This window comes from Xylanibacter rodentium, from assembly GCF_013166575.1.
GTDB lineage: Bacteria > Bacteroidota > Bacteroidia > Bacteroidales > Bacteroidaceae > Prevotella > Prevotella rodentium.
Genome location: NZ_JABKKE010000009.1, coordinates 55,471 through 140,305 on the forward strand (window position 1 = coordinate 55,471; position 84,835 = coordinate 140,305).

Annotated in this window: 60 protein-coding genes and 3 pseudogenes (1 of these 63 cut by a window edge); 29 read left to right on the forward strand and 34 right to left on the reverse strand. The window is 50.4% G+C overall.

Translation table 11 applies throughout. The features are described 5' to 3' along the window. The 3 genes from HPS55_RS06800 to HPS55_RS06810 all read right to left on the reverse strand — a co-directional run. A protein-coding gene (locus HPS55_RS06800; protein ID WP_068959954.1) for a tyrosine-type recombinase/integrase crosses the window boundary here: on the reverse strand, positions 1-619 show its 5' portion. It extends 413 nt beyond the left edge of the window; only the first 619 of its 1,032 coding nucleotides appear in the window; the start codon lies at positions 617-619; the stop codon falls past the left edge of the window. Then, complete coding sequence (locus HPS55_RS06805; RefSeq protein ID WP_253947655.1) at positions 612-1,790, reverse strand: tyrosine-type recombinase/integrase; 1,179 nt, start codon at positions 1,788-1,790, stop codon at positions 612-614. The genes HPS55_RS06800 and HPS55_RS06805 overlap by 8 nt, the downstream gene beginning before the upstream one ends. A 127-nt stretch (positions 1,791-1,917) precedes the next feature. Further along, positions 1,918-3,138: a tyrosine-type recombinase/integrase gene (locus HPS55_RS06810; RefSeq protein WP_123611162.1), complete on the reverse strand. Its 1,221-nt coding sequence runs from the start codon at positions 3,136-3,138 to the stop codon at positions 1,918-1,920. Between the two features lie 129 nt (positions 3,139-3,267). Between HPS55_RS06810 and HPS55_RS06815 the strand changes: the two are divergent. Further along, positions 3,268-3,477 (forward strand): annotated as a pseudogene (locus tag HPS55_RS06815) (glycoside hydrolase family protein); the annotation flags it as partial. 93 nt (positions 3,478-3,570) lie between these two features. Then, positions 3,571-4,554 carry a phage exclusion protein Lit family protein gene (locus HPS55_RS06820; RefSeq protein ID WP_172178758.1) on the forward strand — a complete coding sequence of 328 codons (984 nt, stop codon included), beginning with the start codon at positions 3,571-3,573 and terminating at the stop codon, positions 4,552-4,554. 50 nt (positions 4,555-4,604) lie between these two features. On the opposite strand, the gene HPS55_RS06825 is transcribed toward HPS55_RS06820, so the two are convergent. The 10 genes from HPS55_RS06825 to HPS55_RS06870 all read right to left on the reverse strand — a co-directional run bounded on the left by HPS55_RS06825 (position 4,605) and on the right by HPS55_RS06870 (position 8,845). Further along, positions 4,605-4,826 (reverse strand): DUF7688 family protein, encoded by a 222-nt coding sequence (locus tag HPS55_RS06825; protein ID WP_009276858.1) that lies wholly within the window; start codon positions 4,824-4,826, stop codon positions 4,605-4,607. 117 nt (positions 4,827-4,943) lie between these two features. Further along, positions 4,944-5,252: a hypothetical protein gene (locus tag HPS55_RS06830; RefSeq protein WP_100766168.1), complete on the reverse strand. Its 309-nt coding sequence runs from the start codon at positions 5,250-5,252 to the stop codon at positions 4,944-4,946. A 45-nt stretch (positions 5,253-5,297) separates the two neighbouring features. Next, complete coding sequence (locus tag HPS55_RS06835; RefSeq protein WP_018667426.1) at positions 5,298-5,543, reverse strand: DUF6956 domain-containing protein; 246 nt, start codon at positions 5,541-5,543, stop codon at positions 5,298-5,300. Beyond that, positions 5,540-5,773 carry a DUF3873 domain-containing protein gene (locus tag HPS55_RS06840; RefSeq protein ID WP_025069036.1) on the reverse strand — a complete coding sequence of 78 codons (234 nt, stop codon included), beginning with the start codon at positions 5,771-5,773 and terminating at the stop codon, positions 5,540-5,542. The genes HPS55_RS06835 and HPS55_RS06840 overlap by 4 nt, the downstream gene beginning before the upstream one ends. Positions 5,774-5,793: 20 nt before the next feature. Then, positions 5,794-6,051: a hypothetical protein gene (locus HPS55_RS06845; protein WP_057098472.1), complete on the reverse strand. Its 258-nt coding sequence runs from the start codon at positions 6,049-6,051 to the stop codon at positions 5,794-5,796. 24 nt (positions 6,052-6,075) lie between these two features. Further along, positions 6,076-7,359 carry a PcfJ domain-containing protein gene (locus HPS55_RS06850; protein ID WP_172324862.1) on the reverse strand — a complete coding sequence of 428 codons (1,284 nt, stop codon included), beginning with the start codon at positions 7,357-7,359 and terminating at the stop codon, positions 6,076-6,078. A gap of 2 nt (positions 7,360-7,361) precedes the next feature. Next, complete coding sequence (locus HPS55_RS06855; RefSeq protein ID WP_024988513.1) at positions 7,362-7,772, reverse strand: PcfK-like family protein; 411 nt, start codon at positions 7,770-7,772, stop codon at positions 7,362-7,364. 15 nt (positions 7,773-7,787) lie between these two features. Continuing rightward, the gene (locus tag HPS55_RS06860) at positions 7,788-8,384 is read right to left on the reverse strand and encodes a hypothetical protein (RefSeq protein ID WP_136015029.1); all 597 of its coding nucleotides are present in this window, start codon (positions 8,382-8,384) and stop codon (positions 7,788-7,790) included. Positions 8,385-8,396: 12 nt separating this feature from the next. Further along, complete coding sequence (locus HPS55_RS06865; protein WP_008782570.1) at positions 8,397-8,618, reverse strand: hypothetical protein; 222 nt, start codon at positions 8,616-8,618, stop codon at positions 8,397-8,399. Between the two features lie 11 nt (positions 8,619-8,629). Then, the gene (locus HPS55_RS06870) at positions 8,630-8,845 is read right to left on the reverse strand and encodes a hypothetical protein (protein ID WP_121737514.1); all 216 of its coding nucleotides are present in this window, start codon (positions 8,843-8,845) and stop codon (positions 8,630-8,632) included. A 1,398-nt stretch (positions 8,846-10,243) separates the two neighbouring features. Here HPS55_RS06870 and HPS55_RS06875 point away from each other — a divergent pair. From HPS55_RS06875 to HPS55_RS06885, 3 genes are all read left to right on the forward strand, one after another. Next, positions 10,244-13,387 (forward strand): ligand-binding sensor domain-containing protein, encoded by a 3,144-nt coding sequence (locus HPS55_RS06875; protein WP_172176253.1) that lies wholly within the window; start codon positions 10,244-10,246, stop codon positions 13,385-13,387. A gap of 623 nt (positions 13,388-14,010) precedes the next feature. Next, positions 14,011-14,529 carry a hypothetical protein gene (locus tag HPS55_RS06880; RefSeq protein WP_172176255.1) on the forward strand — a complete coding sequence of 173 codons (519 nt, stop codon included), beginning with the start codon at positions 14,011-14,013 and terminating at the stop codon, positions 14,527-14,529. Between the two features lie 152 nt (positions 14,530-14,681). Beyond that, the gene (locus HPS55_RS06885; RefSeq protein WP_172176257.1) at positions 14,682-15,614 is read left to right on the forward strand and encodes a cation diffusion facilitator family transporter; all 933 of its coding nucleotides are present in this window, start codon (positions 14,682-14,684) and stop codon (positions 15,612-15,614) included. Here HPS55_RS06885 and HPS55_RS06890 read toward each other — a convergent pair. From HPS55_RS06890 to HPS55_RS06900, 3 genes are read right to left on the reverse strand one after another with little or no spacing between them, the layout of a single operon-like run. Then, on the reverse strand, positions 15,568-16,494 hold the full coding sequence (locus tag HPS55_RS06890) for a DMT family transporter (RefSeq protein WP_172176259.1): 927 nt from the start codon (positions 16,492-16,494) through the stop codon (positions 15,568-15,570). The two genes, HPS55_RS06885 and HPS55_RS06890, sit on opposite strands and share 47 nt — an antisense overlap. Positions 16,495-16,504: 10 nt before the next feature. Further along, positions 16,505-16,918 (reverse strand): secondary thiamine-phosphate synthase enzyme YjbQ, encoded by a 414-nt coding sequence (locus tag HPS55_RS06895; protein ID WP_172176261.1) that lies wholly within the window; start codon positions 16,916-16,918, stop codon positions 16,505-16,507. A 24-nt stretch (positions 16,919-16,942) separates the two neighbouring features. Further along, on the reverse strand, positions 16,943-17,566 hold the full coding sequence (locus tag HPS55_RS06900) for a flavodoxin family protein (RefSeq protein ID WP_172176263.1): 624 nt from the start codon (positions 17,564-17,566) through the stop codon (positions 16,943-16,945). A gap of 938 nt (positions 17,567-18,504) precedes the next feature. On the opposite strand from HPS55_RS06900, the gene HPS55_RS06905 reads away from it, so the two are divergent. Together HPS55_RS06905 and eno are read left to right on the forward strand one after the other, a co-directional pair. Then, entirely contained in the window at positions 18,505-20,073 is a 1,569-nt protein-coding gene (locus HPS55_RS06905) for an ATP-binding protein (protein WP_172176265.1), read from the forward strand. A 317-nt stretch (positions 20,074-20,390) separates the two neighbouring features. After that, positions 20,391-21,701, forward strand: a complete 1,311-nt coding sequence (gene eno / locus HPS55_RS06910; RefSeq protein ID WP_172176267.1) for a phosphopyruvate hydratase — start codon at positions 20,391-20,393, stop codon at positions 21,699-21,701. A 130-nt stretch (positions 21,702-21,831) separates the two neighbouring features. Here the strand turns inward: eno and HPS55_RS06915 are convergent, their stop codons facing one another. Further along, on the reverse strand, positions 21,832-22,752 hold the full coding sequence (locus tag HPS55_RS06915) for a DMT family transporter (RefSeq protein ID WP_172176269.1): 921 nt from the start codon (positions 22,750-22,752) through the stop codon (positions 21,832-21,834). Between the two features lie 120 nt (positions 22,753-22,872). Here HPS55_RS06915 and HPS55_RS06920 point away from each other — a divergent pair, with 120 nt between their 5' ends. Together HPS55_RS06920 and HPS55_RS06925 are read left to right on the forward strand one after the other, a co-directional pair. Continuing rightward, positions 22,873-23,691: an AAA family ATPase gene (locus HPS55_RS06920; RefSeq protein WP_172176572.1), complete on the forward strand. Its 819-nt coding sequence runs from the start codon at positions 22,873-22,875 to the stop codon at positions 23,689-23,691. A gap of 119 nt (positions 23,692-23,810) precedes the next feature. Beyond that, positions 23,811-24,857 (forward strand): DUF4435 domain-containing protein, encoded by a 1,047-nt coding sequence (locus tag HPS55_RS06925; protein WP_172176271.1) that lies wholly within the window; start codon positions 23,811-23,813, stop codon positions 24,855-24,857. Here the strand turns inward: HPS55_RS06925 and HPS55_RS06930 are convergent. The 6 genes from HPS55_RS06930 to dxs all read right to left on the reverse strand — a co-directional run bounded on the left by HPS55_RS06930 (position 24,852) and on the right by dxs (position 35,344). Then, positions 24,852-26,054 (reverse strand): TolC family protein, encoded by a 1,203-nt coding sequence (locus tag HPS55_RS06930; RefSeq protein WP_172176273.1) that lies wholly within the window; start codon positions 26,052-26,054, stop codon positions 24,852-24,854. The two genes, HPS55_RS06925 and HPS55_RS06930, sit on opposite strands and share 6 nt — an antisense overlap. 13 nt (positions 26,055-26,067) lie before the next feature. Then, entirely contained in the window at positions 26,068-29,163 is a 3,096-nt protein-coding gene (locus HPS55_RS06935) for an efflux RND transporter permease subunit (protein WP_172176275.1), read from the reverse strand. Between the two features lie 17 nt (positions 29,164-29,180). Further along, positions 29,181-30,347, reverse strand: a complete 1,167-nt coding sequence (locus HPS55_RS06940) for an efflux RND transporter periplasmic adaptor subunit (RefSeq protein ID WP_172176277.1) — start codon at positions 30,345-30,347, stop codon at positions 29,181-29,183. 149 nt (positions 30,348-30,496) lie between these two features. Further along, positions 30,497-31,954, reverse strand: coding sequence for a TrkH family potassium uptake protein (locus HPS55_RS06945; RefSeq protein WP_172176279.1), 1,458 nt, complete (start codon positions 31,952-31,954; stop codon positions 30,497-30,499). Next, positions 31,948-33,306, reverse strand: coding sequence for a Trk system potassium transporter TrkA (gene trkA, locus HPS55_RS06950; RefSeq protein WP_172176281.1), 1,359 nt, complete (start codon positions 33,304-33,306; stop codon positions 31,948-31,950). The genes HPS55_RS06945 and trkA overlap by 7 nt, the downstream gene beginning before the upstream one ends. 64 nt (positions 33,307-33,370) lie before the next feature. Then, positions 33,371-35,344 carry a 1-deoxy-D-xylulose-5-phosphate synthase gene (gene dxs, locus HPS55_RS06955; RefSeq protein WP_172176283.1) on the reverse strand — a complete coding sequence of 658 codons (1,974 nt, stop codon included), beginning with the start codon at positions 35,342-35,344 and terminating at the stop codon, positions 33,371-33,373. A 177-nt stretch (positions 35,345-35,521) separates the two neighbouring features. Between dxs and HPS55_RS06960 the strand changes: the two genes are divergently transcribed. The 8 genes from HPS55_RS06960 to HPS55_RS06995 all read left to right on the forward strand — a co-directional run bounded on the left by HPS55_RS06960 (position 35,522) and on the right by HPS55_RS06995 (position 45,801). Continuing rightward, complete coding sequence (locus tag HPS55_RS06960) at positions 35,522-36,439, forward strand: 2-dehydropantoate 2-reductase (RefSeq protein ID WP_172176285.1); 918 nt, start codon at positions 35,522-35,524, stop codon at positions 36,437-36,439. 94 nt (positions 36,440-36,533) lie between these two features. Next, complete coding sequence (locus tag HPS55_RS06965; RefSeq protein ID WP_172176287.1) at positions 36,534-37,436, forward strand: helix-turn-helix domain-containing protein; 903 nt, start codon at positions 36,534-36,536, stop codon at positions 37,434-37,436. A 717-nt stretch (positions 37,437-38,153) separates the two neighbouring features. Continuing rightward, positions 38,154-39,047 carry a serine O-acetyltransferase gene (locus tag HPS55_RS06970; RefSeq protein ID WP_172176289.1) on the forward strand — a complete coding sequence of 298 codons (894 nt, stop codon included), beginning with the start codon at positions 38,154-38,156 and terminating at the stop codon, positions 39,045-39,047. A 141-nt stretch (positions 39,048-39,188) separates the two neighbouring features. Then, complete coding sequence (locus tag HPS55_RS06975) at positions 39,189-40,754, forward strand: THUMP domain-containing class I SAM-dependent RNA methyltransferase (RefSeq protein ID WP_172176291.1); 1,566 nt, start codon at positions 39,189-39,191, stop codon at positions 40,752-40,754. Next, positions 40,744-42,975: a S9 family peptidase gene (locus tag HPS55_RS06980; protein ID WP_172176293.1), complete on the forward strand. Its 2,232-nt coding sequence runs from the start codon at positions 40,744-40,746 to the stop codon at positions 42,973-42,975. Before HPS55_RS06975 ends, HPS55_RS06980 begins: the two co-directional genes overlap by 11 nt. A 7-nt stretch (positions 42,976-42,982) precedes the next feature. Then, positions 42,983-44,251, forward strand: a complete 1,269-nt coding sequence (gene purD / locus HPS55_RS06985) for a phosphoribosylamine--glycine ligase (RefSeq protein WP_172176295.1) — start codon at positions 42,983-42,985, stop codon at positions 44,249-44,251. 186 nt (positions 44,252-44,437) lie between these two features. Further along, entirely contained in the window at positions 44,438-45,376 is a 939-nt protein-coding gene (locus tag HPS55_RS06990; RefSeq protein ID WP_172176297.1) for a hypothetical protein, read from the forward strand. Continuing rightward, the gene (locus tag HPS55_RS06995; protein ID WP_172176299.1) at positions 45,349-45,801 is read left to right on the forward strand and encodes a YqaA family protein; all 453 of its coding nucleotides are present in this window, start codon (positions 45,349-45,351) and stop codon (positions 45,799-45,801) included. The genes HPS55_RS06990 and HPS55_RS06995 overlap by 28 nt, the downstream gene beginning before the upstream one ends. 106 nt (positions 45,802-45,907) lie before the next feature. Here HPS55_RS06995 and HPS55_RS07000 read toward each other — a convergent pair whose 3' ends face one another. Next, positions 45,908-48,394, reverse strand: coding sequence for a glycosyl hydrolase 115 family protein (locus HPS55_RS07000; protein ID WP_216653120.1), 2,487 nt, complete (start codon positions 48,392-48,394; stop codon positions 45,908-45,910). A 339-nt stretch (positions 48,395-48,733) separates the two neighbouring features. Here HPS55_RS07000 and HPS55_RS07005 point away from each other — a divergent pair, with 339 nt between their 5' ends. The 3 genes from HPS55_RS07005 (at position 48,734) to HPS55_RS07015 (ending at position 55,143) form a co-directional block, all read left to right on the forward strand. Next, complete coding sequence (locus HPS55_RS07005) at positions 48,734-51,421, forward strand: glycoside hydrolase family 97 catalytic domain-containing protein (RefSeq protein ID WP_172176301.1); 2,688 nt, start codon at positions 48,734-48,736, stop codon at positions 51,419-51,421. Positions 51,422-51,460: 39 nt separating this feature from the next. After that, a complete protein-coding gene (locus tag HPS55_RS07010; protein ID WP_172176303.1) occupies positions 51,461-52,816 on the forward strand; it encodes a glycoside hydrolase family 43 protein in 1,356 nt (451 codons plus the stop codon). A 68-nt stretch (positions 52,817-52,884) separates the two neighbouring features. Then, the gene (locus HPS55_RS07015; protein ID WP_172176305.1) at positions 52,885-55,143 is read left to right on the forward strand and encodes a glycoside hydrolase family 31 protein; all 2,259 of its coding nucleotides are present in this window, start codon (positions 52,885-52,887) and stop codon (positions 55,141-55,143) included. A 238-nt stretch (positions 55,144-55,381) separates the two neighbouring features. Here HPS55_RS07015 and HPS55_RS07020 read toward each other — a convergent pair whose 3' ends face one another. The 8 genes from HPS55_RS07020 to HPS55_RS07055 form a co-directional block, all read right to left on the reverse strand. Next, on the reverse strand, positions 55,382-57,856 hold the full coding sequence (locus tag HPS55_RS07020) for a glycosyl hydrolase family 95 catalytic domain-containing protein (protein ID WP_216653121.1): 2,475 nt from the start codon (positions 57,854-57,856) through the stop codon (positions 55,382-55,384). Between the two features lie 30 nt (positions 57,857-57,886). Continuing rightward, complete coding sequence (locus tag HPS55_RS07025; protein ID WP_172176307.1) at positions 57,887-59,977, reverse strand: glycoside hydrolase family 43 protein; 2,091 nt, start codon at positions 59,975-59,977, stop codon at positions 57,887-57,889. 17 nt (positions 59,978-59,994) lie between these two features. Further along, positions 59,995-61,938: a glycoside hydrolase family 97 protein gene (locus tag HPS55_RS07030; protein ID WP_172176309.1), complete on the reverse strand. Its 1,944-nt coding sequence runs from the start codon at positions 61,936-61,938 to the stop codon at positions 59,995-59,997. 142 nt (positions 61,939-62,080) lie between these two features. After that, positions 62,081-64,660, reverse strand: coding sequence for a glycosyl hydrolase 115 family protein (locus HPS55_RS07035; protein ID WP_253945825.1), 2,580 nt, complete (start codon positions 64,658-64,660; stop codon positions 62,081-62,083). 48 nt (positions 64,661-64,708) lie between these two features. Further along, on the reverse strand, positions 64,709-67,279 hold the full coding sequence (locus HPS55_RS07040) for a glycoside hydrolase family 2 protein (RefSeq protein WP_253945826.1): 2,571 nt from the start codon (positions 67,277-67,279) through the stop codon (positions 64,709-64,711). Positions 67,280-67,281: 2 nt separating this feature from the next. Continuing rightward, the gene (locus tag HPS55_RS07045) at positions 67,282-68,658 is read right to left on the reverse strand and encodes a glycoside hydrolase family 43 protein (protein ID WP_172176313.1); all 1,377 of its coding nucleotides are present in this window, start codon (positions 68,656-68,658) and stop codon (positions 67,282-67,284) included. Positions 68,659-68,983: 325 nt separating this feature from the next. Beyond that, positions 68,984-71,368 (reverse strand): glycoside hydrolase family 127 protein, encoded by a 2,385-nt coding sequence (locus tag HPS55_RS07050; protein ID WP_172176315.1) that lies wholly within the window; start codon positions 71,366-71,368, stop codon positions 68,984-68,986. Between the two features lie 17 nt (positions 71,369-71,385). Continuing rightward, on the reverse strand, positions 71,386-74,097 hold the full coding sequence (locus HPS55_RS07055; protein ID WP_172176317.1) for a family 43 glycosylhydrolase: 2,712 nt from the start codon (positions 74,095-74,097) through the stop codon (positions 71,386-71,388). A gap of 396 nt (positions 74,098-74,493) precedes the next feature. Here HPS55_RS07055 and HPS55_RS07060 point away from each other — a divergent pair, with 396 nt between their 5' ends. Next, positions 74,494-75,729: a site-specific integrase gene (locus HPS55_RS07060; protein WP_123615928.1), complete on the forward strand. Its 1,236-nt coding sequence runs from the start codon at positions 74,494-74,496 to the stop codon at positions 75,727-75,729. Between the two features lie 12 nt (positions 75,730-75,741). Further along, positions 75,742-76,104, forward strand: coding sequence for a RhuM protein (locus HPS55_RS07065; RefSeq protein ID WP_123613423.1), 363 nt, complete (start codon positions 75,742-75,744; stop codon positions 76,102-76,104). Between the two features lie 76 nt (positions 76,105-76,180). Here HPS55_RS07065 and HPS55_RS07070 read toward each other — a convergent pair whose 3' ends face one another. Continuing rightward, positions 76,181-76,486, reverse strand: a complete 306-nt coding sequence (locus HPS55_RS07070; protein ID WP_068960797.1) for a helix-turn-helix domain-containing protein — start codon at positions 76,484-76,486, stop codon at positions 76,181-76,183. Positions 76,487-76,525: 39 nt separating this feature from the next. Further along, positions 76,526-76,819 carry a helix-turn-helix domain-containing protein gene (locus HPS55_RS07075; RefSeq protein WP_121737172.1) on the reverse strand — a complete coding sequence of 98 codons (294 nt, stop codon included), beginning with the start codon at positions 76,817-76,819 and terminating at the stop codon, positions 76,526-76,528. A gap of 208 nt (positions 76,820-77,027) precedes the next feature. On the opposite strand from HPS55_RS07075, the gene HPS55_RS07080 reads away from it, so the two are divergent. The 7 genes and pseudogenes from HPS55_RS07080 to HPS55_RS14375 form a co-directional block, all read left to right on the forward strand. Next, positions 77,028-77,387: a helix-turn-helix domain-containing protein gene (locus tag HPS55_RS07080; RefSeq protein WP_417010937.1), complete on the forward strand. Its 360-nt coding sequence runs from the start codon at positions 77,028-77,030 to the stop codon at positions 77,385-77,387. Between the two features lie 3 nt (positions 77,388-77,390). Next, positions 77,391-77,741: a helix-turn-helix domain-containing protein gene (locus HPS55_RS07085; protein WP_121737173.1), complete on the forward strand. Its 351-nt coding sequence runs from the start codon at positions 77,391-77,393 to the stop codon at positions 77,739-77,741. A gap of 19 nt (positions 77,742-77,760) precedes the next feature. After that, on the forward strand, positions 77,761-79,335 hold the full coding sequence (locus tag HPS55_RS07090) for a DUF3945 domain-containing protein (RefSeq protein WP_172324864.1): 1,575 nt from the start codon (positions 77,761-77,763) through the stop codon (positions 79,333-79,335). Between the two features lie 56 nt (positions 79,336-79,391). Continuing rightward, on the forward strand, positions 79,392-81,482 hold the full coding sequence (locus tag HPS55_RS07095; protein ID WP_172324866.1) for a type IA DNA topoisomerase: 2,091 nt from the start codon (positions 79,392-79,394) through the stop codon (positions 81,480-81,482). A 164-nt stretch (positions 81,483-81,646) separates the two neighbouring features. Continuing rightward, entirely contained in the window at positions 81,647-82,099 is a 453-nt protein-coding gene (locus tag HPS55_RS07100; protein WP_172324868.1) for a DUF1896 domain-containing protein, read from the forward strand. Beyond that, a pseudogene (locus HPS55_RS14370) lies at positions 82,089-83,751 on the forward strand (N-6 DNA methylase); the annotation flags it as partial. The gene HPS55_RS07100 and the pseudogene HPS55_RS14370, both read left to right, overlap by 11 nt. A gap of 104 nt (positions 83,752-83,855) precedes the next feature. Further along, positions 83,856-84,835 (forward strand): annotated as a pseudogene (locus tag HPS55_RS14375) (DNA methylase); the annotation flags it as partial.

The following is an 84,835-nucleotide window of genomic DNA, read 5'->3' on the forward strand; positions in this document are numbered from 1 at the left end:
TTGCCACGCTTTTTAGAAGATAGATGCAACGGCGTTTGCTTCCCTTTCCTGTCACCCTTATGCACGGACTCTTACTGCCAAGAGCGATATCGGCTATTTTTAGTGAAAGTACTTCATCTACACGTGTTGCAGTGCTGTACATGACATTGAACAGGGCAAAATCTCTCTTGCCTGTTATGGAGCCTGTGTCTATTGATGCAAACAAGGCTTTTATTGTTTCCCTTGATATGACCTCCGGCAGCTTTTTTACCGGACGTATCCTTTTTACCGATGTGATACTACATCCATACTTTATGAACGCGACATTTTTCCTAGATAAAAAAGCTATAAAGCTTCGCAAAGCCGCCAAACGCAGGTTGCAGGTTGACGGTGAACAGCCTTTTGCCTCTTTCATCCATGCAAGCCAATTTTCAATCGTGTCCACTCGGAAACAATCCCCGACAAGAGTCTCCCGCCTTATCCCCTTCACTGACTCCAGATAATCAAGGAAGAGTCCAAGTCCGTTCCTGTATGATCTGATTGCATTCCCGCTTAGGTTTCTCACTTCTGTCAGATAGTACCCTTGCCATTCATTGATGGCTTCCCCCACCATTATGTGTTCTTTAAGTTCCTTAGTCATTTTCGAAGTATTTGTTTAACCCCGGCAGCAGTTCATCGTAAGCGGATCCGGTAACAGACTCCAGTTCTTCCGAGAACAGCGGCACGAGTTTGTAATAGTATATTGTATTCTGTAAATATCTGTGTCCCATAGATCTGCTGAGGCACACCAGCTTCCTGTCCCAATCAGAATTTGAACCGTCACCGCACCATTTGTTGATGTTTGTCACCGCATAGTTGCTCCTCAGGTCATAAGCACGGGCATAATCATTACTGACCCGCTTCCACAGCTTTTTGAAGTTGGAGCTTACCCATGCGTCGGAATACGGTCTGTCGTATTCATTTGGAAAGAACGTCTTTCTTCCGGGCATGATGGCGTCCATTTTCTTGTCGTATATTTCCAGGGCCTGTCTCATGGATTCATGTAATGCCACACGATGCTCATTATAGCCTTTCGTTTGGCAGATATTGATAACACCCGCTATCAGATCAACATTGCAACGTTCAAGAAGGCGGGCCTCGGTGGTTCGCATGCCGGAACTGTATAGAAGCCGGAAGAATACCGGAAGTTCAAGCCGGACCAGCGACGCTCGGATGTCATTACATGTGGCTGATGGGGTGAACGAGTCTGCCTCCGCAAAGAACGCGGCCAATTCTTCCTGAGTGAACGGATGTGGCGTATACGTACAACGGTTGGCTCTAGGGGTGGTCAGAGGCAGTCGCAGTGCCGTGAACCCTCTGCCATTGGCAAACCTGACAAACTCACGGACGGCTCCGATCCTGTTGTTGCGGCTTTTTGCGGACTCTTTTTCTCCGCGCTTGCAGAAATCATCAATAATGCAGGCTGTCAGCTTTTTAGCATTCGGATATTTTGATGCGCAGAACTCATTGAACCTTCGGAGCCTCTCCATTGTACGGCTATTGAGCCTGCCCGATGCCTCTATATGGGATTGGTAGGTCTCAAGCATCTTGGATATGATACTCGGACGGAACGGAAGCCCACAGACTTTGGGGCGTATAGGCTTATGTATATAGCCGGGATCCGGAGGGTATGACGGCAACGAAAACCGCACCCCTGTTTCCGTGGCGATATGTCGGACCAGTCTTCTGATGATTATGCATCTGGCTCTGTGGGTATAGTATTTTTCACTATCGCGTCTGTGACTCCATTCGGCTATCAACATGTCGTTCATTACACCACCGTGTGATTCACAATAGCGTAGAAAGGACTTTAGATATATTCCGGTTGCATAATCCAGTCTCCCTTCCTTTGTCAGAAGATTTGTATATTCTTCAACAATACATCCGATATTCTTCATTTCATTCATCCGTATAGGTTTTAGGCAATGGATACTTCTCTATGCTGAGTCCCAGTTCCCGAAGATGCGTGATGTCTGAGTCAACGTACGCTTCGACTGCCTGAGGGCAGGTATGCCCCAAAATGCCACTTATTATGACTGATTCTGTGCCTGCTCCGAGAAGCCGTGTGGCAAGATTATGCCGGAACACACCGATTCCGCGATGGCTTTCGCCGGGACGCAGCCCAAGTTTGTCAAAGACTCCGGATATTATAGTCCCGATGCTTTTGTATGAAAGTCGTTTTCCGGGTTGTACTTTACTTGGGAAGACGTATTCAGAACGGTCTTCCGCATTTCTTTCGTTCAGGATATATATCAACAGCGCATTGCCGACATTGGCTGACAACGGCAGCACAAGGGGGTACCCGGTCTTTACCTGTATTAACCTGATTTCTTCGTTCTCCCAGTCAATGTCTCCGGATTTGAGGTTTGCAATATCACAGCCACGCATACCGGTATACAAAGCCAAAGCCACTATGGCTTTCTCTCTCAGGGTCATTCGATTGTCCAACGGATTGGACAGACAGTCCTTGATTGCTTCCACTTCAAAGTCCCGTAGATTGTTATAGTTCCTTTTCTTGGGTTTCATCTTCGGCAACAACGAGATGATTCGTGGAATGTCAGGTGACAGGTCTCGGATCTTGTCCAATGCCAATCTGAGGTGGGACTGGGTGTGTTTTGAACCTTTTCGCTTTCCGGTCATGAAAAAATCCAAGACCAATTTGTCTGTTACCTCATTCAACATTACCGCCCCAGCAAGCTGCATCTTCAATAAGAACAATGCCAGCGTAGTGTATTTGGCGGATTTGGAAAGATTTTCCTCGGCCATGTTGGCCCTGTTCCGGAATTCATCCATTAAAAGCTTGTAACCTGGATTGAGTTTCTTGTAATTGGATGAAAAAAGTAATTTTGCACAAGGACGCCCATTCGGCAGATGGCCGTACTCATCAAAGGCTCTTACTGTATTGAGATACATTTTCTTAAGATCCAAAGTGAACTTTGTGTATCTCCGGCTATTCACAATGCGTTCCCAGTAGTCTTCATAGGATGAGATTGGGGATTTTTCATCGAACAAAGCAGCAAGGATTATCTTCACCTCCTTTATATATACTTTGTTGTAGTTGCAACTCTCCAAATGAGCAAGCAACTTTTGGTGGGTAAATTTTAATTGTTCTATGTCCATATATGTATTTGGCTTTAGTGCCAACACAAATATAGATATCAAATTATTATCCCAACCATAATCGTATATAATAATCTGTTTTACAGGATATATACCTCTTTGGTTGGGATAATAATGAAGTTGGGATAACTGCTCCTTGCCACGCTCGCCTACAATGTCGGTCCATACCGGCTTTTGGGAAGCGGGAAGATACCCAAAAGCACACTGATCCGAAAATTGGAGGCGGGCGACAGGAACATTTACCGCGAATATATCGCTTTCTGCAACTACAAGGGGAAACGGCACGCCATGCTGCTCAAACGGAGAAAGGCGGAGTTTGCGCTGCTGTATATCCCGTGATACGACTAAAATTCCTTGCGGTAAACAATATCGCAAGGAATTTTAGCGTCTAATACAAATTAACACATTACCTTTGCGAGTAAAATTTGTAAAATGAAAGAAGCGAAAGAAATATACTTTTTGCCTGTTGAACAGCTATCTGATGATGCTATTCAATGTATTGAAAAAGTTTTTGAACTGTTAGATGCGATAAAAGACGATTGCAATATCAATAACTTTTCTCGTCGATTTACATTCATAAGGGAAGGAAAAGCTATTAGCGATGTTGCGGAAATAAAAAAAGATAGCAATGGATTAAATCATATCTATATCAACGAAAACTTTTGTCAGTATTTATGGTCTGTATGTATTTATCTTAATGCCTATTTTGAGAATGTCATACATATTCCAATAATGGATGCTGTCGGCATAAACAAATATGGTTATAAACCCAATATGGTTGATGTAGAGTATGCTAATGATTGCTTTTTTAGAGGACGGCAATTATTGCATAACTTCAATAGGGATGCTTATTGGGTAACACCCAACATCTGTAATCCCCAGCAATTTGAAAATATTATAAGTCACACAAATGGTGTATATTGTGCTGCGATAGCATTTATATATGCCCACGAATTTTCACATAATTATTTAGGTCATACACAAATACAACAGACATTTTCCCATACTATAGATGATGAAATTGCCGCAGATGATACGGCAATTAGTTTTATTCAAACTGAATATGATTCTGCATGGGGAAATACATATAAGGCAGGGGTCGCAACTGTATTAGCAGCCATTTTATTGATGGGCGAAGATTCTATTTCTGGTGGTGGAACTCATCCGGATATGGATGTCCGAATAGAAAATTTGGTTACTAAACTGGAATTACATGAAATGGATCCACTTTGGGGCTACTTAGGTGTTGCATTAAGATTATGGTTGCTGGTATTTGGTGGTTTATCCATCGAAGAGGATATACAACAGCCCGGTTTTGGCTCATATAAGGAGATTTATTTATTTTATATGGAAAAGTTGAAAACCGTTAGACAACAACGTTATCCCAAAATTGTAAAACCTGATTGGGATATATAGCTAAATTAAAAAATCCGATGAAGCTGCAACTTCATCGGATTTTCCGCTTTTCATACATTCGGGATTTTGCCTTTGCCGATTACCTCACCGTCCCTGCAATGCTCTATGATGCCGGGCGAAAATCCCATCTCCCCGATTGCGATGTGCCGGATATACTCCGCATATTCCTGACCTTGAAAATTCCTCCCCGTGAGGTTTTTGAAAATCATCCTTATGCTTGTCCCGTCATCGCTGTGCAGGATGATTTTTCCGTTCTGTCTGATTTCTTCCATGATTGAAACTTGTTTTTGTGAATACTATCGTAGATTGGGGCAGCGGTTTCTTTGCTACTTTCTTTGTCCGCCATCATGCTCACCGAAAGAAAGTAGGGCGGCTTTCGCCGCCGCCACTCAAAAACGGGTGTAGAGTCCCGTTACCATCGTGAACATTTCTTCCAGCATATCGCAGTATATGCCATCGTGCGTTGCAATGTCCTTTGTCTTGCACTCGAATGTCTTTTTACTGAACGTCTTGCGGTAGAAACGCATATTGTAGAGGTCTAATCCTGCATCGTAGATGATGTCAAGGCGGTTCGCGCTTGTCTTGTTCCTCGCAAGGCTCATGCGCAAGCCGTTTCCCATGTCTATGAAGTCCTTGCTTCCCGTCATGGCGGCAAAGCGTCTGCCGCCTATCTGCTGTAAAATCGTCTTTGCTATCATGCTTTTCTTGGTTTTAGGTTGGCGGTGCGGACACCGCCAACTTGTTCAACATTCTGTTATCTCGGCAATGGGTGTGTTTCGTTTCAACCATTCCATCAGGCACTCCATATTGTACTCGCTTGTGATGACTGCCGTATGGCTGTCAATGGCGGTAAACCTGCTACTTTCATAGTCATCTATCCACTTTTTTAGGGTATCAACTCCCCACGCTTCGGCATCGTCAAAGATGCCGTCCAATACTTTGATAGGCTCGCTGAACTTCACTATCAGCGTTTGGTAGGCTGCGTTCATCGTCTGTCCTCCTTTCCTCCCTTTGCCGTGAGCCACTTGTCCCGTGCGGCTCGGCACTCGTCCAACGTGGGTTTGACACAAGAGAACAACTCTCCGTTTGTGGGATGGCGGTAGTCGTACTGCACAAGTGTCCGCTTGCGTCTGCCGATACCTAATTGGAAACGCTCGTATTTCTCCGTACCTGCTTCGGTGCAGGTGCTTATTCCGTTGATGGTCATTCGTGTTGCCATAATCGTTGATTTTAGAGTGGTTAAAAATGTACTGACAAAACTCTGTTGCGCATCACCATTTCGGGGTCACTCGTATAGCGTTGGTGCAGGTAGAAATGGTGGGAGCCGAAGCCGTAAAGGAAAAACCTGTCAAGTTCGTGCTTCTCGGCAAAGTCCTTGACGCTTGCCCTTAACTGCTCCTCACTCGTTGCCAGAGTGAGGAGGTTTACAAATTCAAGGAACATTGTGGGGATTTTATCGTCCCACAGACAAATCATGCTTTCAATTCTTACTTCCATACTATTGGGTATTATAGGTTTATACTATGCCGCTTCCATCCGTTGGCGGATAAGGTTCACGTTGCTGTTCACAAGGTTTACAATGCGGTCGTGGTATTCGGTGTTCTCGTTGCATAAGCCACGGCACTGCACCACCTCCAAAGTTTTCAGTGATACCTCTATCGTTTCTATGCGTCTGCCGTCAATGGTCGCTGAAAGGATAAGGGAATTTTCCCGATTGTGGTAGCCACCCACGCAATGGTGCATCATACGTCCTTCCTCTATCATTTCCTCCACGCTCTCTATGACCTTGATACGGATAAGGTTGTCGGAGAACACAAGTCCGAAGAAGATACCTTTGGCTTTTAGATAGTTCCTCTCGTCCTCAATCGCCTTTTGCCGTTGCTGTTCCGTCCGCTCACGTTCCCTTTGTCGGTTACGCTTCGCCACCAACTTGTCGTGTTCGGCTTTGAGGTCGGCAGGGCAAACGTACTTCGGGCTGTTCGTGTCCTTGCCGAAATGACGCAGGAGGTCTATCGTGTCACGCCACATAGAGCCGTTGGCAATGGTGTAGCCATTTCGGATACATATCTTCAAGGATGCCCAATACTCTACGATATTGAAAGAGTGGTATATATAGTAACGCAACATGGGATATTGCCCTGCCTTCAACAGCGTTTCGGCTCGGCAGTCGGAAAGTATGGCTTTGAAAAGGTCGTAAGGCAGGATGTTGTGATAATCACCCTTGAAGCCGTTGCGTTTCACTTCGGGTATGAAACGCTGTCGGGGGTAGGTGCATACCGGATTTATGTCGTATGCCCGAAATTCTCCATTCTTGCGTACCTCCATGTCGCTGTATTCATTCCATAGGTCGTAATAGAACAAGGACATGCCACGCAATCGGGCAACGGTCGTTGTCTTGCCGTCGGGGGCAATCCACCTCTGCACCACTTCAAAGATGGAATATTCGGCTGGCTGCCCTGCCTTGTATCGTGACTTGACGGAAAAGAAGCGTATCACTTGGTATTGCTTGCAGGTGGTGACGATGGAGAAATACTCCATATCGCTGAAAACACTCTTTCGGGTGCGTAATGTTTCCAACTCCATGCCGCAACGGGGGCAGGTGCATCCGCAAATGGTATCTGCAAGGTCGTGGTCGCTTTTCCACGAATGTCCGCACTCGGTGCAGATGTTCGTGCCGTCTGCCCTTTTGATGGCGTAATGCTTGAAGCAATGGCGGAAAGCGTATGCCCTTTGTTCTTCGGTCAATCTCGGTAGTCGCTTGCTCAAACGTGCGACTTCCTGCTGTATGCGTGTTCTCGGTTTCATAATCAGAAGTCAAATAGTGATGGTTCAACTTTGGTTTCTTTCTTCGCTGTTGGCTTGTTGCGGTTCTGCAACTTGCGGAGTTCCTCGTCTTGGTATTGTCGGATAGCGTTCTGCCGTGCTTCCGCCTTTTCCTCCGCTGTGAGTTCCACCACATGGTTCACGGCTACCTTGCATTGGATAGGTTCGCCCACCTCTACCTCGTTCTCGTCATAGTAGTGGACGGCTTGTCCGTATATCTCTCCGTCCGTGAAGCCGTTGCAACCGCTTTTCTGCACATAGTTCAGAATGTAGGTCACGCAATCGTCTATGTTCTTGGCTGGGTTGCGGTAGTTCTTCGCAAAGAGCGCATCTTCGGCTGCACGCTGCTCCAAGTACATCTGTATCGTTCTTTTGAAATGTTCTGTTCCTTTCATATCGCTGTCGTTTTATCAGTTATACATTTTTCCGTTTCCCAAAAACTCGTAGTCGTTGGCTGCGCAACTCTCCTCGAAACTCTCCTCGCTGCACTGAAATTCCATATCGTCACGGCACGACTTGAAGAAGCTGTTAAGGCACTTGTCCATAAGGTCGTACAGAGTGGTTCGGGTATCGGGGGCTTTCAGAAAGTCGTAGATGGGTCGCAGGATGTCCTCGTCTGCGCAATAGCCTGTCAGTACGCAACAATTATCCGTGAATACACGGCTTTTGCGCCTTTTCTTGTAATTGCCTTTTAGGTAGTAGGTTCTCGGCTTGAATAGGGTATGCCAATAGTTATTGACGATGTATTTCAGAAGCCGTATGCCGCAGAGTTCCTCTTCCTCTCCGCTGTAACGTGAGGTGAAGCGGTAGGAATAACGGCACGTGTCGTAACTCCAATCGTTAACTTTGACCTTGAACACACTTTCAAATGCTTCCAGCGTGTTGCGGTTGTCACTGTCCCATCCGTATTCAAAGGTGTGCAGCCATTCGCTGTATGCGGTTTCTCTCGCTGCTACGGAGAGTTCGGCTAATTGGAAAAGGTCGTATGTCCTTGTTATCGTTCTCATATCGCTGTCGTTTTAGATGGTCTGTTTCAGTATCTCTCTCCAATAGGTCGGCTCCACCTCGCTCAAAAGGAAGTCTGTAAAGTCCCTCCGTGCGTCCTTGTTCAGTTCTCGGTAGAGTTCACGGAACACGGATATGTTGCCGTTGGTGTACGTTTCCACCATGTACACGAAGATGTTGTCCACCTCGTAGTATCTGCACTGCTGCGCTGCCGTTTTGCTGCTTCTCTTTGCCATGTCGGTAGGGGTTAAAGGGTGAATAACCAAAGGATGAAGCCGAAGAAGGCGATTGTGGAAAGGGTAGCCACGATTACGCCTATCGCCACTCGGAACATTCCGTTTACAATCTCTGCTATGATGCCCCAAAGGATGCCGAACACCCCGAAGGCGGTGCGTATTATCAAGCTGCATATCGCCAACCCGATGTATTGCGCAGTTTGTCTGAAATTTGCCGTTTCCGTCATATCTTCGCTGTTTTTGATTTTTTTAATGTGGATTCAAGAGCTGAGGGAGTTGAGTTTCAAACTATCTTATCTGCCTCTCGTTTATCCGACATTTTTTTAATGCGTCTTTCTGTCGCATCGGTCGTTTTCGTTTCGGGTGCTTAAAAAGGTAGGGATTAGGGAATGCAAGGTTTTTCGGGAAAAATACTACCCGCAGGGTTGGAGATTTTTTCCGAAAACAGGAGGCTTGACCTTGCATTCCCGTCCAATCCCGGAATTACCTTTGCGCCCAGAACGGAAATGACTGCCTGATGCGGCTCACTGAAAGACGCGAAAATGGAGGTAAACGGAAGTGGAGGCAGATTGGACAGGAAAACTTCAAAAGAGAAATCCGTAAAAAAGGGATAATGCCAAAAAGAAAAGGGACACTGCCGGAAGCGTGAAACCGGGCAAACCACCGGCAAGGAAGTATGATTTTATATGTCTGGCCGAGCGTGTCCGGTCTGACGGATAAAATCATTCTTCCCGGTTTGCCTGCCGTGTATGACGGCTTGTTCCATTCATGGATCGGGCGGTCAGACACGGCTTTCCGCTTACGGCTCAAAGGAACAGCGGAAAAAGAAAAATCGTCAGAAACCCGTAAAAGCACCTCTTTGGCATAAGCACAAAAGAAATAGGCCTTGCATCATCAGTCTAAACTGTTGTTTAGGCGTGAGGCAAAGCCCTTTTCTTCGCTTATGCGGCAGTCGGCATACGTTCGTTCAAAATCCTTTTGTACGATGGTGTGCCGACGGATAAAATTGCTTTTACGGAAAAACTTGTATGAGAAGAAAAAAATTAGGGAGATTCATTTCAAAATCTCCCGTTTTATTGTTACTTTTGCATACGAAGAGTTCTTTGAAGGTTACGCAACGCGCAGAAGGATGACGCAGTAGATAACTAACTAAATCGTAACCTATTACTATCATGAGCAATTAACCTACGCTCAGTTCCAATAAATTACACTCTTTTCGTAACTTCTTCATACAAGTATTCCATAAAATACGCCAAACGTTCCGTTTGGCGTCAAATCCTATTTGTACATTTGCATACTTTTACTTAATTTTGCAATATAAACATACTTGTACAAAATGTACAAATATATGTTTCATTATTGAAATCATAACGGGGAATGATATAATAAACACAATATGCAGAAGCGATGAAAGATACACATTGGGCAAGCCTCATAAAACCCGATAATCCTTTCATCGCTTTTTTTATTTTGGAATAACACAAATCAAACAAATCACTAAACTTCAAGAATTAATGGCAAATTATAAAGCCAAAAGTAAAAAACATCCGCAAAAGCATCCCTATTTGAATAAAATAACATACCTTTGCACTATAATCTGAGTTTTACATGATAACGCAAAAAGAATGACACGATTAAATCTGATTACGCCATTGATATTATTACTGTTGGCAATGGCAGGCTGTAATAAAAACGAACAACATAAAACCATCGGAGAGAAAGAATTTTACTTCGACGAACAATTAGCCTCAATCTCAACTGACGGCGACTCTGGATGTTGGATTGGCAGTGGCACTGGAGATATATGGTATATCGGTGACCACGTTCAAAGATCATACAATATAGGCACTGACAGAATATACAAGGTTGCTGCAGACAGAAGAGAGCCGGGACTAGTGAAATACTGGCTCGGAATACGAAATTCGGGACTGCAAAAAAGAATAGTTGCAGACGGACATCCCACATTGCTCAACAAATACAGAATTCCGGTAAAAGGCTACAGCTACTCCGTTTATGATATCCTCGTTACAGACGACATGATATATGCCGCCACAAGCCAAGGACTCTACGGTCTGAAAATGGGAAACGACACACTGACACCACTATATCCGGGAGAAGACAGTGAGACCGTGCGTACGGGACGCCCGTTTATGACACACAACATCTGCCGCTGTGGCAATAGTTGTGTTGTTGTGGCATCACAATACGGCATGATACGCATAGACCTGGCAACAAGACAGGTAACCGTGAAACACGAGGGAGAAAGAATATACAATGTCTCTGTAGCCGACAACAAGATATATGCAATCTCAGACAACAAACTGTATATTGACGCCCCTGACGGAACAACACTTGAAGTAGTGCCGCTCAAATTCTCGGCCCATGTACACCACAAAGTCGGCAAGACACACTATTTCATTGATGGCGGCCACGTAGTTCTGAGCGAAAACCTGCACGACTTCGTTCCTGTCACACTGCGCCGTAAAGTTCCACAGTATTGCAACAACGTCATAAGCACAGAAGGACGCAAGGGCTTCACACTGATGCTCACCGACAATGCTTTGTGGCGCATACCACATCACACAGGCATTTTCAATGTGACGGGCGAAATTCTTGCTGCCTGCACCGACGGTACAAACCTGTATTACGTAAACTCCGCCAACGAAATATACCGGCAGGACTGCAACGACTCCGTTGCCACAAAAATCTACAATCTGCCCGGAGGTGAAACCGTAGGCAAACTGATGACCGCCGGCGGAAACCTGTTCTACATCAGCAACCAGCGCAAGGTAGTACGTCTGGACATACACAACACATTCCTTCAAAACGAGATTATGACCACATCCAAAGTCATATACGATGCCCCGACAAAAATCACGGCCTCATATGCCAAAGAGACGGAAAACGGCTATACGATATATGTGGGCATACACGACGAACTGGTATGCATTGACAATGACAACCGTATAAATACTGTCAGATGTATGAGCGGCAAGTACATTACGGCATTCTATTCGGCACCCGGTTCAAACACTATCTATATCTCTACACTCAACAAAGGTGTGTTCTGCGGATGCGATAACAACTTCAAGCTAATCAGCAACACCCAGGACAACCACTTCATACGCGATATCGCCGTCACCAGCGAGCATATACCGCTCATGATGATGCTGACCAACCATCATCTAATACTCAACGAGTTCAACGACACCACCGAAACAAAAGGCTTCAACAGACTTCTGTATGTAAACGACACTTTGTTCTATACCATGCCCGAACACGGCATACAGCAGTACTTGATAAACAACGGCCAGGCGGTATTGACGAAAGAAGACTTCACCGACATACGGTTCAATCCGAATGCCTCCTTCGTGCTTGACGGGAAAGTATATTTAGGCTCTGACATCGGAGTGTTAAAGATAGACCCGTTCAATGCCAACGCCACTAAATGGATCATTTTCAACTCCAATGTGTCAGATATTCGCATGGCACTCATCACCGGCAGTTTTGTCCTGATACTGATTATTACAACATTAGTGGCATACAGACGCAAAAAGGCGGCCCACCGCAAGATGATACGCATGCAGATAGACGACCTGCACAAACGCCTGGAAGGTCTGAGTGCAATCACCGGACTTGACAACGGCAACGACAAGGTAAACATCGATACCCTGAAGAAAGAACTGGAGCAACTCTGCGTGAACCACAAGAACATAAACGAACAGATTACGATGATGTCGGAAAAGATAATGCAGACCAACCGCAACATCGGCATAAAGCTATCCAAACTTCTCAACAAGCAGATAGAACAGATTGCACAATTCGACGCATATGAAATGCCGACACTGATAGAAGAATCGCACGAAGCTGAGGCTACAGACAATACCGAATACATTATGCAACAGGTAGTTAAAAACGAGAAATGGCTCACTATGTTCACCACGGAGACAGAACGATTGGAAGAATACCGCAGAAATGTTGAAGGAACAATAATGATAGAAGGTGTGACAGACATCATGGTCAGCCAACTGGCCGAACTCACAGAAAGCATACGCCACAAGAAACTGTCCGAACTGCGTGAAGACATCAGACAGCTTGACCGTCAATACAGATATCTGTTCAGCCGTGACGCCCTGAAAAAGGCCGAACAATACATCACAACCCGCAGAGAAAAGATTGCACCAATGGCCGAGACAGACGAAGTGGCCGCCGCCCTCGTAACACACATAGACCGACAGATAGCCGGAATGGGCTCAAAAGACCGGATCGAGATGTTACGCGAACTGTACCTTACAGACTGCCGCATCAATCAAATGCTGATACGAAAGGAGATTGCGGATAACATACGGGAATACACCGAACTGCGCGAATCGGTAATAAGTGAGAACGAAAAACGCGTTGTAAAGAAGTTCGACACAAAACTCGAACTCGAAATCGCCGACCACACATCGTTCATCACCGAGAACATCGAGCGTCTCATTGCCAGCTTCTACCGCTATATGGAAAAGACCGACAAGGAGATAATGAACACGGTCCTTAAGTTTCCCAACCTTTCGGCGCAATCACCCAAGGTTCTCGTACTGCTCATTGCCGATGCAAAAGTAAAACGTGTTTGCCTGCCCGGAATACTCGGCATGTTCGGCAACATGAACCCTGTGATAAGCCGGCTGATAAACAACAGGCTGAAACCGGGACAGGACCTGCTGAAAGAATATGCCGAGAAACATCCCACAAGTATGGTATGCTACATTCTTAAACTGACAGAGTGACATACAAATAAGACATAAACACAGATACCGGGATAAGGACTACGCGGATTTCCAAGTACACAGATTTTCACATCAGTTGAATAATCATCGTGGAGTTGGAAATCCGCGCAGTACGTAAATATCCATACCGTTCCATAACAATCGTTGGATTTCATCCCCCGTTTTCCCGCAATGGCAAAGTTGAAACAAGTTTCACTCTGCTCATTTGACTTGACGAAAACGTTCAGACTATCAGCTACAGACAAGAGGCGGTTTTGTTGTCTTTATGCGTCAAAATGTTCATATTCATGCGCGTTTTCCCGCCATGGCAGAATTTAAACAAGTTTCATTCTGCCCATCTGACTTAACGAAACCGTATCAATCAGCCTTTAAAACCGTGACATAACAAATCTGCATACAATTTAAGCTCGATTAACCATCCTCACAACCATCTGATTATCATCAGTTTGCACGTTGTTGCAAATAGTATTGGATTGAAAACAATTTCTTGCAACTTTTTTTTCGGAATGCACATATTAAATTTGCAACGTCAAAAGCGACATACGCCGCAAACGGATTTCCGCTAACGGCAAATATGCTTAGACCGACAATATTGATGTTTATAAACTAAAAAATTACAGCTTATGAGACGATTGACATTACTCACACTTGTGTTGGCCGCAGTTCTGGGCATACTGGCCCATAAAGAAGCACCGTTGATTATCAGTCCTGCCGACCGTACTCTGATGGACAACGTTCTATTTGACTTCGTGAAACGGAACGGAGACAACTGTTCAGAAAAGCAAAATAAGTTTAAGGACGAATCCGGCAAAACCGGCATCAAGCCTTCCCTTGACATGCAGTACTTTCGCATCGGCATAAACCGCAGATGTTCACTGCCATGCTATAACCCCAACGGAACATGTTCTTCGATATGCTGCCTTATAGGCCGATGTCTCGAATACAACTGCAAATGCGGTTGCAACCCTGAAATCAACAACGAAATAATGAATACGGACAACACCAGGATTTCATTCAGCCACTACGTAAAGAATTATATGAGCTGGTTCATGCGCAGCTCATGCAAGAAGATTGCTGTGCATTCCGACTTTTCCAACAATGCGCTCCAGCTGTTCGACATCAGTTCCGAAGTGACGATATAAAAAAGCCAACGCCCAGCCCTCGGCGCCAATATATCCTGAACGTATTTCACAGTAAGAGCTCATGTGATGTTCATCCGGCAAAACTTTGCAACCTGATTGCATTACGGTTTAGCTAACTTTGCACCGTACAAAACAAAAGAACAGACAATCATATGGAACATCATCACTCCCACCACAACCATACAGCGCCGTCGCTCAACGGCGTATTTATATTCTCCATAGCACTCAACCTGATATTCGTAGGCATTGAGACAGTGGTAGGGCTTATGGAAAACTCTATGTCACTGCTTTCCGACGCTGGGCACAACCTCAGCGATGTCTTCTCACTCGTACTTGTGCTCACAGCGTTCTGGCTGGCACGTGTACATCCCACCAAGCGATACACATACGGGCTGAAAAAGAGTACGGTGCTTATATCCCTGCTCAACGCCATCATACTGCTCGTAGCCGTAGGGGTCATAATGATAGAAAGCCTGCACAAGTTCTACGAACCGGCCGATGTCAACGGCATGGCTGTGTCATGGACAGCCTTTGCCGGCATCATCATCAACGGCCTCACAGTACTGTTGCTCATGCGGGGCCGGAAAAACGACATAAACGTACGCGGAGCCTTCCTGCACATGCTGACCGACACACTGGTGAGCGCAGGGGTGGTAGTGTCGGGAATTGTGATTACTTTCACAGGATGGAATATTGTCGACCCTATAGTGTCGCTCGCTATCGCCATGGTAATACTTGTATCCACATGGCGGCTGCTCGCCGAAAGCCTCAAGCTGTCGCTCGACGGAACACCGGAAAACATAGATGCCGACAAAATAACAGAACAAATGGCCGGCTGCACCCACGTGACAAACGTACACCATGTGCATGTATGGGCCATAAGCACAACAAAAAACGCGCTGACGGCCCATGTCATGATAGACGATATCAGCGCGATGGAAAACGTGAAAAGGGAAATCAAGCAGAAACTTGCCGAGGCCGGCATAAACCACTCTACACTCGAAATCGAGACCGAAAGATGCCAGTGTGCCGACCGTGCTATCCGTTATGGCGACGACGGGCACCGACATGCCCATGAGGAATAAACTTCACGAGCAACGGACGGGCCACGACAAATGTCACCGAGACAAAGATAAGCAATGCACCGAGAATGATGCGGCCGGTCAGCCGCTCGTCAAAAACCATCACACCGATGGTCAACGCCGTGACAGGTTCAAGCGCACCGATGATGGCACTATATGTAGGACCGATGCTCTTTATCGACACGTTGATGAAAAGTATCGGTATTATCGTCGGTACAAGTGCCACACCCACTACATTGCCCCACCCTGCAATGGTGGACGGCACGGCCTGCAAACGTGTACCGAAACCCGTAAACACAAAAAACATCAACGCACCTGCCACAAGCACCCACAGAGTCATCCGCGCCGACGGCACACGGCTCAGCACAGAGTGGTCCACACCAACTATATATACCGAATAGCACAGCGATGACAGCACAACAAGCAGCAGCCCTGTAGTGCTAAGGCTTACATCGCCATCCCCCTGATACAGCAGTGCAATACCTGCCGTGGCCGTGGCTATACAGCCATATGTGAGCAACGACGCCCGTTCATGGAAGAATACCGTCATTATCACAGCCACAAGTATCGGATATACAAAAAGTATGGAGCAGGCCACACCCGCATCCATATACAGAAAACTCTGATACAACGTCTGCGACGACATGGCAAATATTATTCCGGCAAGCAGCAATGGCGCTATCTCACGGCGGCAGATACCGAGTCTTACACCTCGCAGGCGCAACACAGCAGCCAAAATCGCGGCAGCGATGGCAAACCTGTAGAACAACACAGATTCAACATCCATACCTTCGTCATACAAAGCGAGCGAAAACAGCGGATTCGTTCCGTACGCCACAGCAGCCGTCACGCCACATACAGCACCCTTGGTTCTTGTATTCATATATATATTACTATTCGCCGACAACTGTCGCTACAATGCGGCGCGGCCCGCCGCAATCACGATATTCACACAGATATACACCCTGCCACATTCCAAGATTGAGACGCCCGTCGCTGACGGGTATCGTCAGACTTACACCCGACATCACCGATTTGGCATGACTCGGCATATCGTCGCTGCCCTCCATCGTGTGTTCATAATAAGGCTGGTTCTCGGGCACAAGACGGTCGAATATCTTCTTCATGTCCGTGCGCACGTCCGGATCGGCATTCTCGTTGATACACAGTCCGCAACTGGTATGCTTCACGAACAGATTGACAATTCCCGTACGCGGCAGAGGCGGCAACTGTCTGACAATCTCTCCCGTCACAAGATGGAATCCCCGCGAAACAGGCTTCAGACTGAATTCTATTTGCTGTATCATATGCTATTGGACCTAATCCCTATGTTATCTTATAAAATTAGTCTTGATTTTCGTCTCTGTCACTGGCAGTTCCACACCGGCCTCACGACCAGCCTCTATCGAGCGAAGAAGCCAAGCCATGTTGCGTCCCAACTGGCGCATGGTCTGCATGCCTTCCAAGTCGCGGCACACCTCATCGGGAGTGTTGCCGTGCACTTCGTTCCAATAGTTGGACGACACCACAGGCATGCCCGCAATAGTGAAATAGCGGTTCAGATCCTCAAATCCGCCCAACGCCCCACCGCGACGGCAACTCACGACGGCGGCTGCCGGCTTGTTGGCATAGATACCTGTTTTCGAACAGAACGCACGGTCCATGAATGGCTTGACAGCTCCCGACGTACCGGCAAAATGTATCGGCGTACCGAAAACAAAGCCATCGGCTCCACCCACTTTCTCCAGAAAACCGTTTACGGCATCGTCACCATACCAACATCGCTTTGTGGCAGAACATTTGCCACACCCGATGCATCCCATCACCGGCTTCACGCCACACCAGAACATCTCGGTCTCTATACCGGCTTTCTCCAGTTCACCGGCCACCTCCTCCAAAGCGGCATGCGTGCAGCCATTCTTGTGCGGGCTGCCGTTTACCAATATCACTTTCATTGTCTTTTCATTGTTTGTTGTTAGATGGTGCAAAGTTATCTCATTTTTCCGACATAATCGCATCAAATCAGACAATGAGTCAAAATATAGACAGAATTTGTCATGTTGCTCAAATCTGTCAAACGTATCGCAACATCACGAGCCATCGTACCGGCATCGGAATTTGGGACGTACGGTGAAGTCAAGGTTTACGAACTATTTTGACAAAACACTTCGTCGTTCGTCACAAAAACGACTTCTGCAGATTACGGGCCGAAAATAGCGCATTTTTCGTCAAAACTGGAAGCGCTGACTATCAGGCACTTACGTTTTTCAAAGACCAATACGGCTATGTAAAGAAAGCAGAGAGGGCCGTTTCACCTTGCAATAAGGCCGTTATTGCATTGCGACGGCGGCCTTATTGCAATGCGAAACGGCCGTTACGGGAGTGCCGGGAGGCCCTTACGGCAGAAAAACAGAGCCAAAAACACGTGTAAAGAAAGCAGAGAAGGCCTTACGGCTTTTCTATTTCGAGAAAAAAGAAGTGCGTTTTTTTAAGAAAAAGAAATACATTACGACTTTCCAGACATAAAGACATTCCCGACATCCGCTCTTTGGACATAAAGACAAAGAGAGCACATATAAATTGGTCAACAGAATCAAACTACATTGTCATCCAGACATAGGATGTATGCGCCACGACGGGTAGGGTGTCCAAAACTTGTCGTTCATTTCTGAAATCATAGTCAAATAAAAATATTAAGTTAGTCAACAGTATTAAACCAGAACGCGCATTCTATCCAAGCATGGATTGTTCATTCTATGTCCGGAAGATTATGTAGCTTAATTCTGTTGACTAACTTAACTTCAAATATATATTGGTGAAATATATTTGTTTGTTTCGTGCTTTCCTGGAAAAGTTGTATCTTTGTGAACGCAACACTGTTAAAGGTAAGTATATGGAAATACAACAATTGAAGCGATGCCCGGTGGGAATACAAACGTTCTCTGAAATTATAGAGAATAATTATGTGTATGTGGACAAGACGGAATATGTGTATCGTCTTACCCATTCCGATGCCAAATATTTCTTTCTCAGCCGTCCGCGTAGGTTCGGCAAGTCACTGCTTACATCCACGTTACGCTGCTATTTTGAGGGTCGCCGCGATTTGTTCAAGGGTTTGGCTATTGACAGACTTGAGACAGAATGGGCAGAATCCCCTGTATTGCATTTCGACATGAGCCTTGCCAAGCATGTTGACAAAGATACGCTTGAGTCAATGCTTGGTTTCCAACTCAGTCAATATGAAAAAATATACGGTAAATCAGACGGGGCGAATAAACTGAACGACCGCCTTACATCGCTCATAATACGGGTCAACGAACTTACCGGCCTCAAGGTCGTCGTGCTTATCGACGAGTATGACGCTCCGCTTCTCGACGTAATGCACGAGGAGCGTGACCTGCCGGTGCTACGCAATGTGATGCGCAACTTCTACTCTCCGCTGAAAGCGTGTGACCCCTATCTGCGCTTCGTTTTCCTCACAGGTATAACCAAGTTCTCGCAACTCAGTATTTTCAGCGAGCTGAACAACATATCAAACATCAGCATGGATGATCCGTACGCTGCCATCTGCGGCATAACCGAAAAGGAAATGCTCGAACATTTGGATGGCTATATAGAGCGGTTGGCCGAAAAACTCGGTCTGCCCCATGACGAAGCGGTAAGGAAACTGAAAGAGAGATACGACGGATATCACTTCACATGGCCTTCGCCGGATATATATAACCCGTTCAGCCTGTTGAATGCCTTTTCAAAAAACAAAATAGACAACTACTGGTTCGGAAGCGGCACTCCCACGTATCTTATAGAGATGCTGCGCAAGTATGATGTAACACCCCAGGAAATAGGACAACGGGAGACACTTGCATCAGCGTTCGACGCACCTACGGAGAGACTCTTGAACATAACCCCACTACTCTATCAGAGCGGATACATCACAATAAAAGACAAGGACGAAGAGACCGGACTGTATATTCTCGACATACCAAATGCAGAAATAAGGACGGGACTGATGGAAAGTCTTCTGCCCAACTATCTTGCATCGCGCACGGAACAAGGCATGACGCTTGTCGCAAAGATGTATCGTGCCATATTACGAAACAACATAGACAACGCGCTGACCCTGATGCAGCAGTTTTTGCTCACAGTCCCATATTGCGACAATACCGATTACGAAGGACATTACCAGCAGCTGTTCTACGTTATATTCACACTTTTCGGAATGTATGTCGACGTAGAAGTGCGTACGCCGCGCGGTCGTGTGGATATTGTCATGCGTGCCGGCGGCAAGCTGTATGTCATCGAGATGAAACTCAACCGGTCGGCTGCCGACGCTATCAGTCAGATAGACCTTAAAGACTATCCCTCACGCTTCGCCCTCTGCGGGCTGCCCATAGCCAAGGTAGGCATCAACTTCGACAGCGGTAAGCGAACCATCACTGACTGGAAGATAGAACAGTGCTGAAAAAACGGCATAACAGCCAACGGCAAACGACGGCCATTGGCGGCACATTGACATCCGGGCCCCGGAACGGCATCAGTACAAAGCCGTTCCGGGGCTTGGTGCGTTCTGAAGAAATATTCCCAGACTTCATGACAGTATAGCACAAGAGCCGCATTTTCACATTCTCTCACTTATATCCCCGTAAAAGATTATAAACCATGTGAAATATACGACCGGAATACAGCGGTTATTTCCTGTAGCGGAATAAAGGATGTATATTTGCAGCGTGACAGGATACAAGAAAGAATATTTGTTTAACCATTTAATTCAATTAAACTATGATTATAAAGAATGTACACGCACGGGAGATTCTCGATTCCCGAGGCAATCCTACGGTTGAGGTTGAAGTGACATTGGATTCAGGCGTGACAGAACGCGCGTCGGTACCGTCCGGAGCATCCACCGGTGAACACGAGGCACTGGAACTGCGCGACAACGACAAGTCACGCTACGGTGGCAAGGGCGTACTCAAGGCTGTGGACAATGTCAACAACGTGATTGCGCCATCGCTTGTGGGCATGTCGGTACTTGAACAGCGAGCCATTGACCATAAGATGATAGAAATGGACGGCACCGCAACAAAATCCGCGCTCGGGGCAAACGCCATACTCGGTGTGTCGCTGGCTGTGGCCCGTGCCGCCGCTGCCGGTATGGACATGCCGCTCTACCGGTATATCGGCGGCGCCAACACATACGTGATGCCTGTGCCGATGATGAATATCATCAACGGTGGCGCACATTCGGACGCACCCATCGCCTTTCAGGAGTTTATGATACGGCCGGTGGGAGCACACAACGAGTGTGAGGCCATACGTATGGGAGCTGAGGTTTTCCATTCATTGGCACGTCTGCTCAAAAGCCGAGGCCTGTCTACGGCCGTGGGCGACGAGGGCGGCTTTGCTCCTGCCCTCAACGGCATAGAAGATGCTTTGGACTGCATTTGCTGGGCCATCCGCAATGCGGGGTATGAACCCGGACCCGACGTTACGATAGCCATGGACTGTGCCGCAAGCGAATTTGCCGTTTGCGAAAAAGGAGAATGGTTCTACGACTACCGGCAGCTTAACGACGGCAAGGTAAAAGACCCCGCAAGCCGACGTCTGACAGCCTTGGAACAAATTGAGTATCTGAGGGAACTGATAACCAAATATCCGATAGACTCCATCGAAGACGGTCTGGGACAGAACGATTGGGACAACTGGGTGAAACTTACTCAAACAATCGGTGACCGCTGCCAGCTGGTCGGTGACGACCTTTTTGTTACAAATGTATTGTTTTTGGAGAAAGGTATAAGAATGAAGGCTGCCAACTCAATATTGATAAAGGTAAATCAGATAGGTACGCTCTCCGAGACACTCGACGCCATAGAAATGGCCCACAGACACGGGTACACCACAGTAACGAGTCACCGCTCGGGCGAGACTGAGGACACTACGATAGCCGACATTGCCGTGGCCACCAACTCGGGGCAGATAAAAACCGGCTCGCTGAGCCGCACTGACCGTATGGCCAAGTACAACAGACTCATCCGTATAGAGGAGAAGTTGGGACGGACAGCGGTGTTCGGAATGAAGAAATTCACCGATTGAAGATTATTCCAAGCGAGAGCTTTATTAATTGAAAATGAGAATGTAAAATTATGATTACTCTTGTCGGTGAATATTAACTGTGTTACACGGTCCAAGTAACAACGTTACATGGGCCGTGTAACACAATATGCTATGCGGATTGTTCGATATCCTTGCGGCTTCTCGATTTCGTAACGAGCCACACGCCTGAAAATACCAGCACCACAGCAAGTCCATGACTCCAACGGAAAGCGCCTATGCCGGTGAGCACACTGACTGTTACAGAGACAAGCGGCTGCACATAATTATATATACTCACCACCGTGGGACGCAGGGTGCGCTGTCCTATCATAGTGAGTATATAGCTCAAGTAGGTGCCTATGGCAACGACATAAGCAGTCTCGAACCATGTCGACGCGGGCACGGAGGCCCATGGTATGGCCGCCACATGACTGAATGAAAACGGGAGTATGAGAGCCACAGCCCATGTGAACATCCATTTGTTGACCGTGAACACCGAATACCGGCGTACGAGCGGGTTGAACAGCGAGAGATAGAGTGCGAAAGAGAACTGGGCAAAGAGACAAAGCAAATCGCCACGGATGTCACCCACTTTGGCATTGGTCGCCGCTGCCGATGTGAGTATGAGTATCAGTGCACCGCTGCAGCCCATAAGCACGCCTGCGGCCTTCTTGCCGGTAATGGGTTCCTTAAGGATGAGAGCGGCCAGAATCATGGCGAAGATTGGCATTGAGGTGGTTACGATGCTGGCGTTGATGGGCGAAGTGATGCTCAGCCCGATGGTATAGCAGCATTGGTTGCATACAAGTCCGAAGAGTCCGGCCAAAGGAAACAGCATGAGATCGCGACGCATCACACGCTCACGTTTGGTAAAGAATGATGTGAGCCAAAAGAGCACGGCAGCACCGCATACGCGGAATGTAACCATATCGATGCCGGTGATACCGTGGGTCATGGCGTCCTTGCCGAGCGGAGCCATCAGTCCCCAAAAGGCACAGGCGAAGAACATGCTCAGATGAGCAATGAGCGGGCGGGTGTTTTTGTTATCCATAAAAATAAATATGTTTGTTCGTTAAAAAAATCGGTTGCAAAATTACAAAAAATACCCATACTGTATGACGCTTTATAGAATAAAATCGTTATATTTGCTGACAGAAGATTAAATGACTGGATTATGAAATATGCAGAATACATAGAGGAGATTGAGATTGATTCGTTGTGGAGCGGTCTCAAACATATAAAATGGACACTCGACCCCAAGGTCAACATTCTCAGCGGAATAAACGGTGTAGGCAAAAGCACCATACTCAACAGGGTGGTACGAGGACTCATGCAGGGAGGCGAGTTTGCCAGCAACCGTATTCCTGGGGTAAGAATGAAAGTGATGCCGGAGGATGCCGGACGGATACGCTATGACGTGATACGTAGTTTCGACCGTCCGCTTATGTCCGGCGAGATGATGAACAAGGTTATCGACGCCTCGGTGACCACAGAATTAGACTGGCAGTTGTATCAGCTTCAGCGCAAATATCTTGACTATCAGGTAAACATAGGCAACCGCATCATCGAGGTACTGCAGAGCGGAGAACCGGACAGCGCACAACGGGCAAAAGACCTTTCGGCTCCGAAGCGTAAGTTTCAGGACATGATAGACCGGCTGTTTGCCGCTACGGGCAAGCGTCTGATACGAAGCAAGAACGAGATTCTTTTCACTCAGATAGGCGAGGAACTCACTCCATATCAGTTGTCGAGCGGCGAGAAACAGATGCTGGCCATATTGCTGACTGTGCTCATTGAAGATTTGCGTCCGTATATTCTATTTATGGACGAACCGGAAGTGAGCCTGCACATTGACTGGCAGCAACGGCTGATCGACATGATTATAGAACTGAACCCCAACGTGCAGATTATCCTGACGACCCACTCTCCGGCTGTGATAATGAACGGATGGATGGATAAGGTGACGGAAGTAAGCGACATAACGGTGTAGTTTTTTCAAGAGTCAATCGGTAAATAGAAATTAAGGAGCCAAGCCGAATGGCTTTTATTTTTGTGAAACACGACAAACATTGATACGAACAGATGCCTCGGCCTTAAAGAACAAAGAATATGAGCAAACGCCTTAAAGACAACATAACATCAACATATTTTACTGCTGCCAACAGGCTCGGCTCAAAGAAAGCACGGCGCAGGATTGTTGCCTATGTCGAAAGTTATGACGACATATTCTTCTGGCGTACGGTGTTGAGTCCGCTTGAGAACGATACGCGCTATTTCGAGGTTATGCTTCCTTCGAAGAAAACGTTGCAGCGTGGCAAGAAATCGGTGCTGATGAATGTCATGGCAGACAAGGTAGGACCGGATATGATAGCCTGTGTGGATGCCGACTATGACTATCTGATGCAAGGTGTGACATCGACGTCGGAGACAGTTGTATCCAATCCTTACGTATTCCATACATACGTATATGCCATAGAAAATTTTCAGTGTTATGCCACAGGGCTTCACGATGTGTGCGTGATGGTGACACTAAACGATCGTTCGATATTTGATTTCCGTGACTACATGGAACAATATTCCGAGGCATGCTTCCCGCTTTTTATATGGTCGATATGGGCTTACCGTACCGGCAACTATCCTCACTTCTCCATTTCCGACTTCTGCCGTGTCACCGACCCTGGCCGCTTCAACATCGACTCACCGCAAATATCCATCGAGCATCTGCGCCACAAGGTAAACAGACGTGTAAGCCAGCTTAAACAGCACTATCCGAAAGCCAAGGATGAATATCTGAAAACCAAGGCTATGCTGCGCGAACTCGGTGTGACTCCACGCACAACCTATCTGTATATGCAGGGACATCATATTTTCGATACGGTAATTGTGCCCATTATGACCAAGGTCTGCAATCGATTAAGACAGGAACGCGAGTCGGAGATTTACCGCACCGCGGCACATCATACGCAGATGCGCAACGAAATGTCATGCTACGAGAACAGCATTGCCGACATACGCTCTATGCTGCGCCGCACCACCGGATATACCCAATGTCCACAGTTCGTGAAATTACAACAGGACATCATGCGATTTGTAAACGGAAAAGCTACTCCGGCTGCTACAGACAATAAAACCGAGCCACCGCCCCGGACGTCATAGTCTGTTTTTGTTAAGTGTAGCCCACAGATTGTGATATTGATTCTCAACGGCTAAAAAAGTCTGCTGCTTCTGATAAATCTTGTCAACTTCATTGTAGTAATCAATCAGAGACATATTACCTGTGACAACAGCTTTTTTGAGTGCTGCGACTGACTGACGAATCATTGTCATGTCATATATCCGAAGAGTTTCACCAAGCCGACGGAATTCATTGATTATGGTTTCGGTCTCGTTCTCTACTTTCATACGGGTGTTGTCGAGGTTCAATTGTGCAGCGACCTGTTTTGATTTTGCAGCCTTTACCTTATTGGTGTTTGAGAATATGGGAAATGCAGCCCCTACAAGGAATCCGTTGCTCGATTCGTCCATTTCGGTATTGCGGCGGTATCCAATTGACAATTTCGGCAACCAGCCCTGCTTGCTCACTTTTATTTCCTGTTCTGCCATCCGGACCGCCGCTTCTGCGGTTCGGATAACGGCATCGCTTGCTATTATCTCTTCTTGAAGACTCAATGCACTACCTTTTACTAACATTCCGTTCTCGGTGTACGTAGCAGTTATTTCCGGATATGAAATGGAATCGAGCGATAGCGGTTTGTTACCATTCATGGCCGTAAGTGCCCGTATAATGTTTTGTCGGGATGATTCATTCTGTAACATCTCCGCTTGCAAATCCATCTGTTCCATCTTTATTTTATTCAGTTCTATTATGGTAGCATCTCCTTCTTTAAATTTCTTCTCGAACAGCACCAGCAATTCACCGGCATTGTCAGCACGTTCTTTCAGTACATCCCGTGTAAGGTTGAGCAGCACCAGTTCGAGACACTTCTGTTTAGCATCTAAAAGAATGTTTCTTCTCAACGTCATATACTCCAGATTGATGGCCTCCTGCTGCAGTTTGCCTGATTTGTGACGGGTTGCATATAATGTCGGAAAATCAAAATCCTGCGACACGACGAGTTCGGAACTTGCAACTCCGGAAGCGCCTTTTCTGAAAAAAGGACTATATTCCACCGACGGAGATTCAAGACTATTCCGGTCTTTTATTTCGAAAATAGCCGCTTGGTTGTCATTATGCAAGACCTTCAACTCCATATTGTTTCGTTCGACGGACCGGAGTACCGATGCAATGTCCTGTGATTGTGCCTTAATATAAATACATGAAAGAGCTATTGCCAAAAAATATATTCTATTCATAATCGGGTATCTTTTATTTGTTATTATCTTTTCTGTGTATCCATCCATATACGATTGGAATGATAAACACGTTCAAAAAAGTTGATGTAAGAAGTCCGCCCAAGATAACCGTTGCCATCGGACTTTGTATCTCATTTCCCGGCAAGTCACCCCGTAAAGCGAGAGGAAACAACGCCAGTGCCGAAGTCAGAGCCGTCATGAGAATGGGGTTCAAACGATCCAGCGAGCCTTTTATGATGCTTTCGTATATTGACAAGCCTTCCGTATGGCGCAGATGATTATATCTTGTTATCAGCAGCATACCGTTACGTGTGGCAATACCGAAAAGTGAAATGAATCCTATTATGGCCGGAATACTCACCTCGCCCGTCGTGCCCCACAACACAAGTACACCGCCAATAAGAGCAAACGGCAGATTAAGCAAAATCACGCTGCTCTCAAATGCACTGCGGAATTGCATGTACAACAGCAGGTAAATGACAACGACGCTTATCAATGATGCAAGAAGTAATATACGTCCGGATGCCTTTGCATTTTCAAACTGTCCGCCATATTCTATATGATATCCTTCAGGCAATACAATATTTCCATCAATTTCAGCCTGTATATCATTTACGACGCTGCTGAGATCCCGCCCATCCGTATTAGCCGAAATTACAATCTTTCGCTTTACGTTCTCTCTGCTTATGGCATTCGGACCGGCAGCAGACACGACATCAGCCACATAGGTCAAAGGTATTTTCTGTCCGTCCGGAGTGTCGATAAGCATTCTGCGAATATTTTCAATCGAATTGCGGCTGCTGTCATCAGCTTTGACAACCAGATTAAACTTCTTGTTGCCCTCATACACTTGCGATACTGTTTCACCGGCCATCATCACAGTCACGAACTCATTGAACTCCGGTTCCGATATGCCATAACGTGAAAGCATTTCCGGCTTAGGCATGATTTTCAGTTCGGGACGTTCTATCTGTTGCTCCACATTCAGGTCGGCAATACCTTCTACTGATTGTATTGCATCTTTAATCCTGTTGCCCAATGTGAACATCTCGTTGAGGTCGTCTCCAAACAATTTGATGGCAATATTGGCCTGTGTGCCGCTCAACATTGCGTCGATACGATGGCTTATGGGTTGTCCAATCTCTATGTTGACACCGGCAATCACAGACAGTCTGTCGCGTATGTCGTTCAACAGTTCACGATGTGTGCGCCGGTCCAGTTCGAACGGAGCTTCTATCTCCGACACGTTCACCCCGAGAGCATGTTCATCAAGTTCGGCGCGTCCCGTTTTACGTGCCACCGTCTTTATTTCCGGAATGGCAAGCAGTATCTCTTCCGCCTTACGACCGATTTTGTCGGACTCTTCTAACGAGATGCCGGGCAACGAACTGATATTGATAGTGAAAGAACCTTCATTGAACGGTGGAAGAAAACTGCTGCCAAGCGTAAGAAATATCCCTGACGTGACGACAAACAGTACTATCGTACTACTTACAACCGTCTTTTTATGCTTCAATACCCACAGCAGGCTGATATGATAATACTTCTTAAGCCATACAGTGACAAACGCCTCTTTGCCATAAGCCTTATCTGTTGCCTTGCTGTTTAACATATAACTGCATAACACCGGTGTCAGCGTCAATGCTACAGCCGTCGATGCAAACAGTGACACGATAAATGCTATACCAAGCGGAATCAGCATTCGCCCTTCCATATCGGTAAGAAAGAACAGCGGCATGAAACTCACAATGATAATCAGTGTGGAATTGAGAATCGGCATACGCACCTCTCTTGAAGCGTCATAGACCACACTCAACACTGCCCTTCGTTCCGTTTCCGGTAAAGTATTGTTTTCACGCAGTTTTTTCCATACGTTCTCCACATCAACAATGGCATCGTCCACAAGCGAACCTATCGCTATCGCCATGCCGCCCAGACTCATCGTATTTATACTCATTCCGAGATAGTGCAGCACGAGCAGCGACACTATCAGTGACAGAGGGATGGTGACCAGCGAAATTACCGTAGTGCGAATGTTTGCCAAGAACAGAAACAGTATGATGACAACAAACAATGCTCCCTCGAACAGGGATGTCTTCACATTGTCTATAGAACTCTCGATGAAACGAGACTGACGGAATATATCCGTTGATATATGCACATCGGCAGGGAGGCTTTTTTGCAGGTCGGCAATTGCATATTCCAGTTTCTCTGTCAGTTCTACAGTTCCTGTATAAGGCTGTTTTGTCACAGTCAGCAATATGGCAGGCCGGCCTTTTTCCGATGCGACTCCCAGTTTCGGACTTTCAGCCCCAACTTTTATTTCAGCTATATCTGTCAAGGTTATCGGACTACCGCCTACAACCTTCACCACCGATTTGGATATACGTCCGATAGCATCCGGAGAAACCACGCCACGCAGTATATATTCATTGCCATATTCGTAAATCACGCCTCCACTGGTGCTGCGGTTCATGCCGCGCGTCACGGCCGTCACCTCAGCCAGACTCACACCGTAATGCTTCATTTTGTCCGGACTTAAAAGTATCTGATACTCTTTCAAGTCGCCCCCAATTACAGATACCTGTGCCACCCCACCCGTAGACAGCAGACGGGGACGTATTGTCCAGTCGGCCATTGTTCGTAAATCCTGCATCGAAGTACTGTCAGCAGTAAGACCGATGATTAGAAGTTCCCCCAATATGGATGATTGCGGCCCAAGCGTTGGGCTGCCGACATTGTCAGGCAGGGCATCGCTGACCGTAGCCAGCTTCTCGGAAACAATCTGTCGAGCAAGATATATGTCGGTATCCCATTCAAACTCAACCCATACAACGGAAAAACCGGCTGTCGACGACGACCTTACCCTTCGCACTCCTGTCGCCCCGTTTACTGATGTCTCTATCGGAAAAGTCACTAACTGTTCCACCTCTTCAGCAGCCATACCTCCGGCTTCAGTCATCACGACGACGGTAGGTGCGTTTAGGTCGGGGAACACATCTATCTCTGCATTCTTGGCCGTATACAGTCCGCCTATGACAAGCAACACGGCTACAACCAATACAAACAGACGATTTTGCAGTGAAAACCTTATAATCTTATTCAGCATGACACATCGTTTTTCGATTAATGATTATGATTATGTCCCGGAATAATATTACCTGCCGATGCCATTTTTACATGTATAGCTCCCACAGTGACAAGTTTCTCGCCGCCTTTCAGACCTGATACAATCTCCGTTCTTGTTCCGTCCGACTGCCCGAGCCTCACTTCCTGTTTACGATAGCAGTCTTTGTCTTCCTGTATATAGACAAAATAAACGCCTTGTTCCTCGGTCAGCGCTGTTGTCGGAATGCTGATTACATTGCTTCGGCTGCCGGTCAGAAGATATATTTCGGCAAATGCTCCCGGTATGATACCGCTACGGTTGTCCAATTCGAATGTAACAGGAATAAATGTCGATGTGTTTCCGGCTGTTTTCCCATAAGACAGCAAATGTCCGTCCAGCTCGTTCAAATCGTAGACCTTGTCACTATACGACATTTTGAATTTTGCCGAAGTGATTTTGTTGAGTATGGCATAATCACGTTCGGCGACCTCAGCCCTCAGATACAGACGTCTGTTACGGGTCACTGTCATCAGCGGTTGTCCCACGTTAACATAATCACCATCCCTTACCATACATTCCTTCACATATCCCCCGTTTGTCGGTTTCACCACCACTCCTTTTGACGTGCCGTTTTGCACTATGGCTTTATATGCAAGCAACGCATTATCATATTCAGCCTTTGCTGCCAGAAAATCAGTCTCGGTTATTATCCTGTCTGCTATAAGTTCTTTGGCTCTTTCATATTCAGCCTTTGCCGTCCGATAGGTTATTAATGCCCGTTGAACCAAATCCCCATCCTGCAATTCAGACGATGATATGGTAAATACCGCCATACCCTTGTCTACGCTCATGCCCTCCGTTATAGGACGGTTGACAGATACGATACCGGCAACGGTTGCAACAATGGTATTTTCGTCATTGGCAGCTGTCAGAATCTTGCCTCCTGTAATAGTGACACCGTGAAACTCGCCGGGCTTTACCGTCTCAACCTGAATTCCGGCCGCTTTTGCATTATCTGACAAAAGAACAATTATACCCGGCCCGTGGTCTTTTTCAGAATGAGAGTCTTGTTTTGAATGCTTTTCTGTCTGAGCATCGTCATCATGAGCATTGGATGCACTGTGCCGGCAGGCCGATAGCACTGCGAACCCAAATGCACCGATAAGAAATAATCCTTTGTTCATACTTGTACGCTTCTTGGAATTTGCAGCAAAGGTACAAATACATATATGCAATTGGGTTGCAAAGTTACATGTCGGACTATTTTGGTATCGTCCGCAGAAGACGGGACGCTCCTGCGGATGTTAAAATAAAATCGTAACTGAAAACCAAGTCAGTTATCCTTCCAATAACTTCGTGTGAACAGCACCAACACAGACATAATCTCAAGACGTCCCATCAGCATAAGCAGCGAGCATATCCACTTTATAGTGTCAGGCAATATGCTCCATGACATCACAGGACCTATTTCCGTGCCCAACGTCGGACCGACATTTCCCATACAACTCAATGATATGGTAATGGCGTTGGTGTTGTCAATGCCTGCCATTATCATTATTGTGGCGGCAACGAGACACATTAGCACGTATACAGAGAAAAAAGCCAAAAGTGTAGTCAGTTTTGACTGCGGCACGCTCTCGCCGTTCACTTTCACCGGCAATACAGCATTAGGGTGTAGTATGCGCCGAAACTCGTTGCGCAGTACCTTGAGCACCATTACACCACGAATGCATTTGAAACCGCCGCTGGTGGAGCCTGCACATGAGCCGAGAAACATACATGCACCAAGTATCACCCATGTGATGTGAGGCCATGCACCGGCGTCATCGTTGAAAAGACCGGTAGTGGTGATGAACGATACAACCTGGAACAATGCACTTCGGAACGCATTTTCCAAATCGTAGTCGAGCCGGGTGACAAGCAGATACATTATCCATGCCGTGGCAGAGAATACGACTGTGACAAAGAGTCTGAATTCGGAATTGGTGAACAACGCCCGTACACGCCCTTTGAAGACTATCATATATAGCAACGTGAAATTGATACCTGAGAGAAACTGAAAAATAATGCTTATATATTCTATGGCCGGCGAACGGAAAAATTCCGTACTGTCGTCGTGGCTGGAAAAACCGCCCGTAGCTGTAGTTGACATAGAGTATGTGAAACTGTCGAATACCCCCATGCCCGCAGCCATATATGACAGGATACATCCTACTGTCAGTGCCAGATATATTGACCATATCCATTTGGCATTTGTACTCAGCCGCGGGTGCATTTTGGAACGTATGGGACCTGTTGCTTCAGCCGCAAACACCTTGACATTGCCACCTACCATCGACGGCAGTATGGCTATCGTGAAGAACACTATTCCCAATCCGCCTATCCATTGTGTAAGAGAGCGCCAGAAGAGAATACCGTGAGGCAGATACTCTACACTGTCAAGTATGGTGGCCCCAGTGGTAGTGAATCCGGACATTGTTTCGAAATAGGCGTCGGCCAAATTGGTGATATATCCGCCTACGATATATGGCAGCATGCCGAATACACTGAAGATAATCCATGTGGATGTGACAACGAAATAGGCGTCGCGACGGCTCATGTTGTTGGTCGAGTTACGGCCGAAGTATCTGAATATCAGTCCGCTGCCCACAGTGGCTATCATTGATATCAGAAACGCCATAATATCGTCCTCGTTGTAGTAGAATGCCACTGCCAGACTGAACAGCATGAACGCACTTTCGAGAAAAAGCAACTGGCCTATGATTTTCGATACGATGCGGAAGTTTACCATAACGAACTTGTCTTAAAGTATTTCTCCATTTTCTTCATGTTCTGTTCGTGACAGAACACCATCACCGTATCACCGGCCTCTATCTGTGAATTACCGTTGACAAGCATGCCCTCGCCATGACGCACCAATCCGCCTATGTTCATTCCGAAAGGCAGTCCGAGAGCCTTTACCGGTTTTTTGGTGACAGGTGAACCCGGAGCGGCAGTAAATTCGGCCACATCCGAGTCAAGCATCATCAATGAGCGCATGTTGTTCACTTCGGCGTCAAGCATCATCTGGTATATATGACTTGCTGCAATTGTCTTCTTGTTTATGATGGTTCCGATATCAAGTTCTTCGGCCATGCTCACATAGTCAAGATTTTCCACCATGGCTATCGTCTTGCGCACTCCGAGCCGTTTGGCCGTAAGACAAGCGAGAATGTTTGTTTCGGCATTGTCAGTCACGGCTACAAAAGCCTGTGTGTTTCTTATGCCTTCGTCTTCAAGCAGGCTGATATCGCGTCCGTCGCCGTGTATCACCATGGTATCACACGTGCTCAGCAAAGTGTTGAGCCGTTCGCAACGCTCCTCGCTCATTTCGATTATCTTCACATTCATATAGTCGGGCACCGTCAGCGCCACTCTTACGGCAGTCTTGCCTCCGCCCATCACTATCACGTTTTTCACATCGGCATAATGCTCCTTGCCTGCAATCTTTCGTATATACGGTATATATTCACGGGTGGTCATGAAGAAAGCCATATCCAGATTGCGCAACTCATCGTTTCCACCGGGTATGATGGTCTCGCTGCCTCGCTTTATAGCCACGATATGATAGGGGTCGTCCGGTCCGCACAGTTCACGGAGCGGACGGTTCAGTATCTCACACATCTCGTGCAATTTTACACCAAGCATGACAAGAGCACCGCCGTGCACATCCCATCGCTGACGTACCCAGCTCATCTTAAGCCCGTTGTTGATGTCAATGGCTGCAAGAACCTCGGGATATATCAGCGAGTCTATACCAAGTTCGTTAAAGAAAGATTCGAGATTGGGTGCCAGATATTCATAGTTGTCTATACGTGCCACGGTCTTTTTCGCTCCCATGGCATGTGCTATGATACAGGCATTCATGTTGCGGCTCTCATCGGGAGTGACGCCGACAAACAGATCTGCATTCTGTGCTCCGGCTTCCCTGAGTGCCTTGATGCTTGTGGGCGATGCCTGCAGGGTCATGATGTCGTATTCACCGTCGAGTCCGGCCAGACGGTCGTCATCTTCATCTATGAGCGTACAGTCCTGATCATCGCGCGAAAGCAACTTTGCAAGATGTGTGCCTACGGCACCGGCACCGGCTATGATTATTTTCATATATATATGAATTATACAATATAATTATGGTATTCCTTGCCTGACTCCATTCCGCAGCATGCAGTCATCCCTGCTGGATTTTCGTGATACTGCCTTCTTTATGTTGTGTTACAAGGATTGTCTCGATGGCTTTCTCTATACCCTCTTTGTCTATGCCTGTGATGTGTTGCAGCTCGGACACGGTGCCGTGCTCCACAAAACAGTCGGGCAAACCAAGACGTATTATACGTGGACAATGGCCATGGTCGGCCATCCACTCAAGCACCGCCGAGCCTAACCCACCGCTGCGCGAACCGTCCTCGACAGTGACAACGCGACTGAAGCGTGAAGCCACTTCACCAAGTATGTGCCCATCGAGCGGCTTTAGAAAACGCATGTCGTAGTGGGCTATGCTCACACCGGCATGACTGCGTTCCACCTCGTCGATGGCTTTCGCGGCGGTATTGCCTGTCGGACCTATAGTAAGTACGGCCACATCGCGGCCCTCTTTCAGTTTTCGGCCGGTGCCGACGGTTATTTCCTCCAGCGGACAATGCCAATCGGTGCGTACACCGTGACCGCGCGGATAGCGTATCACAAACGTACCCTTGTCCGGCAGTTGCGCCGTATACATCAGTCTCCTCAATTCACACTCGTCCATGGGCGAAGCTATCGTGAGGTTGGGAATAGGCCGTAGGGCGGCCATGTCGAAGGCACCGTGATGCGTGGCACCGTCTTCGCCAACCAGTCCGGCACGGTCAAGACATATCACTACAGGCAGGCGCATGATGGCCACGTCGTGTATTATGTTGTCATATGCCCGTTGTGCAAATGCACTGTATATGTTGCAGAACGGCAGAAGTCCGTCCTTGGCCATACCTCCCGAAAAGGTCACGGCATGCCCCTCGGCTATGCCCACGTCGAAAGTCCGGTCGGGCATGGCCTCCATCATGATGTTCATCGAGCAGCCCGTCGGCATGGCCGGGGTCACTCCCACTATCTTAGGATTCTGTCTGGCCAGTTCGAGCAACGTGTGGCCGAACACGTCCTGATATTTAGGCGGCATATCAGGAGCCTCATTCTTGATTATCCGGCCGGTGGCGGGATCAAACTTTCCCGGTGCATGCCAGATGGTGGCAGCCTTCTCCGCCGGTTCATATCCCTTGCCTTTAACGGTGTGCAGATGCAGCAGTTTAGGTCCTTTCATGTCCTTAAGCTGTCGCAGTATGCGCACAAGTTCCTTTACGTTATGTCCGTTATAGGGACCGAAATAGCGGATGTTGAGTCCTTCAAAGATGTTCTGTTGGTGACTGATGGCCGATTTCAAGGCGTTGCCAAGACGTATCAGCCCATTGCGGCGGTCATCGGCAAGATATCCCTTTGAACGCAACCAGTTGCCGGCACGGAAACGTAGGGCGTTGTAAGTCTCGTTGGTGTTCAACTGCAACAGATATTGCTTCATGCCGCCCACACTCCTGTCTATGCTCATATTGTTGTCATTCAGAATGATGAGCATGTCGTTGGGAGTGGAAGACACGTTGTTAAGTCCCTCGAAAGCCAGTCCGCCGCTCATGGCACCATCACCGATTACTGCCACGACATGACGCGGGGCGGCGTTTTCTCCACCAGACAGGAAGCCGTTTTTCTCCCTGCTTTTTTCCGCAACAGCCATTCCGAGCGCGGCGGATATGGAGTTGCTGGCATGCCCGCACACGAATGTGTCGTACTCGCTCTCTGCCGGGGAAGGGAAAGGCATTATGCCGTGCAGCTTGCGATTGGTGCAGAATTGCTCGCGACGCCCTGTGAGAATCTTATGCCCATAGGCCTGATGGCCCACATCCCATACGATGCGGTCTTCCGGAGTGTTGTATACATAGTGCAGCGCGACTGTGATTTCCGCCACACCAAGACTTGAAGCCAGATGACCGGGATTGACCGACAACTCCTCAACGATGTCGCGACGCAACTCCTCGCAAACCTCCGGCAGCTGATCGACGGTCAGTCTGCGCAGATCATCAGGATACTTTATATGGCCGAGAAGGCCTAATTTGTTTTGCATTACAGTCAACAAATATAAAATACGTTGCAAAGATACGCTTTTATTTCGAGATAATTGTGAATAAGAACAGAAATCAGTACATTTGCAACACCAAGCCGTTGCGGAAAAGAATGAATGGCTTTTATCCGTCAGTCATCTTAAACAGATGATTACGGCTACTTTAATACATAATATACAATGAGATACGGAATAATAGGAACAGGAGCCGTGGGCGGATATTACGGCGGAATGCTTGCCCGTAAGGGCCACGAAGTACACTTTCTTCTGAACAGTGATTATGATTTTGTAGCCGCAAACGGCCTTCAAGTGGACTCGTGCAACGGCTCGTTCCGTCTGCCGCATGTCAACGCATGGCGCTCGGCTGCCGACATGCCGCAGTGCGACGTGGTGCTGGTATGCCTCAAGACCACCCTCAACCGCGCCCTCGCCACCATGCTGCCGCCGCTGCTTCACGAGCACACCCTCGTAGTGTTGATACAAAACGGCATAGGTCCGGAGTACGATCTGCAGGCAATATTCCCGCACCTGAACATTGCAGCCGGACTGGCATTCATCTGTTCGGCCAAGATAGGGCCCGGACATATCGACCACCAGTGTTACGGCAATATCAATATCGCCCCATACGGAAATGCCGACAAGGCTATCGTCCGACAGGTTGTTGACGACCTTAAAGCCTCGGGCGTAGGTGCTGCCCTGACCGGCTACGACGAGGCACGATGGAAAAAGGCCGTGTGGAACATGCCGTTCAACGGCATGACCGTGGTGCTCGACACCCGGACCGACCGTCTGCTTGCCTGTCCGTCCACACTTCAACTCGTGCGCGGACAGATGTCCGAAGTAATCGGAGCGGCCCGTGCACTCGGTGTGGAGGGTATCGACGAGGCCTTTGCCGACAAGATGATACGCAACACACTGGCAATGAAGCCGTATTCACCATCGATGAAACTCGACTATGACAACCGCCGTCCCATGGAGATATACTATCTCTACACACGCCCCATCGCAGAGGCGCGGCGGGCCGGCTTCGACATGCCGCGCCTGTCCATGCTCGAAGCCGAACTGAAATTCATACAAGAACGATATGCAGATAAGTAGATATTCAAGCTGAACCTTTTTTAATAAACAACAAAAGCGTCTGAAGAATTTTGAGTATCTTTGCACACGAACCATCATAAAAGATACTGAAGTTATGGAGAACGAGATATTCATAGACACAATAGAGACATACAACAACATATGGGGCTTGGAGACACGGCATCCGTTGGTGGCCGTGGTAGACTTGAACGGGCTGTCGCCCACTGCCGAACCCGCCGAGGTGACCTACCACTACGGCATATACTCACTGTGGCTCAAACAGACATATTGCGGTGATATCACTTACGGACGCCTGCCATACGACTATCAGGAGGGCACGGTGACGAGCTTTGCCCCGGGCCAGACTATCCACGTGAAGCATGCGCCCGACTATGTGCCCAGTGCTGTCGGTCTGCTTTTCCATCCCGACATGATACACGGCACATCGCTCGGACGCGACATACGCCAATACTCTTTCTTCGACTACTCCTCGCGCGAAGCTCTTCATCTATCGGAAAATGAGAAGGCCATCTTCCGCGACTGCCTCGACAAAATACGGCAGGAGACGGAACGGCCCGCAGACAGCCACAGCCGCAAACTGATATGCCGCAACATAGAACTGCTGCTCGACTACTGCATGCGCTTCTACGACAGGCAGTTCAACACACGACGCGACGCCAATCTCGACATTCTCACACGCTTTGAAGACGAACTGAACAGCTATTTCCATGGCTCCGCGCTTAGAGACGGGCTGCCGTCTGTCAAATACTTTGCCGAACGTTGTTTCCTTTCGCCCAACTATTTCGGCGACCTCGTGAAGAAGGAAACGGGCCGCACGCCTCAGGATTTCATCCAGACCAAGATAATAGAACTTTCGAAGGAAGAGCTGCTGGGCACCAAAAAGACAGTGAGCGAGATTGCATACGGGCTCGGATTCCAATATTCGCAACACTTCAACCGATATTTCAAACGCAACGTGGGCCGCACACCGAGCGAATACCGCAGGGAGATGGCATGACCCCCAAACCGGATTGGCCAAACTGCCGGCAAGGGCTTCATACACGCAGCCTGTCATCTGTTGTCCGCGAAATGCATCCGTCGGACCGTCAGTTTGAATTTATTTTACTTTAACGTATGTTAAGCGACATCCGTATCGCGATTTCCGGACAAGGCTCCGAAAATCGCGTTTTTTGCTTCAAACAGGGAGTGCTGATTATCAGCATGTTACAACAACAAGGCTTTGTCAAGAAAGCAGAGAGGGCCGTTTCGCCTTGCAATAAGGCCGTTATTGCATTGCGAAACAGGCCTCCTTGCACTGCGAAACGGCCGTTGCGGGAGTGCCGGGAGGCCCTTACGGCAGGAAAATATGGCAAAAAACGCGTGTAAAGAAAGCAGAGAAGGCCTCCCGGCTTTTCTATTTCACGAAAAACAAAATGCGTTTTTTTCAGAATAATACATACATTATTGTCTGTGACGGATGCCATCGCACAAACGATGTTCCGGCCTTTTGACCGGCTCGACAGGTCCAAGCCGGCATGTCTCTGAATAAACAGCATTAATAAGCAATGATGATTTTCATATATCATCAACGCAAAGATAAAACACCCGCATCAAAACAGTGCATGCAAATATACGGAATAATCATAAACCCCCGAACTTAAAAAAACGTGTTATTTCTTTGCAGTTTGAATCGTTTGCTGTATCTTTGCAACGCAAAATATTGATACAACGACAGATGAGTACTTCAGACTTCACTCATATCTTGACACGAACGGTAGACAAACTATCAGAGCCAAAATCATTGGAGGGGCTTTTTCATCAACACCGTGACGGCAATCCGCTGCCGTCGGGCAAAACTCTTGAAGAGATTATAGAGTTGTCGCGTGCCATATTGTTTCCCGGATATTTCGGCAAGTCGTCTGTCAATATCAGCACCATCCGCTATCACATCGGTGTCAACATCGAACGCATGTATACCCTGCTGTCCGACCAGATTATGGCCGGCCTGTGCTTCTCGTGCACGGCAAGCCACGAGGCAGGCATTCCGCAGGCGTGCCGCTGCAAGGCCGAAACCATGGCCGCAAGACTCATAGAGAAGCTGCCGGAGATACGCCGCATACTGGCCACCGACGTCGAGGCGGCATACAATGGCGATCCGGCGGCCGAGAACTACGGCGAAATAATATCGTGCTATCCCGTGATAAAGGCTCTTGTAAACTATCGGATAGCCCATGAGCTGCTTGTGCTCGGCGTGCCGCTGATACCGAGAATAATATCGGAGATGGCCCACTCGGAGACCGGCATCGACATACATCCCGGAGCACAGATAGGCCATCACTTCACGATAGACCACGGCACGGGCGTGGTGATAGGCGCCACATGCATCATCGGCAACAACGTGAAACTGTATCAGGGAGTTACGCTCGGGGCAAAGAGTTTTCCGCTCGACGCCCAAGGCAACCCGATAAAGGGCATAGCCCGACACCCCATACTCGAGGACAACGTTGTCGTATACTCCAACGCTACCATACTCGGACGCATCACGATAGGGCGGGGCTCCATCGTGGGGGCCAATATATGGGTGACGGAGGATATGGAACCGGAAAGCAGAAAATACAAAAGACAATAAAGGATTATAACAGAAACAAGGCGAACAATCTGTCGTTTCCGTCAAGCAGGATAAACATAGCCCGACTTGTTATTGCTACATACAATGGCGAAAATACCAAAGACGAAACCGGACAATACCGCTCGCTGAACAAAAAGACAAATGAAACAGGAATTCGAACTGATTGCCAAAACATTCATGGGCCTGGAGCCCGTACTGGCAAAAGAACTGACACAACTGGGTGCTAACAATGTGCAGATAGGACGGCGAATGGTATCGTTCACGGGAGACAAGGAACTGATGTACAGAGCCAACTTCCAACTGCACACCGCCATAAGAATACTCAAGCCGATAAGCCACTTCAAGGCGAAATCGGCCGACGATGTATACAACGAAGTCAAAAAGATTGACTGGACGAAATATATATCACTCGACAATACATTTTCCGTTGACTCTGTGGTTTTCTCAGAAGAGTTCCGCCACTCCAAGTTTGTGTCATACAAGGTTAAGGATGCCATTGTAGACCTGTTTCGCGAAACCACAGGCAAACGGCCCAACATCAGTGTGACCAATCCCGATCTGCGCCTCAACATGCACATAGCCGAAGACCTATGCACACTGTCGCTCGACTCGAGCGGAGAGAGCCTGCACCGACGCGGCTACCGTCAGGAAAGTGTGGAGGCACCGCTCAACGAGGTTCTCGCCGCCGGTATGATTCTTATGACAGGCTGGCAGGGAGAAACCGACTTCATCGATCCCATGTGCGGCTCGGGTACACTGCCAATCGAAGCCGCCCTCATTGCACGCAACATGGCTCCCGGACTGTTCCGTAAGGAATTTGCCTTTGAAAAATGGGCCGACTTCGACAAGGACCTTTTTGACTCCATCTACAACGATGACTCGCAGGAACGCGAGTTCAACCACAAGATATACGGCTACGACATCGACATCAAAGCCGTAAATACGGCACGCCTCAACGTAAAAGCCGCCGGTCTGACAGGTGACATCGTTATAAACGAAGCCGACTTCAAGACATTCACCATGCCGGCAGAGAAGAGCATAATGGTCACCAACCCGCCTTACGGAGAGCGCATATCCACCCCTGACCTGCTCGGCACGTACAAGATGATAGGCGAAAGACTGAAACACCAGTTTGTCAACAACGACGCATGGATATTGAGCTACCGCGAGGAATGCTTCGACCAGATAGGTCTGAAGCCGTCGGTAAAGATTCCGCTCTTCAACGGTTCGCTGGAATGCGAATTCCGCAAGTACCAGATATTCGACGGCAAACTGAAAGATTTCCGCGGTGACGGCGGCATCGTCAAGACCGAAGAGGAAAAGAAACAGATGGCTGAAAGGAAATTCAAGAAAGAACGTGAATTCAAAAAGCGCAACGACAACAACTACGAAAACAGCAGCAACAACGAAGATAACGACATTCGTTCGTTCAAATTCCATCACCGTGACCTTGACAGCATTCTGAACCGCGACCGTAAGCGCACCGGTGGGGAAAGGGAAAAGAAAAATTTTGACCGCGAGCGCAATGAGACCGGACGCGACCGCAAAAGATCCAACCGCCCCAACCGCGATTGGAACGGAAAGGACCGAGACCGTGACGTCAAAAGCCGAGGCGGGCATGAACGTTTCGACCGTAGCGGGAAGAAGTTCGACAAAGGGAAACGTGACTTAGGAAGAAAATCCAAGAAATACGACGATGAGGATTAAACACAACATAGCATTATCTTTGTTGCTCATGCTGCCATTGCCTGCCATTCAGAACATGCCGTCGCCCGTCGACAGCGCTCAGGCGCAACAGTTGAAACAGTTCAGCCTGGAAGATCTCAACTTCGGCGGTACCAACTACCGCAACATGATACCGGCCAACATGTATCTGACATGGTGGGGCGACCGGCTGATGTATCAGGACGCCGAAGAATGGGGCACGGTGGACATGAAAACGGGCTGCAAAACCAAAGTGGCGACACTCGAAGAGGTGAACAAGACTCTTCAAGAGGGCAAGATTCGCTCGGCCATGAGCGTGCGCTTCCCCTACCCCGACCGGACGTTAGCCCTGCTCGGCAACAGCCGTGAGCGCATACTGTACAATTGGGCGGAAGGCAAAGTGGAATGGCGACAGCCGTGTGAAGGAGAGACAGAGAGCAACTGGAACACTGTGTCCAAGGCTGTGGCTTTCGTCAGAGACAACCAACTCTGCGTGACCGATGCCAAAGGCAACACCAAAGTGCTGACCAAAGACGGCAGCCGCGAGATTGTATACGGACAGGCCGTACACCGCAACGAATTCGGTATAATGAAAGGGATATTCTGGAACGCAGATGGCACAAAGTTCGCTTTTTACCGCATGGACCAGACCATGGTGACCGACTATCCGCAGGTAAACACATTCACACGAGTGGCCGAAGAGGAACCAGACAAATATCCGATGGCCGGAATGACAAGCCATAAAGTCACTGTGGGCATATACGACATGGCGGCAGACCGGACCGTATATCTTGACGCAGGCGACCCTACCGACCGCTATTTCACCAACATCGCATGGAATCCCGACGGGAAGACGGTCTACATGTTCGAGCTCAACCGCGACCAGAACGACTGTGCCCTTGTGAGCTACGATGCAGCCACAGGCAACCGGCTCGACACACTCTATCGCGAAACGAGCGAAAAGTATGTGGAGCCGCTGAATCCGATTGTATTCCTGCCATGGGACAACACCAAATTCATCATCCAAAGCCAACGCGACGGCTACAACCATCTGTATCTCGCAGACGCCAATACACGGCTCTATCCCGAAATGGTGTCTACGGATGCGGGCTTCAGATACAGCAAATCGCTGAAGACGCGACAACTCACGAAAGGCAACTTCATAGTGCAGCGCCTCATCGGGTTCAACACCAGACAGAAATCAATAATCATCGAGGCCAATGCCGCCAATCCGCTGCAGTGCAACATATATGCCGTAAACACAAAGAACGGACGTATGACACCGCTCGACAACGGTCGCGGAGTTCACTACGGCGTGCTGTCGGCTTCGGGAAATGCGCTTTACGACAAATACAGTGAGCCGGACGTTCCACGCAATATCGAAGTGGTCAACACATCGTCGGCCAAACGAGACATGATATTCAGCGCTCCGGACCCGTGGAAAGGGTATGCCGTGCCGGAATATTCTACAGGCAGCATAAAGGCCGCTGACGGAAAGACCGACCTGTACTGGCGCATGGTGAAGCCCATCGGGTTCGACCCCGCAAAGAAATATCCGACGGTGGTCTACGTCTATGGCGGACCGCATGCACACAATGTGGATGCACGCTGGCACTGGGCGAGCCGTTCGTGGGAGACGTATATGGCACAGAAAGGCTACCTGCTCTTCATTCTCGACAACCGTGGCAGCGAAAACCGCGGCACGGAATTCGAGCAGGCCACATTCCGCCATCTGGGACAGGAGGAGATGAAAGACCAGATGAAGGGCGTGGAATATCTCAAGACGCTGCCATACGTGGATACCGGCCGCATGGGTGTGCACGGATGGAGCTACGGAGGATTCATGACAATATCGCTGATGACCAATTATCCGGAGGTGTTCAAAGTGGGCGTGGCCGGTGGTCCTGTCATCGACTGGAAATGGTATGAAGTGATGTACGGCGAGCGCTATATGGACACACCCGACAGCAATCCCGACGGCTACAGGCAGACAAGCCTGCTTGACAAGGCAAAAAATCTGAAAGGCAAGCTGCAGATTATAATAGGCATGAACGACCCGACCGTAGTTCCGCAACATGCTCTTCAGTTCATCAATGCCTGTACCGAGGCCGGCACCCAACCTGACTTCTTCGTATATCCCGGTGAGGGCCACAACATGATGGGGCACAAGAGCGTACATCTGCACGAAAGAATTACACAGTATTTTGAAGACTATCTAAAATAAGAACGACATGAAGATATTATTGTTAGGAAGCGGCGGACGCGAGCATGCACTGGCATGGAAAATTGCACGCAGCCCGAAAGTGGAGAAACTGTTTATCGCTCCCGGCAATGCCGGAACATCCGGATGCGGTGAAAATGTGGCAATAAAGGCCGACGACTTCGAAGCCTTGAAAGCATTTGTCGCAGAAAACGGTGTGGACATGGTGGTGGTCGGTCCGGAAGACCCGCTCGTAAAGGGTATATACGATGACTTCAAGGCCGACGGACGCACCAAGGACATACCTGTGATAGGCCCTTCAAAGGCCGGTGCCGTGCTCGAAGGCAGCAAGGACTTTGCCAAAGGATTCATGCAACGTCACAATATCCCTACTGCAAGATACAGGACATTCGACGGAAACACGCTCGAAGAGGGCCTGAAGTTCCTCGAGACCCTGCAAGCTCCATACGTACTCAAGGCCGACGGACTGTGTGCCGGCAAGGGTGTGCTGATACTGCCGACGCTCGACGAAGCCAAGAAAGAACTGAAAGAGATGCTCGGAGGAATGTTCGGAGGCGCATCGGCACAAGTGGTCATTGAGGAATACCTCAGCGGTATAGAGTGTTCGGTATTCGTCCTCACAGACGGCAAGAACTATAAGATTCTGCCTGAGGCAAAGGACTACAAGCGCATCGGTGAGGGTGATACAGGTCTGAATACCGGTGGCATGGGCAGCGTTACACCTGTCCCGTTTGCCACTAAAGAATGGATGCAGAAGGTGGAAGAACGCATCATACGCCCCACTGTCGAAGGACTGGCGGAAGAGGGCATCACCTACAAGGGATTCATCTTCTTCGGCCTCATCAACGTAAATAATGAGCCAATGGTGATAGAATACAACTGCCGTATGGGCGACCCGGAGACGGAGAGCGTGATGCTGCGACTGAAAAGTGACATCGTTGACCTGTTTGAAGGTGTGGCCTGCGGCGACCTTGACAAGCGCACTATAGAGTTTGACGAACGTGCCGCAGTATGTGTGATGCTCGTCAGCGGAGGTTATCCGCAGAAATACCAAAAAGGTTACCCCATCACAGGTATCGACAAGGTTGAGGACAGCATCGTATTCCATGCAGGAACAGCATCCAAGGACGGACAGACCGTAACCGCCGGCGGACGCGTAATCGCCATAAGTTCATATGGCAAAGACAAGGCCGAGGCTCTGCAGAAATCGTTTGAAGAGGCTCTGAAAATTGATTTTACCGACAAGTACTTCCGCCGCGACATAGGAGCGGACCTGTAAGCGTCTAAAATTGAAAGTTGAGAATTGAGAATAATTGAGAATTGAGAATTGAAAGTTGAGAATTATGATATGCTTCAAGACTTCCACACAACATAAGCGAACACTTTATGCAGCATATCATAATTCTCAACTTTCAATTCTCAATTCTCAATTATTCTCAACTTTCAATTCTCAATTATAAAATTTATGAAGAGAGTACAAAACGTCATTTCCGAAAGCAGACTGACATTGCCCGTCGTGGCAACATACGGCATGGGGACATGGGCGGCAGCCGGACTATTTCACGAACAATGGTGGATACAGTTGGCATGTTTTGCCATATCCACTTATCTCATGATAGAGTTGAACAACAGCAATGCACTGATACGCATATACAGCCGTATGGTGTCGTGCTCGTTCATCATCCTATCATCAGCGATGTGTTTTCTGTTCTGTTCCATCAGTCAGGCTATTGCCGAACTGTGCGTCATTGCATCCTACATCATGCTCTTCCGATGCTATCAGGACCGTCAGGCCGCAGGACGCACTTTCTACGCATTCATCTGTCTCGGACTGGCAAGTATGTTTTACGTACATACCTTATTCTACGTACCGGCTGTATGGTTGCTCATGGCGTTCTATCTGCAATCATTCGGATGGCGTTCTTTTCTTGCTTCTGTCATCGGACTTATAACTCCCTACTGGTTTGCTTCCGTATACTTCATCTATCTTGAAGACTTCTCGCTGCCGGTCCAGCACTTTTTGCAGTTGACCGACTTGCAGTTCCCATACGACTACACACAGATTACATTGCAACAAATGGTGACATTTGTCTTTGTAATCATAACAGCCACAACCGGCACGATACACTATCTGCGCACGAGTTTCAACGACAAGATACGAATCAGGATGCTATACAACTGTTTCATTGTCATGAACATACTGTCGACATCATATCTCATCGCACAGCCACAGCACTATGATTTTCTGATGCGCATGATTGTAATCAACACCAGTCCCCTTATAGCTCACTTCATCGCCCTTACACACACACGAGTCACCAACATCTCATTTTGCATAATAACCATATCGGCACTGCTTCTCACTGCATATAACTTATGGATTTCATCATCGGCATTCTTATAGATTACGGCTACTGGGGCATGTTGCTGGCCGCATTTCTTGCCGGCAGTTTCCTTCCGTTCAGCAGCGAGGCCGTCATGGTGGCCCTGCAGGCTGCCGGTCTTGACCCTTGGGGGCTAATCATTTACGGCACCATCGGCAATGTACTCGGCGGTATGCTGAATTACGGTGTAGGAAGAATGGGAAAAACGGAATGGATAGAAAAGTATCTCCATGTGAAGAAGAAAGACCTTGACCGCGCCATGCGCTTCATGGCAGGCCATGGAGCATGGATGGGCTTCTTCGCCTTCCTTCCATTGCTCGGCAGCGCCATCACCATTGCTCTCGGACTGATGCGCTCAAATATCCCAATATCATTTATAAGTATTACCACCGGCAAGTTGCTCCGATATATACTGCTCGTATACGGTGCAAGTTTCATGATATGAGCTCCACATACTCCGTATTATACAAAAAAGTGTGCCAAAATGCAAATATACCACTGCTCCGTATAATATTTGCATTTTGACACACAATACTATAAATAGGACCTGTTTAATTGTTACTCCTGATTATGGCGAACGGAGTCTCGGGCGTACCGAGATAAGAAGGTTTCATCCCTCCGAAATCAATGATGAACTTTTCAAGCAAGATGCCACGGGAAAGAGGCCGTAATGTAATGGTATGCTCATGTCCCTTTTTAAACGTTGCTGTCAACACTGTGCGGGAGTCGATGATACGATTTTGGTCGAAATGCCCTTCTGGCATATTGCGAAGCAACCGGTCCCGTTCACGGTCGGACATGGCACTGGCAAGAAGATCCACTTTCTGCGGAATGCCGCCATCCACCGAAACTTCATACCAAATGCCATCGCCACCGGTATAGTCGAGCATTGGAGCAAAAAGACAATGAAGCGTGGCTGTGCTGTAGTCGCCGTCGGCACGGAAACGATAGGTCACTTCGGAACCTTCCACCCGTCTGTTGGTAGGCAAGAGGGTAAGTGCACCCAACGTCTTTCCATAATCAGGTATGAATGTCCATGCCAATCCGTCGGCTGCCTTTGCATCATAATAATGAGGAGCCTCAATGGACACAACTCCCCTCATCCATTTGTCACAGCAAACCGTGCCAGAACATTTTCCAGAATGACAGGCAGTTGGTGTCACTGACTTAATCTCTGGCATGACATCTTTCTTAGGAGAAGCCCACGAAGTATAGCTGATATGAGTCTGATCCATCAGATGCTTCCATTTTCCTCCACAAAGCGTATCATTGTAATATTTCGTCAAAGCTGCATCTCGGTCAAACCAATGACGGGTAGCCACGCTGTCTCCTGTGGCGGCAGAATAATACATTCGGTAGAGATTGGCCATAGCCATAGCCGGATAACGTACTATCTGCATGAAAGCGTCGCGATATTCCGGTTCTAACAATTGATACAAACGTTCGGCATCTGCCTCAAGACTGTTATAATCGGCGGTAACACGACGGAACTCGTCATAATTGACAACACTGTAAGGCAAATGGTTCATCATTTCCGGCGTACGGCGATGGGCATACTTACAGGCAAGATTGAGAAGACGGGCCGCCTCTCCTGCATAACGCTCACCAAAAGTGGCACGACAGTAATCAACGGTATACTCATAAAGATTACCGGCATTGAAACGCTCCGGATTCCACGCCATGTCAAACCAGAACTGTGTTGGAAACTCCATAGGCTTCAAATCGCCAACATTGACAATCCACAAACGGTCCACACCATTTTCATAGGCCATGTTCATATCTGCCCACACACGCTGTATCTGACTTACATTCATCCACCGGTAGCAGCGTGGACCGCCCACATAATCATAGTGGTAATATATGCCGTATCCGCCCTTGCGTTTTGGTTCGTCGGGCGAAGGCAGCATGCGCAGACTGCCCCAATTGTTGTCACAAAGCAACAATGTCACATCGTCTGGCACACGCATACCATGACGGTAATAATCCTGCACTTCCTTATAAAGAGCCCACACCTGAGGCACATCCTCTGCTTTGCACTTACGTTCGCGGGCAATGATGGCACGCTGATCGTCCACGATACGCTGCAACAACTCGACATTGGTCTCGTCGCTCATGGCCTCATCACCATCACCACGCATTCCCACCGTAACAACATCTTCGGTATTCCTGTTGCGGCGCACACCACCGGCCCAGAACTCCTGAAGTTTCTCTTTATTCTTGGTATAGTCCCACACCTTACTTCCATCAGTACGGTGCCATTCGGCCTGAGACCTACTCATCGGCTCATGATGCGAAAGTCCTACCATCACGCCCATCCTGTCGGCAGTAGGCCCGTTCTCCGGATCGTCATCATAGAATGCACTTCCCCACATTGCCGGCCAAATGAAGTTGCCCTTCATGCGGAGAATCAATTCAAACACCTTTTCATAAAACTTATGGTTGAACCCGCCGAACGTCTTGCCGGCCCACCCTGTCAGACAGGGAGCCTCGTCGTTGAGAAACAATCCACGATATCGCACTTTCGGTTCGCCGTCGGTATATAAGCCCGGAAGTGCGTACACCGCATCGCGACGGACAACCGGCACATCGGCCCAATAATACCACGGTGACACTCCCATCTGTCTCGACAGCTCGTAAATGCCATAGATGGTACCACGCTTGTCACTGCCGGCAACGACAAGACGGCCGTCAACAGTTGTTATTATGTATTTCTCACACTTACCCTTCAAGTCTGGAAGAAACCCTTTTTTCAGCAGTCGGTCGACAGCCTTGTTCTTACCAACTGTTCCTATAAGTATGTCCGTGCCTGAACCGTTTACAGAAGGACGTCGGCCGGTCACTCGCTCAAAGTCGTCCTGCAAATGTCCGATTGCCGTAATAACACCCGGATAATCGCTTTTATCGAACGATATATTTGATTCGGTAATACACAAAGCGCCTTTCCCTGCTGAGAAAGTCACAAAAGATTCTGCAGCGGACAAAGGACATAGCATGCCCAACAGCCACAGTACATTGACGAGAAGAATAAATTTGTTCATAATCTGTTTATATTTTCAACAATAATCAAAATAAGTTTTTAGTTATATTTCACAAAGATAAATAAAAAGTTCCCACTTGGGTTTTCTTTTCGTCTCACATTGTTTTCTATACACTTATATTATGATACAAAAACAATATGTTACATTTACAATAAGTCAAATGTTTTTTTTATGCTAAATTTGCATTATTATATTTGCATAAAGCAAAATGGACGTGGTGAACTTGTTATGATTTACCATAGTGAGAAAACGAAAATGACAAGAAAACTGGGAACAGAATCCAAAGAGGATATCCAACCATAATATTTATAATAATACAAACAATGAAAAATTAATAATATGAAAACAAGAATAATCTCAGCACTATTATCCGTGCTGATAACATTAACGGCAACAGCCGCAACAAAGACAAAGGAATGGAAAGACATAGACTATGTCGGTGACAGCATTGCGGGACACAGGATGGACATTTATGTACCCGACGACGGGCTACCTACACACAAAGTAATAATACTGATATATGGTAGCGCATGGTTCAGCAACAATTCCAAAAATGACGCCTACAAATCTCTCGGAAAGACTCTTAACGACGGAGGCTTTGCCGTGGTTAGCATAAACCACAGGGCAAGCACCGAAGCAAAATTTCCGTCACAGATAAACGATGTTAAAGCCGCAATCCGCTATGTGAGGGGCAACGCGGCCAAATACGGTCTCGACACGTCATTCATCGGAATAACAGGATATTCTTCCGGAGGCCATCTGTCGTCATTAGCCGGCACCACCAACGGAGTGAAAACTGCCAGATTCGGTGGAATAGAAGTTGACATAGAGGGCAACCTCGGCAATTTCACCAAGGAAAATAGTAATGTGGATGCTGTGGTAGACTGGTTCGGTCCCATCGATATGAGCCGTATGGAACGTTGCGAGACATTCAAGGACGGCAATTCACCGGAGGCTGTGCTTATAGGCGGACCATCGGCCGATAACCCGGATATGGTAAGGGCCATGAATCCGATGTCGTACATTGACAGCAACGACCCGATGTTTCTCGTCATTCACGGTGATGCTGATCCTGTAGTACCATATTGTCAAAGTGAGTATTTCGCCAAGGCACTGAAAGAGAAAGGGCGTCTGAAAGACTTTATTACCGTATCCGGCGGAAACCACGGGCCCGTGACTTTCAACAAAGACACATTCCGCCGCATGGTTAATTTCTTCCGTAGACAAGCCTTGTCTGTCACCACGCCACAAATATCGTCTCCTGACGGAAAAGTGCAATGGAAAGAGAATTCTGACAGTTTTACCATCACATATACCGAAGGCAACAGAATTTCTGACGTCTTGAACATTCCGACAATAGGCATGCTCACCAAAGACGGAGGAGGCAAAGGCATCGAACTCTATGACAGAACTGCCCCACAACCACTAAAAGACACTTACCGTATGCCCGGTGGAAAATGCTCTATCTGTTCAAACGAAGCAAACGAGGTAATATATAATTATGTGGATAACATAGGCCGCACCATGAAGTTGCAGGTCAGAGTATACAACGACGGCGTAGCATTCCGATATATTCTTGACAACCTGCAGCACACACACGCCACGGAAGAACTGACAACGTATATCATACCCGAGGGAACGAAACGCTGGATGCAGAAATGGACAGAGCCATACGAAGAATTCTTCCCACCGGCAACAACAGGTGAGTCAAAGAACAAACGCTGGGGATATCCCGCTCTTATACAGACTTCGAACAATGTATATGCCCTGATTACAGAGGCCGGTATAGAAAGACAGAACAGCGCATCGTCACTTTTCAATGACCGCAGAAAAGACGAATACAGAATAGTAATGGACGAAAACCGGCAAAACTCTACAGGACAATGGATTTCACCATGGCGTGTAATCATCGTTGGAAACTTGCAAAATGTCGTGACTTCTACACTGGTCACCGATGTGAGTGCTCCCAACCGCATAGGTGATGTGTCATGGATAAAACCAGGCAGCGTATCGTGGATATACTGGGCATACAACCATGGTTCCAATGACTATCAGATAGTTAAAAAGTATGTAGACATGGCCGTGGAAATGAAGTGGCCGTACGTACTGATTGATGCAGAATGGGACGAAATGAAAAATGGCGGCAACGTGGAAGATGCCATCCGTTATGCCATTGAAAAAGGTGTAAAGCCATTGTTGTGGTACAACTCTTCAACGGCATGGATAAAGGCATGGGGAGCTCCCGGACCACACAACAGACTGAATGCTCCCGAAAACCGCGAACGTGAATTTGCATGGCTCGAACAAATGGGAGTCGCCGGAGTCAAGATTGATTTCTTTGCCGGTGACAAACAAGAGACAATGGAATACTGCATAGACCTTTTGGAGTGTGCCGCACGTCATCAACTGATGGTCAATTTCCATGGTGCCACCATACCACGAGGATGGCAGCGCACATATCCCAACCTTATGTCAGTAGAAGCTGTTTATGGAGCGGAATGGTACAATAACAATGCTACACTGACCCAAAAGGCAGCGGCACATAATGCGACATTACCTTTCACACGCAACGTCATAGGTCCTATGGACTATACCCCCTGCACATTCTCCGACTCGCAACATCCCCACATCACGTCAAATGCCCATGAATTGGCACTTCCGGTGATTTTCGAATCACCTTTATTACATTGGGCCGACAAACCCGAGAGCTATCTGATACAACCCGAACCGGTAAAGAAGTTTATGAGCTCCATTCCAACGGTATGGGACGAGACCCGCCTGCTCTCCGGATATCCGGGCGAGTCGGTTGTAATGGCACGCCGCAACGGAACAACATGGTACATTGCCGGTATCAACGGCAAGGACGAACCGCAGACTCTCACTTTCGACATTTCTTTCCTGCCCAAAGGCCGATACACCATTTTTGCCGATGGCAAGCCATGGAGCATAAAGACGGCAAAGGGACATATTCCAAATAAAATAAGATGTAAAGAGCGCGGAGGATTTGTTATAATAGCAAATAATTAAAAACGATAACAAAAAGACAATACCTAAAAAATTGACATTATGAAGAAATTTCTAACATCAGCATTTGCCATTGCCGTCGGAATGACGTCAGCGGCACAGGAAACAATCAACATGCCATTGATACAGACCAAATATACCGCCGACCCCGCACCCTACGTGCATGGCGACACCGTCTATCTGTATACCACTCACGATGAGGACAATGCCGAAGGCTTTGCCATGAAAGACTGGTTACTGTATACTTCCACTGACATGGTAAACTGGCAGGACCATGGAGCGGTGGCATCGCTTAAAGACTTTAAATGGTATAAAGGTGACAACGGAGCATGGGCCGAATGCGTGGTTGAGCGTAACGGCAAATGGTACATGTACTGCCCCATCCACGGACACGGCATCGGTGTTCTCGTGGCCGATTCGCCTTTCGGACCATTCAAAGACCCGCTCGGCAAACCATTGGTATGGCAAAAAGAACATTGGTACGACATTGACCCATCCGTATTTATCGACGACGACGGCCAGGCATATATGTACTGGGGCAATCCTCATGCATATTGCATAAAACTGAACGAGGATATGATATCCACCCAAGGCGAAATAATGCAGATGGCGCATATAAAGGATTATCAGGAAGGCCCTTGGTTCTGGGCCAAAAAAAACGCACGCGGCGAGAAAAACTATTATCTCGCCTTCGCATCAACATGTTGTCCCGAAGGCATAGGCTATGCCATGAGCAAGTCGCCCACAGGTCCGTGGGAGTATAAGGGCCACATCATGGACCACACTCCACGTACCCGTGGAAATCATCCCGGCATCATAGACTATAAAGACAAGTCATATTGCTTCGGACTTAACTACGACATATTCCGTTTAGAGACAAGCCGCCATGCAGAGCGCCGTTCCGTATCGGCTGCTGAAATGACATACAATGCTGACGGGACAATCCGACAGTTGCCTTATTTTCAGGACTGTACACTGAATCAGGTTGGCACATTCAACCCATATCGCCGCGTCGAAGCAGAAACTATGGCATGGGGATATGGTCTTAAGACAACCCGTGAGAATCCGTCTGGTCCGTGGAATTCCACTCTCTTCGTCACCGATATTGACGACGGCGAGTATATCCTCGTACGTGGCGTAGACTTCGGCAAAGGTGCTTCCAGTCTTACCGCATCATGCTCCGCCCATCTCTATGGAGGAAAGATAGAGATTCGTCTCGATTCTGTAGACGGTTGGATTGCAGGCATTATAGACGTGCCAAATACCAAATTCAAGTATCGCGAGTTCACTACCGGTCTCAAAAAATGCAATGGAGTGCACGATCTATATTTCGTATTCAAGGGGAGCAACAAACAAAAACGTAACCTCTTCAATTTTGATTGGTGGGAGGTAAAATAAAGAGCAAACACCGGATGATTAAACATACGTTTGTAGCCATAACCCTTCTATTATGCCTTTCAACCAAAATGTCTGCTTTGGAAGTAGAGTTCATCACCCCTTCCATAGTAAGAGTTCAATGGGCGGATAATGGAGATTTAAAAGGCAACAATACCGGTATATGTGTTTATAAAACACAAAATGTCAAGGTGAAGGAGAAGAACGAGGCGGGATATCGCATCCTCTTCTCCACCGACCTTATTGTAAAGATAGACAAAACTACGGACGCTATATCATTTGTCGACCGTCGCACGGGAAAGATATTACTGAAGGAAACAAGCAGAATTACCGAACCCGTAGTGCAAGAACGCATCATATATGACGAAAATACAGCCCACATGGAAGAGACAGCCAATGGGATGGTGACCGTGAAAGACATTATCCGTCGCGACACCATGGGAATAAGCACACGGTATATATCCCGGTTTTCATGCGAAGGTACAAAAGCATTATATGGCCTGGGGGCTCATATGGAAGACTATATGAATCTTCTTGGCAAGACAATCTATCTCACACAGCACAATCTGAAAGTAACGGTCCCCGTATTGCTGTCGCCACAAGGATACGGACTTTTGTTCGATTCGGGATGTGCCATGAAGTATTCGTCGGACAACAGCAGTTTCACTATGCAGATGGAAGCTGCAAAACAACTCGACTACTACTTTATCAGAGGAGAAAAAATGGGCGACGTGGTAGCCGGATACCATCATCTCACCGGTAAAGTGCAACTCCTTCCGCTATATGCTTTCGGATATATACAATCGAAAGAGCGATATGTGTCGTCAGAAGACCTTATAAATACTCTGCGTGAATATCGCCGCAGACATGTTCCGATAGACATGATTGTGCAGGATTGGAACTATTGGCCCGAAGGATGGGGATATATGAAGATGAACCGCAAGCATTATCCCGACCCAAAGGCACTTGCCGATTCCATACATGCCATGAATGCCAAACTTATGGTAAGCATATGGCCTAATCCACAATACTGTCCTGAAGAAAAAGACTTCCGCACACACGGATACATGCTTGAACATTCTATATACGACGCTTTCTCTCCCGAAGCACGCAGACTGTATTGGAAATATGCAAATGACGAGTTTTTCTCCAACGGATTCGACGCCTGGTGGTGTGACAGCAGCGAGCCACTTGATGGTGACTGGAACAAGATACCCGAACCGCTTGACGGCAACCCCTACGGATGGGACAACCACGAGCGCCGTTGGCATCTGAACAAGGACATACTTAGCGAGGCCCTTGGTGCGGAGCGCTCCAATCTCTATTCACTCTATCACTCTCGCGGACTGTATGAAAACCAACGGCTCACGAACGAGAGCAAACGGGTACTCAACCTCACCCGCAGCGGTTATGCAGGGCAGCAACGCTACGCTACCGTTGTATGGAATGGTGATACACATGCCTCCTGGAAATCGTTCCGACAACAGATTCCGGCCGGACTGAACTACATGGCTACAGGCAATCCCTACTGGACGGTCGATGTTGGTTCTTTCTTCGTGCGCAACGACGGACGCCGATGGTTCTATACCGGTGAGTTTCAGCAAGGAGTGAATGACGATGCTTATAAGGAATACTACACCCGAATGTTCCAATGGGCCACATTCCTGCCCATGTTGCGCAGCCATGGTAGCGATACTCCACGCGAAATCTGGCAGTTTGGCGAGCCGGGCACACCTTACTATGATGCCATACTCAGCATGATAAACCTCAGATACACGCTCCTTCCTTATATATACAGCATGGCCGCCCAACAAACAATGAACAGTTATTCCATGACGCGTATGCTTGCTTTCGACTATCCGTATGATGAGACTGTATACGACATTAAGGACGAATTTTTATTCGGTTCGTTTCTTGTATGCCCCGTCACCCGCCCGGCTTCGGAAACAACAGCACGCAAAGTCTATCTGCCCAAAGGCAACCGTTGGATTGACTATTGGACCAACAAGCTATATGACGGAGGACAATGGATAGAAGTGGAAACACCGATAGACCGTCTGCCTCTATATGTAAAGGCGGGAAGCATTATCCCAACATCGGATATAGTAGAATACTCCGCCGCACAGACAGGCAAGCCTATTACCGTTTGGATCTATCCAGGAGCAGATGCCTCATTCACACTTTATAGGGATGCCGGCGACGGATATGACTTTGAAAAAGGTGACTACAATCTGACAACGCTCACATGGAACGACAAAAGAAAGAAACTGAAGGTGAACGGGAAATACATTAAAATGAGAACTCAAATAATCACCCCTGCCTCAGACTAAACCGCATTTGGTGACGAACGTTTTCGTTATGCCAAATGAGCAGAGTGAGCTTGCTCAAACTCTGCCATGGCGAGAAAACGGGCATGAATATGAACACAATAACACTGTCCTTCTGCCAACATATAATATATCACTCAAAAGTAAAACATTGATAATCAGAATTTTCCATTTTATTAAAAAAACCGCTGTTTTCGGCCTTTAGCACGAAAACAGCGGTTCTTTATCTCGGCAACATACGTTAATGCGACATTAGCTTTTCAGCTCTTATCTTGTATCGCCTCCCTTTCACTGTAGGTATATCGTACTCATAGATTGGTCGGTTGGCCGATGCCGTGGTCAGTTCAACCTTGCATTCATTAGAAACAATCGGACGTTGTATGTCGGCAGGCGCATACAAGGCGTTGGGACACGGACCTGAAGCAGGGGTCAAACCTTTAAGCGGAACGTATGAGCGAAGGCGCAACACACCGCCCACAGTAGACATGACAGTGGCCTCGGTGAGCGAACCTCCGCTCCATGCCATATCCACCACAAAACCTCCACGGGCACGCAGTCCCTTCACTTCCCCATCACTCCACGCCGACGGAAGTGCCGGCAACAAGTGTACTGCACCGTCATGACTTTGGAGCAGTATTTCCGCAACGCCGGCAGCACAACCGAAATTGCCGTCAATTTGGAAAGGCGGATGAGCATCAAAGAGATTAGGATATGTACGCCCGTCACGATTATCCTTAGTATTGCCCTCTGTAGGCAACAGGGTAAGCATATTTGACAATATCTTCATCGCATGATCACCATCAAGCATACGCGCCCAAAAGTTTATTTTCCATCCCAAACTCCACCCCGTGGCATGGTCACCGCGCTGCCGCAACGTATTGGCCGCTGCGGCAAACAGTTCGGGATGGCTGTATGGCGACAATTGATTGGAAGGATACAGACCATAAAGATGAGAAATATGCCGGTGGTCACTGCGCGGGTCGTCGCCATCCTGAAGCCACTCCTGCAACTGTCCGTGACGTCCTATCTGCATAGGGGGTAACTGTCTGACGGCCGTCTTGAGCCGCTCACGGTAGGCCTCATCCACACCAAGTGCCTCAGCGGCATGAAGAGTATTGCTAAGAGCGTCGAAAGCTATCTGATTGTCCATTGTACAGCCTGCGGTTACAGGTGTTCCCTTGCCTACAGGTCCATGTTCGGGAGATACCGACGGAACCACTACGAGCCATCCGTACTGCGGATGTGTCTGCATATAGTCGAGGTAGAAATCGGCCGTGCCCTTGATTATAGGATAGTATTTCTTCAAAAAATCAAGGTCGCCCGTATATAGATAGTGCTGCCACAGATGTGTTGCAAGCCAGGCACCGCCGTTGGGGAACATACCCCATGTGGCACCGTCTACCGGTCCGGCAATGCGCCAAAGGTCAGTGTTATGATGTGCCATCCAGCCACCACAACCGTACATGTCGCGCGCAGTGACAGCACCAGTATGACTCAGATCGGTTATCATGTCGAAAAGCGGCTGCTGAGTCTCGCCGATATTGCCCGCGTCGGCTACCCAGTAGTTCATCTCGGTATTGATGTTGATGGTGTACTTGCTGTCCCACGAGGCATTCCGCTTGTCGTTCCATATACCTTGCAGATTGGCCGGCTGACCTCCCGGTTGCGAAGAAGATATGAGCAGATAACGGCCATACTGGAACATCAGAGCCACCATATCCATATCGCTGCCGCCCTTGAAAGCAGCCAACCGCTTGTCCGTCTCCAAATCGGAGTTTTCCGACTTGGGCAAGCTGAGGCTAACACGATTGTACTGCTCCTTATACTTTGAAATGTGTTCTTTCAACAGCTGCTTATAACTTTTATTCTTTACAGCACCTATGACGCTGCCGTTACGTTCTGCGGCATTGCCGCTCACATCATGATAGTTCACATAATTGGTTGCGGCGGTGAGCACTACCGTGGCCGTTTTGGCGTCAGCCACCCTTATACCTTTCTCCGTGACTGCCACAAGGCCATCGGCCATAACCTTAACGGCACATTCGGCATCCAACTTCGACACTATACCTTCATGGTCGGTGCCTTTTACCCGTGTGCGCATAACGGCGACATCACCTTCTTTTTCCGTACCAAGCATACTATGCTCAAGCTGACTGTCAAATGTCATATCAAATGAAAGTGCGCCTTTCCGGTCGGTTTCAATACGGACAACCATCACATTGTCGGCTTGCGAAGCAAACACTGTGCGCCGATAATTCACCCCGTTGCGCCGATAGGTAACAGTGGCAGTGGCGGTAGCAAGATCGAGATCACGGTAATAACCCGTTGTCTCACCTTTGCCGAAATCCATCTTCAGACTGCCCAACGGCAGAAAACGCATGCCGTGCGGACCTTTCACGAAGTGGCTGTCTATGAGTTTGTGAGCCTCCCTTTCCTTACCTTCGAATATCAATTTCCGAACTTCGGCAAGATGTCCAAGAGCCTCATGACTGTTATTATTATGCGGTCCTCCCGACCAGAAAGTACCTTCGTTAAGGTCTATCCGCTCACAATCCGGATTGCCGTAGACCATACCGCCCACATGTCCGTTGCCTACCGGGAGTGCCTCAAGCCACATCGAAGCCGGCCGGCCATACCACAGTTTCTGAGCATCCACAGTAAGAACAATGCCAGCGAGCCATGGCAGTAAAAACGTAACGATAATTCTTTGTATCATCAGTAGATGTATTGATTTTTATTTTAAAATTTATTCTCCATCCGTTTCAGCCCATTCGAACACAACACCGTTCCGGCGGTTTGGCAACGCTCCGGCATGGTCGGCACTGTATGGAGCACCGGTTTCAGGTGTGATACCTATGTAACGCCCCGTCTTCAAAGACAACAGCATGCACTGATGATAGAGCATATCCTGCCACATCAGCAGCGAAGCCTCGGACTCTCGCTTAAGGAAACGAACATCGGCCGAAAGTCCTTCGCCAACGACGGTAAGAAATCCCCGACCGTCGACGGCCTCCAAAACAATACGTCCACGACCACGGTCATGTACACGAAACTTGCATTCACTGCCTTCATACTCACGCGCCCCCTTGCCACAGAAGTGAAGCATGCCCTGCTTGTGGACCAACGCCCGCGAGCCATCGGCCAGATTGGTCAATGTGATAACCTTGCCAGCAGGCAGATTTCCGCACCGATCGGCCATCGGTTCCTGCACGGTGTAGTCGTCGAACTCGGCATAACCTCCCTCATGTCCTTTCATATTATAGGCAAACAATCCGAGACGTGTGCCTTGGAATGTCTTCAACTGATAAGGCATAAGCATCTCATCGCCGATATCAACGAATTGTCTGCCGTCAAGACTGTAAGAGAACCGGGCTATATCACGGTCGAAATCGCCCGTCATACGGAGCCATATCATGGCTGCGGCCGGTGCCTCCTCGGTTTTGTTGCCAGCCTGACTGTGCCGACGCAACACAAGACGCTTGCCGTCTTTCACGACACCGAGCCATGCGGCAGGCATGTTGACAAGTCCCAAACCGGCAATGTCGCCATCCTTCAGCCTGGAGGCATCGAGAGTGACAGTGGTCACCGACACGGGACCTATTCCACGTTGCGTCAGAGTGTTTCTTGCCCAAAGAAAGTCCTTGGCAGGCAGAGCGGTAATACGCAATCTGCCTCCTGCAAGTTTCCACTTCCCGTCCACCGGCTCATGATTCCACTGCCACACCGGTTTGAGAGTTTTTCCGTTGAAGTTGTCCGAACGGTCATAGGGGGCATGCGGTTCAACAGTGGCAGACACCGCCGGCTTGAACCATGTCTTGGGTGACCGTCCGAGATTGCCGGAAATACCGAAATAGGGCCATCCGTCTTTCCACGTTATGGGAGACAGACACGTAGTGCGGCCAACAGAACGGAAATCCTGCATCGACAGTCCCCACCACTCTCCGTCAGGTGTATCTACAATTCCACCCTGATGTATTGTGGCACAGCCCATATAATTGCCTCCACCATCGGAAATACGGAAGTCAAAGCCCGACTCCGGTACTTTAGAGCCAAGACCGACATTGCGTACAAGATGCCCTGTCGGCACACCGTAAGTCTCCATCATACTGACGGTACACGTCTCGTATGGCCCTTCGATCCTGTCGGCACGAGCACACTGCATACGCCCCATCGGCGAATAATCAGCACTGAGAATATAGTATTTTCCCTTAATCTTATATACATGATGTCCTTCGCCCATGGCATTTCCGGCCGGAATAATAACACGTTCGCTGTCATCGACAAAACCGCTGAAATCGGACTTTATCTCTGTCATGCGCACCGCACCATATTTATGAATGGCATAAATCTTTCCGTCATCATCAAACAGCACGGATAGATCATATATATTGCCACCCATATTGATGTGCTTCCACGGTCCTTCGGCCTTGTCGGCAATAAACACCTGCATACCATGACCGTTTATATTGCTGAAAATGTAGAATTTTCCGTCGTGATAACGGATACAGGGAGCCCAGATGCCCTGACCGTAAGCCTCTTTCCCATTCTCAAGCTTAAACTCGTCTCCCATATTGAAACGGTCCATGGCATAGCTGCAGAACCGCCAGTTGACAAGGTCCTTGGAATGGAGCACTACCACACCGGGAATGCTGTGCATCGTGGTTCCGGCAAGATAGAAGTCGTCACCCACACGAATGATGTCCGGATCGGAGAACTCATCGTAGAACAAAGGGTTGGTAAACGTTCCGTTGCCGTTGTCAGCCGTCCACGACTGGGCAGAGACGGCATTGACCAACACGCAACACATGATAACGGATATTATGACTTTCAGTTTCATAACAATTGTAAATCTGACTAATACGTAATTACACAACCGCCATTTTTAGGTATACGAACCTTTACGGTTCCTTTCTTTCCTGTCTTCACATCGGTAAGCGAACCCTCCAGACGGTCGTTGTCTACATAGCATTTCACGGTCTTCCTGACAGGGTTGCCAGGCAGTGTGACGATAGTCTCTACAGCCTCATCCTGCGCGTTGATACCCGCCACATACCACGTATCTCCATGACGACGGGCAATGATAGAGAAGCGGCCGGGGTAGCCGTCGATGAAACGCACCTCGTCCCATGTTGTGGGCACCTGCTTCATGAAGTCGATGGCCCATGCCGGAGCATCGGTAAGATTGTTGGGCGCCATGGCAAAGTGCTGAACCGAACTTTGGAAGAGCACAGCAGTGGCAAGTGCGTAAACATCGGATGTCATGCGGCGTGAGCCCGAACGGTTGTCGGCTTTGTAGAATTTGTTGAGCGTTGAGCCACCGAAGTCCATGCTGCCCACGGCATTTCGTACAAACGTATGGATGCATCCGTTGCGTGCCTCATTGTCGCACATACCCTGAGAGAAATGAAGGTTCTCACTGGCAAGCACCGCCTCACTCGACACATGGTTGGGATACATACGCTCCCATCCTCGCGGCAACGTACATCCGTGGAAGATTACCTGCAATCCGAAGTCGTTGGCATCGGTGAGTATGTCCTCGTACAGCTGCATCATGTTCTGCTTGTCACCTCCGAAGAAGTCGACCTTTATGCCGAGAATGCCCGTGCGCTGCATCCATGCCATCTCATTGCAGCGTACTCCCGAACGGTCCATCTTGTGCTTAGGACTTTGGGGAGCATCATTCCATGCTCCGTTGGAGTTGTACCACAGGAAGATGCCCACGCCTTTCTCCTTGCCGTAGCGTGCCAGTTCTTCCATACGCTTGTATCCTATCTGCTTGTCCCAAAGAGCGTCGATAAGCACCGAACGGTAGCCCATGGCAGCAGCGAAATCAATATAGCGCTTCTGTTCGTCATAGTTGCAACTGCCATCCATACCGATAATCCAACTCCATGTACCCTTACCGTAGGTATATTCCTTCGATGCCTCATACTTTGGCTGCACAAGATCGTAGGCCACGGTCGACTCCACAATGTTCTGCAACGTGTTGCCCACGGTAATAGTGCGCCACGGGGTATATGCAGGCAGAGCTACGGCAGGCTCCACTGTGCCCCATCCGTTGCATTCCTCGGGCATTGGGAAACCTATGGAGAACACACCGTCGCCCGACGAAAGCAAACGGCTCGCACAATAGCTGCCATCCACGCCCGTCTCCGACACGAGCATCCATCCGCCGTCGGCTGCCGTCTTGAACAGACAGGGAAACGTGTAGCCCATCCCGTCGCGGCTCTTCTCCATCGGCTGGTCGAGCATATAGTTGGTCTCATAGCTTGGTGCCGTGCGGGCAAAACCCGTCATCGGGCGCATCTGCGGACACAGGAATGTAGTGGTGCCCTTAGGCATACGGAATGCCGAAGCCTCGTTCTTCACAATGCAGCTTAGTGTCTTGCCCTGCTCGTACACCTTGTAGCGGTAGGCCACGTCGCGGTTGCTCACACGGAAAACAATATCAATGGCCGGCTTGCCGTCTTTTTCATAGGTACACACCAGCTCGTTGGCTTCGTAGTCCACGTGGCTCTGCTTGATGGTCTTCAGTTCGTAGCTGTCAGTCACGCGCTGCTCCTTTGATGTCTTCAGCATCAGGCCCTGCGTAAAGTCGCCCATGTTGGTGTTCACACCAAGAGGTGAAGCGAGCATGAACGCCTTATTGTCGTAATCTACACGATATGTGGGATGTCCACTGCCGTCAATATCGACAGAAACGTTCAACCGCCCGTCGGGGCTACTTACTTTCTTTTCGGCAGCTCCCGCCATCAGGGCTATGAGAAGCAATACCAACGTCAATAGATTTTTCTTCATCAGTTCAAATTTTAAATTGTTTTTTTATAGTCTTCCGTTTTTTATGAAAGTATTGTGTCCATTACTATGAATCCTTTGTTTCTTTAACGCATAATGGCTCCGCTTATTTTATCCTCTGCCCGAAAACAAGCATCCGGACATTCTAAAAGTCTTTTCTCTCCGGTGCACCGAAATAGCTATAGCAGTTGTCATCGGGATTGATTACAATACGCTCGAGCACCACCTCGGGGTCGACCATAATCACGCGCAGCGTATGCTTGCCGGCAGTGCCAACGGCAAACGTGGCATCAAGCCAGCGCTGGTTGTCGAACACCTCATTACGCATGTGGCGGTGATAACCGTTGAGAGCCATCTTTCCTGATGCGGGCAAAGGACGGAGCTTTTTCGTACGGGCAAGGTTTCCCGGTGTATATTCATCGAAGGTATCTACCAGTCCGCGACGCGCATCCAACGTCGTTATCTCGCCATTGTCCATCTGCACGGCAATACGCAGGCCACGCTCCGGACAAACATCTTGTGTGGGCAATATGCCTATAGCCACTTTTACGTTACCAGATTCGGTTACATCAATATCATATTCCAGACATGGTCCGCTACCCGATTCCACCGGCTGTGCCACCGTATTGTTGATGCCCATACATCCGTCGGCACGCCCCAAATCGGGCAGCAACTGCCACGCTACACCACCGGCAGGGATATTACGCGAGAAACGTATGGCCGGGATGGAATACTCGTCGGTCGGCTTCGATTCCACCACACACGATGGCTTTGCCTCTGACTCCGATACATAATGAAGCTCAGGCAATATGTTCCTGTCCGGCATCGACCATTTGGTATAACCGATATGCTTATCCTGCATCATGCCGTTCCACTTGCCACCGGCCATCACCTTATTATAATAACCGGCAAGCAGCGAATCCTTACGGTACAGTTCCTTGGCCCGGTCGGCAAAAGCATTGGCCCGCAGATCAAGACGGTCAGCATAATACCGGTTTTGGGTGGCGGCAAGATAAATCTCGGCCACACAGGCCGATGCCACCGCCGGATAGTACACCAGCTGATAGTAGGCATCCTGTGCTTCGGCAGGTATGCGCAGCTTCACCGCCTCAGCCTTTTCGGCCAACTGCCGCCACAGCATTGTCACGCGGTTGGCCTCATCGTGGTTCTCCACGCTGAACAGTCCCGGCACCTGTACCTCGGGCTTTCTCCAAAGATTATACTTTGGATATTTCACCAGTATGTCGGCCACGTCGTCGGCCACACCGGCACCAAAAATTCCGGCGGCCCACCAGCGCACATATCCGTACTCGTCGCCGGGCTGTATCGCCTCGGGATTCCACGCGTAATTCATGATGAAGTCTATAGGCAGTTCCTTAGGTTTCAGGTCGCCCACATTTACAATCCATATCCTGTCGATGCCCGATTGGTAAGCCAGTGACAGCTGTTCGCGCAGCTTTGGCAGCGGCGAGGTGTTCACCCAACGGTCGTTCCACGGCCCACCGTTCATGTCGATGTGGTAGTAAAGTCCGAAACCGCCCTTACGGTTGCGCTCACTTGCGGGTGCCTTGCGGCGGATATATCCCCAGTTGTTGTCGCAAAACAGCAACGTCACATCGTCGGGCACGGTAAAGCCGGCGTCGTAGTAGCGCTGTACCTCAGTGAAGACGGCCCACAACTGCGGCACGGCATCCTCACGGCCATATACATCCTTTATAATCTTGCGCTGGCCCTCTATCACCTTGGTCAGCGTAGCCATATTCTCCTCGTCGTCACCGTTGCCCATGGCCACGTCGCCGTCGCCACGCATGCCTATGGTAACAAGATTGTCGTAACGGCGGTTGCGCTCCATACCCTCACGGAAGAACTTGTCCACACGCTCCTTGTTAACGGCATAGTTCCACGGACCTATCTCCTTACGGCGCGATGTGTATTCCTTGTGGGCACGCATCATCGGCTCGTGGTGCGACGTACCCATCACAATGCCATATTCGTCGGCAACTTTCGGACTGAGCGGGTCGTCCTCGTTGAAACTGCTGGCCCACATTGCCGGCCACAGATAGTTGGCCTTTAGGCGCAGCAGCAACTCGAACATGGTGGCATACATCTTGCTGTTGATGCCGCCGAAACGGTTGCCGCACCAGCTTCCGAACGACGGCCACTCGTCGTTGATGAAGATGCCGCGATATTTCACCTTGGGCTCACCGTCGGTATATACACCGGGCTTCACATATACAGCCTGACGCCTCACCGTGGGCACATCGCCCCAGAAATACCACGGCGACACGCCAATCTGCCTCGACAGCTCGTAAATGCCGTAAATGGTGCCGCGGCGGTCGCTTCCGGCGATAATTATCTGTCCGTCGTTTACCACTATAACATATTTCTCCCACTTGCCTTTCAAGTCAGCGGCCTTTATCACGCCTTTCCTTACGAGGGCATCCACCACACGGCTCCTGCCTATGGTGCCTGCAACGATGTCGGCCTGCTTGCCGTAGGTGAGCAGAGCCTCATGGCCCGTCACCCGTCCGAAATCCTTGCAAAGGTTTTCAGCGGCTATGCCCACACCGCGCTCATCGTTCTTGTCCATGGCTACGGTGAGCCGCTCCACCGGCAAAGCACGGTAGCCGTCGGTCGATGTGAACAACACGAAATCGTCGGCTGCCATCACCGTTATGTCTACAAACAGCAAAAGCAGTAATCCAAAAGTCCTCAATTTATTCATAGTTTTTGTTTTTATTTCAAATATCAGAGTGTTTCAACGTCCCTACCGTCATTTGGCGGAATCCGTGGCGATACGCCCGCGCACCTCCATCTCGTAAACACGTATGTCGTCCGAAGGGGCAAACGTGAGGCGCACATAACGCATGTTCACCGCAGGCGACAGTTTCAGACGATAGCCGCCGGCTGTAGTTTCCACATTATCATATAATGTCCATCGCTCATTGTCGTCCGACAGCTCCATGCGCAGGTCACGGATGTCGCCGCCGGCCTTGACGCGTATCTCGGCGGCACGCACACCACGCTCGGTGTCGAGAGTTATCATGGGGCGGGCGTCGCCGGAAAGCGGTTGCCAATAGGTGTCGCCCTTGCCGTCGGCAGCCAGTCCCGCAGCATGACCGGATACTGATGTTGATACAAACACGGGATTGTCCTGCCCGAATTTCTGCATATTGCCACCCGTCTGAACTACATAGCGCACATAAGGACGGGCATCCACCACCGGCGTACGGCCCTCCTTATAGGCGGGAGCATCCGTGAAACGGATGGAGACTGTTGAAGGTTGCAGACCGTCGGAAACAGCCTCTACCACCGTGATGCCTGACTCATAGGCTCTCAACGTCATGGCAGCCTGACCGTCGAGTATACGTATGTCACTCTTGCTGCTGAAGGTGATGCTGCGTCCCGTAGGAAACTCGCCCGGGCCTGATACTATGCGTAGCGTGACGTCGGGACTGTCTGTAACATGGCGTCCGGCCGCATCGACTATGGTTACCGTTAGCTGAACATCGTCGGTACCGTCGGCACGAACACCGTCGGTGCGCGTAGCCGTGACTACCACCCGTGCGGGCGTACCCTCAGCGGGCCACTGCGGCGGCACTATGTGGCGATACTCATTACGATACCAGTACCACGAGCGCTTGGGTATGCGGAAGTAGTCGACAATGCCCAGCTTGCCCATCGCCTCGCCGAAGATGCTGCCGTGGTCAAAACCGCACCAGATGGCCTGTCCGGCACGCCACTCGCGTCCGCGCCACCCCTCGTCGCGTCCAAGGTCTCCCCATCCGGGGATGTAGCGGCCGGGGCGATCGGCAAAGGTGCTGCCGTATTCCGACACCACATTGGGCACGTCGGGATGCTGGAAATCGGCAATATTGGCTCCATCGCCATTGTACCCGGCTACATCACCGATAAGGTCTATACGGTCCTGGCCCAACGGGCGCTGCGCCCCGCCGATGGCGGCTTTACGTGTTGGATCGAGCTGATGGGTACGCTCAACCATGCGTGCCAACAGGCGGTGCACTCCCTTGAGCGTATGGCCCTCGGTAAAGAAAGGCTCGTTGCACATGCTCCATACAAACACCGAAGGATGGTTGCGGTGTATGCGTATCATCTCTTCGAGCTGCTGCAGTGCGTTCTCCTCAAAAGCGGCCTCGTGCTCGGGCTTGCCGGGATAGGCTCCCGCAGTCCACGAGCCGTCCCTCTTCTCGCCGGCGGTGCCCCAAAACGGTGCTTCCGACCAGAACAGGATGCCCTGCCGGTCGCACTCGTCGACAAAGGCGGGCGAATGTGGATAGTGCGAGCCGCGAATCATGTCGAATCCCGCCTCGCGTATCATTCTCACGTCACGACGTGCAGCCTCTTCGGTGACGGCATCGCCCCATCCGGCATGGTCTTGATGCACATTGGCACCGTGGAAGAAATACCGGCTGCCGTTGAGGAAGAAACCGTGATCCTTGTCCCAACGGAACCAACGGAAACCGAAATCGACCGATGCCTCATCGCACAGTTTCTTACCGTCATATAGTCGCACCTTCAGGCGATACAGGTCCGGAGTTTGGGGCGACCACAGCATGGGTGACTCAACCTGAGGCGTGGTTAACGTGACAATATCAGCAGAGCGTGCCGCCATCTTACGGGTGCTTCCGGCCTCGGCCACAATACGTCCGATGCTGTCCTCCACGGCCACCACCACGCGCATATCGGCAAGACTTGCGGATGTGTTGACCAATTCTACGGTCACATTCACCGCTGATGACTTACCACCGTTCTGCTCCAAATCGGGCGTGGTGACAAATAGTCCGTTCCACGCCACGTGCACCGGCGACTTCTTCACCAGCCGCACGCCGCGGTATATGCCGCCGCTGAACGTATGCTCGCCGCCACGCGGAGCCACGGTGGGCTGCCACAGGTTGTTGACACGTACGGCAATTACGTTGTCTCCGAAAATTATGTAAGGGGTTATATCGATGGTAAAACCGGTATATCCTCCGACATGACCACCGGCACGATGGCCGTTGACGAACACCTCAGCCTGCTGAAACACTCCGTCGAACTCGATGGAGACATTGCGCTTCAGGTCCTTTCGTGTAAGAGCGAACCGCTTACGGTACCATCCGTAACCGGTATAGAAATCCTTTGAACCGAAATAAGGCAGGCTGAACGTGTGTGGAAGTCCCACACGCTGCCACGCAGAATCATTGTAGCCGTCTAATTCCGCCCCCGAGGCATCACCCAAAAGGAAACGCCATTCGCGGTTGAAAGGTTCTTCGGTGCGTATAGGACCGGCCATACACGTACTGAAGAACAACAATTGGAAAGCTACAAAAAATCTCCACCTCATGCTCATTGCTTCATTCTCCACCAGTCGATGTTGAACAACTTGCGGCCCTTATAGCCCTTGAAGACAAAGTAAAGGTCGTGCACGCCGGTCACGTTGCCACTCATGGCGGCCTTTATCGTCTGCCACTTCTCCCATCCGCCGGTACGTGGAATATCCACCTTGCCAAGCAATGGACCGCCGATGCTGTCGGTGTGAAGCTCAATGGTGCCGCCCAGCAGTGCCGAGGCTGCACATATTTCGATGCTTGCGGGCGATGATGTGCCGAAATCAACGGCCTGCAGTTTGAGCCAGTCACCGTTGTGAATGTCGGATACGTACACGCCAACCTTGTCGTTAACCTCAGTGGATATGCCTTTGGAGTAGGCCATAGTCTCGCCCTCCACCTTGCGATAGGGACTAAACGTGCCCACGGGCTTCACGCCATCGTCGGTAGGATGTATTACGGGGAAAGTGCCGTCGGCATTGTACTTGAATTCCTCTACTGCCGTACTGCGACCGAAACCGCCGCCTCCGGGCAGCTTGCCGGTGTGGTAGAACAGATAGGAATGTCCCTTGTAGTCGGCAACTCCGCAATGGTTGGTAAACGACTTGGTGTTGCCCTCAGGCATCAATATGCCTTTATAGCGCCACGGACCGGCTATATTGTCGGCCTCCGACCATGCCAGGTGCTCGGGGATTCCGCCGGCCGCGTAGAGCAGCTGGTACTTGCCGTTACGCTTCGACAGCCACGGGCCCTCGGTATAGTTGTCCTTATATTTCTTGCCTTTCTCGCGCTTGTCCATCTGAGGTGCACCGAAACCCTCTACGGTCTGTTCTATCATAGCCACCTCACTGCCGAGCGAAACCATGTCATTGTTGAGCTTGGCCCAATATATATTGGGATTGCCCCACAGGACATATGCCTGCCCGTCATCGTCAATCAGTACGGTAGGGTCGATATTGTCCCACTTGCCGTTGTCAAATAGCGGCTTGCCTATCGCGTCCTTGAACGGACCGGTAGGACTGTCGGCCACAGCCACACCAATGGCCATGCCGCCCGACAACTTCGAGTGGGCGCAGATGTACCAGTAGAACTTGCCGTTTCGCTCTATGCACTGAGCGGCCCAGGCACGGTCGTCAGCCCACTTGAATGTCCCGAGCGACAGGGGCACGCCATGGTCTGTCCAGTTCACCATATCGTCAGTGGAATAAAGACGCCACTCGTACATCCAGAAGAAGTCCGCACCGGCCTCATCATGTCCGGTATATACGTACATACGGTCGTTGTGTACCATCGGTGCGGGGTCGCTGCTGTAGCATGTCTGCACTATAGGGTTCTGTGCCGAGGCTGCAAGCCCCGTGAGCATCAGTGATGACAATAATATTTTCTTAGTATTCATTTTATTTGTTTTTTAGTTATTCGTATTCTGACTTTAAAAGGACTTTGCGGCAACGCTTTCTCACATTCCCCCCCCCCCAAAAAAAAAGGGGAGGAACCGACCGCGCAGAGTAAACCAAACATCAACAATGTATGAAAGGTAATTGATTCCCTTTAGTGTAGGGACATATTCTTGTATTTGTCCGTTCACAATATATTGATATTCAACATATATATAGCGGACAAATACAAGAATATGCAAAGGTAAAGTCCCTACAATCCAGGTGAATATTGCCAAGCCATACACGCAGCACCTCCCCTTTGGGGAGGCCGGGAGGGGCCCACCCTTACTTCTTGGTGATGCGCACGTAGTATACGCTCAGGCCCTTGCCATCGGACGACAGGCGCACATCTACACGCTTCTTGCCTTTCAGCAGGGCTCCGTCAATCGGGTATTCCACGTTTACAAAACCTTCCTTGCCGCCCTTGGCATCGAGCGTGCATACGGTCTGTCCGTCGATGTCCACTGTCACCGTGCCGCGGTCGCCACCCCAGTAGCGGAGCATCAGCGCCTTGGGCGTGTCATCGTTCTCGGCGCCGGGATTCATACTGTATACGAAGAATCCGTCTTCGGCCCGACGATAGTACTCGTCGTTGAACGAGCCGTGCCTGGTGTTCTCCTGCTTCATGAAATGGTCGGCCTCGCTCTGCTGCGTGCCCGTAATGATATAGTCTACGGTGCGGGCCTCAAGAGCCTGTATCGAATCCTCGCGGGCCTTGCTCTCGGCCTGCATCCGGTGCCACTTCTTGTGGTCGACGTTGAGCCAGTACATCATGTAGCGGCTGTCGTGGATGGTGCTGAACGGTTGCAGCACGAGAGGCTCGGCGCCACGGTTCTCGATGTCGTATCCCTCGATAGTGAACGTAAGGCGGGTCTTGTCGAGCGGGCGGACGGCGGCTGCCAGACGGTCGCGCTCGCCGATGAGCATCGGGGCAGTGTAGATGTTCTTCCGCTCACCGGCAGCGATATGGCCCATACGGCTGTCATCGGCATACAGTCCGCGCAGATTGTCCTGTCCGGTCTTGGCGCCAAGCAATATCGGACCGTATTTGAAGGCCACATAGTCGGTATAGTTGTTGAGCGGTTCGATGCGCACCGACATGGGCAGATCAACCTTCACCATGTCGCCCCTCTTCCACTTGCGGGTGATGGCGGCATAGCCCTTGCACACCTCGTATACAGCCTTCTCGCCGTTGACGGTCATCGCAAAGCGGCCGTCGGTCCACTTGGGTATGCGCACCAGCAGCGTAAACTTGCCCTTGCCCTTCACCGTAAGTTCGGTAGACGGAGTGTAAGGAAACGCGGTGGCCTGCTCGATTACCGTCTTGCGGGCCTTCCAGTCGAGCCGCGAAGCAATGAACAGGTTTACCCACAGGCTGTCGTTGGCAGCCGAATGACTGTAGATGAACTCGCCGTACTTGCCGTGATTCTCCATGCCGCTGCCTACGCAGCACCACATGGCCTCGTTCACCCGTGAGTACACACGGTAGTGCTGCGGACGTGCCGGCGTGAAATAAACATAGCCGCCTGTGCGGGGATGCTGGGTGGAAAGTATGTGATTGAAGAGCGTGCCCTCGTAGAAGTCGGCATAGCGGCTGTCGTGGTCGCTCAGGAAGATGTCTTCCGACAGTTTCAGCATGTTGTAGCTGTTGCACGACTCAACGCCCTCGACACTGGTTATGAAGTTGGCATACTTCTTCGCCGTCGGGAACCATTCGTTGATGGAGTTGCCGCCCACGGCGATGGTGCGCTCACCCGCCACATCGCTCCAGAAGAAGCGGGCCGCCTCGCCGTATTCGGCGGAATGGTCGAGCTGGTACACACGCTCGAAGCCCACCACCTTGGGTACCTGAGTGTTGGCGTGCTTGTTGTCGATGGTCGACGCCTTGCGGGCAGCCATACCGTTGAGCAGCCATTTGTGCGAGAACTTGCGGGCCGCATCAAGATATTTCGCGTCGCCCGTCATCTGATAGGCATCGGCAAACACCTCGTTCATACCGCCATATTCCTGATTGAGCGACGACTCTATCTGCCCGTCGGTCAAGCCGCCGATAAGGTTCACACCCCAGTCGCACAGCCCGATGAACATCGTGCGGGCATCCTCACGGCCGGCATAGAGCCACGCATCACGCAGTCCGGCATATATCTTATGAATGTTGTAGAACGGCACCCACCATTTCCACACCACGTCGACCTCGCCCGAGGCATAGCGGGTGAAGAACTCCCGCGAACCGGGCACACCGCCGATATATCCGTGCATGCGACTGTCGGCATCAGCGTTCCACTTGTCCTGTACGGCCTTCAAACGGCCGAGACACCAGTCGAGGCGCTCGCCAAGACGCTGCTTCATGGCTTCGTCGCGGCACGAGGCGTAGCTGACGGCCAGCGCCGTAATATAGTGGCCGCCCACGTGGCCGTCGAGTCCGGTCCAGTTGCGGAAAGCGGCACCGCTCTCCTTCACGCCGGCCTGATGCTCAAAGGGCTGCATCAGCCGCCCGGCGTCATATTCAAGCAGCACCGAGTCGTTGAGCATCATGGCCGTCTTGAACGTGCCGTCGGTGAGTTCCACGTCGGTAAGGTCGAAGAGCTGCGGATAGAGCCGCGACTGTGCCATCATTGCCGAGCACGCGAGCATTGCCACACCGGCAAAAAACATTCTTTTCGTCTTCATTCTGTGTATTGTGTTTCTTACTTTTTCTTGTTCTTGAACAGATGGGGAACAAACTCGTTGAAGCAGCGACGCCATGTGAGCCACTCGTGGTGGGTGCCCGGCGACTCGTAGTACACCACGTTGATGCCGAGCTTCTTCAGATTGTCGACCATGCCGCCCGTACCGAAATTCTCCTCGCTGCCGCATCCCATGAAGAAGTAATGTATCTGCGAGTTGAACTTGTCGGCATCGGCAAACACGCCGTTGAAGCACGTCTTCACGTCTACGCCGAACAGCGCACCACTGAAAGTGCCTATATAAGCGAACTTGTCGAGGTTGGGCAACACTGTATGGAACGTCTGGTGGCCGCCCCACGACAGTCCGGCCATGGCACGGCTGTCACGGTCGGTCCTGCAACGGAACGTGCTCTCTATCATCGGTATCAGATCGTTGAGCAGCGCCTTGTAGAACGATTCGCCGTAGTGGCTGCGCTCCTCGTTGACATCCTTGCCGCGGCGGGGCACAAACGGAGCCTCCACGTCGCCGCTCTCCATCACCACAATCATCGGCTCGCACGTGCCGGCGGCAATCCGGTTGTCCATGATGTTCTGCATCATGCCCTGCTTGCTCCATCCCGTCTCGTCCTCGCCCATGCCGTGCTGCAGATAGAGCACAGGGTAGCGCTTCTTTGTCTTCGTCTCATACTCGGCCGGGGTGTACACCATGGCGCGGCGCCAGCGGCCCGTCGACTCGCTGTAATACTGCACCGAACGTACCTGACCCTTGGCCACGCCACGCTGCGGACGGTAGTAGTTGCCCTCGTCGCCCTCGGGCACCTCTATTCCACCCGACTGGCGGCAGCATCCGAAGAAGGTATCGGTGGCGGGGTCGACCATCGACACGCCGTCGACAACGAGGAAATAGTAGTGGAAGCCCACCACCAGCGGGTCGGTACATCCCGTCCACATGCCTTGTGCGTCGCGCTTCATGTCGTACTTCTTGCCGCAGATGTCCACCTGCACACGCTGTGCCTCGGGAGCACGCAGACGGAACCACGCGCGGCGATTGCTGTCCAGACGCGGGAAGTCGTTGCCCGGCACGTTGTCTACGGCGGCCGTGGTGTTCTTCATTATATATTCGGTCTCCTGATGTCCGTAGTCCTTCTCGTCGCAACGGTATGAGAAATCGTCCACGTCGACATATCCGCCTGCCTTCTTGGTGGCATAGTTGAATATGGCGAAACGTGTGCCCATGAACAGGCGGCGATAGTCGAACTGCATCTTGTACGGCTTGCCGATCTCTGTCCAGTGCTCGCCGTCGGTGCTGTAATAGAACGTGGCCAGGTCCTTATGCAGGTTGAAGTCGGCATCTATCCGCAGGAATACAGTCTGCGATGTGATGCCGGTAACGCGCTCAAGCTCTTCCTCCGTTACCTTGGTTATGGCCTTAGTGCGGTTGTCAAGGTCGACCACAGCCGACGTCATGGCTATCCACGTGTTCTTGCCGTCGCGGCCTATGGTGACAATGCCCGAATGGCCGTTGAAAGCGGCAAATCCCGCACGGTCGCCATCCTTCATGTCGGTTATGTCGAGCGTGACGGCGGCCGAACATTTCGGGCCCTCCATGCGCTGGCTGATGGTGTTGGGGGCGGCATAGAGATTGTTTACCACCCGGCTCGTCTTCAGGCGCAGCCATCCCTTGCGCTCGGTGAGCGACCAGGCGTTGTCCACGGGATTGTGGTTCCACTGCCAGTGCAGGCCCAGCTTGTCGCTGTCGAAGCCGTCGCTCGACACCAGCGACACCTTGCGCACACCGTTGTCCTTCACCTTAGTGGGCACGGCGGGCATCACCACGGGCACTTTGCCGTCGCTGTCGCCCAGCATGGGCCATCCGTCAATCCAACGGCAGGGCGACAATGTGAGCACACGGCCCACACCGCCACGGTCCTGGAAGATTATACCGTACCAGTTGCCGTCGGCACCGTCGACGATGGTGCCCTGCCCCACGTAGGGGAATCCGGCGAAGTTGTCTTCCAGTATCTTTTTCTTCTCGTACGGGCCGGCAATGTTGTCGGCACGGTAGCACAGCTGACGGCGCTTGCCGCCACGCGGCCACGATATCATCAGCAGATAGTACTTGCCGTTGTGCTTTATCACGCGGCTGCCCTCCAGCAGTCCGTTGTCCTCGTCGTCGTTGCGCACCACAGTGGCATCCAAGCCGCCCGGTTTCAGTCCGGTGAGGTCCTTGTTGAGCTCCTGCAGGCGACCCGTGCCGCTGAACACGTAGACACGGTCGTCATCATCGAAGAAGAGCGACGCATCGTGAAAATGCTTCAACCGCGAGTGCAGCGTCCATCCCTGCGTCGGGTCGGGCGTCTTGTATATATATGTGTCGCCGCCGGGATTGTCGTTGGGCGCGAACAGGGCATAGAACATACCATTGTGATACTTCAACGATGTAGCCCACTGTCCGCGGCCGTACACCGTTCCCTCGTTCATGTCGTACTTGGGCGAGTCGGTGAGACGGTCGAACAGATAGCTCACCGTCTCCCAGTGGGCCAGGTCGGTGGAACGCATCACCGGGGCGCCCGGCATCAGGTGCATCGTGGTAGTCACCATATAGTAATAGTCACCCACACGAATCACATCGGGGTCGGGCACGTCGGCCCACAACATCGGATTGGTCACCATGGTTGCATTTGAACATAAGCACCACAGCATGAGCAATGCCGAAATAAAATGCTTTTTCATTGTCATATACTAATATTTGAAAGATATGGTTATCTGCTTATAATTATATTGTTTCAGGTTTCTTTTGCAAAGTTACTACAAAAAAGTGAAATGCGGAAAGATATAGTGATAGAATTGAGTTACAGGGGTTTCAGTCGTGCTTCCGATTATTCGTGAAGCCATCGCAATCACCGCTGAAGCCAAATCAGGACGCCGCTACGTTACTTGTCCGTAACCATGCCCGAAAGGGCGACAAGCGGACACGGACAGCGAAACAAGACGTTAAGGATTAGTGAGTTATTGACAAGTCACGCAACAAATCCGGTTACGGAAAAAGATTGCGCCGTTCCTCCCCGTTTTGCGTACCGACACCGGACTCTTCACCAACTAATTTTGAACCTAAAAAAATTAAGGACGATGAAGAGTACATTTTCAGTAATCTACTACCTCAAGCGTCAGGTAGTGAAAAAGGACGGGACAGTGCCCGTCATGGGACGCATCACGGTGGACGGCAGCCAAACGCAGTTCAGTTGCAAACTGACCGTCGATCCCAAGCTGTGGGACACCAAAGGAGGACGTGTCACTGGCAGAAGCTCGGCGGCACTCGAAACGAACCGCATGCTCGATAAGATGCGTGTGCGCATCAACAAACATTATCAGGAAATCATGGAGCGTGACAACTTCGTCACTGCGGAAAAGGTCAAGAACGCTTTTCTCGGACTGGAACACCGCTACCACACGCTGATGCAGGTGTTCCGGCAGCACAACGAGGACTACGAGAAACAGGTGGAGGCCGGTATGAAAGCCAAAGGCACGCTCTTGAAGTACAAGACCGTTTACAAGCATCTGCAAGAGTTCCTCACCATCCGCTACCGCGTGAAGGACATCGCCCTGAAAGAGCTTACGCCCGCTTTCATCTCCGACTTCGAGATGTTCCTGCGCACTGACAAACACTGCTGCACCAATACCGTGTGGCTGTATGTCTGCCCCTTGCGGACGATGGTGTTCATCGCCATCAACAACGAGTGGCTCACGCGCGACCCGTTCAGGGAGTATGAAATCAAGAAGGAAGAAACGACCCGCAGCTTCCTGACGAAAGAGGAAATCCGGCTACTGATGGAGGGCAAACTGAAGAACGCCAAGCAGGAGCTATACCGTGATTTATACCTGTTCTGCGCATTCACGGGCCTGTCGTTCGCCGACATGCGCAACCTGACGGAAGATAATATCCGCACCTATTTCGACGAACACGAGTGGATAAACATCAACCGCCAGAAAACAGGTGTCGTTTCCAATATCCGGCTGCTTGACATAGCCAAGCGCATCATCGACAAATACCGGGGTCTGTGCGGGGACGGGAGGATATTCCCCGTGCCGCACTACATGACCTGCCTGTACGGGATCCGTGCCGTCGCCAAGCGTTGCGGCATCACCAAGCATATCACGTGGCATCAGAGCCGCCACACGGCAGCCACGACGGTGTTCCTATCCAACGGCGTGCCCATTGAAACGGTAAGTTCCATGTTAGGGCACAAGAGCATAAAGACAACGCAGATATACGCGAAAATAACCAAAGAGAAGCTAAACCAAGACATGGAGAACCTTGCCGCGAGATTGAACACGATTGAGGAATTTGCAGGTTGCACCATCTAAAAAAGAAAAGCCATGAAACGTGACATAATCATCATAGAGGACAAGGCGGTCCGCGTAACCGGTAACGAGATATGGATGACCGCCGGAGAAATCGCCGGGCTGTTCCATACGGGCGTCCCGGCAGTGAACGCCGCCATCAGGGCCGTTCTAAAGACGGACGTGCTGAGCGATTACGAGGTATGCCGCTACATACAGCTCGAAAACGGTCTTTACGGGGATGTTTACTCGCTTGAAATCATCATCCCCGTCGCCTTCCGGCTGGACACCTACTGCACGCACGTGTTCCGCACGTGGCTGGTGGGCAAGGCACTCTCGAAGGAGAAGCGGCAGGCATACGTGATGTTCATACAGAACGGAAAAGCCGGATACAGCTGAACACGCATACGTGCCAACAAAAAGGAAACGGACAACTCCATCGGGGCTGTCCGTTTCCTTTTTTCATGCAGTCGCCTTATTCCAGCGGCTTGCGGTAATTCGCTTCCAACAGTTCACGCAGCCCCGATTCGGGGTAAAGCACCTTCCCGCCTAAAAGGATAAAGGGCAGCACCCTGTTGTTTCGGTACTCCTGCAAGGTGCGGCGGCTGACACGGAGCAGTTCCGCCACCTCCCTGTCCGTCAGGTAACGCTCCCCGTCCAGCGGCGGGCGGTAACTTTCCAGAAAGGCGGAGAGCCATTTGGAGCCTTTGCGCATATTCTGCACCACGGTGGCAAGCGGCTCGTCCTCCATCGTAAACACTTCATTGTTCTCGTTCATCATAACTTCGGATTCAGTGGGTTGTGAATAATAAAAATCAAATCATCTTGCGCCGGGATAGAGCGTGCCGATAAGCGGAATGAGCCTTTTGACCTCCTCCGGCTTGTAATAGAACCTGCGGTTAATCTGCGAGTAGCCGATAAGCCGCCTGTCGCGCAACGTCTGCAACGTGCGCGGGCTGATCCTCAACTGCCCGCAGACCTCCTCGCCCGTGAGCCACCTTTCCAGCCGCCCTCCGTCGCTCTTGCGCTTCAAGGCGGCAACCTTCTCCGAGAGGGCGTTGAAGGACGCCACCATCATCTCGAAGGTCCTTTTCTCGATAGATACTATTTCCATAAGCAAAACATTTCAGAGTTTGCCACAAAGGTAACGTCACAGCCGTGAACACGAGCCGTTTCCCGCTAAAAGGCTGTATGTTGCGCTGTCTGTCCGGGTTACGGAGCCATTTCCCATAAAAATCTTACGTGAGACACGTAGTGAGCTGTTAAAGCCCCTTTGGTTTATTGCCGAATTTTGCCACAGAAACCAAAAGAAAGGACTGAATATGAAAGTGATAACGATGGAAAGTTCCGCCTTCACCGCATTGACGGAACAGATAGCCGAAATAGCGGCACACGTGCGTGCCGTTTCGGGCGAAAGCAAGGGAGAATCCCCCGACAGGCTGCTCACCACCCGCGAGGCGGCGCACCTGCTGAACGTGAGTTGCCGCACCCTCCAGCGCATGCGCAGCGAACAGCGCATCGCCTATGTCGTGCTGCGCGGCAAGTGCCGCTACCGCCAATCGGAAATCGACCGCCTGCTTGCGGACTGCACCGTGGTGGAGGACGCGGCGACACCGACGGAACTGAAACGCAACCACACGCTGCGCACGGGCGGCGGCAAACCCAGAGGAAGGAGGACGTGACGTATGGAACTGCTTACCCGAAACAATTTCGAGGACTGGATGCGGAAACTGACGGAACGGCTCGACCGTCAGGACGAACTGCTGCTTTCCTTGCAGCCGTCCGGCAAAGCCCCGGACCCGATGGACCGTATCAGGATGTTCGACAACCAGGACCTCTGCATGCTGCTCCAGATCAGCAAGCGCACCCTGCAACGCTACCGCAGCACCGGCGCGTTGCCGTACAAGACGCTCGGCAAAAAGACCTATTACAGCGAGGAGGACGTGCTGACGTTCCTTTCCGGACACGTAAAGGACTTCAAAAAAGAAGATATAGCCTTCTACAAGGCTCGTATCCATAATTTCTTTCAAAAATAACCATTAAAACATTTTTCAGATGGCAAAGAAAAAAGACGAAAAGGACGTGCTGATTGTCCGTGACGAGAAGACGGGCGAAATCAGCGTGGTAGCCGGGCTGAACGCCGACGGCTCCCCCAAGCGCACCCCCGCGAAAGCGGAGAACGCGCAAAGTTTCCTGCAATTCGACCGCCACGGCGACGTGCTGGACAACTTCTTCAAGAACTTCTTCCGGCAGTGTAAGGAACCCAGCCGCTTCGGTTTCTACCGTGTCGCGGCAGACCAAGCCGACAAACTGCTGGAGGTTATCAAGGACTTGCTGAAAGACCCCGACGGCAACAAGGAGATGCTTGCGCCCCACAAGGTGGACACCTCCGGCTACGAGAAGAAAGTGCAGGAGGAACAGGCGGCTGAAAAGCCTGAACAGAAACAGGAAGAACCTAAAAAACAGGAAGAAATGGAACAGAAAAATGAACAGAATCAGGAAAGCCCGCAGCAGACGCAGGGCAACCGGGGCTACCAGCCCATCGACGAGAGCAAGATCAACTGGCAGGAGCTGGAAGAGAAATGGGGTGTAAGACGCGACGACCTTGAGAAGTCCGGCGACCTGACCAAGATGCTCAACTACGGCAAGTCCGATTTGGTGAGAGTGTCGCCCAATTTCGGCGGCGAGGCTTTCGAGCTGGACGCGCGCCTCTCCTTCAAGAAAGACAGCGAGGGTAATGTCAGCCTTGTGCCGCACTTCATACGCAAGGAGCAGAAGCTCGACGAGTACAAGGAACACAAGTTTTCCGATGAAGACCGTAAGAACCTGCGCGAAACGGGCAACCTCGGCAGGGTCGTGGACATCGTGGACAGGGAAACGGGCGAGATCATCCCCTCGTTCATCAGCATAGACCGCAAGACGAACGAGATTACCGACATCCCGGCAAACAAGGTGCGCATACCGGAGCGCATCGGCAAGACGGAGATCACCAAGCAGGAGCAGGACATGCTCCGCGCCGGGCTGCCCGTGCGCGACAAACTTATCGAGCGCAAGGACGGCAGGAAGTTCGTCACCACCCTTCAGGTGAACGTGGAGCAGCGCGGTGTGGAGTTCGTGCCGGGGACCGGCAGGTCGCCCCGTGCCGCACAGGCACAGGAAGCCAAGAACAATCCCATACAGGGACAGGCACAGGACGCGGAGAACGCCGCAGCCATACAGAACGGGCAACGCCGCAACTCGTGGACGAACGCCGACGGCAGTATCCGCCCCATCAGCAAATGGAGCGGCGTGGAGTTCACCGAGCAGCAGAAAGCCGACTACGTGGCGGGCAAAGCAGTGAAACTGGAGAACGTGACCGACAAGCAGGGCTTCCACGCCACGATGTACATCAGGTTCAACCCGGAGAAGGGACGCCCGTACCGCTACGACACCGACCCCGACAACGCGCAGAAGGTCGCACCCTCCAACGAGAGCCGCACGCAGGTGGCTGTGAACAGCGAGGGCAAGACCAACGAAGCGACCAAGAACCTGAAGGAGCCGTTGCAGAAAGGACAGACCGCCCCGAAGGACACCGCGCAGCAACAGCAGCAGGAGAACGGCAAAAAGAGAAACAAGGGCATGAGGATGTAACCCCGTGTCCGCCACTGAATCCAAAGTAACATTTATAAACATCAATCCAAGAAAATATGAAGACAATCATTGCTGAAAAGCCATCCGTGGCACGTGAGATCGCCCGCATCGTCGGAGCTACAAAAAGAGAGGAAGGATATTTCGAGGGAGGCGGCTACGCCGTGACATGGGTGTTCGGACACCTCGTCCAGCTTGCCATGCCCGACGGCTACGGCATACGCGGCTTCGTCCGCGACAACCTGCCCGTCATACCGGATACCTTCACGCTCGTCCCCCGTCAGGTAAAGACGGACAAGGGCTACAAGCCCGACAGCGGCGTGGTGTCGCAGATCAAGACCGTCGCCCGGCTATTCAAGGAAAGCGAACAGATCATCGTGGCGACCGACGCGGGGCGCGAGGGAGAGCTTATCTTCCGATACCTCTACCATTACACCGGATGCGCCACGCCTTTCGTGCGCCTCTGGATAAGCTCGCTCACCGACAAGGCTATCCGCGAGGGACTGCGCAACCTCGAAGCGGGCGACAAATACGACAACCTCTACCTTGCCGCCAAAGCGCGGAGCGAATCCGACTGGCTCGTGGGCATCAACGGCACGCAGGCACTCTCCATCGCCGCCGGACACGGCACATACTCCGTCGGGCGGGTGCAGACACCCACGCTGGCGATGGTGTGCGCGCGCTATTGGGAGAACCGCCGCTTCACGCCCGAACCCTTCTGGCAGCTCCATATCGCAACAGACGGTTGCGACGAAGGAGTGGTGAAGTTCTCCTCTTCCGAGAAATGGAAAGAGAAAGAACCTGCCACAACGCTATATAATAAGGTAAAGGAAGCAGGCACAGCCACCGTCACGAAAGCCGAGCGCAAGGAGAAGACGGAGGAAACTCCGCTTCTGTACGACCTGACCACGCTCCAGAAGGAAGCGAACGCCAAGCACGGCTTCACGGCGGAACAGACGCTTGAAATCGCGCAGAAGCTCTATGAAAAGAAACTTGTCACCTATCCGAGAACCGGCAGCCGCTACATCCCCGAAGACGTGTTCGCCGAAATCCCCAAGCTGCTCGCCTTCATCGGCAGCCTGCCCGAATGGAAAGAGAAAGTCAATCCGAAGGCAGTGCCGACACGCCGCAGCGTGGACGGCGGCAAGGTGACGGACCACCATGCTCTGCTCGTCACGGGCGAGAAGCCGCTGTTCCTCTCCAAAGAAGACAATACCGTCTATCAGATGATTGCCGGGCGCATGATCGAGGCTTTCTCCGGGAAATGCGTCAAGGACACCGCCACCGTCACGGCGGAATGTGCCGGAGTGGAGTTCGTGGCAAAAGGCTGCATCATCAGGCAAGCCGGGTGGCGTGCCGTCTATGGCGTGGAAGACAAGGAGGAAACCGCTATCCCCGGCTGGCGGGAAGGCGACACGCTGCCGCTGAAAGGCTGCTCCATCACGGAGGGCAAGACCAAGCCCAAGCCGCTGCATACCGAAGCCACCCTGCTGTCCGCTATGGAAACGGCCGGCAAGGAGATAGAGGACGACGCGCTGCGTCAGGCGTTGAAGGATTGCGGCATCGGCACGCCCGCCACCCGCGCCGCCATCATCGAAACGCTCTTCAAGCGCGGCTATATGGAACGCTGCAAGAAGTCGCTTGTGCCGACTGAAAAAGGGCTTGCCCTCCATTCGGTCGTGAAGACGATGCGCATCGCCGACGTCGCCATGACGGGCGAATGGGAGAAGAATCTGGCACGCATCGAGCGCGGTGAGCTGCCCGCCGACACCTTCCGCAAGGAGATAGAGGCTTACACACGCGAAATCACTTCCGAACTGCTCTCGTGCGACAAGCTGTTCTCCCGCAGGGATTCCGGCTGCAAGTGCCCCAAGTGCGGAACCGGCATGATGCAGTTCTACGGCAAGGTTGTCCGCTGCGACAACGCGGAGTGCGGGCTGCCCGTGTTCCGCCTGAAGGCGAACCGCTCCCTTTCCGACGACGAGATCAAAGACCTGCTCACCGAAGGGCACACGAAGCTGCTCAAAGGCTTCAAAAGCAAGCAGGGAAAGAGTTTCGATGCCATAGTAACCTTTGACGGGGACTACAACACGACTTTCGTGTTCCCCGAAAGGAAAAATAAGGCAACCTCTACGAGAAGAAGAAAATAATGAGTAACTTTGCCACTGGTTCAGAGTAATGAATTGTTCTTCGATACCGGATTACACTCATACTTTGGATTTAGTGGTGGCACTCGGAGGGATACCGAGTGCCTTTTCTTTCTCCTTTTCAGACGATTATCCCCGTCATTATCAATCCACTAAATTCCAAAGTAATGAACAACAAGAAGAAAAACGAGGGTCAGACCGACTTTTCCTACTACGGTCTGTACCTGCTGGACTATCTCAGAACAAACAGGTTTGAACAGGCAACCGACGAAGCCTTCATCCGTGAACGCGCCGACCGTGCCGCCGGAACGTATGAACGGGCAATGCTCGAAGGCTATCCTGCTGCCGGTGCGCAGGAACTGGCGATGCGCACGCTGACGGAGGGACTTCGCTACTCTAAGTACGCCATCCTGCGCGAAGTCGTGGAAAACGAGTTTGCCGACGATGTGCCGGAAGCGGAGCGTGAATCCTTTACCCGGAAACTGCTTCCGCTTGTCGGAAACGTATTCTCCGTCTATGACCTTTCGGACGACAACTTCGCCCTGTCGCCCGATTACGACCTGCTCTACACGGAGCTGACGGGAGCCGTCGTCCTTTATATCGACGAGTATGGCGTTTAACCGCAAACAACGGCTGCGGGACAATATCGAGGCGATACGGACGGCATTCACCCTTGAGAGGGAACGGAGAGCGGCGACCCCCGAAGAACGTGCGTTACTTCAAAAGTATTGCGGTTTCGGCGGGCTGAAATGTATCCTGAACCCGGCAAGGGAACTGACGGACGCTGTCCACTGGGCGAAATCCGACCTCGAACTGTTTGCCCCTACTGCGGAACTGCACAGGCTGGTACGCGGGAACAGCAAGGACGATACGCAGTACAAGCGGTATGTGGACTCGCTGAAAGCGTCCGTGCTGACCGCCTTCTACACCCCGGAAGAGATAACCGACACCATAGCCGATGTGCTGGCGGATTACAGCGTCCGCCCAGCCCGCGTGCTGGAACCGTCGGCGGGTGTCGGCGTATTCGTGGACGCCGTGCTGCGGCACAGTCCCGATGCGGATGTGATGGCGTTTGAGAAAGACCTCCTCACGGGTACTATCCTGCGGCAGCTCCACCCCGACAAAAAGATGCGCATAGACGGTTTTGAGAAAATCGAAAAGCCGTTCAACAACTATTTCGACTTGGCGGTGTCCAACATCCCGTTCGGTGACATAGCCGTGTTCGACGCCGGGTTTCAAAGGAGCGAATCTTTCGGCAGGCGTTCGGCGCAAAAAGCCATCCACAACTATTTTTTCCTGAAAGGGCTGGACACAGTGCGCGACGGCGGCATCGTGGCGTTCATCACCTCGCAGGGGGTATTGAACAGCTCCAAGACCTCCGTGCGCGACGAGCTGTTCCGTCAGGCGAATCTGGTATCGGCAATCCGCCTGCCCAACAACCTGTTTTCGGACAATGCGGGGACAGAGGTGGGCAGCGACCTTATTGTACTGCAAAAGAACCTGCGCAAGACGGAACTGTCGCAGGACGAACGGCTGATGACCGTGATACAGACGGACACGAAGACAAACCTGACGGACAACGCCTATTTTGTCCGCCATCCCGAACGTATCGTGCATACGACCGCAAAACTCGACACCGACCCTTACGGCAAGCCCGCTATGGTCTATACGCACGAGGGCAAGACGGCAGGCATCGCGGAGGACCTGCGCCGTATGCTTGACGAGGACTGTCACATGAGGCTTGCCATGCGCCTGTATTCGGGCGCAATCGGGCAAGCGGGGGAGCGAAAAGCGGTTGCCGTTGAAACCAAGCCGGAACAGCCTGCCATGAAGCCGGAAGCGACAATTACGGCACGGACGGAAGAAGCCCGAACCGAAAAACCGCAACTGATAGAGGAAAAGCCGGAGATAGAGCCCCGCAAACCGAATTATCAGGCGGGCGTGCAGCTCTCCCTGCTCGACCTCTGGGGAATGACGGAGGAAGTCCGCAAGCCGGAATCCCCCAAGAAGAAAAAGGCGTCGAAAAAGGAAAGCACGGCAAAACGCGCCGTCCCCAAACCGAAACCGCAGGTTACCGCCGCGCCTCCCGTTGAAACCGTCAAGCCTGCAACCGGAAGCAAGGAGGCAAAGCCGGATAATATCGTCAAACAAAGCGACCCTGATGATATTTACGCCACGCTGGACTGGGACACCAATCCGCCCATCAACGGCTTCTACGAAACGATGATGAGCCTGACACCGGAGCGGCGCAAGGCTCTACGTCTTGAAGCGGAACGGCACAGACAGGAACAACTGAAAAAGTCGGGTGTCAAGGACACGCTGAATCCTGCCTTTGTGCCTTCATTTGATAACAAACCGGAGAAGGAAACGGCACAACAGACTGAAGCACAGCCGGAGGCAACTCCCATTCCCGTTATGGACAATAGCCCAAGTGAGCAGGCAGCCACTTCACTTTTCCCTGAAATTGAACCGGAAAAGCCGAAGGAGGAAGCCCCTGACCTTACGCCGCGCCCCTACCACCGCACGCCGGAAATGCACCTGCGTGAAGGCTCGCTAGTGGCAAGCAGGGCACGCGACATCGGTTATCTGAAGGACATCACGCCCTACGGCGCGACATTCCATCCACTCGGACTAACGGGCTTCCAGAAGGAGAAGGCGTTGCTGTATATGTCGCTCCGTGACGCATACGAGCGGCTGTACCGCTATGAAACGAACAGGCGCGAGGCAAATCCCGTGTGGCGTGAACACCTGAACACCTGCTACGACGAGTTTGTCATGCGCTACGGCAACCTCAACGCCAGACAGAACGTGAAACTGGTGATGATGGATGCCGGAGGGCGCGACATCCTTTCGCTGGAACGTGCGGAGGACGGCAGGTTCGTCAAGGCGGACATTTTCGAGCGTCCCGTTTCCTTCTCGGTGGAGAGCTATGCCAACGTAAGCTCTCCCGAAGAGGCACTCTCCGCATCGCTCAACAAGTTCGGCACGGTCAATCTCGACTATATGCGGGAGATAACCGACAGCACGGAGGAGGGATTGCTTGACGCCCTCAAAGGGCGGGTCTTCTACAACCCGCTCGTAACCGGTTACGAGATAAAGGACAGGTTCATCGCGGGGAACGTGATAGAGAAGGCGGAACGGATTGAGGCATGGATGGGCGGCAATCCCGAAAGTGAACGGCTGCCGGAGGTTAAGGAGGCGTTGGAGGCTCTGAAAGAAGCCGAGCCCCAGCGCATCGCCTTTGAAGACCTCGACTTCAACTTCGGGGAACGCTGGATTCCCACGGGAGTGTATGCCGCCTACATGAGCCATCTTTTCGGTACGGACGTGAAAATCGCCTATTCCGCCAGCATGGA

What these genes read in the sequence shown, in the direction of transcription:
- HPS55_RS06805 (WP_253947655.1), bottom strand. Translation starts at nt 1,790, where the DNA reads ATGAACGACATGTTGATAGCCGAATGGAGTCACAGACGCGATAGTGAA.
- HPS55_RS06810 (WP_123611162.1), bottom strand. Translation starts at nt 3,138, where the DNA reads ATGGACATAGAACAATTAAAATTTACCCACCAAAAGTTGCTTGCTCAT.
- HPS55_RS06820 (WP_172178758.1), top strand. Translation starts at nt 3,571, where the DNA reads ATGAAAGAAGCGAAAGAAATATACTTTTTGCCTGTTGAACAGCTATCT.
- HPS55_RS06825 (WP_009276858.1), bottom strand. Translation starts at nt 4,826, where the DNA reads ATGGAAGAAATCAGACAGAACGGAAAAATCATCCTGCACAGCGATGAC.
- HPS55_RS06830 (WP_100766168.1), bottom strand. Translation starts at nt 5,252, where the DNA reads ATGATAGCAAAGACGATTTTACAGCAGATAGGCGGCAGACGCTTTGCC.
- HPS55_RS06835 (WP_018667426.1), bottom strand. Translation starts at nt 5,543, where the DNA reads ATGAACGCAGCCTACCAAACGCTGATAGTGAAGTTCAGCGAGCCTATC.
- HPS55_RS06840 (WP_025069036.1), bottom strand. Translation starts at nt 5,773, where the DNA reads ATGGCAACACGAATGACCATCAACGGAATAAGCACCTGCACCGAAGCA.
- HPS55_RS06845 (WP_057098472.1), bottom strand. Translation starts at nt 6,051, where the DNA reads ATGGAAGTAAGAATTGAAAGCATGATTTGTCTGTGGGACGATAAAATC.
- HPS55_RS06850 (WP_172324862.1), bottom strand. Translation starts at nt 7,359, where the DNA reads ATGAAACCGAGAACACGCATACAGCAGGAAGTCGCACGTTTGAGCAAG.
- HPS55_RS06855 (WP_024988513.1), bottom strand. Translation starts at nt 7,772, where the DNA reads ATGAAAGGAACAGAACATTTCAAAAGAACGATACAGATGTACTTGGAG.
- HPS55_RS06860 (WP_136015029.1), bottom strand. Translation starts at nt 8,384, where the DNA reads ATGAGAACGATAACAAGGACATACGACCTTTTCCAATTAGCCGAACTC.
- HPS55_RS06865 (WP_008782570.1), bottom strand. Translation starts at nt 8,618, where the DNA reads ATGGCAAAGAGAAGCAGCAAAACGGCAGCGCAGCAGTGCAGATACTAC.
- HPS55_RS06870 (WP_121737514.1), bottom strand. Translation starts at nt 8,845, where the DNA reads ATGACGGAAACGGCAAATTTCAGACAAACTGCGCAATACATCGGGTTG.
- HPS55_RS06875 (WP_172176253.1), top strand. Translation starts at nt 10,244, where the DNA reads ATGACACGATTAAATCTGATTACGCCATTGATATTATTACTGTTGGCA.
- HPS55_RS06880 (WP_172176255.1), top strand. Translation starts at nt 14,011, where the DNA reads ATGAGACGATTGACATTACTCACACTTGTGTTGGCCGCAGTTCTGGGC.
- HPS55_RS06885 (WP_172176257.1), top strand. Translation starts at nt 14,682, where the DNA reads ATGGAACATCATCACTCCCACCACAACCATACAGCGCCGTCGCTCAAC.
- HPS55_RS06890 (WP_172176259.1), bottom strand. Translation starts at nt 16,494, where the DNA reads ATGAATACAAGAACCAAGGGTGCTGTATGTGGCGTGACGGCTGCTGTG.
- HPS55_RS06895 (WP_172176261.1), bottom strand. Translation starts at nt 16,918, where the DNA reads ATGATACAGCAAATAGAATTCAGTCTGAAGCCTGTTTCGCGGGGATTC.
- HPS55_RS06900 (WP_172176263.1), bottom strand. Translation starts at nt 17,566, where the DNA reads ATGAAAGTGATATTGGTAAACGGCAGCCCGCACAAGAATGGCTGCACG.
- HPS55_RS06905 (WP_172176265.1), top strand. Translation starts at nt 18,505, where the DNA reads ATGGAAATACAACAATTGAAGCGATGCCCGGTGGGAATACAAACGTTC.
- eno (WP_172176267.1), top strand. Translation starts at nt 20,391, where the DNA reads ATGATTATAAAGAATGTACACGCACGGGAGATTCTCGATTCCCGAGGC.
- HPS55_RS06915 (WP_172176269.1), bottom strand. Translation starts at nt 22,752, where the DNA reads ATGGATAACAAAAACACCCGCCCGCTCATTGCTCATCTGAGCATGTTC.
- HPS55_RS06925 (WP_172176271.1), top strand. Translation starts at nt 23,811, where the DNA reads ATGAGCAAACGCCTTAAAGACAACATAACATCAACATATTTTACTGCT.
- HPS55_RS06930 (WP_172176273.1), bottom strand. Translation starts at nt 26,054, where the DNA reads ATGAATAGAATATATTTTTTGGCAATAGCTCTTTCATGTATTTATATT.
- HPS55_RS06935 (WP_172176275.1), bottom strand. Translation starts at nt 29,163, where the DNA reads ATGCTGAATAAGATTATAAGGTTTTCACTGCAAAATCGTCTGTTTGTA.
- HPS55_RS06940 (WP_172176277.1), bottom strand. Translation starts at nt 30,347, where the DNA reads ATGAACAAAGGATTATTTCTTATCGGTGCATTTGGGTTCGCAGTGCTA.
- HPS55_RS06945 (WP_172176279.1), bottom strand. Translation starts at nt 31,954, where the DNA reads ATGGTAAACTTCCGCATCGTATCGAAAATCATAGGCCAGTTGCTTTTT.
- trkA (WP_172176281.1), bottom strand. Translation starts at nt 33,306, where the DNA reads ATGAAAATAATCATAGCCGGTGCCGGTGCCGTAGGCACACATCTTGCA.
- dxs (WP_172176283.1), bottom strand. Translation starts at nt 35,344, where the DNA reads ATGCAAAACAAATTAGGCCTTCTCGGCCATATAAAGTATCCTGATGAT.
- HPS55_RS06960 (WP_172176285.1), top strand. Translation starts at nt 35,522, where the DNA reads ATGAGATACGGAATAATAGGAACAGGAGCCGTGGGCGGATATTACGGC.
- HPS55_RS06965 (WP_172176287.1), top strand. Translation starts at nt 36,534, where the DNA reads ATGGAGAACGAGATATTCATAGACACAATAGAGACATACAACAACATA.
- HPS55_RS06970 (WP_172176289.1), top strand. Translation starts at nt 38,154, where the DNA reads ATGAGTACTTCAGACTTCACTCATATCTTGACACGAACGGTAGACAAA.
- HPS55_RS06975 (WP_172176291.1), top strand. Translation starts at nt 39,189, where the DNA reads ATGAAACAGGAATTCGAACTGATTGCCAAAACATTCATGGGCCTGGAG.
- HPS55_RS06980 (WP_172176293.1), top strand. Translation starts at nt 40,744, where the DNA reads ATGAGGATTAAACACAACATAGCATTATCTTTGTTGCTCATGCTGCCA.
- purD (WP_172176295.1), top strand. Translation starts at nt 42,983, where the DNA reads ATGAAGATATTATTGTTAGGAAGCGGCGGACGCGAGCATGCACTGGCA.
- HPS55_RS06990 (WP_172176297.1), top strand. Translation starts at nt 44,438, where the DNA reads ATGAAGAGAGTACAAAACGTCATTTCCGAAAGCAGACTGACATTGCCC.
- HPS55_RS06995 (WP_172176299.1), top strand. Translation starts at nt 45,349, where the DNA reads ATGGATTTCATCATCGGCATTCTTATAGATTACGGCTACTGGGGCATG.
- HPS55_RS07000 (WP_216653120.1), bottom strand. Translation starts at nt 48,394, where the DNA reads ATGAACAAATTTATTCTTCTCGTCAATGTACTGTGGCTGTTGGGCATG.
- HPS55_RS07005 (WP_172176301.1), top strand. Translation starts at nt 48,734, where the DNA reads ATGAAAACAAGAATAATCTCAGCACTATTATCCGTGCTGATAACATTA.
- HPS55_RS07010 (WP_172176303.1), top strand. Translation starts at nt 51,461, where the DNA reads ATGAAGAAATTTCTAACATCAGCATTTGCCATTGCCGTCGGAATGACG.
- HPS55_RS07015 (WP_172176305.1), top strand. Translation starts at nt 52,885, where the DNA reads ATGTCTGCTTTGGAAGTAGAGTTCATCACCCCTTCCATAGTAAGAGTT.
- HPS55_RS07020 (WP_216653121.1), bottom strand. Translation starts at nt 57,856, where the DNA reads ATGATACAAAGAATTATCGTTACGTTTTTACTGCCATGGCTCGCTGGC.
- HPS55_RS07025 (WP_172176307.1), bottom strand. Translation starts at nt 59,977, where the DNA reads ATGAAACTGAAAGTCATAATATCCGTTATCATGTGTTGCGTGTTGGTC.
- HPS55_RS07030 (WP_172176309.1), bottom strand. Translation starts at nt 61,938, where the DNA reads ATGAAGAAAAATCTATTGACGTTGGTATTGCTTCTCATAGCCCTGATG.
- HPS55_RS07035 (WP_253945825.1), bottom strand. Translation starts at nt 64,660, where the DNA reads ATGAATAAATTGAGGACTTTTGGATTACTGCTTTTGCTGTTTGTAGAC.
- HPS55_RS07040 (WP_253945826.1), bottom strand. Translation starts at nt 67,279, where the DNA reads ATGAGGTGGAGATTTTTTGTAGCTTTCCAATTGTTGTTCTTCAGTACG.
- HPS55_RS07045 (WP_172176313.1), bottom strand. Translation starts at nt 68,658, where the DNA reads ATGAATACTAAGAAAATATTATTGTCATCACTGATGCTCACGGGGCTT.
- HPS55_RS07050 (WP_172176315.1), bottom strand. Translation starts at nt 71,368, where the DNA reads ATGAAGACGAAAAGAATGTTTTTTGCCGGTGTGGCAATGCTCGCGTGC.
- HPS55_RS07055 (WP_172176317.1), bottom strand. Translation starts at nt 74,097, where the DNA reads ATGAAAAAGCATTTTATTTCGGCATTGCTCATGCTGTGGTGCTTATGT.
- HPS55_RS07060 (WP_123615928.1), top strand. Translation starts at nt 74,494, where the DNA reads ATGAAGAGTACATTTTCAGTAATCTACTACCTCAAGCGTCAGGTAGTG.
- HPS55_RS07065 (WP_123613423.1), top strand. Translation starts at nt 75,742, where the DNA reads ATGAAACGTGACATAATCATCATAGAGGACAAGGCGGTCCGCGTAACC.
- HPS55_RS07070 (WP_068960797.1), bottom strand. Translation starts at nt 76,486, where the DNA reads ATGATGAACGAGAACAATGAAGTGTTTACGATGGAGGACGAGCCGCTT.
- HPS55_RS07075 (WP_121737172.1), bottom strand. Translation starts at nt 76,819, where the DNA reads ATGGAAATAGTATCTATCGAGAAAAGGACCTTCGAGATGATGGTGGCG.
- HPS55_RS07080 (WP_417010937.1), top strand. Translation starts at nt 77,028, where the DNA reads ATGAAAGTGATAACGATGGAAAGTTCCGCCTTCACCGCATTGACGGAA.
- HPS55_RS07085 (WP_121737173.1), top strand. Translation starts at nt 77,391, where the DNA reads ATGGAACTGCTTACCCGAAACAATTTCGAGGACTGGATGCGGAAACTG.
- HPS55_RS07090 (WP_172324864.1), top strand. Translation starts at nt 77,761, where the DNA reads ATGGCAAAGAAAAAAGACGAAAAGGACGTGCTGATTGTCCGTGACGAG.
- HPS55_RS07095 (WP_172324866.1), top strand. Translation starts at nt 79,392, where the DNA reads ATGAAGACAATCATTGCTGAAAAGCCATCCGTGGCACGTGAGATCGCC.
- HPS55_RS07100 (WP_172324868.1), top strand. Translation starts at nt 81,647, where the DNA reads ATGAACAACAAGAAGAAAAACGAGGGTCAGACCGACTTTTCCTACTAC.